Below are 112,500 nucleotides of genomic sequence, written 5' to 3' on the forward strand. Positions count from 1 at the left end.
TTGTCATCCTCTACCGCATCAGTTTCCGAGCTGCGGTGGAAATGATTCCAAAGCCACATAGCCGGACCCGAAAGCGTGTATAGAACAGCCAGGGTTAAGAGCACACCTGCCGGATCAATCGCTATTAAGCTAAAGACCAATATAACCGCAAGCATCATTACGAAGGGCACGCGACCTTTAAAGTCGAGCCCTTTGAAACTGGAGTAGCGGAAATTCGATACCATCAGGAGACCCGAAACCGCAGTAACCAGTGCCGCCACTATAGCCAAGCCTGGTCCTACTTCAGCATTGTGGCCTGCCCACACCATGCTCGCGACGATCGCAGCAGCTGTTGGGCTCGCTAATCCAATAAAGACCCCTTTATCAACGGTATCTACCTGTGTATTGAAGCGCGCAAGCCTCAATGCCGCACAAGCCGCATATAAAAATGCTATAGCCCAACCAAATTTACCCAGGTTTCCCAGCGCCCAGCTGAAAACGACCAAGGCAGGAGCCAGGCCGAATGAAACCATGTCTGAAAGCGAGTCATATTGAACACCAAAGGCACTTTGGGTATCTGTCAGGCGAGCGACGCGCCCATCCAATCCATCCAGTACCATCGCGACAAAAATCGCTATCGCAGCCGATTCAAAATGCCCACTCATACCTGCGACAATGGCATAAAAGCCGCTAAACAGTGCGCCTGTTGTCACAAGATTGGGCAGCAGGTAGATACCTCGTGCGCGCACTCTTTTACCACTGGAAGAAACCTCTTCCTCAACATGCTCATCGACAGGCAAACGAATTTCCTCAGTAGCCTCACTACTTGAGTCTATGGGCTGTTTTTCGCCCCCTTGACCGCTCATATACTCTCCATTGATGCATTGTGCAGTCAGCGAGTTTAACGCCAATTTACCACCCGAGCCCAGAGCAAAAAAACGGCAGGGTCGCCCCTGCCGCTTTTGCCAACCTTAAGTCAGCTATTACCTTCGGTGCGGTCAATAATTTTATTCGCTTTGATCCACGGCATCATGGCACGGAGTTTTGCCCCCACTTGCTCAATCTCGTGTTCGCTGCCAATGCGACGCTCAGCTTTCAGGCGCGGCTGCCCCGCCAGGGACTCGAGCATAAAGTCTTTGGCAAACTTACCGGTTTGAATATCTTTAAGAACCCGTTTCATTTCTGCCTTGGTTTCTTCCGTAACAATACGCGGGCCCGTTACGTAGTCACCATACTCTGCGGTATTGGAGATAGAGTAGCGCATATCGGCAATGCCCCCCTGGTACATCAGGTCGACAATTAGCTTCAACTCATGCAGACATTCAAAATACGCCATTTCCGGAGCATAGCCGGCTTCTACCAGAGTCTCAAAACCAGCCGTTACAAGCGCAGAAACACCCCCACACAGAACAGCCTGCTCACCGAAGAGATCTGTTTCAGTCTCTTCGCGGAAATTGGTTTCAATAATACCTGAGCGGCCACCACCATTAGCTGAGGCATAAGACAGCGCCAAGTCTTTTGCTTTACCTGTCGCATCCTGATAAACCGCAATCAAGGTAGGGACACCGCCTCCCTCAAGGTAGGTCGATCGAACGGTATGGCCGGGCCCCTTGGGAGCAACCATAATGACATCGACATCCGCTGGTGGCTCAATCAATTCAAAATGCACATTAAAACCATGCGCGAAAGCCAGTGCTGCACCAGACTTTAAATTTGGAGCAACTTGCTCTTTGTAAATATTCGCCTGGTATTCATCCGGAGCGAGAATCATAACCACGTCGGCATCTTTCACCGCATCGACAACTTCAGCTACCTTCAAGCCCGCGCCTTCAGCCTTTTTCCAGGAAGCAGACCCCTCGCGCAACCCAACAACAACATTCGCTACACCAGAGTCTTTCAGGTTATTGGCATGGGCATGGCCTTGAGATCCATAACCAATAATGGCTACTGTTTTTCCCTGAATTAAAGAAAGGTCACAATCTTTGTCGTAATAAACTTGCATCGCTCAATTCCTGCTTTTTTGCTCTATACACTTAATACTTTTTCACCGCGGGCAATCCCGGAAACTCCGGATCGCACCACTTCCATAATTGTGTGCTCCCCCAGCGCCTGGAGGAACGCATCGAGTTTTTCGCCAGTTCCTGCCACCTGTACCGTGTACATACTGCTGGTGACATCGACGATCTGCCCACGAAAAATATCGACACTGCGCTTCACCTCATCGCGCTGGGCACCATTGGCTCGCACTTTCACCAATAGCAGCTCCCGCTCGATATGAGAGCCTTCAGTGAGGTCCACCAATTTCACAACATCAATAAGCTTGTTTAGGTTCTTGGTAATTTGCTCAATCTTGTGATCGTCACCAATCGTCACCAGAGTGAGACGCGATAAAGTCGCATCCTCAGTAGGCGCCACGGTGAGGCTTTCAATGTTGTAGCCACGCTGGGAAAACAAGCCAACAACACGGGACAATGCCCCAGGCTCATTCTCCATCAGAACCGAAATTATTCTACGCATCGCCCTACCCTTTAAGTTCTCTCAGTTTTGCTCAGCCACATGTCACGCATGGAGCCATTTGGTAGCACTTGCATGGGATAGACATGCTCAGATGGGTCGACGTACACGTCGATAAATACAGTGCGATCCTTAATTGCAAAAGCTTCTTGCAACTTGTTGTGTAGGTCTTCACGACGCTCCACTTTCACCCCGACGTGACCGTATGCCTCGGCGAGTTTCACAAAGTCAGGCAGCGATTCCTCGTAAACACTATTGGAAAGCCTTCCTTCATATTGCATCTCCTGCCACTGCTTCACCATCCCGAGAGCCTGATTGTTAAGGCAGAGGATTTTTACTGGCAAATGATATTGGGTAGCCGTAGAAAGCTCCTGAATACACATCTGGATACTTCCCTCGCCAGTTACGCACACAACCTCTTTATCCGGGTGAGCTATTTTCACCCCCAAGGCTGCCGGTAAGCCGAAACCCATAGTCCCCAACCCACCGGAGTTAATCCAGCGGCGCGGCTTATCAAACAGGTAATACTGCGCAGCAAACATCTGGTGTTGCCCTACATCGGATGTCACAAAAGCATCACCCTCTGTGATGTCATACACCGCCTTGATCACATCCTGCGGCATTATCAGGGCACCATTAGTCTGATAACGAGGAGCCGTGTAGAGCCCGTGACGCTCACGCCAGTCATCGATTTGGCGCCACCAGTCAACTATCGCGGAGTGATCCGGCTGCTCATCATTGGCTTTCAGCGCTTCGAGCATCTCTCGAAGGACAGCCTGAACCGTGCCCACAATCGGGATATCGGCAACAATCGTTTTAGAGATCGAAGCCGGATCGACGTCGATATGAATAACTTTGGCACCCGGGCAAAATTTGCCTGGAGTATTAGTTACCCGGTCATCAAAACGAGCTCCTACAGCCAGGATAACGTCCGCGTGATGCATGGCGGTATTTGCCTCGAAAGTGCCGTGCATACCAAGCATTCCCAAGAAACGCCTGTCACTACCGGGAAACGCCCCGAGTCCCATCAAGGTATTAGTCACCGGGTAGTTCAACTTTCTAGCCAGCTCGGTGAGAAGCTCAGCGCCACCACCCTGCACCACTCCCCCGCCGGCATAAATCACCGGACGGCGAGCTGACAGCAGCATGGCAATCGCTTTGCGAATCTGGCCGCTATGCCCCTTACCGGCCGGGGTATAGGAACGCATCCGCAATTTTTCAGGGTAGTGGTAGGGGAATCTCTCCGCCGGGTTAGTTACATCCTTTGGAACATCAATCACTACGGGGCCGGGGCGGCCCGTATTGGCAATAAAGAATGCCTTTTTGACGATTGTAGGGATATCTTCAGCATTTTTAACCAAAAAACTGTGCTTCACGATCGGCCGCGAGCAGCCGACCATATCTGTTTCCTGGAACGCATCCTCACCGATCTTATCTCTCGGTACCTGGCCGGATATCACCACCATAGGAATAGAATCCATATAGGCCGTTGCGATGCCAGTAATCGCGTTCGTGGCACCAGGACCAGATGTCACGAGTACCACACCCGCCTTACCAGTAGACCGCGCGTAGCCGTCGGCAGCATGGGTAGCGCCCTGCTCGTGGCGCACGAGAACATGCTTTATCGACTTCTGCCGAAAAATAGCATCATAGATATGTAACGCTGAGCCGCCCGGGTATCCAAAAATCAGATCCACCCCTTCATCCTGCAGCGCGCGAACCAACATATCGCCGCCGGAAAGTAATTCCACTTGAGTCTCCTCAATTTTCCTGTTTTTTAGGATAGCCATCACCGAAAACGTATAAAACGCCTACTGACAAGAATGCCAGACAGCAATTATAGGGGAAAATGGTGACAAATATCAGCCTGTTGCGTGTTTTGCTGCCGATTTTTAGGATGAACTGATCGCGCATAAACACCCAACCCCAAGCAAAGCTATATAGGTTCACTTCAGGGTTAGCAGGCCTCCAGGGGTGAGGAGGGCCACTCAGTGGCATTTCGATGGAGGATGTTCCATCAGGATTAGACTCAAAACCACGGGTGTGCGGTGAAATCTAGTCACTGAGTAAACCCCCGATTTTGCCAATTGAGCCCTAGCTGTCAATAGGTGTCTGCGAAAGTGTTAAGACAGTTACGGGAAAACCCGCCAGTACCGGTACAATAAAGGGACGGAAGGAACACCAACACAAGGGGTAAGCACCATGCGTATCTTACTGGCGCTATTGATTGCAGTAACAGCTATAACCGCTCAAGCCGATGGCATCTATAAATGGGTAGATGAGAATGGCGTTGTCCATTTTGGTGAACAACCTCCAGAAAATACTCAAGTGGACGTAATCAAAAAGCCCAGGTCAGAGCGGTATAAAAAGTGGGAAGCTGAACAGAAGGCCGCCAGTCCCCGAGAACCAGCTGAACTATCAAAGAGAACCGTAGCCAAGCAACCTGAAAAGCAGCCCGACGTACGTCAGCAAGAGCAGGAAAAAGTAACGCAAATGCAAGCCGCTCTTCGCGCTAGGCGCTGTGAGTCAGCTCGAAAATCTCTGAACTCCTTGACTGCGAATTCTCGCGTTCGCGAAGTCGATCAAAATGGAAATTACAGAAGATTGGGTGAAGATGAACGGCAGCAACGTATAGCTACCGCTCAACAACGTATCCGGGATAACTGTTAAAACCTTCCATATTCTCCCTACATTTCCTGGTAGGGCCTATCAGTAAATTGATCCAGGCTATAGCGTTCAGTGTAATAGCCTGGCTCAAAAGCACTATCCCTTGCCATAGGTACCGTCACCCTGGCAATACTCAATTGTTTCACCAGGTAGGGGCCGTCCTGCCCGGCATCGCGAATCAAGAGCCCATAAAACTCTAGGGGAATCCAGTGCCGCCCCGCCGTTAACTCAAGAGCATTTTGCGTTGTGCCTATCGGGGATTGCTCATCGTTATAAAGGGAGCCCTGAAAATAGTAGCGCCCCTCTCTGCTGATATCGACTTCCGCCTCAATTAATAAATTGCCATCGGCAGTAACAGAATCCCGCAGCGATCCTGTATAGCTTCCCGTATCCTCAGAAAGGGTGAATGCTGCCGCATCGCGGAGACCATCAATATCCGTATCCACAATGACCTTAAAAATACCCGCTTCCAGCACCTGGCTATTAAAGGAGCCCGCCTCCATCAATACCTCGTAGATTAAGTCTCCATCCGAATCACTAAAAGCCAAGGTACCCACGACTTGTTGGTCTTCGTAAACCAACAACGCAGTCAAGTCAGCACTGACTCGATCTCCATCACTATCGGTCTGATAGGCAAAAACCCGAATAGTATCCCCACGCAAATAAAACTTTTCATCTGTCCATATAGTCAGAGAATCCCCTTCCTCACTGTGAGTGGTTCTTTCATCCACCGCAAATGTCTGAGTAATCGGGTCCTGTTCAGGAGTTTTAATTGCTCGGTTTTCTGGCGGATAGCGATGAAAGCGGGCTAGATCCGAGAGAAGGGATTCGTGTAACTCAGTCTTGTTGGACAGGGAGTGAATTCCCTTCCATAGTTTTACAGACTGATCCTCTTCCTCTTTCTCCAGTCCCGCCGGCTCAACGTTATCTGGCTTACGACTTCGGATAGATCGCTCTTCAGCTTTCGCTTTGGCTATAACAGCGGGCGCTGCCTCTTCACCACCAGACAGGGCCCAGTAACCCACCAATCCAGTAACTACGGCCAGTACACCCCAGCCTGCCAGTCGGGCCTTTGAGCGATCTTTGTTTGATGTGGACATCAATACCTCCGAAGCCTTTTATTTTTTTAGTTAATTCGTGCAGGCTGAGATTCTACCCGCGCTGTTCTTTCCTGAACCACAGTCCAGTCCATCGGGAATAGAATCATAATCGGGGGATAGAATGCCACCGTTACGCTGCGCATCATGATCTGTATAGATACTGGCCAAATTGTAAGATCGAGCAGTGCCTTTACTCTCGTTGTCACAAGAGAAAATTGCACTGCCGTAAGCTACGCCAAACAGGGTTTCATATTCCTTTAGATTTGACCATAGATTACGCTTGGCTGACCCTGAACAGTTCATTTGTGAAGCTAAATTGATATAGCCGTCATCCTCACCATTCAGCAGCATGGAGGTAGCACTTTCCACCCCCGGGAAGGCTGCGTAGCCTCCAATGGTATACACTGGTGCACCGAGGTTAGTCCCTACATAATTTCTTACCGTGTAAACATCATTGGTTTGCATATAGCGAACCGCTGAACACTCACGCCCCAAAAATAGAGCATTGACCAGATCGTCATACCAGCTTCCATTACATATCCGATCAACACCTTCTGTACCGGTAATAGCACCTCCTGTGGTGAAAATTGCAGCAACACCGCTGATAGCCGTATCAAAAGCAACGCTCACTGCGTAGCTATCATCAAGCCCAGCTACTCGAACCTCTTCTTCGACTGTTTTACAAGATTTACTGCCATACCAAGTGGTAGAACATTCTTTAACTTCTTGAATTTCTGTATTGGTATCGAATTGGTTGTAGGCGCGATTGTAATATGGGGATCCTTCAACAGCGTTACCCGCGATATACATCATTTGAGCAGCACCCTGGCTGTGGGAAATAATCCAGAAAGTGTCCTCTGCCGAGCACTGGTTTTCGTGCTCAAACCGATCCCCCTGACCAGAGCGGATCTCTATAATTTGACGAGCAATCTCCCCCGCAGTCTCATCATGCCAATAGGGAAATTCACCTTCATCAGTTGAGTTATAACCGACAACGCCGTAATTGCCGCCATCAACTAACAATTGTTCAATAAAATCACTGCTAGAATATTCGTCGAAAACCGCCTCACTCCAATAGTCCAGTGCTGGCTGCACTAAACTCCCATCATTACTTTCACCTGTAGTGTGTCCTTCGACTCCGTGTCCATGAACCAGGATATAACAGTTTTCCGCTACCGCTGATGAAGCTCCAATTATCGCCGAGAAAAAAATAGACAGGCTTGTACCCAGCCTTTTAGACAGTGCCATTGTTATTTTCCTTTATTGTTTTAGTAAGTGGTAACTCTCGTGACTGAAGAGTTTTAAAAAATCTGAATAACGCAATGTACAGCAGACGACTAAAACTTATCCTTTACGCTCTATTTGGGAATAGGATTAAAGGCGCCAGAGGGGGTCGAATCCGCCACGCGAAGCGACCAATTCGTCATATTCCTCAATTTATACTCATGCTTTGAGGCGCCTTTGCTATGATGCCGGCAACGCCACCCGGACGGCAGTAAGTCATGAGAGACCAAAATAAAAATATGTCCGGCCATGCCGGCGTGCCCAAGATATTTGCGCCTTACTTTGTGGTTGCCGCCGCCAGGCTCGGCATTCCCACAGAGGCGCTAATTGAACGATTGCCATTCTCATTTAGCTGGAATCCAGGAGAGAGTGAATGGCTTAATTACAGTGAATTCAATGCTCTAATTGAAAGCATACTGGCGCTATCCCCTGTTACTTCACCAGGTCTCAGCTTTAGTCGCTTCCCAATTATGCTTTGGCTTGAAGAAACTATTATCGAAGCTCAGCCCTCCTTGAGACGGCCGAGGGAGATCTTTCGCCCTGCAGAAATTGTACTCTCACAAACCCTAGCCCCCCTCCTGCGGTTCCAGACTTACCAGGAAGCCGATGCGGAAGTACTCACACTCAACTGGCAGCAGGAACTCTTTAGCGCTCCGGTCAATCATTTTATTGCTGAAATGCTGATGAGTCGTGGAGTAGATCTCTTGCGCACTCTTAACCCGAGGTTTCCCGAGGTCCGGGGATTAAAGTTACGCAGTGAAAAGCCAGAGGATGACTCTATCCACAAGAGGATTTTCCAGTGCCCAATTGAATTTTCCGCTGATGAAAATGCGATTATCCTAGGCTCCCAGATACTGGACTTCCCTATACCCAGTTACCATAAAATCATTCGCAGCCAGAGCCGAAATATTTTAAAGGCAGTTTTGCACAATACTTTGACCAGCTATAACCTGGCAGCCAGTTTGCGAGCCTGGCTCGAGAAGCACTTGCTCAGTGAAGAAATCACTATCAAACAAGCCGCAGCCCACTTCCGCACCAGTGGCCGCACTTTACAGCGCAGATTGAGAGAACAGGGAGTAACATTCCAGCAGCTTAAAGACAGTGTTACGCTATCTCTGACCAAGAAACTCCTTCTCTCAACCAGTGATTCCGTAGAAAGCATTGCGGTACAACTTCATTTTGCCGAACGCGCAGTATTTACCCGCTTCTTTAAAAAACATGAGGGAGTCACCCCTTCCGAGTTCCGTCGCAGTAATGTCGGCAGAGATATTTTCGAAGCGTAAATAAGTGTAAAGAGACTCAGGAGGCCGCTACAGCCTCCGCCTCAAAATTCCGCCCAAGATACATATACATCGCCGGCACGACAAATAAAGTAAATAACGTTCCAATTGTCATACCGGTCGCCACTACCAAGCCCATTGCAAACCTTGCTCCTCCACCTGGCCCCGACGCTATTAACAATGGAACCATCGCCAAAACCAGAGATGCAGTAGTCATTAAAATCGGTCGCAAACGGATTGAAGTGGCCTGCTCAATCGCTGATCGCTTATCAAGCCCTGAGAGCTGTAACTTATTGGCAAACTCCACTATCAGAATGCCGTGTTTGGAAATAACCCCAATCAGGGTAACCAGGCCCACTTGTGTGTAAATATTGAGGGTCGTCAATCCTAGACTGACGAAAATCATCGCTCCGCAAACACTCATCGGTACGGTGACCAACATAATCAAGGGATCGCGCCAGGATTCAAATTGAGCAGCTAACACCAAATAAATCACTATCAAGGCAAAGAAAAAGGTAACCACCAAATCTGATCCTTCAGTTTTGAATTGCCTGGACTGCCCCGAGTAATCTACAGAATACTCGACTGGTAAGATTTCTTTAGCCGCATTATCCAACACCATCAATGCTTCACCCAACGTAATCCCAGGGCGTGGCACACCCGAAATAGTGACGGCATTTAATTGTTGAAATCTCTTTAGTTGCTGTGGTTCAACGGTTTCCGTGAGCCTTATCAAAGTACTCACAGGAACCAACTTGTCGTTTACCGCCCGAATATAATATTGCTCCAACTGATCAGGGGTTAGGCGGTCAACTCTCTCGACTTGAGGGATAACTTTATAACTGCGGTTATCCAGGGAAAAACGGTTAACATAAGCCCCGGATAACATCGCTCCTAAGTCACGACTCAAGTCCACCATTTCCACACCCATACTGGCCGCTTTATCACGATCAATTTCTATTACAATTTTTGGTTTATCAATTTTCAGATCAGAATCTAGAAAAATAAACTTTCGACTCTCAAGGGCTCGGGTCATAATATCGCTTGCCACCGATGCCAGATTCTCCATGGGCTCTGTAGAACCGATAACAAATTCAACCGGAAGCTGCCCTCCCGCAGTTGGCAGACTTGGTGGTACCACAACGGCTATTTTTAGCCCGGCTATTTGCTGCACATCACTGCTAATCAACTCCTGCATCTTTTCCGTATCACGGTCTCTCCCTTCCCAGGGAGCCAAAACAAACCCGGCTACCGCATTATTAACACCACTACTGAAGGTGCCCGCCCCATTAAGCAGAAAAAGATTTTCAACCTCAGTAAATCTCTCAGCAATGACATTAAGTTCACCACTGTACTGTTCAACATAATCTAAAGTTGCGTAAGCATCGGCAGTAGAAATTGTAAGAACAAGCCCCCTATCCTCTGTAGGTTCAAGCTCTTGAGGGGACGTCACAAATAAGAAGTAACAACTTATCAATACAATTAAGCCGAAAACCAAAATAACTCGGCGCTCATCAAGAGAAGAATGGAGCGATTTTTCAAATCTCGTCTGAAGTCGATTAAATTGGCGTTCCAGCCAAATTTCAAACCGGGTACCTCCACCATCGCGAGGCTTTAATATTTTCGAGGCCATCATGGGAGATAAAGTAAGAGCGACCACTCCAGACAGTAATACGGCGCCAGCTAGGGAAAATGCAAACTCTATGAATAGGGTCCCGGTTAAACCACCAAGAAAACCAATAGGAATATATACTGCAATTAGCGTTGTAGTCATAGCCACTACAGGCCATGCCAACTCTCGAGCCCCTACGATCGCAGCCTCTTTTGGAGGCAAGCCCTCTTCTATATGTCGATGGACATTTTCCAGAACAATAATGGCATCATCAACAACAATTCCGATTGCCAGAACCATGCTTAGTAATGTGAGCAAGTTGATGGAAAATCCCATTAAAAACATTAAAAAGAATGCACCAACAAGAGAAAGCGGTAGTGCAATTGCTGGAATTAATACGCTGCGAACTGACCCCAGAAACAAATAAATCACCAAAATTACTATAAATACTGCTTCAACAATTGTTTTGACGACCTCTTCAATGGAGTCCTGAATATATTCAGTACTGTCGTAAGGAATTTCACCTAGCATACCCTCTGGCAACTGTGGAAAAATTTTCTGCTCCAACTCCTCGCGTACTTTTTTAATAACTTCAAGGGAGTTCGCATCGGGTGCCACCTCAATAGCAATAAAAGTGGCAGACTGCCCGTTAAAAGTTACAGAGCTGTCATAGGACTCAGCTCCTAACTCTATCTCCGCTACTTCACCTAGACGAACCAGCTTATCCCCATCGGATCTAACCACTAGCTTGCGGAAATCCAACTGACGTGCAATATCTGTGTCCGCACGTATTTCCAGTGCCACACGGGTTCCCTTTGTCGAACCAACTGCCGACAGAATATTATTATCCCTGAGCGCATCAGAAATATCTGCAGGTGTGACTTCCAATGCCGCCATCTCTGTCGGCTTTAACCAGACTCTCATTGCAAAAGTACTGTCACCCAAAAGGCGAGCTCGCTGCACACCAGCTATAGTCGCCAATTTAGGTTGAACAACGCGTGTCAAATAATCCGTAATTTGATTATTAGCGAGAATATTTGAGGAAAAAGAAAGGTACATTGCAGCAGTGGTTTCTCCCTGCTGCATTTCCACGCTGGAATCCTCTGATTCATCAGGCAATTCACTGCGCAGCTTATTTACCTTGGCAACGACCTGAGTTAACACTTCATTTGGATCGTAATCAAAACGTACATAAACGTTTATCGTCGAGAGACCTTGCACGCTGGTGGAAACCATGTAATCGATACCATCTGCAGTAGCAATCTCCTGCTCAAGCGGCGTAGTAATAAACCCCTGCACTAGATCTGAGTCGGCACCAACATAAACGGTGGTTACTGTAATAACTGCATTTTCAAGTTCCGGGTACTGCCTGACATTTAATTCCGTTAGCGACCTTAAACCCAATAGAAAAATAAATAGGCTGACTACGCAGGCCAACACTGGCTTTCGAATGAAAATCTCTGTGAAATTCACAACCTATAAATTCCAGGTTTAACTATTTTCCGGTGTGGGGTCTGCGCTTTCTGGGGGTTGATTCTGATTATTGATAACCGCTTTCTCTCCATTGCGAAGTTTAAGTAATCCGCTGCTAGCCACTATGTCACCCACCAAAAGTCCTTGTGTAATTTCAACTAGATCCCCACGTTCCTCACCAGTTTTCACAAATCGTTTAACTGCGACCATATGCTCACCATCTTTATCGGGCTCCAACACAAAAACCGCCACCCCATAGGGAGCAAAAGCCAATGCGGTTCTGGGAATAACGAGCACTTTTCGCTGTGCACTTATCTTTACGGATACTTGGGCAAACATTCCAGGACGTAAATCGTGTTGGGGATTTTCCAGAGTAGCTTGAATCAGAAAATTTCTACTCGCACTATCCACTTGGGGGTCAACAGCAGTAATTCTTCCTTCGTAGGTATTTTTAGGGAAAGCATCTGTTGTCAACTGAATAGCAAGCCCAGCCTTAACCAAGGCATATTTTTGTTCAGGGAGGGAAAAATCAACAAAAATAGGATCAAGTTGCTGTAGAGAAACAACAGACTCCCCCGGACTTACATTCTCCCCAAGATCGATTTGTCGAATTCCCAGTACTCCACTAAACGGCGCCACGATAACTCGCTGATCCACCCTGGCCCGTTGCACTTCTATATTGGCAACCACCTGGTCCAAAGTACTGCGAGCGCTATCCAAATCTGCTTCGGTTGTTACACCTCGCCCCAGCAGAGTCTTGATCCGCACGTAATTGCGACGGGCCAAGCGAAGCTCTGCATCCAACACCTGCAACTGCGCCTTTTCCGGTTCTGCAAAAATTTCCGCCAGTAAATCGCCCTTCCTAACATGCTGGCCCGACTTGAAGTGAATAGCGCTGATAACCCCCTGAGCTTCGGTAGTAACCTCTACGCCATTAACAGCTCGAACAGTGCCTATTCCTTTCAGGTCTTCCTTCCAATATTGAAACTGGGCGGTTGCTGAAGTCACTGTGGCCGCAGGCAGGGCTAAGTTGTCTATAAACTGATTCACCATATGCCTGCCAATAAATTTATAAGCAAAAATTCCGCCGAAGAGCAAAAGGCATCCCAGCAGCATTAGCAACATACGCTTACTGATATCAGGCCCCCGTAAGGTGTCGTCAATAAAAACTATAAACTGATACTTGCAAGGGAAACTATGCGCTACGGAGGGATGCCCCTCTACGTAAATATCCGAGCAAACGGATTAGCGCACCTGTGAGTATAGATATGGAGAGAGTGAGGAATCGGTGGGAGTTAAGGGGTGCACTATATGGCACCCCCAAGTGCTTTTTTATCGGAATACGGCTTTATCGCCTTCAACATCCGCACGGATTGTTGCTCCAGGGGAAAATTTACCGGCGAGAACATCTTGCGCCAGCGGGTTTTCCAGCCATACCTGAATAGCACGCTTTAATGGCCGTGCACCATAAACGGGATCGAACCCAACTTCTGCTAATTTATCCAACAGGCTTTCAGATACCTCTAATTTCAGGTCTCTCTCTGTCAGTCGGCGGCAAAGTTGTTGCAGCTGAATTTCGGCAATAGAGCGTACTTCTGCCTTATCCAGTGGATGGAAGACAACTACTTCGTCAATGCGATTTATGAACTCCGGCCTGAAATGGTTCCCCACCACTTCCATCACCGCACTTTTCATCTGTCGATAACGAATTTCAGCGTCCAGGTCGTCGCCATTTTCTGCGGTGGCGTATTTTTGAATTAAATCTGAGCCAAGGTTTGAAGTCATTACGACGACGGTATTACGGAAGTCCACCGTGCGCCCCTGGCCGTCGGTCAGGCGGCCATCATCAAGGACCTGTAAAAGAATATTGAATACATCGGGGTGCGCTTTCTCCACTTCGTCTAATAGCACAACAGAATAGGGCTTTCTCCGCACCGCTTCAGTCAGGTATCCCCCTTCTTCATAACCTACATATCCGGGGGGGGCGCCAATCAGTCGGGCCACAGAGTGCTTCTCCATAAATTCCGACATGTCGATACGCACCATGGCGTCTTCTGTGTCAAACAAGAACTGAGCCAATGCCTTGCATAATTCCGTCTTACCCACACCGGTTGGGCCGAGGAATAAGAATGAGCCATTGGGTCGGTTGGGGTCAGCTAGTCCCGCCCTCGAGCGGCGTACGGCATTAGCAACCGCTTCCACCGCTTCCCCCTGTCCGATGACCCGCTTGTGCAACTCATCTTCCATTCGCAGTAGCTTTTCACGCTCACCTTCAAGCATCTTAGATACAGGAATACCCGTCCAGCGAGATACCACTTCAGCCACCTCTTCATCGGTCACCCGATTGCGCAGCAGGCGGGGTTCTTCAGAAGCTTCAGCGGTAGCAGCACTTTTAAGCTGTTGTTCAAGTTGTGGTATTACACCGTACTGTAATTCAGACATTCTATTGAGATCACCTGCACGCCGTGCAGACTCCATATCGAGCTTGGCCTGCTCGAGCTTTTCCTTGAGGTCGTGGCTGCCGGCAAGCTGTGCCTTCTCCGCCTTCCAAACCTCTTCAAGGTCGGAGTATTCCCTCTCCAGTTGTAGAATCTCTTCTTCCAGTTTCGACAGGCGTTTTTTAGTCGCCTCATCATCCGTATCCTTTTTAACCGCCTCTCGTTCAATCTTTAATTGAATTAAACGGCGCTCCAATTTATCCATGGATTCCGGTTTGGAATCGATCTCCATGCGTATCCGGCTGGCGGCTTCATCAATAAGATCAATCGCTTTATCTGGTAATTGACGGTCAGTGATATAACGCTGCGATAATTTTGTCGCGGCAATAATTGCAGAGTCGGTAATATCAACACCGTGATGTACTTCGTAGCGTTCTTTTAATCCGCGCAGAATCGCAACCGTATCCTCTTCAGTTGGTTCATCAACCAGCACTTTTTGGAAACGCCGCTCAAGCGCTGCATCTTTTTCAATATATTGCCGATACTCATCCAGAGTGGTTGCACCGACACAATGTAATTCCCCGCGGGCCAAAGCGGGCTTCAGCATATTTCCCGCATCCATGGCCCCCTCAGCTTTACCGGCACCCACCATCGTGTGGATCTCATCGATAAAGAGAATAATGCGACCTTCCTGTTTTGATAATTCGTTGAGTACTGCTTTTAACCGCTCTTCAAATTCTCCACGAAATTTTGCGCCCGCCAACAATGCCCCCAAATCCAGGGAAAGAAGACGCTTGTCCTTTAGCCCTTCCGGCACTTCACCATTGACGATACGTTGAGCGAGCCCTTCAACAATGGCAGTTTTACCAACACCCGGCTCACCAATTAGTACAGGGTTATTCTTGGTACGCCGCTGTAATACTTGAATCGTCCGTCGTATCTCATCATCTCGGCCGATCACCGGGTCAAGCTTGCCGGCCAGAGCCCTCTCAGTCAGGTCGAGAGTATATTTATCCAGCGCCTGCCGCGCCTCTTCCGCATTGGGGTCATCCACTTTCTCGTCGCCACGCACTTTTTGAATTGCCGCCTCTAGTTGTTTAATGTCGCCATTGGCATTTAAGATTTTGGAAATCTCTCCCGCCGCAGAGTCGAAAGCCGCCAGTAATACAGTTTCACTGGAAATAAAACTGTCACCATTTTGCTGGGCTCGCTTGTCCGTAAGATTCATTAAGCGCATTAATTCCTGGGACATCCCCACATCACCCGTGGGGGAAGTCACCCGCGGCAGGCTATCCAACCGCTTGGCAAGGTCATTGCGTAACCCGTTTAGGTTAAATCCCGCCTGTGACAGGAATGCGGGTACGCTTCCGTTGTTCTGGTTAAGCAGTGCCAGAATCAAGTGTTCGGGATAAATCTGGTTGTGGTCGCGCCCTACCGCCAGGGATTGCGCATCAGCAAATGCCGCCTGTAGCGGGTTTGTCATTCGGTCAATTCGCATGAACGAAACCTCTTTTACTCGATTTTTTCAGAAGCGCTGCAATAGTGGCACTAATTTGCCTTTTACATTCGCTATGGTACTGACAAGTAAAATAGGGGCGCAGGAAGGGTTTTCAATGATTTAAATCAATAGCGGCATTTATTCTATGCAAAGTGGTTTTGCGGCAAATCTATCTCTTATAATTTTTACAGCTCAGCCAACACTCAGCCTTGTAATTGCCCAAGCTGCCCCAATATTATCGAATGGCTTACACAGAAAAAATAAGCCATCTAGAACTTCAATTCAGTCTTTATCCCGCCATATCAAAGTTGCCATACGACCGGTTTCAGACTCTCTGCGGTAGGAAAAAAACTTTTCAGGTTCTGACATTGTGCAGAGCCCTCCACCGTACACCTCGCCAATCCCCAGCTCTGCCAACTCCGCACGGGTCAGGGCGTAGATATCTGTTAAAAAGTGCAGTGGTTTCTTAGTGTGTGGGCGGAAACAGCTAGCAATTTTTTCTGTGTGTCGACTGCTAATTGCATTTTCAAAGAATGCCTCGAGGACATCGATTCCGGTTTCAAAGGCCCCCGGGCCAATCGCTGGCCCCAACCAAACCATCAACTCCTCAGGATCACACTTCATCGCCCGTACGGTGTTGCGCAATATACCACCGGCCAATCCGCGCCACCCGGCATGGGCTGCTGCTACACGGGTACCACTCTTATCGCATAGTAAAACAGGCAAACAGTCTGCGGTTAACACGGCACAGACAACACCTCTTTTCATGCTAAAGCAGGCATCTGCGGTTCGAACTAAGGCATCATCACTTGCCTCAACTACCTTGTCGCTATGGATCTGCTCCAGCCACTGCGGTTCTGAGGGCAACTCAAGCTCCCCTCTCAACTGTTGGCGATTGGCAGTAACAGCTGACTCCTTGTCCCCCACGTGAGCAGCAAGGTTAAAGGAGGAGAAATGGCCACAACTTTGGCCCCCAGTGCGTAGCGTCGTCGCCGCCCTCACCCCTGCGGGTGCGGGCCAGTCGGGTATCAGGTAGTGGTTACTTGGCATTGAGATATCTTGCTTTGCGAAATTGTCCTTTCGAGAACCGGCGATAGGTGCCCAGGCGAATTTATAACCGGTACTTCAAGGCTCATCAGCGCGCAACTGATCGAGCAGTGCTTGCATGTCAGCAGGCATTGGCGCACACCAATGCATGTCCTGTCCACTGGTGGGATGTACTAGCGCTAATTCAGCCGCATGCAGAGCCTGCCGAGGGAAGCTCTGGAGAGCTTCAACAAGGTCTGCCGAGGCCTCTGGAGGCAACTTTGGGCGGCCTCCGTAGAGTGGATCGCCCACGAGCGGGTGCCTGATATGGGCCATGTGTACCCGAATCTGATGAGTACGACCGGTTTCCAGCTTGCAGCGTAAGAGCGTGTAAGCGCTGTAACGCTCCTGTACACGATAATGAGTGATCGCCTCTTTGCCGCCAAAGTCCAAAACAGCCATCTTGAGACGATTTTGACGATGCCGACCGATGGGCGCATCAACACGACCCGCAGTGGTGATATATCCTTGGACCAAGGCATCATACTGTCGACTCACCGTTCTCTGCTTTAATTGATCCACGAGGTGAGTCTGAGCGGCCAAAGTCTTAGCCACAACCATTAGACCACTGGTGTCCTTATCCAGCCGGTGCACAATACCCGCTCGGGGTATCAGCTCCTGTGCTGGATAATGGTAAAGCAGACCATTGAGCAAAGTGCCATCGGGGTTACCAGCAGCGGGGTGGACTACGAGGCCCGCAGGCTTGTTGACCACCATCAGGCAGTCATCTTCGTACATAATGTCCAGGTTGAGGTCCTGGGCTGTCCAGCTACCCTGGGGTTCCAGCTCTGCACGAAGCTGGATAAGCTCACCGCCAAAGAGCTTGTCCTTGGCCTTAGCTGGGGAGCCGTTCAGGGTAAGCTGGCCGCCTTTGATCCACGATTGAAGGCGCGCGCGCGAAAAATCGGGAATTAATTCGGCTGCAGCCTGGTCTAAGCGTCGACCAGCCATATTGGCAGGGACTTGAATATCTAGTTTTAGGTGTTCAATCATTAATCAATTGCAAATACTTTGGGCAGCTCCGCGACTGTGGTTAAATGTCCGACGCGCCAGGTTAATACTGGTGGGTAGTTTAATAAGGTAGAGTGTAAGAATGATAGAGCGAGGGGCTATGCAGACCTGGAAAATGCTGTGGCTGGCCTTGGTGTCCGCAATATTGGTTGCCTGCGCCAACACAGATGATTCGGAAGTGGGCTTGCCCACCGGTGCTCGCACAGAGCAAGCATACTACGAGATGGCCCAGCGACAGCTGCGAACCAGCCAGTGGGATCTTGCCATCAGAAACCTACGTGCCCTGGAAGATAACTTCCCATTCGGCAACTACGCGGAACAGGCTCAGCTCGAGCTGATCTATGCCTACTACCGCAACTATGAGAACGACGCAGCCATTGCCGCTGCAGACCGCTTTATCCGCCTGCACCCCCAGCATCGCAATGTCGACTATGCCTATTACATGAAGGGGCTATCCTCATTTACCGAGGGCACGGGTCTGTTCGAGCGCTTTATGCCGACTGACTTAACCAGCCGCGATCCAGGCTCGGCGCGGGAGTCATTCGCTTATTTCTCCCAGTTAATGGCTCGCTACCCTGAAAGCCGCTACGCTCCAGACGCGCAAAAGCGCATGATCCACTTGCGTAACCTGCTGGCCCGCTATGAAGTTCACGTGGCCAACTACTACTTTAAGCGCGGCGCCTACCTCGCAGCAGCCAATCGCGGCCGCTACATTGTGGAAAACTTCCAGCAGACACCCGCAATTCCTGATGCCCTGGCCGTTATGGTTCAAGGTTACCATTTGATGGAGATGCAAGATCTTGAGGCTAATGCCCTGGATGTGCTGCGCAATAACTATCCAAAGCACCCCGCTTTTAACGAAGACGGCACCTTCAACTACGACTTTTACAAAGGCCCGAGCGGCCGCAGTCTAGTGCACAGGGTCACCCTGGGCCTGTTTGAAAAATCTGATCCGAGGGGCTTTGACAGCCGGGAGCTCTATAACCCCGAATACAACCGGGACGAAACTCCTCTGCCTCCAGAGCTTCTGTAACTTATCACTTTAAAATAGAAACGGCGCCATTCGGCGCCGTTTCTATTTTCAGGATAGCTAGTCACCCAGCTTCCAGCCATTGGTTATGGGATAACGGCGATCCCTTCCAAATCCGCGCTCAGAAATACGCACCCCGATGGCTGCCTGGCGCCTCTTGTACTCATTGCGCCCCACTAACCTGACCACACGCTCTACATCCTCTCTCTGGAAGCCACGCTGAATGATTTCCTCAGCGCTGTGGTCTTGATCGACATAGAGATTGAGAATTTGATCCAGGGTCTCATAAGGCGGAAGGCTGTCAGAATCCACCTGGTCCGGGGCCAGCTCAGCACTGGGCGGGCGAGTAATGACCGTTTCAGGAATCACTTCAGAAATTGTGTTGCGGTAACGGGCCAGCTCGAATACCAATACTTTGGGAACATCCTTCAGTGCATTGAACCCGCCTACCATATCCCCGTATAAGGTTGCATAACCAACGGCCATCTCACTCTTGTTACCAGTGGTCAGGACCATTGCGCCCTTTTTATTGGAGATGGCCATCAAAAGCACGCCACGAGAGCGGGCCTGCAGGTTCTCCTCAGTGGTATCCCTCTCACTGCCAGCAAATTCTTCAGCAAGAGCCCCCATAAACGAATCAAAGATGGGCTCGATACTAATTTCCCGATAGTGAACCCCCATTCTTTCCGCCTGATCGGCCGCATCGCCTTTACTCAGATCCGAGGTATAGCGAAACGGCATCATTACTGCCTCAACACGCTCTTTGCCCAGCGCATCGACCGCAACTGCCAATGTCAGAGCAGAGTCGATTCCACCCGACAACCCCAGCACAACGCCATTGAAACCATTCTTATTAACGTAGTCGCGCACCCCGAGTACCAGAGCTTGGTACACAGAAGCCAAATCGCCTTGAGGAGAAGCAATTTCCCCTGGGAGTACCGTCAAGTTCTCTCCCTGCAAAGATATGGAAGCTGGCAGCAACTGCTCTCCAAACTCCTCAGCCCTGGCACATACTTCTCCCTCGGCGTCAACAACAATTGAGCCGCCGTCAAAAACCAGCTCGTCCTGACCACCGCACCAGTTCACATAGGCAATGGGGACCCCGGCATTCTTTGCCTGCCTAGAGACCAATTCCAGCCTCTGTTGAGCCTTGCCCCGATGGAAAGGTGATGCATTGATGTTGAGAATCAACTTGGCTCCAGCATCGACTGACTGCTTGATGGGCTCTGGAAACCAAATATCCTCACAAACACTTAGCCCTACCGGAACTCCTTTGATATCTACTACACAAGGGGTTTTACCCGGTTTGAAGTAACGCTTTTCATCAAATACCTGATAGTTAGGCAGCTTCTGTTTGGCATATTCTGCGATTAACTCTCCCTCAACTATGACTCCCGCCATATTGAACATAACGCCATCAAATAACTTGGGGTAACCCACAACAATGGCACAAGGCAGATCTGCAGCTTTAAGCTGATCCAATGCCGTATCAATACGAATCTGCATACTGGGTCGCAACAACAAGTCTTCAGGAGAGTAGCCGCACAGGGTCAGCTCTGGAAAAAGTACCAAATCAGCACCCAGCTCCTGGTGCGCTCGGCGCGCAGCTTCTATCACCTGCTTGGTATTCCCGGGAATATCTCCAACCAGGGAATTGATTTGTGCCAGCACTAACTGCAAAGTAGACATCGTTGAACCTCGGACAAGACAGGCCGCTATTGTAACCCTATCGGGGTAACAACAGCAGCGGCTCACCACTACAAGAATACCGGTCATCTACATTGAGCAGCTCCCAAACATCCCCCTTACAGCATCACGAACTCCTGCGGATTAGCGCAATCTACCGGGTTGCAATAGCCTTGGTTTTACTTGGGGTTTTTTTCTCAGATATTGGCGGGGGCTCGCTAGGTAAGCACTCACAAACGCTGTTCATATACACTACTGCAGCGTACGCCTCTCTGAATATAGGTTGGCTGCTCTTTTTACGCCAGAAAGCCTATCAAACTAATAGCGGCCAGGTCGGTATTATTTTGGGTTGCGACATCCTGGTTTTCTTATTATTGATTGAAGCCAGCGGCGGCCTGAACTCTGGCCTGGGTTACCTGCTGTTAATCAGCTGCTCTATCGGCGCCATTCTGCTAGATCGGCGTCTGAGTGCATTCTTTGCAGCAATGGCCAGCCTGGGGGTAATTACTCTCCAACTTTATCATCTATTATCTGGCTCTGGCTCTAGCCAAGAAATAGTTTCTGCTGGAGGACTTGGCTTACTGATGTTTGTAACAGTAAGCGCAATTCAGTATTTGTCAGAGCGTATACGAAAAGCCAACCTTCGCGCAGACCAGCAGAGCCGGCAAGCTGCACACCTCCATAGACTGGCACAACAAATTATTGAAAGAATGAGCACGGGTGTACTCGTTATGGGTGCATCCAGTAAGCCTGAGTTAATCAACAGGGCCGCCATCCGACTATTGGGAACGCAATTAACTTCTGAAGCCCCCTTAACTCTGAGCTTCACCGTCAAATTCAAGCCTGGCGTCACCAAAATGGAAATACTAGCGTTCTTATTCAAGCGGATAATAACGAAGAGCTGCAACTAAACTTTGCTCAGTTGCGCCATAAAAGTGGCAATAGCACACTAATTTTTGTTGAGGACAACAGAAAGCTCACGGAAGCAGCACAAAAGCTGAAGCTTGCATCATTAGGACACTTAACTGCATCTATTGCTCATGAAGTGCGCAACCCACTCTCTGCAATCAATCATGCTGCACAACTCTTGTCTGAATCTAATCAGCTCAAAGATGAGGATAGACACTTAATTGATATTATTTGTCGGCAGAGCAGCCGAGTAAATCAAATTATCGAAAATGTTATGCAATTATCCAGGCGGCGCGCAAATTCACGGGAAGAGCATAACCTGCGTGACTGGCTCCAACAGTTTTTCATTGACTTCGACACAGGTAGTTCCCCAAAAAGTAAAATTGAATTGGTCTTTTCTGAGAAATTTATTCCGGCTAATTTTGACTCTGCTCAATTATCTCAGGTTGTTACCAACCTCACAGACAATGCCCTGCGCCACTCAGAAATAGAAACCGGACAGCGCTATGCAACCATCCATGCCTACTACAATAATGAAAAGGGGCATTCCATATTGGATATTAAGGATAATGGCAGTGGTATCCCTCCTGAGCTGAAAAATCAGGTATTTGAGCCATTTTTTACTACTGATAAGGCAGGAAGTGGCCTCGGATTATATATTGCTCGAGAATTGTGCGAGGCCAACAGAGTCAGTTTGTTTCATTGCCAAAGTGATGACAATCAAAGCTGTTTCCGTCTGGAGTTTGCGCATTCTATGGGTGTGACCTGATCTAAGTCAGGACATTTCTCTGTAACTAAATCATTATTTACTAGAAATTTCTGACATAATCATGTTTCATGCCTTTTGGCATAAAGTGAACAAAACTAGAAAAGAAAGAATAACGATGCGCCCACTGGCACTAGTTGTCGATGATGAACCGGATATTTGTAATCTACTTAGTCTCACCCTTCAAAGGATGGACGTTGATTGCCACACTGCTGCTACTCTCTCAGAGGCTAAAAGCGCTCTCGACCGAAATACCTATAACTTTTGTCTAACTGATTTACGTCTACCTGATGGAGATGGACTACAGCTAGTTGAATATATTCAAGGATGCACAGAAATTGAGCTACCTATCGCTGTTATAACAGCTCACGGGAATATGGATACTGCAATCAAAGCACTCAAACTGGGGGCTTTTGATTTTGTGAGTAAACCGGTAGATCTTGATCGATTACGTAATTTGGCACAGCTCGCTCTGCGTTTGGATAGCAACCAGGCACCACAGCAAAGCAATCCCCAGAAGGATCTCATACTTGGCGAAGCAGATAATATTCATAAACTTCGCCAACAAATCAGTAAGGTCGCGCGTAGTGACGCGCCTGTCTATATCAGTGGTGAGTCAGGTGCGGGTAAAGAGCTTGCTGCCCGCTCTATTCACTTACAAAGTGCCAGAGCTGAACAGCCCTTTATTGCTATTAACTGTGGCGCAATACCCTCTGAACTAATGGAAAGTGAGTTCTTTGGGCACCAAAAGGGAAGTTTTACCGGTGCGCACAAAGATCATAAAGGCCTTCTGCAAAGCGCGGAGGGCGGTACCCTTTTTCTAGATGAAGTAGCAGACCTTCCTCTGGAAATGCAAGTAAAGCTTCTCAGAGCAATTCAAGAAAAATCCATACGACCAATTGGCTCTAACAAAGAAATATCAATAGATACACGTATTCTAAGTGCGACCCACAAGGACTTAAGCGAAGAAGTAATAGGCGGACGTTTCCGAAACGATCTTTATTATCGTATAAATGTTATCGAGATCACTGTCCCCCCTCTTCGTGACAGGGCCGAAGATATCCCTCTCCTAACTGACGTCATTATGCAACGTATAGCCTCTAGCGCAGGGCTTACCCCTCCAGCCTTATCACATGAAGCTATAATTGCTTTGCAAAATTATTCCTTCCCAGGAAATGTCAGACAACTTGAGAACATTCTTGAGAGAGCTTTCACTTTATCTGATCAAAACATAATTCGAGAGGAAGACCTCTTACTTGAATGTAATAATAGGCAAGAAAACTCTTTAGATAAAAAGCAAAGTGTTGCTCTACCTCAGACAGAAAAAGCCGCCAGCACAGAAAACTTCAACGCAAACAAGAGCGATTCACTAGACGAATTCCTACAAAGAATAGAAAAAGAAGTTATTGAAGAAACCTTAGTTAAAACACGATGGAATCGCACTGCTGCAGCCCAAAAGCTTGGCATCAGCTTTCGTTCTCTTAGGTATAGATTAAAAAAACTTGGACTTGAAAATTAGATTCATCGCGGTTAGGACCATCGTACCGTAATTTAATGTAGTTGGAATATGTAATCCAGGTAGTATTCTAGTGCAAATTCAAATCGAAGGAGTTTGCACAATGAAACGCCTTGCTGGATTTACCCTCATAGAATTAATCATTTGCATAATGACTATTGCTGTATTAACAGCTTTAGCCCTACCCTCTTTTAACGACTTTTTTAAACGCTATAAAAATAAAGTTAAACAGAGAGAGCTTTTTGAGCTACTTATACTTATGCGTAACAGAGCACTGAATGAGAAGCGCAATTTCACACTTTGCCCAAAGAAAAGACTAGCTGATGAGTGCTCCGTTGACTGGTCAGATGGAGCTTTATTATTTGCCGACGAAAACGGTAATGGCAAACTGGATCCAGAAGATCAAATCATCAGATATTTAGGTCAAGCTGAAAAGGGAGCTTCTCTTAGCTGGAATGCATTTAATAATAAGGGATTCCTGATTTATAAGCCAACAGGAACCACTCCTTCTCAAAGTGGAAACTTCTCTTTCTGCCCCGAGAGTGGCGAGGCAGAGTATGGATGGATTATCATTCTTAATGCTATTGGAAGACCCTATTATGCAAAAGATAAAGATGGGAATAACATTGTAGAAAATGGTAGTGGAGATGAATTAACCTGTCAGTAAAAGGTTTTAGTTACAAACAGAACTCCAACACAAATCATCCGGATCAGCGAAGGCTCCGTCATCCCCTCTATCCCAAGCGCGAACACCACTAGAGCGGAGCTCAATTACCCCATCACCAGCTTGAGCATTTTTGGGTGTGGCCCGAATGGTGTAGGAAGAATCATCGGCGCTCTCAATGGTCAAATCATACGTTTTATTACTACTATCGAGAGGAGCTTCTGTAGAAAAAATAGAAGGAGATCCAGTATCTGCTCCCCCATCTGCAGCTCCAGTATAAGAACCGTTCTGCGTAAAATGCTGCTCCATTGCTTGCGCCATACTCATTAATGCTCCTTGAGCGTCAGCGCGCTGAGAAGTAACTATATGATTTTGGTATGCGGGCCAAGCCAGTCCAGCAATAATACCAATAATTGCTACCACCACCATTAACTCAATTAAAGTAAATCCACTATAATTTTTCATTTTCATATATTTTCATACCTGGAATGGCCCGGCAAAGCCGGGCGCTATATGTTAACCACATGCCATTAATTTGGTGTAATTTCCTCCCATGAGAGACGACCGGCTCTATCTCCATCACCAAAATCCACCTCTCGCTCATGCACCTCACCATCACTGGTACCGGTATACTGCTTAGTACCCAAGAAGCCTGATTCATTTGGACTACTTTCGGAGAGCATTTCACCTACATAACCATAATCATCTTCATCAATTACACCGTCATTATTTGCATCGAAAACAGAATCCTCCGGAGCCAAGCCAGTCCAAACATCCACCGACATCAACCAACCATAGCCCCCGGCAGCGCAAACTTGTCCTGTAGGGATCAGGGTATTAAAAAATAAAACATAGTTCTGTAGTTCTGGTCGAGTAATAACACGCTCACCTCCATCCTGACTTGCTGTACTACCCTCTTGCAAAGGCATATACCAACCCGATTTATCACTCCAGGTAAACTCTGATCCCGATACAGTCCTCAGAGTTGTAGTACTTCCATCATCCAAGGTAAGAACCTCAGATGTCAGCGTGCGTTCTTCCAAGTTATCTGTATCTAAATTAAATACGTCATTATCAGATACAACGTAAAATCCACCTGGGTCAGTATCACTAGTATCTGAGTCTACTAAGTATTGACCTGTACCGAATGCTACTAATAAATTAGGGGAAGCGCCGGAAGAGTTATCTGTATTTCTTGCAACGAGAGGAGCACCAGTAATTGCTTCCCCTGAAACTGAAAAAAGTGGCGATGGAGAAGTAGTTGACGAAGCAACATCCCAACTTCCTGTCGCTGAGACATCAAATGCCCACATATTTCCTTTTAAGTCTCCAGCATAAATACGGTCTATAGTACCATCCAGGTCGGAGTCGACAATCGCTGGTGTTGACATCCCATTTTTATCATCGGTGTCGGCGGTCCCTGTTGAAATATAGACATGGGAATTACCACTACCATCCTCACCATCCAGATATACGATAAACAGGCCAGCATCACCCGTTGAACTATTATATCCATTTCCAAATATCGCAGCCCATTCACCATTTGACATACGACCAACCTGAGGTCGACTAAAGCTATAACCTAGGTTGCTATTGTCTGAATCTGTAAATTCCCACAAAACGATATTGGCAGCATTCGCCTCGGTAAAATCTGAGGGGTTAGTGATGTTCAGTGCATAATACCCTTTACCGCCGCCACCTAAGCCGCCCACAAGGACTGTTTCCCAGCTTCCATCAATATATGCGTCGGAAGTTGTAGGAGTCCCATCAACATAATATTTATGGGTATAGTACTGAGAACTTAATGCATGTAAGCCTTCATCCGCACTAGTGCTTAATAAGGCAGCAGGGGAATACGCAATTAATTCTTTACCTGCGTCAGTTCCACTTACATTCGCATTAAAACCATGTAAAAAGCCATCATTCGCCCCCACATAAACAACTGGTGTACGGCTACTGTTAGAACTAACAAAGCTATCATAGGTGGAAGCTTCACTGAATTCAGCTTCGTCCCAAGAAGAACTGGGTGCACCCACATATACCGGAGTCGAACTTACAATATCACCAAGGCGGCTTTCTCGAACGCGGAAATCACCTGTCCCAGTTCCTTCGTCAGTTTGATCCCCCCTAAGATAGTCAATACGATCTGAGGCACCACCATCATCGACCCCCGCGTTGGATTGGATATCAAGATTTAGATCGTCAGCATGATCTGTTCCCGAAGTACCCAGCCCAGACGCAGTGAAAGCTACTCCAACACCACCACTGTAGGAGAGCATCACTCTATTACTGGTGCTAATAGAAGCTAGCTCCGTGCTAGCCTGCCATGAGGAAGTAGAAGCAATATTTCCTTCATCATCGAGTGCCCAAACCTCTAGATCTCCCGACCAGGCGCTGCTATCAAAACTTGCAGAAAATATTGCTGAATTAGCTTCCAGTGAAGAAGTATTAAACGATACTGAACTTGAGCTACCAACAATAGACTGCACATTATTAATAATAGTATTAAAAGTGGTTTGGAGTTGATCAGCATTACTTGCCGTATACACACCACCGCCGCCTAATTCTCCAGCATTTTTCATCAGGTCAGTATCTGATAAACCATCTTCAGCAAAACCAATGATGTAACTGGTAATATTATTAACGACCTCTTCACCATCTGTTTTTGTTAAATCCGGGCGCAAGTCAATATCGTACAGGGCCTTAACAACATCATCCATTTCATCATCGGTGCAACCTCCGGTATTTGAGGAACAACTACCGTCATCGTAGCCCTGCAAATGACTGCTTATACTATCATCCCGAGTTGGTTCCCCATCTGTTAGGGCCACCATAAAGCTATTTTGACAGTAGTATTGGATAGCACCTCCATCAACTGTATCATCCGGTTCACTAACACCATTCCAATCCAAAATAGTGCTAGTACTGCCTCCTGAAGTCTCTCCCGCGAAAATTTCCTCCCCAGCTACCTCTTCTTCACTACCATCTGCATCGGTATAGGTAAGGTTATTTTCTTCATAGCCAGTAATAAAATACCGACCTACACCAGCAAAGCTCTCTGCGAGCGGGGTATTTCCACTTGCATCAATATCTTCAATAATATCGAGGATGCTGTCACGATTATCATCCGTGAGACTCTCCAGCCCGAAGAGTAATCTAGCTCCATTCCTACTGTTAAATTGCATCAAACCAACGCGCACATCATCCAGCCCAGTTACCAACTCTTGGGCAGCACTGATCATGATATCGGTTCGGCGTATATCTACTTTGGAACGAGCCGCATCACCATCATCATCCGTGAACTCATCCGCCTCGTAGCCACCACTGCTATTTTCCTTGGAAAAAAACCAGTTCAGGAAATGCCCAGTAACACTCTCCCTATAATTACTCGAATCTTCACCTGTAGAATAATAACTGCTGCCAGAGTCGTCTGCAGCATAGAGCCAAGCCGTATAATCCTCATCTTCATCAAAACAGTTATTACTGCTATTCCAAGTAAACCAGCTAGTATCATCATTGTTATCAGTATCAACTAATTTGATAGTTACACTACCGTCTGAGCTGTCGACCCGATATTCCACCTCATCATAAGTGCCCGTATAACTACAGGTGCCGCCACCACCATGGCCATGACCACCGCCACCGCAAGAATCTGTATAGGTATATTGCATAGACATTGGGCTGCTGCAGCTAGACCCTGCTGCATCAGAAGTATCATATCCATCCGCAGGCAAAACCATTGCTTCCATTGATCCTGAAGAGTCCAATACAAACATCAAATTAGGTTCTGCAGAGCCGCGAGAATAAAGAGGAACGTCGGACAATTCTCCCGGAGCAGAGAAAGTCTCGTTACTAACACAAACCAGAAGCAGCGCAGCGGTGATTGGTTTTAGTGGAAAGCGGACTATATTTAACGGTGAAAAATTCATTTTTTACTCTTTTATATTTCTTTACCATAGAGAGTGATAATGATTCTCTCAGTACCACCAATCCCTACTCCACGAGAAACAATTTTAAATACCTGAACATCTGTGCTGTCACTCTGAGTGGAACCCGCACTAAGATCTACATTTGTGACATCGGTATCATCTTCGGTAAGCCCTGCCAACTCGATATACATACGGCCAGTTAGCGGCGTACCATCAGCCCCTTCCATTGATACCGTTTGCTCTACTGAATTGGTATCACTCCAAGTAGCGTCATCAAATAAATCTTCCGGCCCATCACCTGCAGTACGCCGCCACCCCGTTGTTCCAAAGTCATTTAGGTCTGTCAATGTCTCAATATAATCTTCACCTTGGCGTGCAACAGACTCTGCCACCTCGAGAGCTACTTTGGCATCACGGGAAGCAAAGGTCATACGCTCACTCATCAAAACCCCCTAGCTCCTGAAATACCAATCAGAGTTAGTATCAATAAAATTATCAGGCTAACCATTAACACAGCGCCATTTTGCGACCTGATTACCCTCATTACATATCACCTCGATTGCGTACTTTTACCGTTGCAACGTATAGCTTTCTAATTCGCCCATCCGTATATTCAGTTTCACTACCATCAAGTCGGCTAATAGTTTGACTATTAACACTTGCATCGCTATCACTAGCTACCAATAACTCCAATTTAATAGCAATAACTTCTGACATTTCATCAGCATCCGAACTAGCACTTTGCCAGGTATCAACTATTCCACTATCCGTTGTATCTCGACCATATGAAACCTGCATATCTTCTATACCGGGTACTAATTCTTCTACGGAATCATTCTCATCGCTAACAAATAAAGAATTGGTCCCAGCCGTATTTTCAGCAATAAAGTAGGTTTTTTGATATGGCAAAAAGATAGCTGAGTCAGCTCCATAGGTTTCCTGAAGAGTATCACTCAGGTTTTGAACCCAATCGCTGTCGATATTACCGTCTTCATGCTCCAAAGTTCGGTCGCCATCACCGATATCCCCATCAATATCCGTTATGGTAAATATGTCACCGTTAATACAGGTTGAAACTAAGACAATATCCCCAGCTTCTACAGGGCAATTGGAACTTACAATCAAATCGCTACCACTTGGGTCTAGCATACGCCCAGAGCCACCGCAGGCATTGACAACTCCCCCAAGAATTAATACATCACTACCATCCAGCACATTCGTTGAGCCAATTGTTTGACTACTTGCATTATCAATCCCTTGAATTCCGCCAGAACCAATCGAGGTTAAGAAAGCATCAGTAGTATCTAGCCTATTCTCAATACTGTCTTGATCTGGTGTACAACCCCAATAGTCAGCAAGGCGTATTTCCTTACTCAAAAGATCTATTGCGAATCGACCGCTCTCCTGCACTCGTGAGAATCCATCCTGCATACGATAAGTATCGTTATTACTTTGAAATATCTGTAAAACACCAAGTAAAAGCAGGGAGCCTAATAAAATTCCTATCATTAACTCAATTAATGATAGCCCTCTTTGATTACTAAAAGCTCGCATTATTAAAGCTCCACTATCATCTCAAATGTGGCATCATCCAAACCACCATCTAATTCCCCGTAATTTTCTCCTGTGTGCTGCTCACTCCAAGAAATGGTTACTGTCACTTCACCCGAATCATGAGCAATTGTTCCTGTGGCTGCAGGTAAATTTGAGGACAGGATCAGTTCCCATTCATACAAATCCAACTCAGCTAATTCACTTACTGAACATGCACTGCTACAGTCTGGGGTCGAGCTGCTACCACTATCACCCGAACTGCCATCACCCGAACTGCCATCATCACCGGAGTCACCATCTCCAGAATCTGAACCACCAACAGAACCATTATATTCTCCATCGATAGTCCCAGTAGGATTCGCTCTCATACGCTCGATAATTTCCTGTGCCGCTAGCGCAGCCATATACCGATGATGAGCCCCATTACCATTTTTCAAACTCATCACTTGCGTTGCGGCCAGCCCTAATAGCCCGACTGCCAGAACCAATACCGATACAAGCACTTCGATTAAGGTTGCCCCTTTTTGCTTGAGCATTTAACTTTTTCTCCTCTAACACACCCCTACTATGGGCAGTTTATACCTGTATTCAATCGTAAAGCCCCAGAGACAAGAAGTTGCAGCTGACGGCCATAATCACCTGCTCGGTTATCACATAAGTCTAATGTCAAAGTGGTTCCGAGACTGATTTCGCCATGAGCATTAAAGCTAAATTCCAAGTCTGTCACAGCAGCTCCTGCAACATCAGCAACTATACTAATATCCTCATGTTCGACTCTTAATATTCTTAATTCTTCACCATCCGCATAAGCATCATTTCCATCATCATCCACCCAAATAATTACGCCATTTTCTATATCATCATTGATAGACGTGATCTCTACACCGCCCCCTCGACGCACAGCTTCTGATCGTGCGTATTGAAGAGTTCCATTCAAGTCATTAGTCATGGCTACCAGGCGGTTGTGCTCAATTAACGCATTAAAGGAAGGAAGTCCGATAGCCACGACTATCCCTAAAACAGTAACAGTGGCCATTAACTCTATTAGGGTTACCCCTTTGATACATTTAAAATTTTTCATTAATCCATGCCTTAAAGAACCCAAAAATACTGAGCGATATTTCTACATCATAAGAAGAGTAAATCTATTGCTCTCTGAAGTATGCAATCAGACGGTATAAAATTCACACAAAAAAAACGATCTGTTTCACCGTTCACAAACAATGTGAACGCAAAGTGAAAACTCAGTTCTCGGGCTCGCTCTATCTGTGTATATATACCAGTTTATGGAAAGTAGGTAAGCGATGGGGTCGAGGGTTTTGCAGCTTGCCGACAAACGGCTTGGAGGGGGCGATAAGTGGGCCAGTCAGCTAGCCAAAAGGAAATAGAGCTGCTGATTAACGCAGCTCTTTAGGCAGGGAGAAACGTATATTCTCAGCCCTTCCATCCATTTCTTCAGGAAGGCTTGCACCAAGTTGTTGCAGTCGATTAATCACTCCTTGTACCAGGACTTCCGGTGCTGACGCTCCCGCTGTGATCCCTATGGCCGTCTTATCCTGAAGCCAATCCGCATCGATATCATCTGCACCATCGATCAATTTGGCAGCAGCACCACAGCGTTCAGCGAGTTCACGCAGGCGATTAGAGTTAGAACTATTCGGGCTACCAACAACAAGGACCAGGTCACTTTCCAGAGCCAGCTGCTTTACAGCATCCTGGCGATTCTGGGTCGCGTAACAGATATCATCTTTTCGCGGCCCACGGATTTCAGGGAAACGCACTCTCAGGGCATCAATTACTCGAGCGGTATCATCCATGGATAGTGTTGTCTGGGTAACATAGGCGAGATTACTCTCGTCTTTAACAGTTAACTTCGCAACATCCTCTTCGTCTTCAACCAGGTAAATGGCACCGCCAGCAGAGTTGTCATACTGCCCCATTGTGCCCTCCACTTCCGGGTGCCCGGCGTGGCCGATAAGTATGCACTCAGCACCGTCGGTGCTGAACTTACTCACTTCAATATGCACCTTGGTAACCAGCGGGCAAGTAGCATCGAATACACGCAGGCCGCGCTCTCCAGCTTCGCGCTGCACAGCTTTTGAAACACCGTGAGCACTGAAGATAACGATAACATCATCGGGCACTTCATCGAGTTCATCGACAAAGACCGCACCGCGCTCTTTCAGACTTTCCACCACAAATTTATTGTGCACCACTTCATGGCGGACATAGATCGGCGCACCAAATACATCCAGGGCGCGATTCACAATATCAATTGCCCGATCAACACCGGCACAAAAGCCCCGGGGGTTAGCCATTCGGATTTGCATATCTACTTCAGCACCCTACTTGCTACAAAGGGGGAGCCCCGACCCTATTGGATCGAGTCCACCGCAATAATTTTCACATGGAAATTTAAGGTTTGACCGGCCAATGGATGGTTAAAGTCGACGGTAACATCGTCCTCACCAATCTCACTGATTACTCCGGGGAGTTCGCCGCTGCCGTTGTCAAAAGAGACTACCAACCCGCGCTCCAGCTCCATATCGGGAGAAAAGGTATCCCGGCGCACCTTTTGCAGGTTTTCCGGGTTGCGCTGACCAAATCCTATCTCCGGCGGTATCTCGATCTCGGCTTCATCCCCCGCTTTTAAACCAAAAAGCGCTTTTTCAAAGCCCGGCAGCAAACTGCCATCGCCAACACTGAAAGAGGCTGGGTCACCTTTGAAGGTTGAATCCACCTCAGTGCCATCGTCCAATTTCAGGCTAAAGTGCAGTGTCACCCGGCAGTGTTCACCGATAACGGCATTACTCATAGTTCGTTAGACTTCCACGTTATTTTTTGCTTTGCCACTTTCTTTTTCTGCAAAAAAAAGTAGCTCAATAACCAGCATTGCAGCGCCGATACTAATTCCCATATCCGCAACATTGAATACCGGGAAGTGCCAGTTGCCGTAATAGACCGAAATAAAATCCCTTACGTAACCCAGCAGCACTCGATCCCAAAGGTTGCCCAAGGCCCCCCCAGAATTAGTGCCAGGGCACAGGGTTCCCAGCGCTTTGTTGCCGGCAAGCGCCATAGCCAAACACTGACAACAACGCTAAATACAAAGGCAATAATTCCGAAAAACCACCGCTGCCACCCCCAGCATCAGACAGAAAGCTAAAGGCAGCACCGTAGTTTTCCGCATAAGTAAATTGCAGCAAGCCGGGAATAATTTGCATTGATGGGCCGTGCATAAACATATCCACGGCCCAGACTTTGCTGGCGATATCGAGGACAACCACCACCAGCGCCAGCCAGTACCAGCGCCATGGATGCCCCCAAACAGGGTTGGAACTAGGCATAGTGCCTCACTTCTCCTTCACCAGAAACGTTTTCCACGCAGCGCTCACAAATGTCTGGATACTCTGCTGATACACCCACATCGGCACGGTAATGCCAACAGCGCGCACACTTGGGGTGATCCACTTTGCTTACGCTGACTTTCAATCCTTCCAGCTCTGTGGACTCTGCACCGGCAGCATCGCTGAGTGGCTGTACAGAAGTGGAGGAGCAAATCAAAACAAAGCGCAACTCGTCTTCGAGCTCCAAGAGCTTTTCACGCAGGTCATCCTCGGCGAACAGAGTCACCGCCGCTTGCAGGGAGCCGCCAATAGCACCAGCTCCACGCTGCTCTTCAAGCACTTTGTTTACCGCAGTTTTTACTTCGGCGATGGCGGCCCAATAGTCCGCACCTTTAACCGAGTCTGCGGGCAGCTTCGGCAGCGAATACCATTCTTCAATAAAGATGCTGTCCGCTTTGGCACCGGGAATAAACTGCCACAGCTCTTCTGCGGTAAAGCTCAGGATAGGCGCAATCCAGCGAACAAATGCCTGCACAATATGATAGAGGGCAGTTTGCGCTGAGCGGCGTGCAGTACTGTCCTCTTTGGTGGTGTACTGGCGATCTTTGATGATATCCAGGTAGAAGCCACCCATTTCCACGACGCAGAAGTTATGTAACTTCTGATAGATCTGGTGGAACTGGTAGTTATCGTAAGCCGCGATAATTTCATCCTGTAGACGCGCAGCCTTATCCAGCGCCCAGCGATCCAGCGCCAGAAGTTCACTCTCCGGCAACAAATCTTTTTCTGGGTCAAACCCAGCCAGATTGGACAGGAAGAAACGAGCCGTATTGCGCAAGCGACGGTAAGAGTCCGCTGTGCGTTTCAGGATCTCATCGGAAACCGCCATTTCACCACTGAAGTCTGTGGCGGAAACCCAAAGGCGCAATACATCTGCACCCAACTTATTGATTACATCCAGTGGAGCAACGGTATTGCCGATGGACTTGGACATTTTCCGTCCCTGTGCATCTACCGTGAAACCATGGGTCAACACTTGCTTATAAGGGGCACAATCGTTGATAGCGATGGAGGTCTTCAGTGAAGACTGGAACCAGCCTCGGTGCTGATCAGAGCCCTCAAGGTACAGATCTGCCGGGAAACGCAGGCCGTTGCGGCGCTCCAGTACGGCGTAGTGAGTCACACCTGAATCGAACCAGACATCCAGGGTGTCGGTCACCTTTTGATATTGGTCTGCCTCATCTCCCAGGAGTTCCTGCGGGTCCAGGTCAAACCAAACATCCATACCCTCGGCGTCGACCTTTTCAGCCACTTTGTCCATCAAAGCGGGAGTGTCCGGGTGGATTTCATGGGTCTCTTTGTGAACAAACAAAGCGATGGGCACGCCCCAGGTGCGCTGGCGGGAAATACACCAATCCGGACTGCCATCGAGCATGGCATCGATACGAGCCTTGCCCCAACCGGGGATCCACTGAACTTCATCCGCTGCCTTCTGTGCATTCTCCAGAAGGTCATTCTGCTGCATGCTCACAAACCACTGCGGAGTCGCACGGTAAATAAGCGGCGTCTTGGTGCGCCAGCAGTGGGGGTAACTGTGCTCCATCTTACCCTGGTGCAGAAGTACTCCGCGCTCCTGTAACAGGGCCACAATTTTGTCGTCCACCTTGTAGACGTGCTCACCGGCAAACAGCGGTACCATATCGCGGTATACGCCATTGTCATCGATATAGTTCAGGGTATCGATGCCGTAGCGCTTGCCCACTTGGAAGTCATCGGGACCATGGTCCGGCGCAGTGTGTACACAGCCTGTACCTGCATCAGTGGTGACATGGTCGCCGAGGATCATCGGCAATTGCTTCTCGTAGAAAGGATGGTCTAGCTTCAGGTGCTCCAAGGCGGCACCGCGAATACGGCCTACCACTTCACCTTCGAGCCCCGCCTTCTCCAATACGGCATCCTTGAGAGCTTCGGCAACGAGCAATCGGCGCTCAGCCGTTTGCACCACAACATATTCCAGCTCAGCATTGACAGAAACCGCTTGGCTGGAAGGAAGCGTCCAGGGGGTTGTGGTCCAGATAACAACGGATAAGGGGCCTTCACCCGCGTGTCCACCTGCCGCATCGGCGATAGCCAGGGATGTCTCTTCCGTCGCCGGATAGCAAACGTAAATGGAGTAGGAGGTTTTATCCTGATACTCCACTTCCGCTTCCGCCAGGGCTGATCCGCCCACAACGCTCCAGTACACAGGCTTGAAACCCCGTGCCAAATGGCCATTTTTGACCACTCGCCCAAGCGCTCGGATGATATCGCCTTCAAATTGGAAATCCATGGTGCGGTAGGGGTTGTCCCACTCACCGAACACCCCCAGGCGAATAAAGTCTTTCTTCTGTCCGTCCACCTGCTTGGCTGCGTACTCGCGGCACTTCTGGCGGAAAGTTTTGTGATCCACCTTTGCGCCAGCCTTGCCAATCTTTTTCTCGACGCGGTGCTCAATCGGCAGGCCGTGGCAGTCCCAGCCAGGCACATAGGGAGCGTCAAAACCGCTCAGGGTTTTCGACTTGATAATAATATCTTTGAGAATCTTGTTGACCGAGTGACCTATGTGAATATCCCCGTTGGCATAGGGAGGACCGTCGTGCAGGATAAACTGCTCGCGCCCCGCCCGCGCTTCGCGGATTTTTTCGTAGAGCTTGGTTTCCTGCCACTTCTTTAAAATAGCCGGCTCGCGCTGGGGCAGATTGCCGCGCATAGGAAAGTCGGTCTCAGGCAGGTTTAAGGTCACTTTATAATCAGTCATTGGATGTCTACTTCAGCTCTAGTAGAGAATAATTCATCGTCTATACACCGGTTAGTGCCCCTTGGGGTTTTGCACAAACCAGTCTTTAGCATCGTCAATATCCTGAGCGATGCGGGCTTTGAGGATTTCCAGGGAGGCAAACTTCTCTTCATTGCGAAGTTTGTGGCAAAACTCTACTGCTAGTTCTTTCCCGTAGAGGTTGCCATCAAAATCAAACAAGTTGACTTCTAGTAGTGGCCGGGCGCCCTCTCCCTCAACTGTCGGGCGAAACCCCACATTGGCAACACCGTCAATTTCCGGCCGCCCAGGTGCGAGTTCACTTCCATTCGCGGCTTTGGTGCGAACGGTGTAAACGCCAACCAGCGGGGAGCGGTAGCGGTGCAAACGCACATTGGCTGTGGGAGCACCCAGTTGCCGGCCCAAGGCGCGGCCGGGGGCAACCCGTCCGGTAATACTGTAAGGGCGCCCGAGTAAGGCCTCGGCCAACTCAAATTCGCCCCGCTGCAAGGCTTCGCGGATGCGGGTGCTGCTCACCCGGGCTCCGCGAATCTCAAGCGTAGCTGTGTCTTCCACCGTGAATCCATTTTCGGCCCCGGCGCCCTGGAGGAATTGATAATCGCCACTGCGATCACAGCCGAAGCGGAAATCGTCTCCCACCACCAAATGGCGGATTCCAAGGCCGTCCACCAAGATACGGCGCACAAAAGCATTGGCACTCAGGTTGCGCAGTTTCTCGTTAAACTGCAGGCACAGCACCCGGTCGGCACCAGCATCAAATAGCGCCAATACCTTCTCTTTAAAGCGCATCAGACGCGCAGGCGCCCTTTCCCCAGAGAAGAACTCATGTGGCTGGGGCTCAAAGATAATCGCCACCGAGGGCAGATTGTGCTCCTGCGCGCGCTGCTTGAGCTGCGCAATAATCGCCTGGTGACCGAGGTGTACACCGTCGAACGAGCCGATTGTCGCCACGCTTCCCCGGTGGCGGGGGCGCAGGTTGTGCAACCCGCGAATTAGTTCGCGCTCCTGGGCCAAAGCGATTTTCCCATCCTCATAAAATCGAGCCGCACAGTATAGCGGATTCCCACTGGGCGGCCAGAGGCCATATTTATCCAGATATGCCCACTTAAAAAACTAACTTGTGGCGCGGAAGTGGCGGGGGCGCAATCCTGAAACCAGTAAAACGGACAGATAGGTCGCTCCCCCCGCAGCTACGATCAGCCCCATACGCCAGGCGCGGTCATACCAGGCCCATTCACTCCACTGTGACCACAGGTGCAGGGCCCCGAGCAAAATCGCAACCATCGCCAAATTCGCCAGAAGCAACCTTACCAGGTAAGTGCCCCACCCAGCCTCAGGTTTATAGACATCATCTCGACGCAGGCCTTTATAGAGGAGCCAGGCGTTAATAGCGGCCTGACAAGCCGTAGCCAGTGCCAGGCCCATATGACCGAGTTTGAAGTAGTAGTTAAGCGGTATCACAAACAGCAGGCTCAACACCATTTTGGCCGAGATAGCAATTAAGCCAAAGCGCACTGGGGTATAGGTATCCTGGCGAGCAAAATAGCCCGGCGCCAGCACTTTAATCAGCATAAACGCCAGCAGCCCCATGGCATAAGCACGCAGGGACCAGGCGGCCATTTGCATATCGCGCGGCTGCATCTGCCCATACTGAAAAAGGGTTGTCAGGAGCGGCTCAGCCAGTACCACCAAGGCTACAGAAGCGGGCAGGGAAATTAGCGTGACACTGCGCAAAGCCCAGTCGAGGGTATGACGGAACCGGCGGGGGTCTCCGTCAGTGTGCTGCCGCGACAAGCTCGGCAGAATCACCGTCGCCACCGCAACCCCAAACACCCCCAGGGGCAGCTCGGTGAGCCGGTCGGAAAAATAGAGCCAGGAAACACTGCCGCTGGGCAGGAATGAAGCCAGCAGAGTGTCCATCACCAGGCTGATCTGGGTCACTGACACCCCAAAAATCGCCGGCGCCATCAAGCGCAAAATTTTACGCACTCCTTTATGCTGCCAATCCCACTTAGGGCTAGGCAGCAAACCTTCACGAGCGAGAAAAGGCAGTTGAAACAGCAGCTGCACCACCCCCGCAACAAAAACGCCCCAAGCCAGCGCCATAATTTGCGGATCAAACCAATTGGTAGCAACAGTCGCCGCAGCAATCAAAACCAGGTTGAGCATCACCGGGGTTAGCGCCGGAATCGCAAAACGGTCGAAAGTATTGAGTATCGCCCCGGTAAATCCCGCCAGGGAAATCAGCATTAAATAGGGAAAAGTGATCTGCAACATATCGGTAGCGAGATCGAACTTCTCACGCTCACTGCCGTCCCACCACCAACCAAAAGCAAAAATACCCGTAACTAGTGGAGCGCAGAGAACACCAAACAGAGTAACCAACAACAGTACGCCGCCAAGGGCACCCGCAACCCGGTCATTTAACTCTCGCGCAGCCGCCTTACCGCCCTTTTGGCGATATTCGGCCAGTACCGGCACAAAGGCCTGGGCAAATGCGCCTTCGGCAAATAAGCGGCGGAAAAAGTTGGGAATCTTGAATGCGACAAAAAAGGCATCGGCAGCATCGCCCGCACCGGCAAAGCGGGCCAGCGCCACGTCGCGAACCAGCCCGGCCACTCGCGACAGCATAGTGGCAGCACCGACAACGGAACTGCCCCGCAGCAATCTGGAAGCACCAGATTTTTCGACTGCCTGTTCCTGAGCTGGGGATGACTGCGACAAAACTCGGACTCCTGGCGAAAGTTGAAACTTGTTGGCCGGCAAGTCTACCCCAAAACCTGGGGATATATGGGCTCCTCTACAGAGCTGAGGCCCTGCGACTGCGGGACCGCGAGCCTATACTAAGAGCGAGCTAGTCGCGCCACCCAAGGAGCTGGTGGTGCGGGGAGAGAAGGGATGACCATTAGTGCTTTGATTATTGCCCTGGTTCTGGCAATTGTGCGGTACATAGCAGCTGTTGATGGCCCCAGCCCCGTCTGTCCATCCACCCCCTGCTATAACTGCGGCCGCCCAGCCCCTTCCAGCTTCTGAGCTGGGTTTCGGAGCGAGCGCCATATTTCGCCACAATTGAGCCGCAGTTGGTCATAGCTGCGCCACGCCAGTGCCTCCTTGGAGCTTTTTAATAACACTCAAACGGGCCACAACAGAACAGGCCCAAACGAGTAAGAAAAGCCGCTAAGGAGCAGAACAATGAAAAAAGTAGTGATGGCCGTCGCCCTGGGTTCTCTGATTGCCACCGGAGCCCACGCTAAGGAACAAAACGAATCCAATTTGACTCCGGCCAAGCAGGCCTCAGTCTTTACCGGCTCTGCAATTGCCGGTGCAGCATTGGGTGGGCCCGTAGGCTTTATCGCCGGAGCACTCGGTGGAGCCTGGCTCGGAGAGCAGATCAAGCAAGCAGACGAGGCAGATATGCTGGCAACACAACTGACAGAGAGCCGTGCAGAGCTCAGCAACCTGGCACAGCAATTGGATGCGGCTCAACTGTCCGCGAACGACGCCAGCCAACTGGCCCTGGATTCACTGCAATTCCAAATGCTGTTTACCACTGGGGAGGACGAGCTTCAGGAGGGCCAAATGCACCAGCTGAGTGCCATGGCTGACTTCCTAAAGCGCCACCCCCACCTGCAAATTCACCTGGAGGGGCACGCAGATCCTCGCGGCAGTGACGGCTACAACAATGTACTGTCCGATCAACGCGCCCTGAGTGTGGAAGAGGCTTTGGTATCGCTGGGAGTTGATGCCTCAAGAATCAGCCGCAGCGCACTCGGCTCCACCTACTCCCAGGCAACCCGAGGCGATGTAGACGCCTACGCCATGGAGCGCCGCGTCGACATCCGCTTCTCCCTTCCGGAGTCCATGGCGGGAAACTTCTGAGTCTGAGTGAAAGGGGCACTGCGGACAACAAATCCGCATACCCCCTCGTCTTCAAGCCGCACTACATAAGCGTGAGTGGATCGCAAATCCACTCACGCAACTCCAAGCTGATAGAAACCCTGTTGTATTTGCGGGCGCCTTGCGCCCGCCTTTTTGCCTAACCCCTGCAACTTCGTGCATGATTCTCCGCCAGAAAGGAATTAAGTCGGGATTTGTCATGAGTGCAACCATCGCCATTGTCGAAGATGAACGCGCTATCGCAGAAAACTACCGCGATGCTCTGCGCCGCCACGGTTACCGGGTCGATTTATACAGTGCCAGAATTGAGGCCATGGATGCTTTTCGCCAGCGGCTGCCAGACCTGGCCGTGATCGATGTTGGCCTGGGCAGCGAGGTGGAGGGCGGTTTTGAGCTCTGCCGGGAATTGCGCGCTATGGCACCGAGCCTGCCAATATTATTTCTCACCGCCAGGGACTCAGAGCTGGATATTATTTCCGGGCTGCGCCTGGGGGCTGATGATTACCTCACCAAGGATATCTCCCTACCCCATATGCAGGCGCGAATTAACGCCCTACTGCGCCGCGTTAGCGTGCTGCGAGATCAAAACGATGAAGGCGAGAGCTTAACTCAGGGAAAGCTATGGCTGGATATTTCCAGGCTCCATTGCCACTGGGATGAGCAACCCGTGGACCTGACCGTGACCGAATTCTGGATTGTCCACGCCCTGGCAAAAAGGCCCGGCCACGTTAAATCCCGCAGCCAACTAATGGAAGCAGCCCGCGTGGTGCTGGATGACAACACCATCACCTCTCACGTCAAAAGAATCAGACGAAAATTCCAGGCGCTGGACACAGAATTTAATGCCATAGGAACCGCCTACGGCATGGGGTATCGCTGGCAGCTGTAAACCGCCATCAGGCGAACAATTTCAAAAATTTAAGTATGAACCTACGTCGCCAACTCTTGCTCGTCAGCCTTGTCGCACTCACCCTGCCCTGGGCCGGCTGCCAGTACCTCCGCCAGGTGGACGCCGCCCTAGCGCAAGGCCAGATCCAGGCAATCGAGGCAACTGCGGCGGCAATTGCCGCGCGCTTGGCCAGTGCCCCCCAGCTTATCGCCCCGGATCCTCAGCGCCTTTCGCGCCCACCAGGCGCTCAGCTCTACCTGAATCCCCTATCTCAAGCTCCGAGAGTCGACGGCTATGGCGATGAGTGGCGAGCACAGCAACTGGAGCCCCGAGCCCTTGAGGACGGGCAGCTATCCCCTATGGCCCAGGTGACGCTGGGGCAACTGGATAAGCAAGTCTACCTGCTTCTCACTGTTTCGGACTCAACTCCCGCCTACCGGGACCCCCGCACAGGCCTGATCGCTGGTGGTGACACCGTAGAGCTGTTTACCGCTGACCGGCACTACATCCTGCCCGTCGCCAGCCAGGGGACCGCCAACGCCTTGTGGCACAACCCGAGAGAGGGCCGCTACGAGCGCGAGCTGCGCTTAAGGGGCCGCTGGACAACTTCTGGTGCCGGTTACCAATTGGAGCTGGCTCTGCCACAAGCCCTAACCGGTGGAGCCCTCTCTATCCGTATTCACGACAGGGCAAACAGCAGTGGCTCCTCACCGACTCGCAGCGCCAGCACACTTCCGGCAGATGGTCACCCAGGACGCTTGGTAAGCCCTCTGCCAGACCTTCAAAGAGAACTCGACCACTTTGCGCGCCCTGGACTGCGCCTCGCAGTAGTGGACAGCGAGGGGTTTCTTCTTGCCAGCAACGGACAACTACAGCTGGCAGATTCCGAGAGCAATTCGTGGCTGAGAGACTGGGCTTATCGCAAATTGCTTTCCAGAGAGGATTTGCCACAGCTGCCGGAAAATAGCTTGCCTCTTCCAACGCCTGACAGCCGTGGCACCCGGGAGCAATGGTATTCAGGACCGCTGCAATCCCGAATTGGTGCGGTGAGTGTGCCCGTTATCACCCGGGTCGACGAAGTGGTTGAACGGCCACTTCTGGGGCAGGTACTCGTCCTGCAATCTGGCGAAGCGATGCAATCAGTCACCGAGGGAGCAGCCCACCGGTTGTGGTTGATCAGCTGCGCCGCGGCCGCAACCGCCCTGCTCTTCCTCTTGGGCTACGCCAGCTGGCTTTCCTGGCGCGTGCGCAAACTACACCAGGCTGCCCGCAACGCAGTAGATTCCAGCGGCAAACTGCGCGGCAACTTTCCCCATTCAAAGGCTGGCGATGAACTGGGAGACCTAAACCGGGCCTTCGCCAGCCTGCTCGCAGAACTGGACCAATATCACCAGTACCTGCGCACTCTCGCCAGTAAGTTGTCACACGAGCTACGCACACCGCTGGCAGTGGTTCGCTCATCCCTGGACAACCTCGCCGCCGGGGAGCTCGACGACCACAGCCGCCGCTATGCAGGGCGGGCTATGGATGGCAGTGCAAGGCTGTCGGGGATTCTCAACAGTCTCTCCGCAGCCAGCAATCTTGAAACCAGTATCCACCAAGCGGAGCGGGAGCCTTTCGACCTGGCAGACCTGCTTGAAGTCATGACACAGTGCTATGGCGATGCTCACAGCGAACACCGATTTACTCTGAACAAACCCACTGGGGAGCTAGCCTGCCACGGCGCACCGGAGTTATTGGCTCAATTGCTGGACAAACTGGTGGATAACGCATGTAGCTTCGCTCCCGAAGGCAGTGAAATTTGCCTGTCAGTGGCAACAAACAGAGATACCTACTTGATCACAGTGGGCAATGACGGCCCTCTGCTCCCGGAAGGTTACGCTCACAAGCTGTTCGACTCTCTCGTTTCTGTGCGCAACCAGGGCGATAATGCCGGCCACCTGGGGCTGGGACTGCATATCGCAAAACTGATCGCAGACTTCCACGGTGGCTCCTTAAAAGCCCGAAACCGCAGCGACGGCAGCGGTGTAGAGTTCAGCCTGGAGTTGCCGACCGGGTAACCGCCGTTGTGGATTGACAACATATCTGCACCGAGACGCCCGCTATGGTTGACAAACAACCAACTGTGGGGATAATGTCGCGTCCCGATCGGGCCCCAGGGCCTGTTAGTTACAGATTTATAGATTCCAGACAGGAGCAACCGGTGGCCAACTCACCTCAAGCGAAGAAACGCGCGCGCCAGAACGACAAGCGCCGCATGCACAACGCCAGTCTGCGCTCCATGGTGCGCACCTACATCAAGAAGGTAGTTGCGGCCATCGATGCCGGCGATGCGGAAAAAGCAAAAACTGCGTACGCAGAAGCAGTTCCCGTTATTGACCGTATGGCAGACAAAGGCATTATTCACAAGAATAAAGCCGCTCGTCATAAGAGCCGTCTGAACGCTCAGATCAAAGCTCTGGCCGCCTAACCCCTTAGGCAGCAGACACAAAAAAGCCCCGCATTGCGGGGCTTTTTTGTATTCGACACTTGCCAATTCAGAGCAGGATCAGGTTGTCGCGGTGAATTAATTCATCGTCATCCCGATACCCCAAAAGGTCGGCAAACTTCTCCGATGACTGTCCCAGAATCCGACCACTCTCACTACTGTCATAATTGACCAGGCCCCGCGCTATCTCGCGACCCTCAGCATTCCTGCAAGACACCAGATCCCCTCGCCTGAAACGCCCTTCAACAGCGGTAACCCCCACCGGCAACAGACTGCTACCACTCCCAGTCATAGCCGCCTCGGCACCGGCATCCACTAACAGGGTTCCGCGCACCTGCAATTGCCCCGCGAGCCAGCGCTTACGTGCCGCTAGGGGATCTGCCTCTGGCAGCAACAGGGTACCCAACTGCTCGCCGGCACAGACTTTATCTATCACCGCCTCCAGGGCGCCGCCAGCGATCACTGTGCGAGCTCCTGAGCGCGCTGCCAGCTGCGCTGCGCGCACCTTGGTGGTCATACCACCACGACCCAGACCGCTGCGGGAATCCCCCGCCATCTCCAGCAGCTTGGGATCAAGTGCAGATGCCTCACTAATTAATTCTGCTTCGGGGTTATCGCGGGGATCTTCAGTAAACAGCCCATCCGCATCGGTCAAAATCAGCAGCGCATCTGCCTCAACCAGATTTGCAACCAGAGCCGCCAGGGTATCGTTGTCGCCGAAACGTATTTCGTCAGTCACTACCGTGTCATTTTCATTCACGATAGGCACAGCCCCCAGTGACAGGAGCGTGCGCAAGGTGCTGCGAGCATTCAGGTAGCGAGTGCGATTGGAAAGGTCATCGTGATCCAACAGGATCTGTGCGCTGCGAATATCAAAGCACCCAAAAGCCTGCTCATACACCTGCACAAGGTGGCTCTGCCCCACCGCGGCAGCCGCCTGCAATTGGTGGATAGACTCGGGCCGGCGACACCAACCCAACCGGTCCATCCCGGCCGCAACAGCACCGGATGAAACCAGAACAACTTCGATCCCTCGACGGCGCAAATCAGCCATCTGTGCAACCCAGGCAGAAATGGCTGCGGTATTCACACCTCGACCATTATCTGTCAGAAGGGCGCTACCAATTTTTACCACCCACCGCTGGGCCTTGGTCAACGCCTGCCGGGACACTGTTGCGGAGTCCATGCTTCCCCCTCAGGACAAGATAACTATTGAGCGAGCCAGGCGAACTCAGCAACTGCTCGCTCCACACAATTTAAGAGCGATACTCAACATCCACATCGTGGTCGTCGTCATCATCCCAATCCTCGTCATCATCCACCTGCCCCTTGGCAGCTTTGCGCTTAGCGCGATGACTCTGTCTCAACTCTTCGATTCGCTCGCGAGCTTCGCGCTGCATTTGGCGCTGCGCTTCCAGCTCCACCACAGCCAAGTCGGGATCTCGCTCCTCAATTTCCTGACGTTCTTCCAGGTAGTCCATCAAGCGTCCACCGAGGGCATCGGTACCCTCTTTCCGAATAGCTGCCACACGGAACACAGGCCCTTCCCAGCCCAGAGCATCCACTACCGCCTGGCAGCGCTCTTCCAGCTCCGCAGCGGGAACCAGGTCGGTCTTGTTCAATACCAGCCAGCGCTCACGCCCTGCCAGTGTCGGGCTAAAGGTGGACAACTCGCGCTCAATGGCTCGGGCATTCTCCACCGGATCAGAGCCATCGAAGGGAGCCAAGTCAACCAGGTGCAACAAAACACGACAGCGAGTTAAGTGCTTGAGGAAGCGAATCCCCAGGCCCGCCCCTTCGGCTGCACCTTCAATCAGGCCGGGAATATCTGCAATCACAAAGCTGCGATGCTTCTGAACCTGCACCACCCCCAAATTTGGTACCAGGGTAGTAAAGGGGTAGTTGGCCACTTTCGGTTTGGCCGCAGAGACGGCGCGAATAAACGTGGATTTACCCGCATTGGGCAGTCCCAACATGCCCACATCTGCCAGAACCTTCAGCTCGAGCTTGAGACTGCGCATCTCACCCTCAGTGCCGTGTGTGGTCTGACGCGGCGCACGGTTAGTACTGGACTTGAATCGGGTATTACCCAGGCCGTGGAAGCCACCCTGGGCCACCAGCTGACGCTCACCGGCTTCGGTCATATCGCCGATAGTCTCGCCGGTATCCGCATCAATGATCGTGGTGCCCACCGGCACCTTAAGGACCAGGTCCTCACCCTTGGCGCCAGTGCAGTTGCGCCCTCGACCCGGCTGACCACTTTCAGCGGCGTAGCGGGGCTGGTAGCGATAATCCACCAGGGTGTTCAGGGAATCATCAGCTTCCAGGTACACGGAACCGCCATCGCCGCCGTCACCGCCATCCGGGCCACCCTTCTCAACAAATTTTTCCCGGCGAAAGCTCAGGCAGCCATTGCCGCCCTTGCCTGCCTGCACAGAGATGGGCGCCTCATCGACAAACTTCATAATCACTCCACCGCCACAGCGGTTGTCTCATCCGGTGCGCAGATGCGCGCACTATCATCATACCAGCCGACAAGCCGCCTCCTGTGGGCAACTGCCACCCTAACTTCCCGTCGCGGTCTTTTTGCGACTTTTCCAACAAAAAAGCCCCGCAATAGCGGGGCTTTTTATGAAGCTTGGGCTAATGACCGCTTAAGCAGTTTCGATAGAAACGAACTTGCGGTTGTTGGGGCCCTTAACTTCAAACTTCACAACGCCGTCCGCAGTGGCGAACAGGGTGTGGTCTTTGCCCATACCAACGTTAACACCGGCGTGGAACTTGGTGCCACGCTGACGAACGATGATGTTGCCTGCTGCTACAGACTGGCCGCCAAAGCGCTTCACGCCCAGGCGTTTACTCTCGGAATCGCGACCATTTCGCGTACTACCGCCAGCTTTCTTATGTGCCATGAGTCGTTACTCCTCTCTTATGCCTTGATGCCAGTGATTTTAACTTCGGTGTACCACTGACGGTGGCCCTGGCGCTTCATGGAATGCTTACGACGACGGAACTTGATGATTTTCACCTTCTCGCCGCGGCCGTGGCTTACCACTTCAGCAGTTACTTTAGCGCCATCTACAACAGGAGCGCCAATGCTGATCTTGTCGCCATCGACAACCATGAACACTTTATCAAAATCAATGGATTCGCCAGTTGCTACTTCCAGCTTCTCCAGGCGAAGTACTTCGCCTTCTTCTACACGGTGTTGCTTGCCACCGCTCTCAAAAACAGCGTACATATTTCTATGCTCCGGTAAGGACGACACGAAGCAGCGGGAGGACCAGTAAGTCACTGCTCCGCATTTCGGGAGCTTGCGCCGTGTGTTTAACATCTATTCGCCAAAAGGCCCGCAGACGACCCAATAGCCGCAAAGAGCCCGCAATTGGCGGGGCGCAGATTCTAATCAATTCGCCGGGTTGATACAATAGCGCCCCTTCGCCTTCCGGCCCCCGGGAGGCCTCTGTCTAGTCGTATAAGGAACTCTCACATGCTGCCTTTTCACCGGGTCGCCGCCGAAGACTTTGCTGCGGTTAACCAGCGCATTCTCGATCAACTGCACTCGGACGTTCCCCTGGTGGAAAATATAGGTCACTACCTGGTCGAAGCCGGGGGCAAGCGCCTGCGCCCACTACTGGTACTGCTTTGTGCCAAAGCTTGCGGCTATCAGGGTGAGAACCATATCGATCTCGCCACAATTATCGAGTTTATTCACACCGCCACCCTGCTGCACGACGACGTCGTGGACACCTCTGACATGCGCCGCGGCCGCCTTACCGCCAATGCCAAGTGGGGCAATGCGCCCAGCGTACTCGTGGGAGATTTCCTCTATTCCCGCGCCTTCCAGATGATGGTTGCCCTGGAAGACATGAATATCATGGCAATACTCTCAGAGACCACTAACACCATCGCAGAGGGTGAAGTACAGCAGTTGGTCAACGCCGGTGATCCCGCAGTAAGCGAAGAGAATTACTTCACCGTCATCCACAAAAAGACCGGCGCACTGTTTGAAGCCGCCTGTGAAACTGCGGCCGTATTAGCCAACTGCTCAAGTGAAGAACAGACTGCTTTGAAACTCTACGGCCGACATCTGGGGCTCGCCTTCCAGCTGGTTGATGACGCTCTCGATTATCGCGGTAATTCGGAAGAACTGGGTAAAAATGTTGGGGATGACCTGGCGGAGGGCAAACCGACCCTGCCCTTGATCTACACCATGGCCAACGGCAGCAAGGAGCAGGCACTGCTGGTAAAAACTGCAATTGAACAGCGCAGTGCGGAAAAGCTCAGTGAAATAGTAGAGGCCATTGAAGCCTGCGGTGCACTGGACTACACAATGGATCGTGCCCGGGCCGCTGTAGAAGACGCCAAAAAGCAATTGGCCTTTATGCCCGAGAGTGAACAAAAAACCGCCCTGCAGCAATTGACAAGCTTTGCTATCGAAAGAAACGTCTGAAAATAAACGCTGCCTGGGCTATCTCACCAACTCGGGCAGCGCTGTTATTTTTAGCACGATAAAAGGCAGTACAACTCCTATCTCCTCGAACTGCCAACAATCCTGACCAGCATCCAAGCTTTATTCGCATCTATTTTCCATTCTCCCCCGATATTAGGTACGATTGTTCTTCTTGTTATTTTAAACGCCAGCACCAACTTTACAGGGCATCAAAATAACAAACAGAAATGTAATTGGTATAGAGAGACCAGGATATGAAAAGCTCTACTGCGCTTTATCAGTTAAAAAATTACCCGGAAATATTCTTGGGCAGTAATCTCATAAAAATTACCGGCAGCAAAAAAACCGAAGTTATGGATTATCAATTCGGGACCTATACCATGAATATGGGCGTGTCCGGTGACGATAAACCCAACGAGTTATTTGCTTTTGACCCCAATGGGACTTTTATCGAAGACCCACAAACAGTCAAAGTTCACCATATTCGCATGATCGACTGGAGTGAAAAACTTCCCCTAGATCGCATTGAACCCTATCAAATGCGCAACGGTGCCGACATTATGGTTACCGGTCAGCTCAGCGACTGCTGTTTCTGTATAGGCGGGCATAACGCAAATATGCCGGTCGTTGCCCATATTCGGCCGAGAAAAAACCAGGGGCTTAATGGCAAAGCCACGCACAATGCCGTTATCAATCAGGGGAAATTCTGGGTTTTCGGCGGGGTGCAAAAATCCCTTGGCCGCTCAGCTCTAAAGCCCCACCACCACAGCTACACCGACTACGCCTCTGTCGTTGGAGTGCGGGTTGGCAACCAGTGGCAAATCTACGCCCAGCACTTAAAAACTCCCAAAGGGCCAATCCAGGCTGTTACCCGACTCCTGTAAACAGACAGCCCTCAAGCAAAAAAGCCCCGCATTTGCGGGGCTTTTTATACGAGAAAAAAGGCATCAGCCGATCAGCTGAAGAAGCTCCTCTGTTTTCTCTCGCATCAACACCTCATCTCCCCGGGATTCAACATTCAGGCGAACAACCGGCTCAGTATTTGACATACGCAAATTAAAACGCCACTCAGGGTAAGCGATACTCAAGCCATCCACATGCTCGACGCTGTCAGCTGCAGGTCCATACTTTTCTTCTGCCGCCTTTAATAGTGCTGCAGCATCCTGAACCTTGGAATTGATTTCTCCCGAACAAGGGAAAGCAGCCATGCGTTCACCAACAAGCTGTGACAGCGATTTACCACTGCGACTTACCAACTCAGCGACTAATAACCATGGAATCATACCGCTATCGCAATAGGCAAAATCCCGGAAATAATGGTGCGCGCTCATTTCGCCACCATAGATGGCATCTTCCTTGCGCATGCGCTCTTTAATGAAGGCGTGCCCGGTCTTGCTCTGCACCGGCTCTCCTCCAGCAGTGCGAACAATGTCCTCAGTATTCCAAAGCAGACGCGGATCATGAACAACTTTGGCGCCGTTATTTTTTGCCAAAAAAGCTTCTGCCAGCAAGCCAACAACATAGTAGCCTTCGATAAAATCACCTTTTTCATCGAAGAAAAAGCAGCGATCAAAATCACCATCCCAGGCTATACCAAAATCAGCGCTGCTTGCCCGCACTGCCTCGGCAGTAGAATTGCGGTTTTCTGGCAAAATTGGGTTGGGAATACCGTTGGGAAAGTTGCCGTTGGGTTCATGGTGAACTCGCACAAACTCAAATGGCAAGTGTGGAGCCAGCGCATCAACAACCGCCCCCGCGCCACCATTACCTGCATTAACCACCAATTTTAATGGTTTCAATGCAGTATTATCGATATACCCCAATAAGTGCTGCACAAAATCAGCGCGGTGTTCAAAGCGCTGCAAAGTGCCTCTTTGCTCAACCGGGGCAAAGTTGTTTTCTTCTGCCAAACGCTTGATATCCAGTAGACCGGTATCACCACTGATTGGACTACTGCCTGCACGTACAAACTTCATGCCGTTGTAGTCCATAGGATTGTGACTGGCAGTAACACAAATACCGCCGTCAAAATCCCCGTGGAAATTGGCAAAGTAGACCTCTTCTGTACCGCACTCGCCGATATGGAAAACATCGGCACCGGCATCTCGCAATCCATTCACTAGCGCATCAGTCAGCTCGCCACTGGTAAGCCGTATATCATGTCCAACAACTACTCGACGAGCACTCAGAAACTGAGCAAAAGCACGCCCCACTCGATAAGCAACATCGGTGTTAAGTTCATCGGGAACACGGCCGCGAAGGTCATAAGCCTTAAAGCAAGTCAGCTCACTCACTTGCTTTTCTCCTCAGCAGCCTGCTCTGGCAAATACACATTTTCATAAACGTGATTGGTAGCGTCTATAAAGCCCTCAACCGAACCACAATCGTAGCGGCGGCCCTTAAAAGCATAAGCTAATACACAGCCCTGCTGTGCTTGTGCCATCAGCGCATCGGTAATTTGAACCTCACCATTTTTGCCTGGAGGGGTATCACGGATCAGATCAAAGATATCCGGTGTCAGGATATAACGACCAATAATCGCCATATTACTGGGGGCATCTTCCGCTGCAGGCTTCTCCACCATATCGGTGACCTGGTACAAACCAGGTTTAATCTCATTACCACCGATCACACCGAATTTATGGATCTGGTCCTTCGGCACCTCTTCCACAGCAACAATACTGCAGCGGAACTGCTTATACAGCTGGACCATTTGCCCCAAAACTCCCATGTCTTCATTCAGGCACAGGTCATCCGCTAGCACAACTGCAAACGGTTCGTCACCAACTAGGCGATGCCCTTGTAAAATGGCATCACCCAAACCTCTCATTTCCCCCTGACGGGTATAAGAAAAGCTCGCCCTATCGATCACTTTACGGACTGAATCCAAATAACGTTCTTTACCGGTACCAGCAATCTGGTGCTCCAGCTCAAAGTTGGTATCAAAGTGATCCTCAATGGCACGCTTGCCTCGACCTGTAACAAACCCAATCTCGGTCAGCCCTGCCTCTATAGCCTCCTCAACACCGTACTGGACCAGAGGCTTATTCACCAGCGGTAACATTTCTTTCGGCATAGCCTTAGTGGCAGGAAGAAAACGAGTACCGTAACCGGCAACAGGAAATAGGCATTTCTTGAGCATTCTGCTCCCCCAATCAATTAAAAACAGCGCACCCCGCGCAGGGCAGGCAACGTATCATAGCGTCGTGACGCGAGCACTTACATACGATAACGTTAGACTTGGCCCAAAATGTGAATTCCCCGAGGATAAAGCCCAAAACTATACGAATATGTTAGGGAATTAATATGCTTAAAAAGCAGTATTTGTGAAAACAATTCTCGCGCCAGTCACAAAAAGCGCCTTGACCGACTGGACAAGCGACACACAGCCCTTAGAATGCCCGCTCTTGCAAAAGTGTCCAATCTCAATTGCATAACCACCCACTAACGGGGAAATGATGAGTAATTTTGTACAAAAAAGTGAGTATACCAGAGAGGAGCTTCTGGCTTGCTCCCGCGGCGAGATGTTCGGCCCAGGCAATGCCCAGTTGCCAGCTCCCAATATGTTGATGCTCGACCGCATCACTCATATATCTAAAGAAGGGGGCGCATTCGGAAAAGGAGAGCTGATCGCTGAACTCGACATTCACCCCGACCTATGGTTTTTCGACTGTCACTTTCCCGGCGATCCCGTAATGCCTGGGTGCCTGGGACTGGATGCCATGTGGCAGCTACTGGGCTATTTCCTGGCCTGGAAAGGCAACCCCGGCCGCGGTCGTGCTCTGGGCTGTGGGGAAGTTAAATTTACAGGCCAAATCCTCCCCACCAGCAAGAAGGTAACTTACCATATCCAAATGAGTCGGATTGTTGAGCGCAGGCTCGTTATGGGTATTGGCGACGGCAGTGTCTCTGTGGATGGAAGGGAAATTTACACCGCAAAGGATCTTCGCGTAGGCTTATTTACCCGTACGGACAACTTTTAAACTCGTTTAAGACTAATACCGGTGGAAGCCACAACCCTCTACCGAGAAGCTATGCTGGAGATCACTATGCGTCGGGTCGTCATTACCGGAATGGGTATCACCTCCTGTATCGGTACCAACACAAAAGAAGTCACCGAGTCACTAAAAACTGGCCGAAGCGGCATCCGCTTTCAAGAAGAGTACAAGGAGCTCGGTCTGCGCAGCCATGTAGCTGGGTCTGTGGACATCGATTTCAAAGAACATATCGATCGCAAGCAACTACGCTTTATGGGCGACTCAGCTGCCTACGCCTACATTGCAATGCGCGAAGCCATTGATATGTCTGGCCTTGAAGAGGCCCAGGTGTCCAACCCACGCACTGGTCTCGTCATGGGGTCGGGGGGCACATCCACCCAGCAGATTATTGATGCCGCTCATACTCTGAAGGAGAAAGGCGTACGTCGTGTTGGCGCCTACCGCGTCCCCCAGGTAATGGGCAGCACCGTATCCGCATGTCTAGCGACTCCCTTCAAAATCAAAGGGGTGAACTACAGCATTTCCTCAGCCTGCGCTACCAGTGCCCACTGTATTGGCCATGGTGCCGAGTTAATCCAGATGGGCAAACAGGATGTCATCTTCGCCGGTGGTGGTGAAGAGCTTGCTTGGAGCCTCACCCACCTGTTTGATGCTATGGGCGCTCTTTCCAGCAAGTACAACGATAACCCAACTCACGCTTCTCGCCCCTACGATGCCGATCGCGATGGTTTTGTGATCGCTGGCGGTGGTGGCTGCCTCGTTCTAGAAGAAATGGAACACGCGCTGGCGCGCGGTGCGACTATCTATGCGGAGCTGACCGGTTACGGCGCCACTTCCGACGGTTACGATATGGTTGCCCCAAGCGGTGAAGGCGCCGCCCGCTGCATGCAGCAGGCTCTGGCCGGTATGGATGGCAAAGGTCTGCAGGGTAGCGTAGATTATATCAACACTCACGGCACCTCTACCCCCGTGGGCGATATCGCCGAATTGAAAGCCATGCGTGAAGTCTTTGGGGATAAGGTTCCAGCATTTGCCTCTACCAAATCACTTACGGGCCACTCCCTGGGAGCTGCAGGGGTTCAGGAAGCTATCTACAGCCTACTGATGATGCAGAATGACTTTATTGCGGCATCAGCTAACGTAGAGAATCTCGACCCTGCGGCTGAGGGCATGGACCTAGTCAGCGAGCTCCGAGAGACAGAAGTCAGACGAGCTATGTCCAATAGCTTTGGTTTTGGCGGAACCAATGCCTGCCTGATTTTCGATAAAATCTAATCGAAATAAAAAAGGGCGCCTCAAGGCGCCCTTTTTATATTCCTTCTGCATAATAGGAACCAAATCACTCTGGTTCCACATGCAAGCGCTCCAGCCACAGTTCAACTTGACGCGTCAGCCCCTGCCGCCAGCTGCGTTGCTGAATACCAAAAACATCTCGCAATTTGCCACATGAAAGCTCTATGCTGCGATCTCCCTTTTCAGTCTCACCTCCAAGTGAAGCTAGCTCGGCTAAACGTTCTTCATCGTAAAATGCCTGAGCACGCTCAACAACTTCCAACGCGAACTCCATCGCAGTACAGCTATCAGAACTGCCGTAATGGTAGACGCCTCCAGCTTTGGCACCACTAGCAAGCTGTTGGGCAACTGCCACTGCTACACGCGCCATATCCACTACCGTCACCGGGTTGCCGCTGTTCCTTCCATCCAAGGCTAAAGGCTCCCCAGACACAAAGTTGCGTAAAATACGCCCTAACAAGGCATCCTGACCACTATCCACCATCCAGCCAAAACGCAAAATCGTCAGGTTTTGCAGCCCATTAAAGGCATCTTCGCAGGCCAGCCATTCGCGCCCACTCGGGGACTGCGGTTCTGCGGGCTCATCCTCGTCATAGCGGCGGCGCTCACCGCCAGAAAAAACTTGGTAGGATGAGAGGTGAATAATATATTCACAGGGTGCAGCACAAAGCCGCTTGCTCACCAGCAGTGACTCCGGCATGCCTCGATTGTCGGCACAGGCGGAGGCATTAATCACAATTGAGCCCGGTCTCAATTGATCGATTTCCCCAGGGGTCAACTGCTGTATGCGAAAGCCTGCGCGCTGCAGTCTTTTTTGCAGCGCACCATCAATCTCATTACCAGCTGTGATAATGGCGACGGTATCCGGCATATAACCTGTATTCAATTCAGACACTGGTAAATCCAGTTCTTAGAACGGGATATCGTCATCAAAGCTATTATCGAAACCACCGGCAGGACCTTGGTTCGGCTGTTGCTGGGGCTGCTGGTTAGCTGGTGCCATCGGTGAGGGAGCGGTACGCCCCTGCCCGTATGCCTCCTGGCCGCCCTGCTGCTGGTAGCCACCCTGGAAACCGCCGCCCTGTTGGTCAAAACCGCTGGAACCACCCATCGGCTGGCCGCCACCCATTTGGCCACCTGCGGCTGCGCCCATTCCAGCGCCACCCATACCCTGACCAAAGCCGCCCTGTTCACCGCGACCGTCCAGCATCTGCATTTCGCTGGCAACGATTTCAGTGGTGTAGCGGTCCTGGCCGGAATTCTTATCCTGCCACTTACGGGTGCGTAGAGAGCCCTCTACATAAACTTTGGCCCCCTTGCGCAGGTACTCACCGGCGATCTCAGCCAGGCGGTTAAAAAATACTACGCGATGCCACTCAGTGCGCTCCTGCTGCTGGCCAGTCTGCTTGTCTTTCCAGCTCTCACTGGTAGCCAGGCTGATGTTGGTAACAGCACCGCCACTCGGCATATATTTGGTTTCCGGGTCATTCCCCAGATTACCGATCAGAATTACTTTATTAATACCCCTGGCCATGGCCCTCTCCTCTCGTCAACCCGGGCTCCACCCGGGGCAATAAACTATTTAAACAATCAATTAATCTATCAAGTGTTATGAAATACCGTCAGCGCTGCATTGCACCATCGGTAAATATTGTATTTTTATCCAGTAGGATACAATAGCGGCTCAGCGTTAGTAAGCACTACCTTCACACTCTCTCGCGCAAACCCCACCACAGCAACATCCATATCAGCAGCACCGCCAAACCCAGAGCTGCAACTGCGGAAGCGCCCCCAGACCGAACAGCAGGCCACCCAGGCTACCGCCGACAAAGGTGCCAAAGAACTGTAAAGTCGCGTAGAGCCCCGTAGCTGCGCCCCTCGCTTCCGCCGGAGCCTTCCTGGTTAGCTGCGCCGGCAGCAGGGCTTCAAGCAGGTTGAAACCAGTGAAGAACACTGCCAATAAGACTACCAACACCCAGGTGCTTGCAGACAACAAGGCCGCACTGCCACCGATCAAAGCTAAACAAGCAAAATTAAGCGCGAAAGGCACCCGATCACTTTTCTCTGCCGCCCTCATCATTGGCAACATCACCAGGAAGGTGCCGAGCATTAGCGGCCCATACAGTTTCCAGTGTTCGCTCGCCGGCCAATCCAATCTATCGACTAGCACCAATGGCAAGGCGACAAACAATGCCGTGAGCAACAAGTGGGAGAAAAAGGCCCCAGAAACCAAGCGCCAAACAAGACCGCTTTTAACTACCGTACGAAAACCACTGCCATAAACGGCCGGTCGCCTAGCCGCCTCTGGAGTCGGCACCAGGCGCCAAACCAATAATCCACCCAGCAGTGCTAATCCAGCAGTGACCCAGAAAATTGCCGGCAAGCCGCCCACACCGGCCAGCGCAGGCCCCAGGATCACCGCCAGCATAAATGCGACGCCAATAGACGCTCCGATAATCGCCATCGCAATACCGCGCTTTTCATCGCGGGTTAAGTCGGCAACCAGCGCCATCACCGCAGCGGCAATAGCACCACAACCTTGCAGTACCCGCCCCACAATAAGGCCGTAAACCGAATCTGTCAGCGCAGCGATGACACTGCCCAGGGCAAACAGTGCAAGGCCGGTATAAATAACCGGCTTGCGCCCCCAACGATCGGACAGGAGCCCCAGAGGAATTTGGAGTATCGCCTGACTCAGGCCATAGGCACCCATTGCCAGCCCCAGCAGCATGGGCGTGCTATCGCGATAGCCCTCGCCGTACACAGTGAGAACCGGCAGGACCATAAACAGGCCCAGCATACGAAAGACATACAGGGAAGCCAGCCCACCCAGGGCGCGGCGCTCAATGGAATTCATGCAAATCCCGGAACAGCATCAAATAGGGCGCGCATTGTACAGTGAGCCGCCTCCCGGCTGTAGGGGAAACAGCACAACTTTTATCCACAACTAGTTACGACCGTACTCATCATCGAGGCGGACAATGTCATCCTCCCCGAGATAACTGCCGGATTGCACCTCAATCAGCTCCAAGGGAATCGTACCGGGGTTCTCCAAACGGTGGACCACCCCCAGCGGGATATAAGTCGATTGGTTCTCGGTGATTAGGACCTCTTCTTCACCCCGGGTAACCTTCGCAGTTCCCTGCACCACAACCCAGTGTTCAGCGCGGTGGTGATGCATCTGCAGGGATAGCTGCTGACCCGGCTTCACCACAATACGCTTCACCTGAAAGCGTGGACCCGCATCAATCGAGTCGTAGTAGCCCCAGGGCCTATATACCTTGCGGTGCCTTTGGGCCTCACTGCGGCCAGTGCTCTTGAGGTTACTGACCAGTTTTTTGACTTCCTGGACCCGCTGCCGGTCAGCGATCAGAAGCGCATCGTCAGTATCGACAACAACCAGGTCGGATACACCGAGAAGGCTGACCAAGCGGCTCTCACCACGCACCAGGCAGCGCTGGGAGTCTTCTAGCAACACATCACCCTGAAGCAAATTGTCATTGGCATCACGTTTTGCTAACTCCCATAGCCCCTGCCAGGAGCCCACATCGCTCCAACCCGCATCCATAGGTACAACTGCCGCGGATTCCGTCGGCTCCATTACTGCATAATCCACAGACTCATCTGCGCAGGCTGCAAAAGCCTCTCTATCCACCCGGGTAAAATCCAGATCCCTCGCGGCACTCTTATAGGCACTGCGGCAGGCTGTGAGAATATCTGCACGGTACCGCTCCAACTCCTCCAGATAGCGGGAGGCGCGGAACAGGAACATGCCACTGTTCCAGGAGTAATCCCCGGAGGCCAGGTAAGCTTCAGCGGTTTCAGTGTCCGGCTTTTCGACGAACTCCGCCACTTTCCAAGCAGTTTCCGCCAATTTATCCCCGCGCCGAATGTAGCCGTAGCCGGTCTCCGCCCGGGTCGGCACAATGCCAAAAGTGACCAGATGCCCCTGCTCAGCCAGGGCTCGGGCCGACTCTACAGACTCCTGAAAATTTGCCTCGTCGGAAACGGCGTGGTCTGCCGGTAATACCAGCAGTAAAGGGTCAGCTCCTGACTCCAGTGCTGCCAGGGCAGCCAGGGCAATAGCCGGTGCAGTATTGCGCGCGCAGGGCTCCAGTAAAATGGACTGGGCTCCGTGGCCGATTTCCTGCAATTGCTCGGCGGCGGCAAAACGATGCTCTTCGTTGCATACCAGGATCGGCGCCTGTAATGGCTCAATGCCCTCCAGGCGCCTTACGGTTGCCTGTAACATCGTTTCACCACCGATAAGGGGTAGGAACTGTTTAGGGTAGGCCTCGCGAGAGAGTGGCCACAGGCGCGAGCCGGTGCCACCACAGAGAATCACAGGAATCATCGAATGCTATCTGCCTGAATGTCGGGTATTGCGAAAGACAATTTTCGCACATCAGGTGGCGAGTTTATACTTGACTGTTTTTCCGGCACCGCAGTTGTGATCGCCCCGCGCGGAGCAAGTCCGAGGCCCGGCCCAGTATTAGCAGCATATAGGTAGAGCGTGGACACGATTTATGTAAGGGGTGCTCGCACCCACAACCTGAAGAATATCGATCTGGACATTCCCCGCGATAAACTGATCGTTATCACCGGCCTGTCCGGTTCCGGCAAATCTTCCCTGGCCTTTGACACCCTCTACGCAGAGGGACAGCGCCGCTACGTGGAATCACTCTCCACCTACGCCCGTCAATTCCTGTCGATGATGGAAAAGCCGGATGTGGATACCGTCGAGGGGCTATCACCGGCAATTTCAATCGAGCAGAAGTCCACCTCTCACAACCCCCGCTCCACTGTAGGTACCATCACAGAGATCTATGACTACCTGCGGCTGCTATTTGCCCGGGTTGGAGAACCCCGCTGCCCCGAGCACGACAAACCCCTGCAAGCCCAGACGATCAGCCAGATGGTGGATCAGGTACTGGCTTTACCGGAAGGCAGCAAGATTATGTTGCTGGCGCCAGTAGTTCGCGATCGAAAAGGTGAGCACCAGCACGTGTTTGAACAACTGCGCCGGGACGGATTTGTGCGGGCACGGATCGACGGAGTTATCTGTGACCTGGACGACACCCCCAAGCTGGATAAGCGCCGCAAGCATACCATTGAGGTGGTGGTAGACCGCTTTAAGGTGCGTGAGGACCTGCAACTGCGTTTGGCGGAATCCTTCGAAACTGCCCTGAATCTCACCGACGGTATCGCCTCCATCAGTTTTATGGATGGAGACCAGGAAGATCGCCTCTTCTCCGCCCGCCACGCCTGCCCCGTCTGTGATTACTCACTGGATGAGCTGGAACCGCGCCTGTTCTCCTTCAACAACCCCGCGGGTGCCTGCCCCAGCTGTGACGGCCTGGGCGTCAAACAGTTCTTCGATGAAGACAAGGTAATTATCGATTCGGAAAGCAGTATTTCCGAGGGCGCCATTCGCGGTTGGGACAGACGCAACATTTACTATTACCACATGCTCGACTCCCTCGCCGAGCACTACGGTTTCGATCTGGGTAAGCCCTGGAAAAAATTACGCAAAGCCCACCGCAAGGTTATCCTGCAGGGCAGTGGCGACGAAGAGATAGACTTCAGCTACATCAATGATCGCGGCGATGTCACCGTGCGCCAGCACACCTTCGAGGGCATTATCCCCAATTTCCAACGCCGCTATCGGGATACCGAGTCCCAATCGGTACGGGAGGAGTTAGCCAAGTATCTGAGTACACAAAAATGCCCAGAGTGCCACGGTACCCGCCTGCGCCGCGAGGCCCGTCATGTCTTTGTGGATAACCGCACCCTGGCGCAAATTACTGAGCTGCCTGTAGGCGATGCGTTCGAGTATTTCGACCATGAGCTGGCTTTTAAAGGCGCCCAGAAAGAGATTGCCGATAAGATTCTCAAAGAGCTTCGCGATCGATTCCGCTTCCTCGTCGATGTCGGCCTGAATTACCTGACCCTAAACCGCAGTGCAGAAACCCTCTCCGGCGGCGAAGCACAGCGCATTCGCCTCGCCAGCCAGATCGGCGCCGGCCTCGTGGGCGTAATGTATATTCTCGACGAGCCCTCTATCGGCCTACACCAGCGGGACAACGAGCGCCTGCTCAACACCCTTACCCACCTGCGCGATATCGGCAACACGGTTATTGTGGTGGAGCACGATGAGGATGCCATTCGCAGTGCCGACTTTATCGTCGATATTGGCCCCGGTGCCGGAGTCCATGGTGGAGAAGTCGTGGCAGCGGGTACCGCCGATAAAATTACCAAATGCAAGAAATCCCTAACCGGTCAGTACCTCTCCGGCAAAAAGAAAATTGCCGTACCGGAAGAACGCTACGTACCCGACCCGGACTATTTGTTGCGCCTCGAAGGGGCCAGTGGAAATAATTTACAGGACGTCGATCTGGAGATCCCAGTAGGATTATTTACCTGTGTAACCGGTGTATCCGGCTCTGGTAAGTCCACCCTGATTAATACAACCCTCTATCCACTTGCCGCCACTGCACTTAACAAAGCAACAACCCTTAAGGCCTCTCCCTATAAAGAGGTGCACGGTCTGGAGCACTTCGACAAATGCGTGGATATTGATCAGAGTCCTATCGGGCGCACTCCTCGCTCAAACCCGGCAACCTATACCGGTATTTTTACCCCAATTCGCGACTTGTTTGCTGGCACCCAGGAAGCCCGCTCACGGGGCTATAAACCTGGACGCTTCAGCTTTAACGTCAAGGGTGGGCGCTGTGAAGCCTGCCAGGGCGACGGGGTGATTAAGGTAGAAATGCACTTTTTGCCGGATGTCTATGTACCCTGTGATACCTGTCACGGCAAGCGCTACAACCGCGAGACCCTGGAGGTACACTACAAGGGCAAGAATATCCACGAAGTATTGGAAATGACCGTGGAAGATGCACGGGAATTCTTTGACCCTGTGCCCGCAATCGCGAAGAAGTTGCAAACCCTAATGGATGTCGGCCTCTCATATATCAAGCTGGGCCAGGCTGCCACCACTCTCTCAGGTGGTGAAGCCCAACGGGTAAAACTCTCCCGCGAGCTATCCAAACGAGACACTGGGCAAACCCTGTACATCCTCGACGAACCGACTACCGGCCTGCACTTTGCCGATATCCAATTACTGCTGGATGTTCTCCATCGCCTGCGCGATCACGGCAATACCATCGTAGTGATCGAACACAATCTGGACGTGATCAAAACTGCAGACTGGATTGTAGACCTGGGCCCGGAGGGTGGCTCTGGCGGCGGGCAAATTATTGCCACGGGGACACCTGAGGATGTTGCAGAAATGGACATTTCCCATACCGGGCGCTTTCTAAAAACCATGCTGAACTAATTGAATAGGAAAGGATGCCAATCTATAGACCGGCATCCTTTCTAGCTCAATTCACTTAAAAATAACTAGTAGGTAGGTGCGACAAGATATGAAGTTATTCAATCGCGACCGCTTAAACTCAGTGATCGCAGTAAGTGCAATTATGATTTCTCTGGCATCCTTCTATGCCACCTATTTACAAGCCAGAGCTGCCAATCAACAAGTCAAAATAATGACAATGCCTGTTATTCAGTTCAGCCATGGCAACTATGACGAGGAGAGCAATCAAAGCAAAATTACATTTGGCTTTCGCAATGCTGGGGCCGGCCCTGCCATCCTAAAATCCGTTAGCTTTAAATATAAAAATGTAGAATACTCAAGCACCCATGATTTTTTGCGCGCCTGCTGTCAGGAAGAGCATAAAATGATGAAAAATAAATTTAATAGAAACTATAATAATCACCACCCACCCCTTGACGAAGGCTTTCAAAGCTCTTCAGAAATAAATGAAGTTATCATTCCCTCACAGTCGGAGTACCCTTTCTATTCTTTAAGTCGTGGCACTGCAACTTCTGAACTATGGGAAAAAATTAATCAAGAAAGATGGAACCTTTCAATTTCCGCCTGCTTCTGCTCCCCACTGGGAAATTGCTATGAATCAAATTCAAAGAAAATCTCTATGGAAGTAAATCAGTGCCCTGACAATTAACTACTTTAATAGGCAGATTCTTAGCGTTAAAACCCATTCAAAATATATACAGGCAGGATGCCACAGTGAACATTGATATCAACTGCGATCTGGGTGAAGGTGCTGATTTACACAGCTGTGACAGGGACGCCCAAATCATGCCGTTTATTTCCCGTTGCAATATAGCTTGCGGCGGTCACGCTGGCACTCCCGAGATCATGGGTAGATCAATCGAAAACGCCCTAAAAAATAGTTTAAAAATCGGCGCGCACCCCAGCTACCCCGACAGGGAAAATTTTGGCCGCAAATCTCTAGTTATTCCTCAAAATAAATTACTCGACTCTCTTTGCGCACAAGTAAACCAACTAGAAAATATCGCGCGTAGCCTAGGAGCAACTTTAGACCATATTAAACTACACGGCGCTCTCTACAATGATACAGAGTCAAACAGAGAACTCGCTAAAAGTATTATTACCCTACTCGACAAAGAATATCCTTCACTGAAAATTATTGGGTTAGCCAACGCTGCCATGCAGTTCGCTGCTGCCAAACAAAATAAAACATTTATTCGCGAAGGATTTATGGATAGGCAGTACCTCAGCAATAACCAACTAGCTCCACGCTCAATGGCGGGTGCTGTTATTGCTGAGACAGAACAGTGCTTACAGCAGGCTATCTGCTTGGCAAAGGGCTTAGAATTTAACGATTATCTTGGTGAAAAATTGCAATTCTCTGTGGATACCATCTGCCTCCACGGCGATAATCCCCAAGCGCCCATTATCGCCAGACAACTTAATCAACATCTCAATGCAAACGGCGTGAGTATAGCTCGGTGACACACCCTGCCCCCCATATACCATTAGCTATTACCATTAACGGAGATTGTGCAGTAGATATCCGCTTTTCCGGCAAACCATGCAAAGCTCTTAGCCGGACAATTATCGGTTTGAGAGCGGCTCTATTAAATGAAGTGCATCCAGGTATCATTGATATCATTCCTGCATACCAGTGCTTAACTGTTATTTTCAATCCTTCCCTATGGGATCACAAAACCTTATACCAATTACTCACTAAAACTACCGAGGACTTTCTAAACAACCCTGCCCCCTTCACCAGTAGACCACGTATAGTGCGTATTCCCGTATGCTACGAAGAAGGCTTTTCTCCAGACCTTGAGGCATTATCAGAACATACCAAATTATCGTCACAGGAAATCATCAAACGACATACCGCACAACGTTACTTAGTGCATATGTTGGGCTTTACTCCAGGCTTCTTATACCTTGGCGGACTTGACCCAAAGCTATATTGCCCCAGAAAAGAAACTCCCCGAACCAGAATTCCCGCAGGCGCTGTCGGGATAGGTGGAGAACAAACAGGCATCTACCCACAAGCTACACCGGGGGGATGGCAAATTATTGGCCAGACACCCCTTAGTCTTTTTCAACCTGCGGAACCCTCCCCATTTATCGCTGCACCTTTAGATGAAATTGAATTTTATGCAATAGATTCTCAGCAATTTCATATACTCTCGCAGAGTACTAAAAGTAGTTCACCCTAAAAAGGAGGGTCTATGGGTATTCACTTTCTTCGAGCGGGGCTACAGACAAGTATTCAGGATCTGGGTCGTCCAGGCATGATGCACTGTGGAATTCCATGGGGAGGTGCTGCCGACCCACTATCGATGAAAATAGCCAACCTGTTATTAGGAAACCCGTTAGGGCACCCAACCTTTGAGATCACCCTGCTCGGCCCTAGAATCGAATTCCTCTGCAATCTCACTATCGCTATAGCCGGAGGCCAATTCAGAGGCTCCTTAAATAACGAGTCAATTGATAATTTCCGAACCTATAGGGTTAAGCCTGGTGATATTTTGGATATAGCTCAAGCTATTTCCGGTGCAAGAATCTACCTTGCGATTTCTGCCAAGATAGACGCACCCAATATCTTAGGTAGCTCTGCAACTCACATTATTAGTAAATTTGGCGCAAATAGTGGCAAACCGATCACATCTAACGAAGTCATCCACTTTAAAGAAGTCCACACCGCAAAAGAATCTGTACTAAATAAAAGATTTCACCTTCACTACTCACATAATTCAAAGCTACGGCTAGTGGCTGGACCAGAGAGCAACTTATTTTCCAAGAAATTTATTGAACACTTTTACGGCTCAACCTATCTGGTTTCTACCCAAAGCAATCGTATGGGCATTCGTCTATCCACTAAAAACAATTCTACAATTCATAAAATTACAAACGGAAAGACACAACTATCATCAGCAGGACTCTATCCCGGCAGCATTCAAGTACCACCCGATGCCAATCCTATTATTTCCTTTATTGAGGGACAGACTATTGGCGGGTACCCCCGAATAGGCCATATTATAAAATCGGAACTTCATCGCCTGGGCCAGCTAGCCCCAAAAAACAAAATCACATTTCAAGAAATAAGCATTGAAGAATCGCGCGAAATTTTCAAAAAGAAACAAGACCTAATTAAAAAACTCCAACAGAGCCTGAATCTTAAACACAGGGAGGCACTATCCCTTTAATACAAGCATAAAAATTATCAGATACAGAACTATTTAGCGCTCAAAAATAACACCATAAAGTATAAAATAAAAATTACGCCAAAATATATAAAATAATTTTAATAAAAGTTTAAATGGAATATTTTTGAGCAAAAACAGAAGAAATATAACAGAAACTCTGTGACCGACAAGTTTCCCCTCATATCTTTCTAGACCAAAACATCATTATTAACTAACCTCATTGGGTTTTACCCAAACAGCGATTTGGACTAGCGTGCAAGTTGATTATCTATAGGGAGCAAATAACCTCCAAACAATTATTGCAGGATCAACAAAGCACACTCCAAAGAGAAAACACACAATACCTTAAGGGGATTAATAATGATAAAAATTCTCCGTGGTTTTATTTCAATACTCTTAGCGAGTTCTCTACTTATCACAGCGCATGCAAATGCAGAACCGGGTGATTACAACTTCTGGACTACCCTAAAGCATTTGTTTGATCCACCCAATGCCGATGCGCCAGTCACCTCACAGCAAGCTGAAGGGATGTATCCACTAACTATGGATGATCCCAGTTTTAATGATGATTTTGATCCTGGCGACTACAACACCTGGCAAAAAATTGATGTACCTACCAATACAGGTGCCATGTGTGGGAATGGATCACCCTATAAGTTCTTTGTTCACCGTGTTCCAGATACCAGTAACACCATTTTCTATTTCGAGGGTGGTGGGGCATGCTGGGACTATGAAAGCTGCTCAGGACAAGCTGGTATTCGCGGGGCTCGCAACCCCAATGGCATTCCCGATGATTACCTAAGCAATGTGCACTTGTTAGATTTTACAAATTTCGAAAATCTTACTACCGCTGGCGTATCCCCTTTGATTTATACACATCACCCCTACGACCAGTATAAAACTGGCGAGTGGAATATGGTTTATGTACCGTATTGCACAGGGGATATCTACGTAGGCGATAAAACTGAAATATACGAGGACACTACTGGCGAGAACCCCGACCTTATCTGGCACCACAATGGATTACGCAACGTTCAGGCAGTTACTTCCTGGGTGAAAAATAATTTGCAAAAACCGAAGCAGATGCTCGCTGCGGGTTGTAGTGCAGGTAGTATTGGTGCTCTGTTTAATTATTCGAAGTTGCGCGAGGATATGAATGTCGATTATGGCTATCTCCTCGATGATTCAGGCCCTCTCTATCAGGCACCTTTAGACGGGAGTGACAGCACCCAATATCCCTCTTTACCGCTACATAAAGAAGTGCTGCGTTCTTGGACTACCTATACCGCCGATAGCGATGAAAGCTCGGAAAATCCCATCACTATGTTAAAAGCCATAACACCGGGATTCGAAGCCAATCAGCTAGCCTCACTTTATGCTGCGCTTTCCAATAAATTCCCCTCAGATCGACTGGGTATTACGCACTTTCTTGCTGACGGGAATTTTTCATCGTACTCCTACGAGAGATTTTATGAGGATATTTATAATGATCCCGATGCAGACTCCCGTTTAAATAAATTGCGACAGCGCTGGCAGAAAGATACCCATGAAAATTTGATTCCACTGCTGGATCAAACTAGTAACTGGGGCTATTACTTCCCGATGTTCCGCAACTTGAACGAGAGCCACTGCACAACCATTATCGATTTAAACTATGGTGAGATTGCCGAGCACGGGCTTGAATTAAAAGATTTCCTCGACAACATCGTCAATCATAACGGTGGAGGAATGATTCGGGCATACGAAACCGATGAGGTTTCAGATTATGAGGACAATAGTAACTGGTTCTATGATCTGATCGGCTTGTTTATGTAATTAAAATGCCCCCAGCGCTGCCGGTAACTCGCTGGCAGCGCTGAATGATAGAAAGCCTAACTGCCATATACCGCCTCACGGGCGTCCTGAAGGCGTTTACGTAAGTATTCATGTCTACTCATACCATCGGGAAAGGATGTCATCTGCTGAACTTCCTCAACGATCGAGCGCTCAAGATCCTTATAGGTGGAAAAGCCCGGAACCTCGACATGAGGGTCGTAATCCCTGATCACCGTTTGCGCTTTATCCCGATAAATATTAAATAGCTCTTCAGCTCTTTGGGTGAACTCTGCCTGGTTAAGGCTATTTTTTTCCAGCCAGGCCAACTTCATTGAAAGCGCTTCATAGCCTGTAATACGCGATTCCCGCTCTATTTTTTCAATTGCATCCCAAGCCTCTTCACCAGAGAGATTGCCCAGGTCTGCAAAGTAGTCCTTGAGCGCCTGCTTAACATTCTCACGGTCCAGATAAGCCTGAACCCGAGGATGATTTAATAACTCTTCGACCTCCGCATGTTCCAGCTGGGACCAGGGTATGCTGTCAGAAATATTCTTTACTAATTCACTATCATCTTTTAGCGGCTCTATCATCTGGCGCACCTTGGCCACACTTGAGCGCACATCAATATCGTAGTGATCAACCCCTACAACGGCGAGCGTTACTGCTCCGGCAAGCAAAATCAGCTTTTTCATAATTAGTTACCGAGCAAATTAGAAATTATGTATTTGTCTGTCGGTAACTATCTAAGCAGAGAATTGGGAGAGCATGAAAGAAAATAACGCCCTCACCAATGAATAAAGTGCCAATATCTTACAGACTGATTAGCTAGCCAACCCAGTTAACAGCTTGCTCATCGTCTTTTTTTCCTACACAGGGCTCATCCTTGGTCTTCGGCGCCACATAGCCTACCTGTTGCTCCCGCGGAAGGTTTGCGGACTCCCAATTGGAAACCGCTTCTGCGCATAGGTTGCGTTGCTCAGGGGATAGCGCAACACCATTGGGCCATTTTCCAAGTTCAATGGCCCGCTTTAAGCTGCCCACAATCTCGGGATTCAAACTCTTTAACACTTGCTCAAAAGACATACAAAAATCTCCCTATGGCAAAAAAAAGGCCGGTCAAAGACCGGCCTTCCGTAGCGCTATGGCTAATAACGCTTAAGCTTCAGCAGCTTCGTCTTCTACTTGAGGACGGTCTACCAGCTCAACGTATGCCATCGGCGCCTTATCACCAGCGCGGAAACCACACTTCATGATACGGATGTAACCACCAGGACGGGCTTCGTAACGAGGACCCAGCTCGTCGAACAGCTTACGCACAGCATCCTTATCACGGATACGAGCGAAAGCCAGACGGCGGTTAGCAACACTGTCTTTCTTAGCCAGAGTGATCAGCGGCTCGGCAACGCGGCGCAGTTCTTTGGCTTTGGCCAGTGTGGTTTTGATCAGTTCGTGCTCCACCAGAGAGGCGCTCATGTTCTTGAACATGGCCTTGCGGTGAGCGCTCGTGCGGCTGAATTTACGGCCACTATAGCGATGACGCATGACTCAATTCCTTACGACCTAAGTTGCTGTCACAGCAGGTCGTTCTGGAGCGGTGTCGCGCTAAGCTGTAGCACCGCTCGGGTTCTTTCTACTAATCACGACACCGTCGCGACTACCAAATGCTTACAGGGGGCTTAACTTGCTGTCGCCTTTCAGGCTGGCCGGCGGCCAGTTTTCCAGGCGCATACCCAGGGACAAACCACGGGAAGCCAGTACGTCCTTGATTTCAGTCAGAGACTTCTTACCAAGATTCGGCGTCTTCAGCAGTTCTACTTCAGTGCGCTGAATCAGATCACCGATGTAGTAAATGTTCTCTGCCTTCAGACAGTTCGCCGAACGTACAGTCAACTCCAGGTCGTCTACCGGGCGCAGTAGTACCGGATCAACTTCAGGCTCTTCAGCCTTCGGCTGTGCATCCTTCTCGCCTTCCAGGTCCACAAATACTGCGAGCTGTTGCTGCAGAATAGTGGCGGCGCGACGAATAGCCTCTTCCGGGTCCAGGGTACCGTTGGTCTCCAGATCCAGAACCAGCTTATCCAGGTCAGTGCGCTGTTCTACACGCGCGCTTTCCACGCTGTAGGAAACGCGACGCACTGGGCTGTATGAAGCATCCAGCTGCAGACGGCCAATTGCACGGCTTTCCTCTTCCTCGCCACGACGAGCATCGGCGGGCTGGTAGCCACGGCCGCGCGCTACAGTGAGACGCAGGTTGAGCTCGACATCACCAGTAATATTGGCGATCACGTGCTCAGGATTAACGATCTCGATGTCGTGATCTACCTGGATATCTCCAGCAGTCACCGCACCTGGGCCCTTTTTGCTCAGGCTCAATACCGCCTGATCCTTACCGTGCATAACAACGGCGATTTCTTTCAGGTTGAGCAGGATTTCAATTACATCTTCCTGCACACCTTCGATCGCGCTGTACTCGTGCTCGACACCTTCGATTTCCACCTCGGTGACGGCGCAGCCCGGCATGGAGGACAGCAGGATGCGACGCAGCGCATTGCCAAGAGTGTGGCCAAAGCCACGCTCCAGGGGCTCCAAAATCACTTTGGCGTGATTCGGATTGTACTCGGTGACGTCAATACGACGCGGTGTCAAAAACTCGTTGACAGCAGTCTGCATAGCCATACCTGTTTACAGTTGCATTCCTTAAAGTGGACTTATTGTTACTTGGAGTACAGTTCCACGATAAGGTTTTCGTTGATCTCTGCCGGCAGATCGACACGATCCGGAGTGCGCTTGAAAGTGCCTTCCAGTTTGCTCGCGTTTACGTCTACCCACTCGACATCGCCACGCTGGGCAGCGAGGGAAACGGAATTCTGGATACGCAGCTGCTTCTTGGCTTTCTCACGTACAGCGATAACGTCGCCTTCTTTAACCTGGAAAGAAGGGATGTTAACGGTAGTGCCGTTTACAAGAATCGCTTTGTGGGAAACCAGCTGACGCGCTTCAGAGCGAGTTGAGCCGAAGCCCATGCGGTAAACCACGTTGTCCAGACGCTGCTCGAGAAGTTGCAGCAGGTTTTCACCTGTAGCGCCCTTCAGACGTGCTGCTTCCTTATAGTAGTTACGGAACTGCTTTTCCAGTACGCCGTAGATACGACGAACTTTTTGCTTTTCACGCAGCTGAATACCGTAGTCGGACAGACGACCGCGACCAGCGCCGTGCTGACCGGGTTTGGATTCTGCGCGACACTTGGAGTCGTGCGGACGAACACCACTCTTCAGCTGCAGGTCAGTCCCTTCACGACGGGACAGTTTACATTTTGGTCCAATATAACGTGCCATTTTGTCAGCCCCCTCTTACACGCGACGCTTTTTAGGTGGACGACATCCGTTATGCGGGATAGGCGTCACGTCGGTGATGTTGGTGATCTTGTAGCCGCAGTTGTTCAGTGCACGAACGGCAGATTCGCGACCGGGGCCAGGGCCCTTAACTTCTACGTCGAGGTTTTTCAGGCCGTATTCCTGAGCTGCAGTACCTGCGCGCTCAGCGGCAACCTGGGCTGCAAACGGGGTGCTCTTACGCGAGCCACGGAAGCCAGATCCACCTGCGGTGGCCCAGCTGAGGGTATTACCCTGGCGATCAGTGATCGTCACGATCGTGTTGTTGAACGATGCGTGGATGTGGGCAATACCGTCGACAACGGTCTTTTTGACCTTTTTGCGAACAGTAGTTTTTGGCTTAGCCATACCAGTATCCTAAATCCTGTATCAAATCCCCTCGGCGATTAGCCGGACGGGGCATCTTGAACCGCGATTTCGCGCCTTTTAGTTAAGGCTTACTTGCGAATCGGCTTGCGCGGACCCTTACGGGTGCGAGCATTGGTCTTGGTGCGCTGACCACGCAGCGGCAAGCTGCGACGGTGACGCAGACCGCGATAACAACCCAGGTCCATCAAACGCTTGATGTTCATGGATATTTCACGGCGCAGGTCGCCTTCCACGGTCAGTTTTGCAACTTCACCACGGATGGTTTCGATCTGCTCTTCAGACAGTTCGCGGATTTTGGTGGATTCAGCGATACCAACCGCTGCCAAAATAGACTTAGCCGTAGTGCGACCAACCCCATAAATGTGGGTCAGGGAGATTACGGCGTGCTTGTGGTCTGGTACATTGACACCAGCAATACGTGCCATAGAGGCGTACTCCACGTATTGGAGTCACTGCTTTATATTAAGTATGTGACTCTACTTTGATTTCGGCGCTGACAGCGACTAAAAAACCGGCGGCGCCACCAAAAAGGCGCGCAAGAATAGCTTTTCAGACACTAATTTGCAATAGCCAACGTCCGCATCGGTCCCCCGAAGCGGATGAAGACGACAGTCAACGCCCCCAGTTGGAAGTTTGCTGTTGCTCACTTCCCACCCCAAAAAACTTCCCGGGGTGTTGCCATTCGATACGGGGCTGTATCGAGTAGCGAATTTTTCCAGCTTTTACAGAGGCGCCCTGTGGGCGCTCTCCGCAAGGGGCTGGCCCCTTCTTAGCCTTGACGCTGCTTGTGACGTGGCTCAGCGCTGCAGATTACCCGCAGAACACCCTTGCGACGCACGATTTTGCAGTTACGGCAGATCTTTTTTACAGAAGCGCGTACTTTCATGACCTTACCTCAATTCAATCAAACTGCGAGCAGGCGACGCCCTAGCGACGACCGTAGCTTTGCAGGTTAGATTTTTTCATCAAACCCTCGTACTGGTGCGACAGCAGATGCGATTGTACCTGTGCCATAAAGTCCATCACTACGACTACAACGATCAGCAGTGAGGTACCCCCCAGATAGAAGGGAACGTTAAACCCAACCACCAGGAACTGCGGCAGCAGGGATACCAGTGCGATGTATACAGCACCCACCAGAGTGAGGCGAGTCAGCACGCTATCGATATAGCGGGCCGTCTGCTCTCCAGGGCGAATACCTGGCACATAAGCACCGGACTTTTTCAGGTTATCCGCAACTTCATTCGGGTTGAACATCAACGCCGTGTAGAAGAAACAGAAGAAACCAATCAACAGTGCGAACAGAATAATGTTCAGCGGTTGCCCTGGTCCAAGCTGCAACGCCATCCACTGCAGGATCTCTGCACCGAGACCTTCCCCGCCCTGACCAAACCACTGTGCCAGTGTGGCCGGGAACAACAGGATACTGCTGGCAAAGATTACCGGAATTACACCGGCCATGTTTACCTTCAGCGGCAAGTGGCTCGCCTGTGCAGCTGGAGCTGCAGAGTAACGTCCCGCTTGGCGCCTGGCGTGGTTGATCGTAATGCGACGCTGGCCGCGTTCCATAACAACCACAAAGAACACTACAGCAAGAGCGATGACGCCAATCATCAACAGCATGAGTATGTGCAGCTCACCCTGTCTCGCCTGTTCAAATGCCTGGCCGATGGCACCGGGTAAACCGGCGACAATACCGGCAAAAATCAGCATGGAAATGCCGTTGCCAACACCGCGCTCAGTGATCTGCTCACCGAGCCACATCATAAATACAGCACCAGTCACCAGTGACGTTACCGCCACAAAGTAAAAACCAAACGCGGGCTCAGATGAGTAAGCCAGGTTCTGCCCTGCCAGGCCGAAAGTCATACCGATCCCCTGAATCAGGGCCAGTATTACCGTCAGATAGCGGGTGTACTGGTTGATCTTACGTCTTCCGGCCTCCCCTTCCTTCTTCAACGCTTCCAGAGAGGGAGTCACCGCGCTCATCAACTGCATGATGATGGACGCGGAGATGTAGGGCATGATGCCCAGCGCCAGAATACTCATCCTTTCCAGGGCGCCGCCTGAAAACATGTTAAACAGGCCAAGGATGGTTCCCTGGTTCTGGTTAAACAGGTTTGACAGCTTTTCCGGATCAATGCCGGGCACCGGAATATGTGTCCCCAGTCGATAAACAAGAATCGCTAGAAACAGAAAACGAAGGCGAGCCCAAAGCTCGCCCAATCCCTTGCTGTTGCCCAGGGGATTTCCACCGGATCCTGGTCGTGCCATTGGCGCCTCGATTAGTCTTCTATTTTACCGCCAGCAGCTTCAATCGCTGCCTTTGCACCTTTGGTAACTCCCAGACCCTTAACGGTAACAGCTTTGGTCAGCTCACCTGAGAGGAACACTTTGGCGCGTTTAATATGGCTGCCGATAATATCGGCATTCTTAAGCGCTGCCAAATCGATTACGTCATTTTCTACCTTCGCCAGCTCAGCCAGACGTACTTCTGCGGTAAAGCGAGAAACACGAGCGGTGAAACCGTACTTAGGAAGACGCTTCTGCAAAGGCATCTGACCGCCTTCGAAGCCCGGACGAACACTGCCGCCGGAACGCGCTTTCTGACCTTTGTGGCCGCGGCCACCGGTCTTACCAATTCCGCTACCAATACCGCGACCAACGCGCTTGGCGCTGTGCTTGTGGCCTGGTGCTGGAGACAAGTCGTTCAAACGCATGTTATTCCCCCTCAACCTTAACCAGGTAGTTTACTTTGTTGATCATACCGCGCACGGAGGGAGTATCCTCCACTTCCACTGTGTGGCCGATGCGGCGCAGGCCCAGACCCGCAACGCACGCCTGATGACTTTTCAGGCGTCCGTTGATGCTTTTGGTCTGGGTCACTTTTATGGTCTTCTTAGCCATGGTCTTAACCCACCAATAACCTTAAATCCGAGCTGTAATTAGCCCAGAATCTCTTCGACAGATTTACCGCGCTTGGCAGCTACATCTTCCGGGCTCTGCATTTGCTCCAGAGCTTTGAAAGTTGCACGTACTACGTTCACCGGGTTGGTGGAGCCGTAACACTTAGCCAATACGTTGTGTACACCAGCCATTTCCAGAACGGAGCGCATAGCACCGCCGGCAATTACACCGGTACCCTGGGAAGCGGGCTGCATGTAAATCTTGGAACCGCCGTGGCGACCATTGGTAGCGTACTGGATGGTGTCACCATTCAGGTCTACCTGGATCATGTTGCGGCGTGCAGATTCCATCGCCTTTTGAATCGCTACAGGCACTTCACGTGCCTTGCCGCGACCAAAGCCAACACGGCCATTGCCATCACCAACTACGGTCAGTGCGGTAAAGGCGAAGATACGACCACCTTTAACAGTCTTGGCAACGCGGTTGACCTGGACCAGCTTCTCCTGCAGGCCTTCGTCGTTGCTTTTGTCTTTCTCTCTAGCCATAACTCAACCCTTAGAATTTCAGACCGGCTTCGCGGGCAGCGTCAGCCAGAGCCTTAACACGGCCATGGTATCTGAAGCCGCTACGATCGAAGGCAACTTGTTCAACGCCAGCGGCTTTCGCGCGCTCAGCGATCAGTTTGCCAACTGCGGCAGCAGCGTCAGCGTTGCCAGTTTTACCAGAGCGCAGGTCCTTGTCCAGGGTAGAGGCGGAAGCCAATACCGCGCTGCCTTCGGCAGACAGGATCTGTGCGTAAATGTGGCGCGGGGTGCGGTTCACGGTGAGGCGAACGGCGCCCAGCTCACGGATCTTGGCGCGGGCACGACGTGCACGACGCAAGCGAGATGCTTTCTTAACGTTCATATCTATGCCCTACTTACTTCTTCTTGGCCTCTTTGCGATACACGCGCTCGTCGGCATAACGGACACCCTTACCTTTGTAGGGCTCCGGCGGACGGAACGAGCGGATCTCAGCGGCCACTTGGCCCAGCAGCTGTTTATTGCTGCTCTTCAGTACGATTTCAGTCTGGGATGGAGTTTCCGCAGTCACGCCTTCCGGCAACTGATAATCGATCGGATGGGAGAAGCCCAGGGTCAGGTTAACCGCTTTACCGGCTGCTTTCGCACGATAACCAACACCCAGCAACTGCAGCTTCTTCTCGAAGCCCTTGCTTACGCCTATCACCATGTTATTGACCAAAGCACGGGTGGTACCCGCCAAGGCTCTGGCCTGCTTGGAGTTATTGCGCGCGGCAAAAGTCAGCTGGCTTTCAGCCTCGCTCACTTCTACATCACCGTGAATAACCATATCCAGGTTACCGCTACCGCCTTTAACAGCGATATTTTGACCTTTCAGGTCTACGGTTACACCTGCGGGGATAACTACCGGACTATTTGCTACTCGAGACATTGCAACCCCCGCTTAGAATACGGTGCAAAGCACTTCGCCACCGATACCAGCCTGACGTGCAGCGCGGTCAGTCATCACACCATTAGAGGTGGAAACGATCGCGACACCCAGGCCACCACGTACGGTAGGCAGAGCTTTTTTACCAGTGTAAGCGCGCAGGCCCGGACGGGAAACGCGATTGAGCTCGGCAATAACCGGCTTGCCCTGGAAGTATTTCAGAGCAATGGTCAGTTCCGGCTTAGCGCCTTCGCTTACGTTTAAATCAGTAACGTAACCTTCGTCTTTCAGGACTTTGGCCACTGCTACTTTCAGTTTGGATGATGGCAGGGTGACTTCCGCCTTTCCGCGCGCCAGGGCATTGCGGATGCGAGTCAGCATATCTGCCAACGGATCTTGCATACTCATCTTATGAGACTCCTCAAATCTGCCTTAAACCAGCTGGTAATTACCAGCTGGACTTCACGAGGCCAGGAACATCACCACGCATCGCAGCTTCACGAAGCTTGTTACGGCACAGGCCGAACTTGCGGTATACAGCGTGGGGGCGACCAGTAATACGACAGCGGCGTTGCTGACGTACCGGGCTTGCATCGCGCGGCATTTTCTGCAGCTTGAGTTGAGCCTCCCACTGCTCCTCTTCGGAAGCAGTGGAACTGGCGATGATCGCCTTCAGCTCTTGACGCTTCTCGGCGTACTTAGCTGCGGTTCGAGCGCGCTTGTTTTCGCGCGCAATCATGGATTTCTTCGCCATGGAATCCTCTTAACCCTTGAAAGGGAAGTTGAACGCTTTCAGCAGCGCACGACCTTGATCGTCGTTTGCAGCTGTAGTGGTAATACAAATATCCAGACCGCGGAGCTTGTCTACTTTGTCGTAGTCAATTTCCGGGAAGATGATTTGCTCAGTCACGCCCATAGAGAAGTTACCGCGGCCGTCGAACTGCTTCGGGCTAATGCCACGGAAGTCGCGGATACGCGGAATCGCGATGTCAACCAAACGCTCCAGGAACTCATACATGCGCTCACCGCGCAGAGTTACCTTGCAGCCGATCGGCCAACCGTCACGAATCTTAAAGCCCGCAATAGACTTGCGCGCTTTAGTAACGATGGGCTTTTGACCAGTAATTGCTGTCATATCGTTGACAGCGTGCTCCAGCACCTTCTTATCACCAATCGCTTCACCAACACCCATGTTGATGGTGATCTTGGTGATGCGCGGCACTGCCATCACATTCTCGAGACCAAGCTCTTCTTTTAGCTTGGCCACGAGGTCCTTAGTGTAGAGCTCTTTAAGCTTTGCCATGATCTACCAACCTGCTTTTGCGTCAAGAGCCTTAGATGGCTTCGCCGCTGGATTTGAAGACGCGAATCTTAGTGCCGTCTTCCAGTACTTTAAAGCCCACCCGGTCAGCCTTCTGGGTGTTAGGGTTGAAGATGGCTACGTTGGAAGCTTGGATAGCAGCTTCTTTCTCAACGATGCCACCTGCAATACCCATCTGTGGGTTTGGCTTTTGGTGCTTTTTGATCATCTGTATGCCGGAGACAATCAGACGACCGTCGTTCAGTACTTTACGTACTGAACCACGTTTGCCCTTGTCACGACCGGCGATAACGATCACTTCGTCGTCACGCTTGATCTTGCGCATAACTCTTCTCCGCTCGAGGCCTAGATAACTTCGGGAGCGAGGGAGATGATCTTCATGAACTTCTCACCGCGCAATTCGCGAGTTACCGGACCAAAAATACGGGTGCCAACCGGCGCCAGTTGCTGGTTCAGCAGCACCGCTGCGTTATCGTCAAATTTAATCAGGGAACCGTCCGCGCGACGCACACCTTTTTTGGTGCGAACCACAACGGCGTTCATTACCTGACCTTTCTTCACTTTACCGCGGGGGATGGCTTCCTTAACGGTTACCTTGATAATGTCGCCCACGCCGGCATAACGACGATGGGAGCCGCCCAGCACCTTGATGCACATGACGCGGCGAGCCCCACTGTTGTCAGCTACTTCTAAGTAGGATTCCGCTTGAATCATTGTCTCTCTCCGAAACCTTTCAATTCGGCAGTCAATGCGCTAGGGGTTATACCTTCGCCGCACGCTCTACAATTTTCTGCAAAGCCCAAGATTTGCTCTTGGACAGAGGACGAGATTCCTCGATGGTTACAACATCACCGATGCTGCAATCATTGTTCTCATCATGTGCCTTGAGCTTTGTGGACTTGTTTACAATTTTGCCGTAGATCGGGTGCTTAACACGGCGCTCGATCAAAACGGTGATGGTTTTATCCATCTTGTCACTCACAACCTTGCCGGTCAGAGTACGCTTCAGTTTTGCTTCAGCCATGATTAATTACCTGCCTTCTCGGTCAACACAGTCTTTATGCGAGCAATGTCGCGACGAGTCTGCTTCAGCAGATGAGTCTGAGCCAGTTGACCGGTGGATTTTTGCATACGAAGCTTAAATTGAGCTTCGAGCTGGTTCAGCAGTTCCTGGTTCAGCTCTTCAACTGACTTTTCGCGTAGATCTGCAGTCTTCATTACATCACCGAACGCTTAACGAAAGTTGTTTTTACAGGCAGCTTGGCCGCAGCTAGTGCGAAAGCCTCACGAGCCAGCTCCTCGGACACACCCTCCATCTCATAGAGGACCTTGCCCGGCTGGATCTGAGCTACCCAGTATTCAACGCCACCTTTACCTTTACCCATTCGAACTTCGAGGGGCTTATTGGTAATTGGCTTGTCTGGAAACACACGAATCCAGATTTTACCGCCACGTTTAATGTGACGAGTCATTGCGCGACGAGCCGCTTCGATCTGGCGCGCAGTAATGCGACCACGACCGGTAGCCTTAAGGCCAAACTCGCCAAAGCTCACTTTAGAGCCGCGCTGAGCAAGACCGCGGTTGCGACCCTTCTGTACCTTGCGGAATTTTGTACGCTTTGGTTGCAGCATTTGCGTACCCCTTATTTAGCAGCTTTTTTGCGGCTCTTTACCGGCTTCTCATCGGGCACTTCGTCACCGATTACCTCGCCTTTAAAGATCCACACCTTGATACCGATGATGCCGTAAGTAGTCTTCGCTTCAACATTGGCGTAGTCGATGTTGGCGCGCAGGGTGTGCAGGGGCACACGGCCTTCGCGATACCATTCGGTACGCGCGATTTCTGCACCGCCAAGACGGCCACTTACTTGAATCTTGATACCTTCGGCACCCTGACGCATAGCGTTCTGTACGGCACGCTTCATAGCGCGACGGAACATAACACGGCGTTCCAGCTGCTGGGCAACGTTCTGGCCAACCAGAGCCGCGTCCATATCAGGCTTGCGCACTTCTTCGATGTCGATGTGCACAGGTACGCCCATCTGCGCGCTTACTTCTTTGCGCAGACGTTCTACGTCTTCACCTTTTTTACCGATCACGATGCCCGGACGTGCAGTGTGAATCTTCACACGTGCAGTGTTTGCCGGACGTTCGATCTCGATACGGCTCACAGAAGCGTGGGCCAGTTTTTTGCGAATGTATTCGCGAACTTTCAGATCCGTGTACAGCTTGTCTGCGTACTCGTCGCTGCCGGCATACCAAACAGAGGTATGCTTTTTAACGATACCCAGACGAATGCCGGTAGGATGTACTTTTTGTCCCATGGTTTTCTCGCCTGCTCTCTTATTTCTCGGCCACTTTCACAGTGATGTGACAAGTACGCTTAAGAATGCGATCAGCACGACCTTTAGCACGCGGCTTAATGCGCTTCATGGTCATACCTTCGTCCACAAAAATTGTGGAAACCTTCAGCTCGTCAACGTCAGCACCTTCGTTGTGCTCAGCGTTGGCAATGGCCGACTCCAGTACTTTCTTAATGATCGCCGCACCCTTTTTAGTACTGAAAGCCAGTATATCCAGGGCCTCTTCAACGCCTTTGCCGCGAACCTGATCAGCTACCAGTCGCGCCTTTTGCGCCGATAGACGTGCGCCGCGTAATTTTGCTGCTACTTCCATCTTTATAACCTCGGCTTAGCGCTTCTTCGCTTTCTTGTCCGCAGCATGACCGCGGTAAGTGCGGGTAGCAGCGAACTCGCCCAGTTTATGGCCAACCATTTCTTCGTTAACCAAAACGGGCACGTGTTGACGACCGTTGTGCACGGCAATCGTCAGTCCAACCATTTCCGGCATAATCATGGAACGGCGGGACCAGGTTTTAATCGGCCGGCGATCGTTTGCTGCAATCGCTGCCTCCACCTTCTTGATCAAATGCAGATCAATAAAGGGACCTTTCTTTAATGAGCGTGGCACTGTCGATTCCTCTCTAGCTGCTCAGACATCGCGCGGCTTACTTGCCGCGACGACGTACTATCATCTTATCGGTGCGCTTGTTCTTGCGCGTTTTCTTACCCTTGGTCGGAACGCCCCACGGAGTAACCGGATGACGACCACCAGAGGTACGGCCTTCACCACCACCGTGCGGGTGATCTACCGGGTTCATCGCCACACCGCGAACGGTAGGACGAACACCACGCCAGCGTGCAGCACCAGCTTTACCCAGCTTGCGCAGGCTGTGCTCGGAGTTGCTCACTTCACCCAGGGTTGCGCGGCACTCAGCGAGAACCTTGCGCATTTCGCCGGAACGCAGACGAATGGTCGCATACTGACCTTCACGAGCTACCAGCTGCACAGAGGCACCAGCAGAACGGGCCAGCTGAGCGCCTTTGCCTGGCTTCAGCTCGATCGCGTGGATTACAGAACCTACCGGAACGTTGCGCAGAGGCAGAGTGTTACCCACAACAATCGGTGCGGCATCGCCGGACTGAATGGTGGCACCTGCTTTCAGGCCTTTCGGTGCGATAATGTAACGACGCTCACCGTCGGCGTAACACACCAGAGCGATGTGTGCGCTGCGGTTGGGATCGTACTCCAGACGCTCAACTTTAGCCGGAATACCGTCTTTGTTGCGTTTGAAGTCGATTACACGGTAGTGCTGCTTGTGGCCACCACCGATGTGACGGGTAGTGATACGACCATTGTTGTTACGGCCACCACTTTTGCTCTTGCTCTCCAACAGAGGAGCGTAAGGAGCACCCTTGTGCAGGTCGGTGTTAACAACCTTAACCAGGTGACGACGGCCGGCGGAGGTCGGTTTTGTTTTTACAATTGCCATTGTAACGGTCCCCTTTACTCAGCAGCTTCAAAATTGATGTCGCTGCCCTCAGCCAGGCGAACGTAGGCTTTTTTCCAATCGCTGCGCTGGCCCATGCCATTGCGAGTGCGCTTGGTTTTGCCCTTTACGTTCACGGTGCGAACCTGCTCAACGGAAACGTTAAACAGCTTCTCAACCGCAGCCTTGATCTCAGCTTTCTCGGCGTCGGTGGTAACCTTGAAAACTACCTGATTGGCGCTATCCGCCAGTCCAGCAGCTTTTTCGGAAATTACCGGGCCCAGCAGTACTTTGTAGAGTCGCTCTTGGTTCATCCCAGCACCTCTTCAATTTTCTTGAGCGCAGAAACGGTAACCACGACCTTATCAAAGCGAATCAGGCTTACTGGATCGATCGCCTGTACATCGCGGACGTCGATCTTGTGCAAGTTGCGTGCGGCCAGGTAGAGGTTTTCGCTAACCTCTTCAGTCACGATCAGCGCATCGGACAGGTCAAACTGAGCCAGCTTGCTTACCAGCTGCTTGGTTTTGGGCGCGTCCACATCAAAGGACTCAACCACTACCAGGCGCTCCTGACGAGCCAGCTCAGACAGAATGCAACGCAGTGCAGCGCGGTACATTTTTTTGTTCAGCTTAACGCTGTGATCGCGTGGATCAGCGGCGAAAGTTACGCCACCGGAACGCCACAGCGGGCTGCGGATAGTACCGGCACGTGCGCGGCCAGTACCTTTTTGGCGCCATGGCTTCTTACCACCACCAGAAACATCGGAACGATTTTTCTGCGCCTTGGTACCCTGGCGAGCGCCGGCCATGTAGGCCACAACTGCCTGGTGTACCAGATCTTGGTTGAACTCACGTCCGAAAGTCACTTCAGAGACAGCTACTGTGCCTTTAGCGCCTTCGGGAGTAGCGATATTCAGTTCCATATCTATTTCCCCTCAGACTTAGGCTTTAACTGCCGGACGAACGATAACGTTGCCACCGGGTGCACCGGGTACAGCGCCTTTAACCAACAGCAGGTTGCGTTCGGCATCGACACGAACCACTTCCAGGTTTTGCACGGTTACGCGCTCAGCACCCATATGTCCGGCCATCTTCTTGCCTTTCCATACGCGGCCAGGAGTCTGACATTGACCGATAGAACCGGGTGCGCGGTGAGACAGGGAGTTACCGTGGGTTGCGTCCTGGGTGCGGAAATTCCAACGCTTAACGCCGCCCTGGAAGCCTTTACCTTTGGAAGTGCCGGTTACGTCGATCATCTGGCCAGCTTCGAAGCTGGAAACAGTAATTTCAGAACCGATTTCGAAAGTCTCTTCGGAACCGTCAGTGCGCAGTTCGAAAAGATTTGTGCCAGCCTCTACATTGGCTTTGGCGAAGTGGCCCGCTGCGGGCTTGGAGACACGGGAAGCTTTGCGGCTGCCTACTGCTACTTGAACAGCGCTGTAACCGTCAGTTTCCTGAGTTTTCACTTGGGTGACGCGATTCGGAGCAACCTCAACAACGGTTACCGGAATGGATACGCCATCTTCAGTGAAGATGCGAGTCATGCCGCTCTTGCGGCCGACAATACCTATAGTCATCTTTTTTAACCTCTCAGTGCACGGGGCTTTAACCCACTGCGGCCGCCCAATTTCAGAGCGTTACACTACCCGGACCGTTTTCGCCCGGGATTCGGTAGTTAGTAAAAGTGTTAGCCGAGACTAATTTGGACCTCAACACCGGCCGCCAGATCGAGCTTCATCAGCGCGTCGACGGTTTTCTCGGTAGGCTCAACGATGTCCAGCAAACGCTTGTGAGTACGGATCTCATACTGATCGCGAGCGTCTTTATTAACGTGCGGGGAAATCAGTACGGTGTACTTCTCTTTGCGAGTCGGCAGCGGGATAGGACCGCGAACTTGTGCGCCAGTGCGCTTAGCCGTCTCTACGATCTCCTGAGTGGACGCGTCGATCAGCTTGTGATCGAAGGCCTTCAGGCGAATACGGATACGTTGACCCTGCATGGAATCAAACTCCAATTATTAACTAAAGAACGTCCTCTTACGCAGCCCCGAGGGCGGGCGAAAAGGAGCGCGAATTCTACGGGGAGCGCAGCAGGCTGTCAACTGTACAGGCTGATCAAATTTCAATCTGTTGAAACTACAATTGAATACCCCAAGCGGAACGAGGTATCCACAATGACTATCGCCGCAACACTGAGTCAATATTTAAATGACCAATCGGTCGATTATCACCTGATTCAGCACCCACACACTCGCACCAGCCGGGAAAGCGCCCGCGCCGCCCACGTGCGGGAAGATCAGGTGGCAAAAGCGATTTTGCTTCAGGATATAGAGGGTTACGTAATGGCTGTGATCCCAGCCAGCAGCAGCCTCGACATGCGCTCGCTTCACAATGAGACCGGGCGAAACTCACTGCAAATGGTCTCCGAAACCGAACTCGGCGCCATATTCCCAGACTGTGAACTGGGCGCCCTGCCCGCCCTAGGCCAGGCTTACGGCATTACCACCCTGCTAGACACCAGTCTTGGACACCGTGAAACCATTTACTTTGAGGCCGGTGACCACGAAGAACTGGTTGAGATGAGCGGCCCTCAATTCACCAAGCTGTTTGCGGGCAGCAGAAGCTGCGATTTAAGCCGGGATTGGCCATAAGCTCGCTAGATTAAAAGCAAATATTAGCGGCCGCAGATATGCCGGAAAGGATTCAATATTAAGCCCCTAACAGAGAGGGGTGATGCTCGCAGCACCAAACAACACCAGCTGGTGCAAGTAGGCAATTATCGGGCACAAAAAAAGCCGCAGCGCGTCCGCTGCGGCTTTTTAGTTAGATCAGGAGTAACTATTACTCGATGATCTTGGCAACAACGCCCGCACCTACGGTACGACCACCTTCGCGGATAGCGAAGCGCAGGCCGTCTTCCATGGCGATCGGAGCGATCAGGGTAACAACCATTTGAATGTTGTCGCCCGGCATTACCATTTCAGTACCTTCCGGCAGCTCTACCGCACCAGTTACGTCGGTAGTACGGAAGTAGAACTGAGGACGGTAGCCTTTGAAGAACGGGGTGTGACGACCACCTTCGTCCTTGGACAGTACATACACTTCCGCTTCGAACTTGGTGTGCGGAGTGATGGAGCCCGGCTTAGCCAGTACCTGACCACGCTCTACTTCGTCACGCTTGGTGCCGCGCAGCAGTGCGCCGATGTTCTCACCAGCACGACCTTCGTCGAGCAGCTTGCGGAACATTTCAACACCAGTACAGGTGGTAGTGGTTGTTTCTTTGATACCAACGATTTCGATCTCGTCGCCAGTGTTGATCACACCGCGTTCTACACGACCAGTTACAACAGTACCACGGCCAGAGATAGAGAATACGTCTTCGATCGGCATCAGGAACGGCTGATCTACAGCGCGCTCTGGCTCAGGGATGTACTCGTCCAGAGTCTCTACCAGCTTCTTAACAGCGGTAGTACCCATTTCGTTGTCGTCTTCGCCGTTCAGGGCCATCAGAGCGGAACCAACGATGATCGGAGTGTCGTCACCTGGGAACTCGTACTGGTCCAGAAGTTCGCGAACTTCCATTTCTACCAGCTCGAGCAGCTCTTCGTCGTCTACCATGTCCGCTTTGTTCAGGAATACAACGATGTAAGGTACACCTACCTGACGGGAAAGCAGGATGTGCTCACGAGTCTGCGGCATGGGGCCGTCAGCTGCGGAACATACCAGAATAGCGCCGTCCATCTGAGCAGCACCGGTGATCATGTTCTTAACGTAGTCGGCGTGTCCCGGGCAATCTACGTGCGCGTAGTGGCGGGTCGGGGACTCGTACTCAACGTGAGAAGTAGCGATGGTGATACCGCGCTCACGCTCTTCCGGTGCATTGTCGATACCGTCGAAAGCAACAGCGTCACCGCCCCAAACTTCCGCACATACGCGGGTCAGAGCAGCAGTCAGGGTGGTTTTACCGTGGTCAACGTGACCGATGGTGCCCACGTTCACGTGGGGCTTGGAACGTTCAAACTTTTCTTTTGCCATCTTTAGATGTCCTCTAGCTAAAAGTTTGCCAAAGGGGCCCCAGCTGTTGGCCCGACCCCCTTTAAGCAGAAGTTAATTAGGCCTTAGTCTTGGCGATGATCTCATCGGCAACATTTTTCGGCGCTTCGGCGTACTTCAGGAATTCCATGGTGTAGGTAGCACGGCCCTGAGTAGCAGAACGCAGGTCGGTTGCGTAACCGAACATTTCTGCCAGAGGTACTTCCGCATTGACAACCTTACCGGAGGGGTTGTCTTCCATACCCTGGATGAGGCCACGGCGACGGTTGAGGTCACCAACCACATCACCCATGTTCTCTTCCGGAGTTACCACTTCCACCTTCATCATCGGCTCGAGCAGTACCGCACCGCCCTGACTGGACAGCTTCTTGGTCGCCATAGAACCGGCGATCTTAAACGCCATTTCATTGGAGTCCACATCGTGGAAGGAACCGTCGTACAGAGTCGCCTTCAGGCCCAGCAGCGGGTAGCCAGCCAGAACACCGTTCTTCATCTGCTCTTCGATACCTTTCTGTACCGCAGGAATGTATTCCTTCGGTACCGCACCGCCCACGATTTCGTTAACGAATTCCAGACCTTCCTGAGACTCGTCTTCGGCGGGCTCAAACTTCACCCATACGTGACCGTACTGACCGCGACCACCGGACTGACGAACGAACTTACCTTCGATCTCAGAGGTGTTGCGGATAGTTTCACGGTAGGCAACCTGAGGCTTACCGATGTTCGCTTCAACGTTGAACTCACGCTTCATGCGGTCAACGATGATATCCAGGTGCAATTCACCCATACCGGAAATAATGGTCTGACCGGTTTCCTCGTCAGTCTTCACGCGGAAGGACGGATCTTCCTGGGCCAGCTTGCCGAGGGCAATACCCATTTTTTCCTGGTCCGGCTTGGACTTGGGCTCAACCGCAACAGAAATTACCGGCTCGGGGAACTCCATACGCTCCAGAACAATCTTGTTGGCTTCGGAGCATAGGGTGTCACCAGTGGTTACGTCTTTCAGACCAATCGCAGCAGCGATGTCACCAGCCAGTACTTCTTTAATTTCCTGACGATCGTTGGAGTGCATTTGCACCATACGACCGACACGCTCTTTCTTCATTTTTACGGAGTTGTATACCGCAGTACCGCTCTCCAGCTTACCGGAGTAAACACGGAAGAAAGTCAGGGTACCAACGAAGGGGTCGGTAGCAATTTTGAACGCCAGTGCAGCGAACGGCGCGTTGTCGTCAGCTTCGCGGCTCTCAACAGTTTCGCCATCTTCCAGAGTACCTTCGATCGCCTTAACTTCAGTCGGCGCCGGCAGGTATTCGATAACTGCGTCCAGTACAGCCTGTACACCCTTGTTCTTGAACGCAGAACCGCCCAGAACCGGTACAATTTCGTTGGCCAGGGTACGCTGACGGATAGCTGCCTTGATTTCTTCTTCGGACAGCTCACCTTCTTCCAGGTATTTTTCCATCAACTCTTCGCTGGCTTCAGCGGCCGCTTCTACCAGGTACTCGCGCATTTCGTCGCACTCGTCCTGCAGCTCAGCGGGGATGTCAGCGTAGTCGAAAGTCATGCCCTGGTCGGCTTCATTCCACAGAATGGCCTTCATCTTCACCAGGTCAACAACACCCTTGAACTCGTCCTCAGAGCCGATGGTCATCTGCAGAGGTACAGCATTCGCGTTCAAGCGGTCTTTCAGCTGACTCACAACGTTGCGGTAGTTCGCACCGGCGCGGTCCATTTTGTTTACGAATACCATGCGCGGTACTTCGTATTTGTTCGCCTGGCGCCATACGGTTTCAGTCTGAGGCTGAACACCAGAGGAGCCACACAGTACAACAACAGCACCGTCGAGTACGCGCAGGGAGCGCTCAACTTCAATAGTGAAGTCAACGTGTCCTGGGGTATCGATGATGTTTACGCGGTGCTGGTCGAACTGCTGCTGCATGCCAGACCAGAAACAGGTAGTTGCAGCAGAAGTAATGGTGATACCACGCTCCTGCTCCTGCTCCATCCAGTCCATGGTGGCAGCACCTTCGTGTACTTCACCAATTTTGTGGGATAGACCAGTGTAGAAAAGTACGCGCTCGGTAGTAGTGGTTTTACCGGCGTCTACGTGGGCACAGATACCGATGTTACGGTAACGTGCGATGGGCGTTTTACGTGCCACAGTTGTATCCTCGATATAACGGCAAAAGGCAGCCTGGAATTTTCCGTGCTGCCTTTCGGTATTAATTTCCGATGTTGGTATTCATCAGACTTAGAAGCGGTAGTGAGAGAATGCCTTGTTGGCTTCTGCCATGCGGTGTACATCTTCACGCTTCTTGACCGCGCCACCCTTGTTTTGGGCTGCATCGATCATTTCGTTGGCCAGACGCTGAGCCATAGATTTCTCACCGCGCTTACGGGAGAACTCCACCAACCAACGCATTGCCAGAGCCGTACGACGCGAGGGGCGCACTTCTACAGGCACCTGATACGTCGCACCACCAACACGGCGGGACTTTACTTCCACCATAGGCGCGATATTTTCCAAAGACTCCTCGAATACTTCGATCGGATCTTTGTTCAATTTTTCAGAAATAGTTTCAAGTGCACCGTATACGATACGCTCTGCAACTGACTTCTTGCCGCTGATCATGACGTGGTTCATGAACTTGGCCAGGGTGACGTTCCCGAACTTGGGGTCCGGTAGCACTTCGCGCTTGGCGACTACTCGTCTTCTCGGCATGGGTATTGCCTCTCTTCAGGGTTATTCTGAGACGCCGCCGTAAAACATTACAATCCGGCGAGCTCAGCCTTACTCCGGTTGGAAACCGAAACGCAAATCGTTAAAGGTGATTAACCTTTAGGACGCTTGGCGCCGTACTTAGAACGGCCCTGCTTGCGATCGTTTACGCCGGCACAGTCAAGTGCACCGCGTACAGTGTGGTAGCGCACACCCGGCAGGTCTTTTACACGACCGCCGCGAATCAGTACCACGCTGTGCTCTTGCAGGTTGTGGCCTTCACCACCGATGTACGAAGTTACTTCGTAACCGCTGGTCAGACGCACACGGCAAACCTTACGCAGTGCAGAGTTCGGCTTCTTCGGTGTAGTGGTGTACACACGAGTGCAAACTCCGCGACGCTGCGGGCTAGCCTGCAGAGCAGGAACGTCGCTTTTTTCAACTTTGCGTTTTCTCGGCTTACGAACCAACTGGTTGATCGTTGCCATTAAAAATCACTCCAAAAATAAAATGCCCCCACCTCTAACAGTGAGGGCCTATCGTCTGTGTGTATCGTCCGATCCTGGGATCAAACGGAACACCCCACATAAGCGGGGGCCGCATTCTATAAGCGACAACCCGCCTAGTCAATCGGCGACGGAAGTAAGTGCTTACATCACAGACAGTCGCCAATATCAGATCGGGCACCTAAGTGCCCCAACCTACCCCACTCCACCAACAGATAGAGTGGGATACGCCTTATTCGCCTGAGGACTTCAGTGCCTCAGTCAGAGCTGCTTCAACCTCAGCTGCGGAAGGTCCTTCACCGAAGGCCTCTTCCAACTGCAGGCTGCGTTTGCGCTTGCGCTCGCTGTGGTAAGCCAGACCGGTACCAGCCGGGATCAGGCGACCCACAACCACGTTCTCTTTCAAGCCGCGCAGGTTGTCTTCCTTACCAGTTACCGCCGCTTCGGTCAGAACGCGAGTGGTTTCCTGGAACGAAGCCGCTGACAGGAAGGACTCAGTTGCCAGGGACGCTTTGGTAATACCCAGCAGCAGGCGTTCGAACTGAGCGGGCTGCTTGTTCTCGGCACGCAGCTGTTCGTTCTCTTCGATCACGCGCTGGTATTCAACCTGGTCGCCCTTAATCAAGCTGGAATCACCCATCTCGGTGACTTCAACTTTACGCAGCATCTGACGCACGATGGTTTCGATGTGCTTATCGTTAATGCCTACACCCTGGAGGCGGTAAACCTCCTGGATCTCGTTGGTGATGTAGCGAGCCAGCTCTTCAACACCTTTCAGACGCAGAATATCGTGCGGGTTGGACGGGCCATCGGAGATAACCTCACCCTTCTCTACGGTTTCACCTTCGAACACAGTCAGCTGGCGGTGCTTTGGAATCAGAACCTCATAGTGGTCCTTACCATTGGCCAGCGGCTTGCCGTCGCGCGGGGTAATCTGCAGACGAACCTTGCCTTTGGTCTCTTTACCGAAGGAAACGGTGCCGGAGATTTCCGCCAGAATGGACGGCTCTTTCGGCTTACGCGCTTCAAACAGGTCGGCAACGCGGGGCAGACCACCGGTAATATCCTTGGTACCGCCGGATTCCTGCGGAATACGTGCGATTACGTCACCCACGTTCACCTGCTTACCTTCAGCCAGGCTGAGGATTGCACGCGGCGGCAGGGCGTAGTGCGCAGGCGCATTACTGTTCGCCAGAGTCAGCTCTTCGCCGTTCTCATCCAGCAGGGTTACTGCCGGGCGCAGGTCTTTACCCGCTGCCGGGCGCTCGGCCGGATCGATAATCTCGATAGAGGACAGGCCGGTGATATCGTCGGTCTGCTTGCGGATAGAGAGCCCTTCTTCCATACCGGACAGTTTCACCCAACCGGCAACCTCGGTGATGATCGGGTGGGTGTGCGGGTCCCACTTGGCCACGATCTGGCCACCGTCTACCTCGGCACCTTCGTAGACGCTGATCACAGCACCGTAAGGCAGCTTGTAGCGCTCGCGCTCGCGACCGGCGCTGTCGGCAATCGCCAGCTCACCGGAACGGGACACGGCTACCAGAGTGCCAACTTCGGTCTTAACCGTCTTAACATTATGCAGACGTACGGTACCGCCCTGCTTCACCTGGATGCTGTCCGCAGCGGAGGCACGGCTTGCAGCACCACCGATGTGGAAGGTACGCATGGTCAGCTGGGTGCCCGGCTCACCGATGGACTGTGCGGCAACAACGCCCACAGACTCACCCGGGTTGGCGCGGTGGCCACGGGCCAGGTCGCGGCCGTAACACTGGGCACAGATACCGTGTGCAGTCTCACAGGTGATCGGGGAGCGAACCAGAACCTCATCGATGCCCATGGCTTCGATGCGCTCTACCCACTTCTCGTCGATCATAGTGCCGGCAGAAACGGCGATTTCGTCACTGCCTGGCTTCAGTACATCGCGGGCCACTACACGACCGAGGATACGGTCACCGAGAGATTCGATAACATCACCGCCCTCGATTACCGGCGCCATGGTCAGACCATCGTCGGTGCCACAATCCAGCTCGGTAATTACCACGTCCTGGGCCACGTCAACCAAACGACGGGTCAGGTAACCGGAGTTAGCGGTTTTCAGTGCGGTATCCGCCAGACCTTTACGAGCACCGTGGGTCGAGATGAAGTACTGCTGTACAGTCAGACCTTCACGGAAGTTTGCCGTAATGGCGTTTTCGATAATGGAGCCATCCGGACGGGCCATCAGACCACGCATACCAGCGAGCTGACGGATCTGAGCTTCAGAACCACGAGCACCGGAGTCTGCGTACATGTATACGGAGTTGAAGGAGTCCTGCTTGGTCTCGTTGCCCTCGCGGTCGATCACCTTCTCTTTCTTGATACCGGCCATCATCGCCTGGGTTACCTTGTCGTTGGTGCGGGACCAAACGTCGATAACCTTGTTGTACTTCTCTCCCTGGGTTACCAGGCCGGAAGCAAACTGGCTTTCAATCTCTTTCACTTCCGCTTCAGCGGCATCGATCAGTTCAGCTTTTTCAGCTGGAATCTCAAAGTCGTTCACACCAATGGAGGAACCGGACTTGGTAGAGAAATCGAAACCGGTGTACATCAGCTGGTCGGCAAAAATAACCGTCGCCTTCAGGCCTACCTTGCGGTAGCACTCGTTCAGGGCGCGGGAGATTGCCTTTTTCTTCATCGGCTGGTTGACGTGCGCAAACGGCAGGCCTTCCGGCACGATGTTCCACAGCAGCGCGCGGCCTACAGTGGTGTCCTGAATGGAGATAGTCTCGTGCTTCTCACCGTCTTCGCCGACGATATTTTCGCGGATACGCACCTTGATCTTCGCTTGCAGACCAACCTGCTTGGCGTAGAAAGCGCGGCTCACTTCTTTGATATCGGAGAAGAACATGCCTTCGCCTTTATCGTTAACGCGCTCGCGGGTCATCCAGTACAGACCCAGTACCACGTCCTGGGACGGTACGATAATCGGCTCACCGTTAGCAGGCGACAGGATGTTGTTGGTGGACATCATCAGCGCGCGGGATTCCAGCTGCGCTTCGATCGTCAGCGGTACGTGTACCGCCATCTGGTCACCGTCGAAGTCGGCGTTATAGGCCGCACAAACCAGCGGGTGGAGCTGGATTGCCTTACCTTCAATCAGTACCGGTTCAAACGCCTGGATACCCAGACGGTGAAGGGTCGGTGCACGGTTAAGCAGTACCGGGTGCTCGCGGATCACTTCGTCGAGGATATCCCAAACGACGGCTTCCTCGCGCTCAACCATCTTCTTGGCAGCTTTGATCGTAGTGGCCAGGCCACGGGATTCCAGCTTGCCAAAGATAAACGGCTTAAACAGTTCCAGTGCCATCTTCTTGGGCAGACCACACTGGTGCAGACGCAGAGTCGGACCTACCACGATCACGGAACGACCGGAGTAGTCAACACGCTTACCCAGCAGGTTCTGACGGAAACGACCCTGCTTACCTTTAATCATGTCAGCCAGGGACTTCAGCGGGCGCTTGTTGGAGCCGGTGATGGCGCGACCGCGACGGCCGTTATCCAGCAGTGCGTCAACAGACTCCTGCAGCATGCGCTTTTCGTTGCGCACGATAATGTCTGGCGCGTTCAGCTCAAGCAGACGCTTCAGACGGTTGTTACGGTTGATCACACGACGGTAGAGGTCGTTCAGATCGGAGGTCGCAAAACGACCGCCATCCAGCGGTACCAGCGGACGCAGATCCGGCGGCAGAACCGGCAGAGCCTTCATCACCATCCACTCCGGGTTGTTGCCGGACTTGTAGAAGGCTTCCAGCAGCTTCAGGCGCTTGGACAGTTTCTTGATCTTGGTTTCGGAGTTGGTCGCCGGGATCTCTTCGCGCAGGCGCTGGATTTCTGCGGGCAGCTCGATGTCCGCCATCAGCTCCTGGATCGCCTCGGCACCCATTTTCGCTTCAAACTCGTCGGCGAACTCTTCCATCGCCTCAAAGTACTGCTCGTCATTCAGCAGCTGGCCGCGCTCCAGGGTAGTCATACCCGGCTCGGTAACAACGTAAGATTCGAAGTACAGCACGCGCTCGATATCGCGCAGGGTCATGTCCAGCAGCAGGCCGATACGGGACGGCAGGGACTTCAGGAACCAGATGTGTGCAACCGGGCTGGCCAGCTCGATGTGACCCATGCGCTCACGGCGAACCTTGGCCTTGGTCACTTCAACGCCACACTTCTCACAGATAATGCCGCGGTGCTTCATGCGCTTGTACTTACCGCACAGGCACTCGTAGTCTTTTACCGGGCCAAAGATCTTGGCACAGAACAAGCCTTCACGCTCAGGCTTGAAGGTACGGTAGTTGATGGTCTCCGGCTTTTTCACTTCGCCGTAGGACCAGGAGCGAATCATGTCCGGTGATGCCAGACCGATACGAATCGCATCAAACTCTTCCAGCTGCTCCTGGGACTTCACCAGATTTAATAAATCTTTCAAGGCCTTTCCTCCACTAGGGGGTAGTCAACCCGGCACTCGCACTAGCCGCCGGGCTAGCCAGCTGCCCCACTGCTTCGAGGGGCGCTGGCACTTGTCTCATTTCACCTGCCAACAGGCTTCGGTACGGGTTCGGATTTACTCGTGCTCAAGCTCGAAGTTCATACCGAGAGAGCGGATTTCCTTAACCAGTACGTTGAAGGATTCCGGCATGCCCGGCTCCATGCGGTGGTCGGAGTCCACGATGTTCTTGTACATCTTGGTACGGCCTTCCACGTCATCGGATTTAACCGTGAGCATTTCCTGCAGGGTGTATGCAGCGCCGTAAGCTTCCAGCGCCCACACTTCCATCTCCCCGAAACGCTGACCACCGAACTGGGCTTTACCACCCAGCGGCTGCTGGGTAACCAGGCTGTAGGAACCGGTAGAACGCGCGTGCATCTTGTCGTCTACCAAGTGGTTCAGCTTCAGCATGTACATGTAGCCCACAGTTACCGGACGCTCGAAAGCATCGCCGGTGCGGCCGTCGTGCAGGGTGATCTGACCGGAATCCGGGATATCGGCAAGACGCAGCAGCTGCTTGATCTCACTTTCATCGGCACCGTCAAATACCGGGGTCGCCATAGGTACACCGCGACGCAGGTTTTGCGCCATGGTCATGACTTCCTCATCGGAGAACTCGTCGAGTTCTTCCTTGCGTCCGCCAGTGGAGTTGTAGACCTCTTCCAGGAATCCGCGCACCTTGGCGATTTCCTGCTGCTCCTTGATCATCTTGTCGACTTTAACGCCGAGGCCTTTAGCGGCCATGCCCAAGTGCATTTCCAGAACCTGACCAACGTTCATCCGCGAGGGAACGCCCAGCGGGTTCAGGACGATATCTACCGGCTCACCGTTTTGGTCATAAGGCATGTCCTCAACGGGCTTGATTACGGAGATAACACCTTTGTTACCGTGACGACCGGCCATCTTGTCGCCCGGCTGGATGCGGCGTTTGATCGCCAGGTAAACCTTGACGATTTTCAGCACGCCCGGAGCCAGGTCATCGCCGGACTCCAGTTTCTTCTTCTTGTCTTCGAAGGCTTCGTCGAGCAGCTTGCGACGCTCTTTCAGCTGAGCTTCCGCTTTTTCCAGCTGATCGTTCAGGCTGTCGTCTTCCATACGCAGCTTGAACCAGTCTTCGCGCGGCAGAGCGGCGAGGACTTCAGCGGTCATCTCATCGCCCTTCTTAACACTCTTACCACCGGCGGCCTTTTGGCCCAGCAGAGCCTGTTGCAGACGCTCGAAGGTCGCACCTTCAACGATGCGGTATTCTTCGTTCAGATCCTTGCGAACCTCGTCCAGCTGTGACTTCTCGATATCGAGGGAGCGCTGGTCTTTCTGCAGGCCGTCGCGGGTAAATACCTGAACGTCGATCACGGTACCGCGAGTGCCACTGGGCGCGCGCAGGGAGGTGTCTTTAACATCGGAAGCTTTCTCCCCGAAGATTGCGCGCAGCAGTTTTTCTTCCGGAGTCAGCTGGGCTTCGCCCTTCGGAGTGACCTTACCTACCAGGATATCGCCAGCGCCTACTTCTGCGCCGATGTATACGATGCCGGACTCGTCCAGCTTATTCAGGGCAGATTCGCCAACATTGGGGATATCCGCAGTAATTTCCTCACTGCCCAGCTTGGTATCGCGGGCAATACAGGTCAGCTCCTGAATGTGGATGGTGGTGAAGCGGTCTTCCTGTACAACGCGCTCACTGATGAGGATGGAGTCCTCAAAGTTGTAACCATTCCAGGGCATAAATGCGATACGCATATTCTGGCCCAGAGCCAGCTCACCCAGGTCTACAGAGGGACCATCGGCGAGGATATCGCCACGGACTACACGATCCCCGGTATTAACGATCGGGCGCTGGTTGATACAGGTATTCTGGTTGGAGCGGATGTATTTGGTCAGGTTGTAGATATCCACACCTGCATCACCGGCTTCCACCTCAGCGTCGGCCACGCGAACAACCACACGGCTGGAATCAACGCGCTCAATAATGCCGCCGCGCTTAGCAACCACACACACGCCGGAGTCGCGCGCTACAGTGCGCTCCATACCGGTGCCCACCAGCGGCTTTTCAGCGCGCAGGGTCGGTACCGCCTGACGTTGCATGTTCGATCCCATCAATGCACGGTTGGCGTCATCGTGCTCGAGGAATGGAATCATCGCCGCAGCTACGGAAACCACCTGCTTGGCGGAAACATCCATATACTGGATTTCGCCCGGTGCTTTCAGGGTAAATTCGCCCTGGTGACGTACGCTGATCAGGTCATCAACAAAGTTACCGTTGTCATCTACTTCCGCAGACGCCTGGGCAATAATGAAGTTGGCTTCATTGATCGCGGACAGGTACGCAATTTCATCAGTTACCTTGCCATCGACCACTTTGCGGTAGGCGCTCTCGAGGAAACCGTAATGGTTGGCGCGGGCGTAAGTAGCCAGGGAGTTAATCAGACCGATGTTCGGTCCTTCCGGCGTCTCAATCGGACATACGCGGCCGTAGTGAGTCGGGTGCACGTCGCGCACCTCAAAGCCAGCGCGCTCACGGGTCAAACCACCCGGGCCGAGGGCGGAAACACGACGCTTGTGAGTCACTTCCGACAGCGGGTTGTTCTGGTCCATAAACTGGGACAGCTGCGAGGAACCGAAGAATTCCTTCACGGCAGCGGCAACCGGCTTGGCATTGATCAGGTCCTGAGGCATCAGGCCTTCGGACTCCGCCATGGACAGACGCTCTTTAACAGCGCGCTCTACACGTACCAGGCCAACGCGGAACTGGTTTTCAGCCATTTCGCCTACGGAACGCACACGGCGGTTACCCAGGTGATCGATATCGTCGACCATGCCCTGACCGTTGCGGATATCGATCAGAGTCTTCAGAACTTCGACGATATCTTCTTTGCTCAAAGTGCCGGGGCCAGTCTCATCTTCGCGACCCAGGCGGCGGTTGAACTTCATGCGGCCAACAGCGGACAGGTCGTAACGCTCGTCGGTAAAGAACAAGTTCTCGAACAGCGCTTCTGCGGACTCCTTGGTGGGCGGTTCGCCCGGGCGCATCATACGGTAAATCTCTACCAGCGCTTCCAACACAGTGCGAGACGGCTCTGCACGCAGGGTGTCGGAGATAAACGGACCGCGATCCAGGTCGTTGGTGTACAGGGTTTGGAAACTCTTAACGTTCAGTACACGCAGCTTGGCGATTACTTCATCAGTAATCTCGGTATTACAGTCGATCGCGATCTCACCGGTGGACTCATCGATGATGTCGTTCGCCAGTACACGGCCAAACAGGTACTCAAGCGGTGCTTCCAGCTTTTCTACGCCGGCCTTTTCCAACTGACGGATATGACGCGGGGTAATACGGCGACCCTCTTCGACAATCACCTTGCCCTGGCCGTCTTTGATGTCAAAGGAAGCAACATCACCGCGCAGGCGGGATGGAATCAGCTCCAGGCTGACACGGTCTTCCAACAGCTCAAAGGTGCTGGTCTCGAAGAACATTTCCAGCATTTCCTGGGAGGTGTAACCCAAGGCACGCAGCAGAATAGTCGCTGGCAATTTACGGCGACGATCGATACGCACAAACACCAGGTCTTTCGGATCGAACTCGAAGTCCAGCCATGAGCCACGGTAGGGGATGACACGCGCGGCGTACAACAGCTTACCGGAAGAGTGAGTCTTGCCTTTGTCGTGATCGAAGAATACACCCGGGGAACGGTGCAGCTGGGATACGATAACGCGCTCGGTACCATTGATTACGAAGGTACCGTTGTCGGTCATGAGCGGAATCTCGCCCATGTAAACTTCCTGCTCTTTAATGTCCTTAATGGACTTATTCGCAGATTCTTTATCGTAAATAATCAGACGCACGCGCACGCGCAGCGGACATGCATAGGTAACGCCGCGCAGGGTACATTCCTTAACGTCAAAAGCGGGCTTACCCAGCGTATAACTTACGTACTCCAGGGCGGCATTGCCGGAATAGCTGACAATCGGAAATACAGATTTAAACGCCGCTTGCAGGCCAACGTCCATACGGTCGTCGGGGCGCTTGTCGGCCTGTGTAAAGTTGCGATAAGAATCGAGCTGTATCGCAAGCAGAAAGGGCACATCCATGACCTTAGGCAGTTTGCCAAAATCCTTGCGGATACGTTTTTTCTCAGTATATGAGTAAGCCATTCAAATTCCCCAGCTTGATCAGTGACAAGACTTCGTGGGACTCCAGTCCAGAGCCCCTCCGGGCGAGAAGCCTCTGGTCAATGCAACTTGCCTGCACTGGCCAGAAACCTCTCCGCTTGCTTTTGGGTAGCGCTACTGCGCTATGGTTAAATGAGGTTTGCCACGGTTTTTAAATCCCGCCGGCACCGGTAAAAACCTCAGTACCGCAAACGGCAAAAAGGCCGGCGGACAAAAGTCCACCAGCCTTACCGCTACCCGCCGCTTTACGCGACAGCTAGCGGGAGACGCAAGAACCGAATTACTTCAGTTCTACAACTGCGCCAGCTTCTTCCAGCTCTTTCTTAGCTGCTTCAGCTTCGTCTTTGCTTACGCCTTCTTTCAGCGGGCTCGGAGCGCCGTCTACCAGACCTTTAGCTTCTTTCAAGCCCAGGCCAGTGATGCCGCGAACAACTTTGATCACGTTCACTTTCTTGTCGCCTGGGGAGGTCAGGATTACGTCGAAAGAGTCTTTCTCTTCAGCGGCAGCTTCGCCACCAGCTGGGCCAGCTACAACTGCTGCAGCAGCAGTTACGCCGAATTTCTCTTCCATTGCTTCGATCAGCTCAACAACATCCTTAACGGACATTTCGGCAACAGCATTGATGATATCTTCTTTAGTCAGAGACATGATTCAGTACCTGAATTGGTTTGAGCAGTAGCTGCTCGTATTTCGTTTTGAAACTGCGATTCGCTCTAGCGAAAAAATTACGCAGCTTCCTGCTCTTTTTGGTCGCGAACGGCCGCAATAGTGCGAACCAGCTTGCCAGCAGATGCTTCTTTCAACACGCTCATCAGCTTGGCGATCGCCTCGTCGTAAGTCGGCAGGCTTGCCAACAATGCGACGTCGGTGATCGCGCCTTCGAAGGCAGCACCTTTCAGTTCCAGCTTGTCATTGCCTTTAGCGAACTGGCTCAGGATGCGCGCGCCGGCACCTGGGTGTTCGTTAGAGAATGCAATGATGCTAGGACCTACGAATTTGTCAGTCAGACATTCGTATTCGGTACCTGCCAGAGCGCGACGCGCCAGAGTATTACGGACGACTTTCAACCAAACGCCGTTCTCGCGAGCCTCTTTGCGCAGAGTGGTCATGTCATTCACGGTTACGCCGCGGGAATCCGCAACAACCGCAGACAGAGCACCTTCAGCAGCTTGCTGGACATCTGCGACAATCGCTTTCTTGTCTTCGAGTCCAATAGCCATAGTGTCACTCCTGGATTTGAAAAAAACCGGACTTAAACGTCCGATCCGTTCCGGTGCATAAAGCTCAAATCCAGTAAAAATACTGGTTTGGGCGACACCGTCTGCGTAGGCTCGAACCTCGCAATGGCCAACCTGGCCGAAGTTCGGATTAAGCCAGGCACGTTAAACCTCAACGCACCTGACACCTACGGTCTTTGACGGCCCACCTTGTGCCGAAGCATTCAGGTGGACCCCAAAGTTCGATTTACTGAGAGGTGATCACACCCCGCAGTGATATTTAGATGTTCAGGGAAGACTGATCGATAACCAGACCCGGGCCCATAGTGGTGCTCAGGGTGATCTTCTTCAGATATACACCTTTTGCAGAAGCCGGCTTGGCTTTCTTCAGGTCGGCAACCAGAGCTTCCAGGTTCTCTTTCAGAGAGTTCGCATCGAAAGCAACTTTACCGATACCACCGTGGATAATGCCGCCCTTGTCAGCGCGGAAACGCACCTGACCCGCTTTGGCATTCTTAACCGCAGTAGCAACGTCTGGAGTTACGGTGCCAGTCTTCGGGTTCGGCATCAGGCCGCGCGGGCCGAGGATTTGACCCAGCTGACCTACAACGCGCATCGCATCGGGGGAAGCGATAACTACGTCGAAGTCCATTTTGCCTGCTTTAACGTCGGCAGCCAGCTCGTCCATACCGATCAGGTCAGCGCCCGCTTCTTTAGCGGCATCAGCGTTTGCACCCTGGGTGAAAACAGCTACGCGAACTTCTTTACCGGTACCGTGCGGCAGAGTAGTTGCACCGCGAACAGCCTGGTCGGATTTACGTGGGTCGATGCCCAGGTTTACAGAAGCGTCTACAGTTTCTGCAAACTTAACGTTGGACAGCTCTTTCAGCAGGGCTACGGCTTCTTCGATACCGTAAGCCTTACCAGCTTCAACCTTCTCAGCGATTACGCGCTGACGCTTGCTCAATTTAGCCACTTAGAGACCCTCCACTTCGATACCGGCGCTGCGAGCGGAACCGGCGATAGTGCGCACGGCCGCGTCCAAGTCGGATGCAGTCAGGTCTGCTTTCTTCATTTCTACGATCTCTTCCAGCTGAGCGCGGGTTACTTTACCCACTTTCTCAGTGTTCGGACGACCGGAACCGCTCTTGATCTTGGCAGCCTTGCGCAGCAGTACAGCGGCGGGCGGCGACTTCATGATGAAGGTGAAGGATCGGTCGTTGTATACAGAGATTACAACTGGAACTGGCAGACCTGGCTCGAGGCTCTGGGTCTGGGCGTTGAACGCCTTACAGAATTCCATGATGTTCACACCGTGCTGACCCAGTGCGGGACCAACGGGCGGACTCGGGTTGGCCTGACCGGCCTTAACTTGCAGCTTGATATAAGCTTCTACTTTCTTAGCCATTACAGCTCTCCTCTAGTTGGGTATTAACGCCCGCCACTCAGCCATAAGGTTTAAGGGCAAGCTCCCCGAACCCCGAAATAAAAACTCATTTTTCGGGGACGCGAAAACCCCCTTCCACCTCGCGGCGAAAGGGGGCAAAAAATTTATACTGGAATCAGGTCTTTTCTACCTGACTGAACTCCAGTTCAACCGGGGTGGAGCGACCGAAGATCAACACCGCCACTCGCAAGCGGCTCTTCTCGTAGTTGACCTCTTCGACCACACCGTTGAAGTCATTAAACGGCCCGTCGATGACCCGAACCATTTCACCGGGTTCGAACAGTGTCTTGGGCTTGGGCTTATCGGCGGAATCGTCGATGCGATTCAGGATAGCCTGTGCTTCGCGGTCAGTAATCGGGGCCGGCTTATCCGCCTTGCCGCCGATAAAACCCAGCACTCGGGGAGTTTCTTTCACCAAGTGCCAAGTATCGTCGTTCAATTCCATTTCTACCAGGACATAGCCCGGGAAAAATTTGCGCTCACTCTTACGCTTCTGCCCTGCGCGCATCTCGACCACTTCTTCCGTGGGAACCAGGACTTCACCAAACAGGTGGTCCATTTCGTTCAGCTCAATGCGCTCTTTCAGGGAGCTGGCGACACGCTTCTCATAGCCCGAGTAAGCCTGGACCACATACCAATTCTTTGACATGTATCAACCTTTAGCCGATAAATTTGGAAGCCGCCCAACCCAGAGCCGAATCAAGCGCCCACAAGATAAGCGCCATAATCAACACGAAAACAACCACAATCGCTGTGGTCTGGGTTGCTTCTTGGCGGGTCGGCCAAACCACACGCCTGACTTCAGTTTGCGCTTCGCGCAACAGTTGCCACAACGCATTGCCTTTGGCGGTATTTACAGCCACAACCAGAGCTACCAGACAGATGGCAGTTACTGCCAACACTCGGTAAAACAAAGGGAATTCGGCGTAATATGAATTGCCTGCAACAGCACCGCCCACCAGCAGCACTATTAACAACCACTTCAGACCGTCAAGACGAAAGGTTTTCGCTTCTGTTTTAGCATTCATATAAGAAGCCCTTAGCGCACTATAGATAATCTTTTAGCGCTCATAAACACAAAAGCCCCACTGACAAGTAGGGTTTTGCGACACCCCTAAGCTTATCTAAGCGGAGTGATTAAAAATGGCAGGCCAGGAGGGACTCGAACCCCCAACACCCGGTTTTGGAGACCGGTGCTCTACCAATTGAACTACTGGCCTGTACAGTGTGAGCACTTTCGCACTCAAAGATGAGAGAGCTACAGGAACTCTCCCACCTGGTGCACCACATAGGATATTGTGATGCAGAAATCAAAGATTACTCAATGATCTTAGCAACAACGCCCGCACCTACGGTACGACCACCTTCGCGGATAGCGAAGCGCAGGCCGTCTTCCATGGCGATCGGAGCGATCAGGGTAACAACCATTTGAATGTTGTCGCCCGGCATTACCATTTCAGTGCCTTCCGGCAGCTCTACCGCACCAGTTACGTCGGTAGTACGGAAGTAGAACTGAGGACGGTAGCCTTTGAAGAACGGGGTGTGACGACCACCTTCGTCCTTGGACAGTACATACACTTCCGCTTCGAACTTGGTGTGCGGAGTGATGGAGCCCGGCTTAGCCAGTACCTGACCACGCTCTACTTCGTCACGCTTGGTGCCGCGCAGCAGTGCGCCGATGTTCTCACCAGCACGACCTTCGTCGAGCAGCTTGCGGAACATTTCAACACCAGTACAGGTAGTAGTGGTGGTTTCTTTGATACCAACGATTTCGATCTCGTCGCCAGTGTTGATCACACCGCGCTCTACACGACCAGTTACAACAGTACCACGGCCAGAGATAGAGAATACGTCTTCGATCGGCATCAGGAACGGCTGATCTACAGCGCGCTCTGGCTCAGGGATGTACTCGTCCAGAGTCTCTACCAGCTTCTTAACAGCGGTAGTACCCATTTCGTTGTCGTCTTCGCCGTTCAGGGCCATCAGAGCGGAACCAACGATGATCGGAGTGTCGTCACCTGGGAACTCGTACTGGTCCAGAAGTTCGCGAACTTCCATTTCTACCAGCTCGAGCAGCTCTTCGTCGTCTACCATGTCCGCTTTGTTCAGGAATACAACGATGTAAGGTACACCTACCTGACGGGAAAGCAGGATGTGCTCACGAGTCTGCGGCATGGGGCCGTCAGCTGCGGAACATACCAGGATAGCGCCGTCCATCTGAGCAGCACCGGTGATCATGTTCTTAACGTAGTCGGCGTGTCCCGGGCAATCTACGTGCGCGTAGTGGCGAGTCGGGGACTCGTACTCAACGTGAGAAGTAGCGATGGTGATACCGCGCTCACGCTCTTCCGGTGCATTGTCGATACCGTCGAAAGCAACAGCGTCACCGCCCCAAACTTCCGCACATACGCGGGTCAGAGCAGCGGTCAGGGTGGTTTTACCGTGGTCAACGTGACCGATGGTGCCCACGTTCACGTGGGGCTTGGAACGTTCAAACTTTTCTTTTGCCATTGCAGCCTCCTATATATAGGCGAGCCGATAACGGCACCACCCACGTCCAGAACATGCACATCCGACCCGGAAAATCCGACCCCGGACACAAACAACCGCAAGAGCTTTCACCCTTGCGGTCATATAAAATGGAGCTCATGGGCGGATTTGAACCGCCGACCTCACCCTTACCAAGGGTGTGCTCTACCCCTGAGCTACATGAGCTAAAATCTTGCCGATAACGGCATCTTAAAATGTTGCACCCTGGAGAGCATTCCAACCAACCCCAAAACTTGGAGCGGGCAGCGGGGATCGAACCCGCATCATCAGCTTGGAAGGCTGAGGTTCTACCATTGAACTATGCCCGCTTTCGGGACCTCCATGCGAAACCCTTCGATTTCGCGCAACACCCTAAGGTGTAATATGGTGCAGGGGGTGGATTCGAACCACCGAAGCTTTCGCGTCAGATTTACAGTCTGATCCCTTTGGCCACTCGGGAACCCCTGCTCAAAGCGGTGTGCATTGTCTACACATCTCGCTGCGCTGTCAACAATTTTTCTTTAAATTTCACATACTTAGCAGCGAAACCTAATTTTGACAGCAACGGGATGAAAATGGAGCTGGCGAGAGGAGTCGAACCCCCGACCGGCTGATTACAAGTCAGCTGCTCTACCAACTGAGCTACGCCAGCCCTATCCCGTTCATTGCCGAAGTTGTTATGTCACCCTCGTCAATGGAGGCGGGATTCTATGGGAACTTATCTCGACACGCAACACCCTTTTTGCAGATAAATCATATTTTTTATGTCGCCTATTCCAACTTGTTGAAAAAAACAGCGATTCGAGACGCCACCTGATGATTTTCTGATAAATCTGCTTTTTTGTTAGCCAAGTACTTCAGAACAAAGATTTGGGCGCCGATCCAGATCCGGGTATTCACTTTGCAGTTGTCGCCAAAATTCTTCTGCAAGACTTTCTGTGCTGCCAGGGGGCATAACTATCCACCGCTCCATATAGGTTTGCGGCTCCTCCTTGAACTGCGCGGTAACCCCCTCTCCTTCAAAACGGCGGTATGGGACTCAGCTCGGGCTCGCTCACTGAAAATCCCAAATGAAATGCCATTTTCCAATGCGCCTTTGGGAATGACATAGCTGTCGATCCCCTGAGACTGTAGTTCACGCAAGCGGTTGTAGGCCTCCCGCCTCGAACTCAGTGGCGGCAGATATACCCAGTAGCGCATCTGCCCCTGCATTTCTATATCACGCAGTTCGGCTTTAACCTGAAGGGACCGGATTCGCTGCAAGAGATCCTCGCCCTGGTACTCCTCCGCGAAAGGCCCCAACAACGTACAAAGCTGCTCAACCTCAAAGGACTCCTTACTCAGTACCCCAGCCTTCTCTGGAGCAGGCAGCTCTTCAGGGGATATTTCGCTAACGAGGGTAATTTTCTTTCCCTCCGACTCGAGAGGGATCGGGCTCTTGCCGCTACTTAACTGCGGAGATGGCGCTACCAACATATACCAGGCAAAAAGCACAGCGTTCAGGGCAACTAAAGAAAGGGCTATCCAGCGCATAACAGAGTAAATTTTTATGGATTACTAAGGGCCAACCCATCCATCACCAAATCAGGAACCAGGCGATGTTCGTGCTGGTAAACTGCGGAGAGCAACTGCGCATCTCCACCGGTTAACCACAATAAAGGGAGGGAACCGGAGTGGACCTGCAATTCTTCCATTGCTCGATCAACCGCACCCAACACCATCAGCAAGAGGCCACGGTTTATCGCCTCATTGGTATTGCGTCCCGCGCCCAATGTTTTTGTCAGGGCCAGTGCCTCACGACTCTTTGCTGCATGGGTATCGACACTGAGAACGCGATTCATCAATCCGAAACCGGGAACGATATATCCCCCAATGTGGCGCCCGCTATTGTCCAGCAAATCTAAGGTGACCGCACTGCCGCAATCCACAATTAATGATGCTCGGGGAGATTGCTGGTAGGCCGCCAACATTGCCAGCCACCGATCCACCCCCAGGGCGGAGTGGTCTTCATACCCACAGATAACGCCGGCACATTGAGGTGCCACTGCAGAGAATTCAGCCTCCAGTGTGAACAGGTCTCGGGCCACCTGACTCAAGAATTCAGCAACAACGGGACCGGCGACATTCACTACCCGAAAACGGTAGGGGGTTAAGTCTGCCCAACCCTCAGGCAAAACCTGCTGGCGCAACTGCCCAGTTTCGATATCACCACGGGCTATCACCTCGCCTTCGACCAGGTAGCGCCACTTACCCCGTGTATTGCCGACATCCAGCTCTAGAATCACACCTGCCCCCGCAACGAGATTTCCCCCCATGAAATGACTTTTGCCCTTTATCAGTGTCGAGTAACAAGGCTCCTTTTTCATCGACACCGGCCGCAACACCTTCCCAGCTCAAATTACCTGACCGCAACTGAACTGGCTGCCCGGCAAACTGGTCTAGGGTTGACCATGATTCCCGGTAAGTGGCGAACCCCCTTCCGGGTAAGTTTCCAGCATCGGTAACAGCTCGCTGAGTATCGCCGCAGTTAATTCACTGCGGCCAATACCAGGACGGACTTGCTGGAGATCTGCCCATGGTTGATCAATCTCCTCTGCTGTCTTTGCGTTGAGACCATTATTCAACCCGATACCGATAACCACTGAACAGCGGTCGGTTAAATCCCCTTTTAGCTCAAGTAATACACCGGCCAATTTACGGCCCTGGCACCACACATCATTTGGCCACTTCAGGCGCACGCCCGGTACAGAAAAACGCTCGAGCGCTTTTGCCACAGCAACACCGACGGCAAGACTCAACCCCTCCAGGCTTTGTACACCGCCATTAAACTCCCAGCCCACTGAGAGGCTGATACTTGTGGCATAGGGGCTGACCCAGTTGCGACCACGGCGGCCCCGACCGGCACTTTGCCGCTCGGCGAGAATCGCTACAGCGTGTCCCTTACCTTGTTCAAAACGTTCCAGTAACAGGGAGTTCGTTGAATTCAACTCATCAAAAACCTGCAACTCGCGCAGTAGCGCTCGGGCTGAACCATCCAGCTGAGAGGTAACAGTCTGCTCAGATAGCAGGTCGAGACCTCCCGGCAAGCGATAACCTCGCCCCTTAGCAGACTCAAGCGTCAGGCCGTAGCTCTCGAGCTTTTGTAGTTGTTTCCAAACAGCGGCTCGGCTGACACCAAGCGCATTCCCGAGGGATTCTCCCGAGTGTATTTCCCCATCCGCCAGAAGCTCCAGCACCGGGCGAAGCTGTTCTAATGGTGTTTTTGCGGTGACGTCCTGCAATTTGTTCAACCTTTTACATAATGGCGGCCATAGCGATGCCCGAGGCTCGTCAGGACTTCATAACCGATAGTCCCGGCATACCCAGCGACCTCATCCACCGTAAGCTGGTCATTGAGAATCTCGATCGACTGAAGGGAGTCCCGCTCCTCTTCACTGAGACCCGAAATATCGAAAGTGGTAGAGTCCATTGATATACGCCCGACAATTGGCAGAGGGCGGCCGTGCCCCCATCCGCGCCCCCGCCCCCCTTGGGCTCGTATAATGCCATCGGCATATCCACCCCGAGCTACCGCAAGCCAACTATCTCCGGGAACTTCCTGGGTCGCACCATACCCCACAGACCGGGACTGACTGACATAGCGCTTTTGGACAATTGGCAAGCCCAAAGTCACCGTTGGACGCATCGGGTTTTCAGCCTCAGGGACAGGGTTAAGGCCGTATAGTGCGGAGCCCGGTCGGGCAATATCAAAGTGATAGTCCTCACCCAAAAAGATGCCGGATGAGTTCGCAAGGCTGAGCTGAATATCCGGGCACAGTTCCCGCAAGCGATCGCCCGCGGTCTTAAACTCGTTCAACTGAAGCTTGTTATGCGGATGCTGGGGCTGATCTGCACAGGCAAGATGACTGAAGAACATCCGAACATCGGCGGACTCTAAGAGAGGGCGGTCCTTGAGCAGCAATTCGAACTCATCTGGGGTCAATCCCAGCCGAGTCATGCCGGTATCAATTTTTACGGCGCAAGGGGCCTCCAACTGAGCTTTCTCGCAGATTTCAACCCAGCTCTTCAATTGATCCAGAGTAAACAATGTGGGGATCAAACCCGCGCGAGCGCACTCTAGTTCAGCACCAGGCCTGACACCGGTAAAAATGACTATATTCACATCGTTGCCGAGGTCACTGCGCAAGCGCTCCCCCTCGACTTGGGTGGCCACAAAGAAATCGCGGCATCCCTGAGCGTATAGCGCCGGTGCAACATGAGCCATTCCCAAGCCGTAAGCATCCGCTTTAACCACAGCACCGCACCGGGAGCCGGCTTTCAAGCGATTAGCCAGATCCTGATAGTTATCTGCTATAGACCTCAGGTTGATACTTAATAACCCTTCACGAAAGTCACTCATACCAGTACAACTCTCTAAATCAGTAAGCTAGGTAGCTCCGAGCAGACTCTCTCGCTGCAGCGCTCGGGCACCGCCTAATATACACCCAACAACCAACAAAAGGCTGACTAGTGAGCCAGCGATCATCAGAGATATGGAGACCGTATCCCCAACCAGTAGAGCCTTAAACCACTGCTGTTGCGCGACCAGCGGGACCAACTGCCAGGCAGGCTCCTCTAGCTCTATGGATGACATATCCAATATTAACAACATAGTGACAGGTAAAATCTGCAATATACTCAATTGAGTTTGGGCATCTTTAAATGACTGGGAACGCAACGCTAACAATATTTGCAGTACGGCAACCAATAGAGCCAGTGGGAGCAGGGCTAGCGCCATAGCAACCATGCCACTCAGCGTAGTTGCATGTTGTATCCCCATTTCAGCCAAGGGCAAAAATGGAAAAACAGCCATTAGCGAAACTAACGCGAGAATTGAAGATAACCAACTGATACTGGCTACAGCGAGAACCTTGGCCAGGACCACCTGCCAGGCGGCCAGAGGTTGTTGCAGTAATACCTCAAAACTCATTCTCTCCCGCTCACCGGCAGAGGCATCAATGGACGAGGACAGGCAACCTATAAACAGCGTCATTATCAAGAGTGTCGGTATTGAACCAACAATCCAGGCACTGCGGGTAGACGGGGTACTGACATCCCTGACCTGGACTTGCCAGGGTGCTATTGTTTTTAGTGGGACTCCCCTAGCGACCATTCTTTGTTGAACAATGAGCTGTTGTAGCTCACCCAGCTTTTGTTGAACATGACTCGCGCCTTGCCCGCTGAAACGATCGGAGCTATCAACATACAAATAAACCTTGGGGCTGCGGAAATTGCGATAATCGGTAGAAAAACCTTCATCAATTTTCACAACTGCATCGTAACCTTCATCAAGTAAAGCTATCGGGTCCCCTTCTGACAGGCTATCCAGTTCCACCCGCCCTTTACTCAGCTGCTGCTCTAATACTGGTAAATCCTGCCCGCCTAACAACGCTAGCTGAAATGTCCTCTCCCCTTGGGACTTAAACATAAACAGAGTCATCGATGCGATCATTCCGGGAAATGAAATGGCAAACAGCAAAGATAAATACAGTGCTCGCCGGTCACGCCAAACCTCTAAAGACTCCTTCTTCAGAAGAGCAGACATGGCGGGAGTAAATAATAGGTTTAAAAATTTCATGCCATCACCTCCCCTTTAACCCCGTAAGCCAGAGTGACGAAACTATCTTCCAGGTTTTTACAGCCTGTGCGTTCTACAAGCTCATCGGGGGTACCACTATCGACAATAGCACCGTTAGCCATCACCAATACTCTATCTGACAACTCAGTAACTTCAGCCATAATATGGCTGGAAAATAAAATGGCTACGCCCTCAGAGCGCAACCGCAGAAGTGTTTTCCGCAGCAGTCTCGCTGCAAGGACATCAAGCCCGCGAGTCGGTTCATCGAGTATCAAATGCGTAGGCCGGTGAACTAGTGCCCGCGCCAGCGACACTTTCATTCTCTCCCCCTGGGAAAAGCCTTTTGTCCGACGTTGCCACAAATCTTCTAATTCCAGCTCTTCTCGAACAGAATTCAATGCGCGCTTAAGCTCTGCCCCAAATAATCCCTGCGCACTGGCAAAAAATGATAAGTACTCCGCTACAGTAAGTCGTTCATACAAGCCTTCACGATCGCCGACAACGCCCAATTGCCGCTTTATTTCTAATGGCTTTTCGGCCACATTAAGCCCACTAACAATTACTGTACCTTCATCCGGTTTTACCAACCCCGTTATAATTCTGAGGCATGTAGTTTTACCGGCTCCATTAGCCCCCAGCAAAGCGGTTATTTGGCCATCAGGTATATTGAAATTCAGGTCTTTGAGTACTTTCTTTCCAGAGAATTGCTTGTGAATAGATTTAACAGCAATCATTTGTTATCCCCTTGGCTCGATAGCAACTCACTGGATACCGCTTTATCAATTTCAGGTCCAAAAGCACCCGCCATAAAAGGTGGTCTTTGAATATCCGCAATACAATCACTATCTAAAGAAGCAAGTGGAGATTTTAGAAAATCATCTATTAGCTTTGGTATACAACCGCGCATACTATTGATATGTCCACCACCTGGAACCACTACCTGTTTTAATTCTGAAAGATACCCCAAGCTTTGTTCCGCATAATAATGTGGGGTAATAGGGTCAGCTTCCCCGGAAATAATTAACACAGGATGATTTCTTTCTTCCGGGACTTCGTAAGTGATAGGAGATACGGGCCACACCTTGCAACCCTCAGCAAAAATCTCAAAAAAAGCATCACCTAAAAAGCTATCGCGAATATCTACAGCCAGCTCTTCCTCTGTAGTGCGATTTAATTCTTCAGCGCAAGCAACTGATAAGGTGAGCCCCAAAGACATACTTCCATCATCAGATAAAAGTCCAACCAACCCCGATAGCGGTAAATAATTACCGTCCTCAGCCTGGCTAATAGCATATGGTAACTGCGCTGCCGTTTCAGGTGCGTAGAGCGCGGTCCTTATCAGGTTTTGTATGAAGCTACGAGGAACTCTTGTTTCCATTGTGCGACCAGAGTGAGGGTCCGGGAAATTCGCTGCCCTTCCATCCCAGTCCCTAAGCAAGCTATCCAGGTCAGATCTCCAATCGCCAAATTCGGAGCACACCGGATCCTGACTGCAGTCTTTCTCCAGTTTTAGCAGCGCCTTTTCAGCAGCTTGCGCAGTAAGAAAAACTTTTGAATCAATCGGGGCTACAGCATCCAGGATCAGGACACTTAAACTTTCGGGATACCATTGCTGGTAAAGAAGCGCGGTGCGAGTTCCCCAAGAACCTCCCCACAAAGCAATTTTTTTATGCCTCAACTGGAGGCGCACTTCCTCCAGATCATCAACCGCTTGACGGCTATGCAGGGCTTTCGCAAAGGAAGAGTTTTCAAGGTAGCAAGTTGAGAATTGATCGGTGACCGCCTCCAGATCCATATGGACTTCTCCGTCGATCCCACAGTCAAGTGCTGCCGAGTAACCCGAACCGCGTCTATCGACAAGAACGATCGCCCTACTCTGATTAACTTTATATAAGGCATTTAGAATCGGGGTCAGATAACTGGCTGCCTGGCCGGGGCCGCCGGCCAGTAAATAAAGTGGCTCCAGCCCAATGTCATTAACTGCTGGGGCTATCATTACCGCTAGGTCTACTGCAGCTTCTCCTTCACCAACCGGTATCTTTGTACAGCGCAGAGCATGGCTCCAGCCGTCCAGGTAGCAGGACTCGAAGTTATTCTCTTTTCTCTCTTCTGCAACTGCTGGAGATAGCCCTATAAACAAGCTGATCGCGAAGATCGACCTCTGTATCCAAACCACTGCCAACCCCCTATCCACCGAATTTATCTCAACCAGTGTATCGAACTGCTCCTAAGGTGTCGTCATCCAACAAAGGTCAGATATTTGCATTTGCATTAGCGCCCACCCCTGCACAGTGGTATGGTTTCTTATTTACTTGCCCATGATTGCACACATGAGCTTTTCAGACCGAGAAAAACACCTAATCCGAGCCGCCTTTGCCTGGGGCCAAATCACACAACAGGAAGGCTATACACTTTCTGATCTTGAAATTGAAAAATCGGTTCTCTTCCGACGATTGCTTGGTGGCCGGCCGCCATTGGCATTTCCGCCACCATTGCGTCACGGATTTCCCTGGTATGACGTTATTGAAGGGCGTAGCGAACACTTAGTGAGCGCATCCGAAGCCTCACCTGAATGCAGCATCATTGCACCGGGCTGTAAGCTCGGGGATACCTGCATCCTTATTGACGGCGCCTTTTGGCGCGTAGTCGAAACTGTTCGCGAGCACGAAGAATATATCGTTGAATGGGGCCAATACCCAATGCAATGGCGCTTGAAAAAGCATTGGGAAGTAAACTATGAAATGACACAACAGCTTCATAGTTTTCGTAAAGATAACCCCAATGCCGAAGTGAGCTTTGACAACTATTTAAGCCAAAGGGAGTACCGGGAATTTCGCATAGACAATGATCAGACGGTATGGCTCTGTGAATGGCAATTAAGCCGCACTAGCCTCTCTGGTTGGGTTTGGGTTGGGACAATACTACCTGTTCCCGATTATCAGCTCGTTCCAGTATTCGACGATGATCACGGCCCGGTTATTCTCGGCGAGGATGGTAATTCCAATGGGCAGGCCTGGCTGCGTATTGAAGATGCCAAAGATGAATACCGCTTCGTTAAACTATTGGGAACCTACGACTACCAATCGCTAATTACTGCGAGCACCACTGAGCTGAAGACCTTTTTACAAGATCTACAGCAAGAAGAGTCAGCAGACATTGAAGTATTGGATTGGCACCAGAACAATGCCGCACGACGCTTTGCTCTCCCTGCCGAGCTGGTTCCACTGGAAGACCTCAGTTTGAATGATATGAACTTTGATCTCGTTCCAGATAACGCATTTGCCTACTAGCCCACCCAAGCCCCACCTAGTGGGGCTTTTTTTATCCCCAAATTTTTCTTCCCTCGCATACTGGCGTACCAATCAGCCGCAGTAATCCACAGATTTATCGCTCATAACACTGTTAATAACTGATGTCCGTTTTATGGCGTCTTTGTTACCAACAGAAACCATGGATAGAGCTGTGTATAACTCCGGGATATCCCCTGCCAGCCCCGTGGTTGCTTGGCTCTATTGAAGGCGGGTAAAAAAGCAGCACTTTTTGCGCGGATTTCCACAGCCAGGTGTTACTAACAGAAAGTCTGGATAGAGTTGTGCATAACTTTAATAAACGGGCTACAGGCCCCGTGGTTACAGGGGATTACTGCAGAGACTAAAAAATCACCGATGTTTTTACCGGCTAAATTTAATTTTTGGCGGGAGTGGTATGGGTACTTTTCTGGTTTTTACGCGAGTTATTTTTGTTGGATTATTTTTTGAGTGAACGCAAAGGCGTTTGCTACGGAGGTCGGTAAAGACCTATTTTTATAGGCTTTTTAGGAGAGCGTCTGTTTAAGCTGCTCAGGTAGTTTTAGGTTTTTCTTTTTTTTAATTACTGACTGATTTTTTAAATAGAAAGTTGAGCATTAAAGTTTTTCAGAATTACTTTTATTTTTTCTATTTAATTTTTGCCAAGTACTTTCTGCTCTCTCTCTTTCTTCCCTTTCTTAGTTTTTTTATTTTTGTTTTTTAAAATATTTTTCAGCCATAAAAAAAGGGCCACCCTGTTGGGTGGCCCTTTTCGGATTAGAAGCCTGACGATGACCTACTCTCACATGGGGAAGCCCCACACTACCATCGGCGATGTTGCGTTTCACTTCTGAGTTCGGCAAGGGATCAGGTGGTTCCACAACTCTATGGTCGTCAGGCAAACTGGCTTGGGTTGGCGTTGGTCTTATAAGCAATGTGCTTGGCCTGCCGTGTTATCGCTGTTTGCCTCGGTCATGATGGTGACCGGCGATAACCCCAAATAAGTCGGTAAAACAATCTGTAGTAATACACCGCAAGCGATCGTATGTCTCTAACTCACAATCCGCTAGCTTAGCTAGTCGTTAGTAACCATCTCTGTTGTATGGTCAAGCCGCACGGGCAATTAGTACTGGTTAGCTCAACGCCTCACAACGCTTCCACACCCAGCCTATCAACGTGGTAGTCTTCCACGGCCCTTCAGGAGGCTCAAGGCCTCAGGGAGATCTTATCTTGAAGGAGGCTTCCCGCTTAGATGCTTTCAGCGGTTATCCCGTCCGAACATAGCTACCCGGCAATGCCACTGGCGTGACAACCGGAACACCAGAGGTTCGTTCACTCCGGTCCTCTCGTACTAGGAGCAACTCTTCTCAAATCTCCAACGCCCACGGCAGATAGGGACCGAACTGTCTCACGACGTTCTAAACCCAGCTCGCGTACCACTTTAAATGGCGAACAGCCATACCCTTGGGACCGGCTTCAGCCCCAGGATGTGATGAGCCGACATCGAGGTGCCAAACACCGCCGTCGATGTGAACTCTTGGGCGGTATCAGCCTGTTATCCCCGGAGTACCTTTTATCCGTTGAGCGATGGCCCTTCCATACAGAACCACCGGATCACTATGACCTACTTTCGTACCTGCTCGACATGTCTGTCTCGCAGTCAAGCGCACTTATACCATTATGCTCATTGCATGATTTCCGACCATGCTGAGTGCACCTTCGTACTCCTCCGTTACTCTTTGGGAGGAGACCGCCCCAGTCAAACTACCCACCATACACTGTCCTCGATCCGGATAACGGACCAGAGTTAGAACCTCAAACATACCAGGGTGGTATTTCAAGGACGGCTCCACAACAACTAGCGTCATTGCTTCAAAGCCTCCCACCTATCCTACACAAATAGGCTCAAAGTTCAGTGCAAAGCTGTAGTAAAGGTTCACGGGGTCTTTCCGTCTAGCCGCGGGTACACTGCATCTTAACAGCGATTTCAATTTCACTGAGTCTCTGGTGGAGACAGCGTGGCCATCGTTACGCCATTCGTGCAGGTCGGAACTTACCCGACAAGGAATTTCGCTACCTTAGGACCGTTATAGTTACGGCCGCCGTTTACCGGGGCTTCGATCAAGAGCTTCGCCGAAGCTAACCCCATCAATTAACCTTCCGGCACCGGGCAGGCGTCACACCCTATACGTCCTCTTACGAGTTTGCAGAGTGCTATGTTTTTAATAAACAGTCGCAGCCACCTGGTCACTTCGACCGGCCTCAGCTTAGGGAGCAAGTCCCATCACCAAAACCGGCGTACCTTCTCCCGAAGTTACGGTACCATTTTGCCTAGTTCCTTCACCAGAGTTCTCTCAAGCGCCTTGGTATTCTCTACCTGACCACCTGTGTCGGTTTAGAGTACGATTCACTATTACCTGAAGCTTAGAAGTTTTTCCTGGAAGCAGGGCATCAACCACTTCACCCACTAAGTGGGCTTCGTCATCAGTTCTCAGCCTTAGGGACCCGGATTTGCCTAAGTCCCCAGCCTACAACCTTAAACATGGACAACCAATCGCCATGCCGGCCTAGCCTTCTCCGTCACTCCGTCGCAGTAATAGCGAGTACAGGAATATTAACCTGTTTCCCATCGACTACGGCTTTCGCCCTCGCCTTAGGGGTCGACTAACCCTGTCCCGATTAGCGTTGGACAGGAACCCTTGGTCTTCCGGCGGGGAGGTTTTTCACCTCCCTTATCGTTACTCATGTCAGCATTCGCACTTGTGATACCTCCAGCAGACCTCCCGATCCACCTTCAACGGCTTACACAACGCTCCTCTACCATGCTCCTAAGAGCATCCGCAGCTTCGGTTATCAGTTTGAGCCCCGGTATATCTTCCGCGCAGGCCGACTCGACTAGTGAGCTATTACGCTTTCTTTAAAGGATGGCTGCTTCTAAGCCAACCTCCTAGCTGTCTGGGCCTTCCCACATCGTTTCCCACTTAACTGATATTTGGGACCTTAGCTGGCGGTCTGGGTTGTTTCCCTTTCCACGACGGACGTTAGCACCCGCCGTGTGTCTCCCGCGATTGCACTCCTCGGTATTCGGAGTTTGCATGGGGTTGGTAAGTCGGGATGACCCCCTAGCCCAAACAGTGCTCTACCCCCGAGGGTGAGACGCGAGGCGCTACCTAAATAGCTTTCGAGGAGAACCAGCTATCTCCCGGCTTGATTAGCCTTTCACTCCGATCCACAGGTCATCCCCTAATTTTTCAACATTAGTGGGTTCGGTCCTCCAGTTGATGTTACTCAACCTTCAACCTGCCCATGGATAGATCGCCGGGTTTCGGGTCTATTGCCTGCAACTAAACGCCCTATTAAGACTCGATTTCTCTACGGCTCCCCTAAGCGGTTAACCTTGCTACAGACAATAAGTCGCTGACCCATTATACAAAAGGTACGCAGTCACCCCGAAGGGCTCCTACTGCTTGTACGTATACGGTTTCAGGTTCTATTTCACTCCCCTCTCCGGGGTTCTTTTCGCCTTTCCCTCACGGTACTGGTTCACTATCGGTCAGCTGGGAGTATTTAGCCTTGGAGGATGGTCCCCCCATGTTCAGTCAAGATAACACGTGTC

107 protein-coding genes, 5 tRNA genes, 2 rRNA genes and 1 pseudogene (2 of these 115 only partly in view) are annotated in these 112,500 nt (G+C 51.5%); 23 read left to right on the top strand and 92 right to left on the bottom strand.

Features of this window, described 5'->3' with window-relative positions:
- From pssA to P0078_RS10595, 4 genes are all read right to left on the bottom strand, one after another.
- Positions 1 to 845, bottom strand: partial view of a CDP-diacylglycerol--serine O-phosphatidyltransferase gene (gene pssA / locus P0078_RS10580; protein ID WP_282934338.1) — the 5' portion only. 31 nt of this gene lie to the left of the window's left edge; 845 of the gene's 876 nt are visible here — the first part of the coding sequence; it begins with the start codon at positions 843 to 845; its stop codon lies off the left edge, out of view.
- Positions 846 to 955: 110 nt separating this feature from the next.
- Positions 956 to 1,981 (bottom strand): ketol-acid reductoisomerase, encoded by a 1,026-nt coding sequence (gene ilvC / locus P0078_RS10585; protein ID WP_282934339.1) that lies wholly within the window; start codon positions 1,979 to 1,981, stop codon positions 956 to 958.
- Between the two features lie 23 nt (positions 1,982 to 2,004).
- Positions 2,005 to 2,496: an acetolactate synthase small subunit gene (ilvN, locus tag P0078_RS10590; protein ID WP_282934340.1), complete on the bottom strand. Its 492-nt coding sequence runs from the start codon at positions 2,494 to 2,496 to the stop codon at positions 2,005 to 2,007.
- An 11-nt stretch (positions 2,497 to 2,507) separates the two neighbouring features.
- Positions 2,508 to 4,244, bottom strand: a complete 1,737-nt coding sequence (locus tag P0078_RS10595) for an acetolactate synthase 3 large subunit (protein WP_282934341.1) — start codon at positions 4,242 to 4,244, stop codon at positions 2,508 to 2,510.
- 451 nt (positions 4,245 to 4,695) lie between these two features.
- On the opposite strand from P0078_RS10595, the gene P0078_RS10600 reads away from it, so the two are divergent.
- A complete protein-coding gene (locus P0078_RS10600) occupies positions 4,696 to 5,163 on the top strand; it encodes a DUF4124 domain-containing protein (RefSeq protein ID WP_282934342.1) in 468 nt (155 codons plus the stop codon).
- A gap of 17 nt (positions 5,164 to 5,180) precedes the next feature.
- Here P0078_RS10600 and P0078_RS10605 read toward each other — a convergent pair whose 3' ends face one another.
- On the bottom strand, positions 5,181 to 6,260 hold the full coding sequence (locus P0078_RS10605) for a DUF4785 family immunoglobulin-like domain-containing protein (RefSeq protein WP_282934343.1): 1,080 nt from the start codon (positions 6,258 to 6,260) through the stop codon (positions 5,181 to 5,183).
- Positions 6,261 to 6,290: 30 nt separating this feature from the next.
- Positions 6,291 to 7,508 (bottom strand): hypothetical protein, encoded by a 1,218-nt coding sequence (locus P0078_RS10610; RefSeq protein ID WP_282934344.1) that lies wholly within the window; start codon positions 7,506 to 7,508, stop codon positions 6,291 to 6,293.
- 254 nt (positions 7,509 to 7,762) lie between these two features.
- Between P0078_RS10610 and P0078_RS10615 the strand changes: the two genes are divergently transcribed.
- Entirely contained in the window at positions 7,763 to 8,827 is a 1,065-nt protein-coding gene (locus P0078_RS10615) for a helix-turn-helix domain-containing protein (RefSeq protein WP_282934345.1), read from the top strand.
- 16 nt (positions 8,828 to 8,843) lie between these two features.
- On the opposite strand, the gene P0078_RS10620 is transcribed toward P0078_RS10615, so the two are convergent.
- The 5 genes from P0078_RS10620 to rluD form a co-directional block, all read right to left on the bottom strand.
- Complete coding sequence (locus P0078_RS10620) at positions 8,844 to 11,909, bottom strand: efflux RND transporter permease subunit (protein WP_282934346.1); 3,066 nt, start codon at positions 11,907 to 11,909, stop codon at positions 8,844 to 8,846.
- Between the two features lie 18 nt (positions 11,910 to 11,927).
- Positions 11,928 to 13,034 (bottom strand): efflux RND transporter periplasmic adaptor subunit, encoded by a 1,107-nt coding sequence (locus P0078_RS10625; protein ID WP_282934347.1) that lies wholly within the window; start codon positions 13,032 to 13,034, stop codon positions 11,928 to 11,930.
- A gap of 207 nt (positions 13,035 to 13,241) precedes the next feature.
- Positions 13,242 to 15,845, bottom strand: coding sequence for an ATP-dependent chaperone ClpB (gene clpB / locus P0078_RS10630; protein ID WP_282934348.1), 2,604 nt, complete (start codon positions 15,843 to 15,845; stop codon positions 13,242 to 13,244).
- Between the two features lie 282 nt (positions 15,846 to 16,127).
- Positions 16,128 to 16,895: a peptidoglycan editing factor PgeF gene (pgeF, locus tag P0078_RS10635; protein ID WP_282934349.1), complete on the bottom strand. Its 768-nt coding sequence runs from the start codon at positions 16,893 to 16,895 to the stop codon at positions 16,128 to 16,130.
- Between the two features lie 75 nt (positions 16,896 to 16,970).
- Positions 16,971 to 17,924 (bottom strand): 23S rRNA pseudouridine(1911/1915/1917) synthase RluD, encoded by a 954-nt coding sequence (rluD, locus tag P0078_RS10640; RefSeq protein WP_282934350.1) that lies wholly within the window; start codon positions 17,922 to 17,924, stop codon positions 16,971 to 16,973.
- 100 nt (positions 17,925 to 18,024) lie between these two features.
- Between rluD and P0078_RS10645 the strand changes: the two genes are divergently transcribed.
- Positions 18,025 to 18,975, top strand: a complete 951-nt coding sequence (locus P0078_RS10645) for an outer membrane protein assembly factor BamD (RefSeq protein ID WP_282934351.1) — start codon at positions 18,025 to 18,027, stop codon at positions 18,973 to 18,975.
- Between the two features lie 57 nt (positions 18,976 to 19,032).
- Here P0078_RS10645 and P0078_RS10650 read toward each other — a convergent pair whose 3' ends face one another.
- Positions 19,033 to 20,661, bottom strand: a complete 1,629-nt coding sequence (locus P0078_RS10650; protein WP_282934352.1) for an NAD+ synthase — start codon at positions 20,659 to 20,661, stop codon at positions 19,033 to 19,035.
- Positions 20,662 to 20,753: 92 nt separating this feature from the next.
- Here P0078_RS10650 and P0078_RS10655 point away from each other — a divergent pair, with 92 nt between their 5' ends.
- The 4 genes from P0078_RS10655 (at position 20,754) to P0078_RS10670 (ending at position 24,516) form a co-directional block, all read left to right on the top strand.
- Complete coding sequence (locus P0078_RS10655) at positions 20,754 to 21,569, top strand: hypothetical protein (protein WP_282934353.1); 816 nt, start codon at positions 20,754 to 20,756, stop codon at positions 21,567 to 21,569.
- 11 nt (positions 21,570 to 21,580) lie between these two features.
- Positions 21,581 to 22,336 (top strand): sensor histidine kinase, encoded by a 756-nt coding sequence (locus P0078_RS10660; protein ID WP_282934354.1) that lies wholly within the window; start codon positions 21,581 to 21,583, stop codon positions 22,334 to 22,336.
- 115 nt (positions 22,337 to 22,451) lie between these two features.
- Entirely contained in the window at positions 22,452 to 23,852 is a 1,401-nt protein-coding gene (locus tag P0078_RS10665; protein ID WP_282934355.1) for a sigma-54-dependent transcriptional regulator, read from the top strand.
- Positions 23,853 to 23,952: 100 nt separating this feature from the next.
- Entirely contained in the window at positions 23,953 to 24,516 is a 564-nt protein-coding gene (locus P0078_RS10670; RefSeq protein WP_282934356.1) for a GspH/FimT family pseudopilin, read from the top strand.
- Positions 24,517 to 24,522: 6 nt separating this feature from the next.
- Here P0078_RS10670 and P0078_RS10675 read toward each other — a convergent pair whose 3' ends face one another.
- The 12 genes and pseudogenes from P0078_RS10675 to murJ form a co-directional block, all read right to left on the bottom strand.
- Positions 24,523 to 24,984: a type IV pilin protein gene (locus tag P0078_RS10675; RefSeq protein WP_282934357.1), complete on the bottom strand. Its 462-nt coding sequence runs from the start codon at positions 24,982 to 24,984 to the stop codon at positions 24,523 to 24,525.
- A gap of 59 nt (positions 24,985 to 25,043) precedes the next feature.
- Positions 25,044 to 28,442 (bottom strand): PilC/PilY family type IV pilus protein, encoded by a 3,399-nt coding sequence (locus P0078_RS10680; RefSeq protein WP_282934358.1) that lies wholly within the window; start codon positions 28,440 to 28,442, stop codon positions 25,044 to 25,046.
- Between the two features lie 11 nt (positions 28,443 to 28,453).
- Entirely contained in the window at positions 28,454 to 28,885 is a 432-nt protein-coding gene (locus P0078_RS10685) for a pilus assembly PilX family protein (protein ID WP_282934359.1), read from the bottom strand.
- Between the two features lie 100 nt (positions 28,886 to 28,985).
- Entirely contained in the window at positions 28,986 to 29,996 is a 1,011-nt protein-coding gene (locus tag P0078_RS10690; RefSeq protein WP_282934360.1) for a PilW family protein, read from the bottom strand.
- A 2-nt stretch (positions 29,997 to 29,998) separates the two neighbouring features.
- Complete coding sequence (gene pilV, locus P0078_RS10695) at positions 29,999 to 30,532, bottom strand: type IV pilus modification protein PilV (RefSeq protein WP_282934361.1); 534 nt, start codon at positions 30,530 to 30,532, stop codon at positions 29,999 to 30,001.
- Between the two features lie 29 nt (positions 30,533 to 30,561).
- Positions 30,562 to 31,077: a GspH/FimT family pseudopilin gene (locus tag P0078_RS10700; RefSeq protein WP_282934362.1), complete on the bottom strand. Its 516-nt coding sequence runs from the start codon at positions 31,075 to 31,077 to the stop codon at positions 30,562 to 30,564.
- 316 nt (positions 31,078 to 31,393) lie between these two features.
- The gene (gene ispH / locus P0078_RS10705) at positions 31,394 to 32,326 is read right to left on the bottom strand and encodes a 4-hydroxy-3-methylbut-2-enyl diphosphate reductase (RefSeq protein WP_282934363.1); all 933 of its coding nucleotides are present in this window, start codon (positions 32,324 to 32,326) and stop codon (positions 31,394 to 31,396) included.
- Between the two features lie 44 nt (positions 32,327 to 32,370).
- Positions 32,371 to 32,811 (bottom strand): FKBP-type peptidyl-prolyl cis-trans isomerase, encoded by a 441-nt coding sequence (locus P0078_RS10710; protein WP_282934364.1) that lies wholly within the window; start codon positions 32,809 to 32,811, stop codon positions 32,371 to 32,373.
- Positions 32,812 to 32,817: 6 nt separating this feature from the next.
- A pseudogene (lspA, locus tag P0078_RS10715) lies at positions 32,818 to 33,343 on the bottom strand (signal peptidase II).
- Entirely contained in the window at positions 33,336 to 36,140 is a 2,805-nt protein-coding gene (gene ileS, locus P0078_RS10720; RefSeq protein WP_282934365.1) for an isoleucine--tRNA ligase, read from the bottom strand. Before ileS ends, lspA begins: the two are co-directional and overlap by 8 nt.
- Before the next feature lie 51 nt (positions 36,141 to 36,191).
- Positions 36,192 to 37,172, bottom strand: coding sequence for a bifunctional riboflavin kinase/FAD synthetase (gene ribF, locus P0078_RS10725; protein WP_282934366.1), 981 nt, complete (start codon positions 37,170 to 37,172; stop codon positions 36,192 to 36,194).
- Positions 37,173 to 37,271: 99 nt separating this feature from the next.
- Entirely contained in the window at positions 37,272 to 38,882 is a 1,611-nt protein-coding gene (gene murJ / locus P0078_RS10730) for a murein biosynthesis integral membrane protein MurJ (protein WP_282934367.1), read from the bottom strand.
- Between the two features lie 468 nt (positions 38,883 to 39,350).
- On the opposite strand from murJ, the gene P0078_RS10735 reads away from it, so the two are divergent.
- The 4 genes from P0078_RS10735 (at position 39,351) to rpsT (ending at position 43,414) form a co-directional block, all read left to right on the top strand.
- The gene (locus P0078_RS10735) at positions 39,351 to 40,037 is read left to right on the top strand and encodes an OmpA family protein (protein ID WP_282934368.1); all 687 of its coding nucleotides are present in this window, start codon (positions 39,351 to 39,353) and stop codon (positions 40,035 to 40,037) included.
- A 217-nt stretch (positions 40,038 to 40,254) separates the two neighbouring features.
- A complete protein-coding gene (gene pdsR / locus P0078_RS10740) occupies positions 40,255 to 40,944 on the top strand; it encodes a proteobacterial dedicated sortase system response regulator (RefSeq protein ID WP_108735148.1) in 690 nt (229 codons plus the stop codon).
- 35 nt (positions 40,945 to 40,979) lie between these two features.
- Positions 40,980 to 43,004, top strand: a complete 2,025-nt coding sequence (locus P0078_RS10745) for an ATP-binding protein (protein WP_282934369.1) — start codon at positions 40,980 to 40,982, stop codon at positions 43,002 to 43,004.
- Between the two features lie 143 nt (positions 43,005 to 43,147).
- Positions 43,148 to 43,414 (top strand): 30S ribosomal protein S20, encoded by a 267-nt coding sequence (rpsT, locus tag P0078_RS10750; protein WP_108731693.1) that lies wholly within the window; start codon positions 43,148 to 43,150, stop codon positions 43,412 to 43,414.
- Positions 43,415 to 43,481: 67 nt separating this feature from the next.
- On the opposite strand, the gene proB is transcribed toward rpsT, so the two are convergent.
- From proB to rplU, 4 genes are all read right to left on the bottom strand, one after another.
- Positions 43,482 to 44,618 (bottom strand): glutamate 5-kinase, encoded by a 1,137-nt coding sequence (gene proB / locus P0078_RS10755; RefSeq protein WP_108731692.1) that lies wholly within the window; start codon positions 44,616 to 44,618, stop codon positions 43,482 to 43,484.
- 70 nt (positions 44,619 to 44,688) lie between these two features.
- Positions 44,689 to 45,897, bottom strand: coding sequence for an Obg family GTPase CgtA (gene cgtA, locus P0078_RS10760; protein WP_282934370.1), 1,209 nt, complete (start codon positions 45,895 to 45,897; stop codon positions 44,689 to 44,691).
- Between the two features lie 189 nt (positions 45,898 to 46,086).
- A complete protein-coding gene (rpmA, locus tag P0078_RS10765; RefSeq protein WP_073277572.1) occupies positions 46,087 to 46,344 on the bottom strand; it encodes a 50S ribosomal protein L27 in 258 nt (85 codons plus the stop codon).
- Positions 46,345 to 46,361: 17 nt separating this feature from the next.
- Positions 46,362 to 46,673, bottom strand: coding sequence for a 50S ribosomal protein L21 (gene rplU / locus P0078_RS10770; protein WP_282934588.1), 312 nt, complete (start codon positions 46,671 to 46,673; stop codon positions 46,362 to 46,364).
- A 249-nt stretch (positions 46,674 to 46,922) separates the two neighbouring features.
- Here rplU and ispB point away from each other — a divergent pair, with 249 nt between their 5' ends.
- Complete coding sequence (ispB, locus tag P0078_RS10775; protein WP_282934371.1) at positions 46,923 to 47,885, top strand: octaprenyl diphosphate synthase; 963 nt, start codon at positions 46,923 to 46,925, stop codon at positions 47,883 to 47,885.
- A 254-nt stretch (positions 47,886 to 48,139) separates the two neighbouring features.
- Positions 48,140 to 48,769: a hypothetical protein gene (locus P0078_RS10780; RefSeq protein WP_282934372.1), complete on the top strand. Its 630-nt coding sequence runs from the start codon at positions 48,140 to 48,142 to the stop codon at positions 48,767 to 48,769.
- Between the two features lie 63 nt (positions 48,770 to 48,832).
- On the opposite strand, the gene P0078_RS10785 is transcribed toward P0078_RS10780, so the two are convergent.
- On the bottom strand, positions 48,833 to 50,179 hold the full coding sequence (locus P0078_RS10785) for a phosphohexomutase domain-containing protein (protein ID WP_282934373.1): 1,347 nt from the start codon (positions 50,177 to 50,179) through the stop codon (positions 48,833 to 48,835).
- A complete protein-coding gene (galU, locus tag P0078_RS10790) occupies positions 50,176 to 51,027 on the bottom strand; it encodes a UTP--glucose-1-phosphate uridylyltransferase GalU (RefSeq protein ID WP_282934374.1) in 852 nt (283 codons plus the stop codon). Before galU ends, P0078_RS10785 begins: the two co-directional genes overlap by 4 nt.
- Positions 51,028 to 51,343: 316 nt before the next feature.
- Here galU and fabA point away from each other — a divergent pair, with 316 nt between their 5' ends.
- Together fabA and fabB are read left to right on the top strand one after the other, a co-directional pair.
- Entirely contained in the window at positions 51,344 to 51,868 is a 525-nt protein-coding gene (fabA, locus tag P0078_RS10795) for a 3-hydroxyacyl-[acyl-carrier-protein] dehydratase FabA (protein ID WP_282934589.1), read from the top strand.
- 66 nt (positions 51,869 to 51,934) lie between these two features.
- Positions 51,935 to 53,158 carry a beta-ketoacyl-ACP synthase I gene (fabB, locus tag P0078_RS10800; protein WP_282934590.1) on the top strand — a complete coding sequence of 408 codons (1,224 nt, stop codon included), beginning with the start codon at positions 51,935 to 51,937 and terminating at the stop codon, positions 53,156 to 53,158.
- 64 nt (positions 53,159 to 53,222) lie between these two features.
- Here fabB and P0078_RS10805 read toward each other — a convergent pair whose 3' ends face one another.
- The 4 genes from P0078_RS10805 to P0078_RS10820 all read right to left on the bottom strand — a co-directional run bounded on the left by P0078_RS10805 (position 53,223) and on the right by P0078_RS10820 (position 57,530).
- Positions 53,223 to 54,071, bottom strand: coding sequence for a sugar nucleotide-binding protein (locus tag P0078_RS10805; RefSeq protein ID WP_282934375.1), 849 nt, complete (start codon positions 54,069 to 54,071; stop codon positions 53,223 to 53,225).
- Between the two features lie 15 nt (positions 54,072 to 54,086).
- Positions 54,087 to 54,710, bottom strand: coding sequence for a single-stranded DNA-binding protein (gene ssb, locus P0078_RS10810; RefSeq protein WP_282934376.1), 624 nt, complete (start codon positions 54,708 to 54,710; stop codon positions 54,087 to 54,089).
- Positions 54,711 to 54,923: 213 nt separating this feature from the next.
- Complete coding sequence (locus P0078_RS10815) at positions 54,924 to 56,033, bottom strand: MFS transporter (protein ID WP_282934377.1); 1,110 nt, start codon at positions 56,031 to 56,033, stop codon at positions 54,924 to 54,926.
- A 90-nt stretch (positions 56,034 to 56,123) separates the two neighbouring features.
- A complete protein-coding gene (locus tag P0078_RS10820) occupies positions 56,124 to 57,530 on the bottom strand; it encodes a mannose-1-phosphate guanylyltransferase/mannose-6-phosphate isomerase (protein ID WP_282934378.1) in 1,407 nt (468 codons plus the stop codon).
- 159 nt (positions 57,531 to 57,689) lie between these two features.
- Here P0078_RS10820 and uvrA point away from each other — a divergent pair, with 159 nt between their 5' ends.
- The 6 genes from uvrA (at position 57,690) to P0078_RS10850 (ending at position 65,548) form a co-directional block, all read left to right on the top strand.
- A complete protein-coding gene (gene uvrA, locus P0078_RS10825) occupies positions 57,690 to 60,515 on the top strand; it encodes an excinuclease ABC subunit UvrA (RefSeq protein ID WP_282934379.1) in 2,826 nt (941 codons plus the stop codon).
- Between the two features lie 88 nt (positions 60,516 to 60,603).
- The gene (locus P0078_RS10830; protein WP_282934380.1) at positions 60,604 to 61,203 is read left to right on the top strand and encodes a hypothetical protein; all 600 of its coding nucleotides are present in this window, start codon (positions 60,604 to 60,606) and stop codon (positions 61,201 to 61,203) included.
- 65 nt (positions 61,204 to 61,268) lie between these two features.
- Positions 61,269 to 62,018 (top strand): 5-oxoprolinase subunit PxpA, encoded by a 750-nt coding sequence (pxpA, locus tag P0078_RS10835; RefSeq protein WP_282934381.1) that lies wholly within the window; start codon positions 61,269 to 61,271, stop codon positions 62,016 to 62,018.
- A complete protein-coding gene (gene pxpB / locus P0078_RS10840; protein WP_282934382.1) occupies positions 62,015 to 62,743 on the top strand; it encodes a 5-oxoprolinase subunit PxpB in 729 nt (242 codons plus the stop codon). The genes pxpA and pxpB overlap by 4 nt, the downstream gene beginning before the upstream one ends.
- 12 nt (positions 62,744 to 62,755) lie before the next feature.
- Positions 62,756 to 63,733, top strand: a complete 978-nt coding sequence (locus tag P0078_RS10845) for a 5-oxoprolinase subunit C family protein (RefSeq protein ID WP_282934383.1) — start codon at positions 62,756 to 62,758, stop codon at positions 63,731 to 63,733.
- Between the two features lie 360 nt (positions 63,734 to 64,093).
- On the top strand, positions 64,094 to 65,548 hold the full coding sequence (locus P0078_RS10850) for a pectin acetylesterase-family hydrolase (protein WP_282934384.1): 1,455 nt from the start codon (positions 64,094 to 64,096) through the stop codon (positions 65,546 to 65,548).
- 56 nt (positions 65,549 to 65,604) lie between these two features.
- Here P0078_RS10850 and P0078_RS10855 read toward each other — a convergent pair whose 3' ends face one another.
- The 30 genes from P0078_RS10855 to rpsJ all read right to left on the bottom strand — a co-directional run bounded on the left by P0078_RS10855 (position 65,605) and on the right by rpsJ (position 80,816).
- Positions 65,605 to 66,240, bottom strand: a complete 636-nt coding sequence (locus tag P0078_RS10855) for a hypothetical protein (protein WP_282934385.1) — start codon at positions 66,238 to 66,240, stop codon at positions 65,605 to 65,607.
- A gap of 133 nt (positions 66,241 to 66,373) precedes the next feature.
- Positions 66,374 to 66,631, bottom strand: a complete 258-nt coding sequence (locus P0078_RS10860) for a YeaC family protein (RefSeq protein ID WP_282934386.1) — start codon at positions 66,629 to 66,631, stop codon at positions 66,374 to 66,376.
- A gap of 72 nt (positions 66,632 to 66,703) precedes the next feature.
- Positions 66,704 to 67,090 carry a 50S ribosomal protein L17 gene (gene rplQ, locus P0078_RS10865; protein WP_108731671.1) on the bottom strand — a complete coding sequence of 129 codons (387 nt, stop codon included), beginning with the start codon at positions 67,088 to 67,090 and terminating at the stop codon, positions 66,704 to 66,706.
- 123 nt (positions 67,091 to 67,213) lie between these two features.
- The gene (locus P0078_RS10870) at positions 67,214 to 68,218 is read right to left on the bottom strand and encodes a DNA-directed RNA polymerase subunit alpha (protein ID WP_282934387.1); all 1,005 of its coding nucleotides are present in this window, start codon (positions 68,216 to 68,218) and stop codon (positions 67,214 to 67,216) included.
- Between the two features lie 44 nt (positions 68,219 to 68,262).
- Positions 68,263 to 68,883 carry a 30S ribosomal protein S4 gene (gene rpsD, locus P0078_RS10875; protein WP_108731669.1) on the bottom strand — a complete coding sequence of 207 codons (621 nt, stop codon included), beginning with the start codon at positions 68,881 to 68,883 and terminating at the stop codon, positions 68,263 to 68,265.
- Between the two features lie 15 nt (positions 68,884 to 68,898).
- Positions 68,899 to 69,288 (bottom strand): 30S ribosomal protein S11, encoded by a 390-nt coding sequence (gene rpsK / locus P0078_RS10880; RefSeq protein WP_020411406.1) that lies wholly within the window; start codon positions 69,286 to 69,288, stop codon positions 68,899 to 68,901.
- A gap of 89 nt (positions 69,289 to 69,377) precedes the next feature.
- The gene (gene rpsM, locus P0078_RS10885) at positions 69,378 to 69,734 is read right to left on the bottom strand and encodes a 30S ribosomal protein S13 (protein WP_282934388.1); all 357 of its coding nucleotides are present in this window, start codon (positions 69,732 to 69,734) and stop codon (positions 69,378 to 69,380) included.
- A 344-nt stretch (positions 69,735 to 70,078) separates the two neighbouring features.
- Entirely contained in the window at positions 70,079 to 70,195 is a 117-nt protein-coding gene (gene rpmJ, locus P0078_RS10890) for a 50S ribosomal protein L36 (RefSeq protein WP_010133825.1), read from the bottom strand.
- Between the two features lie 41 nt (positions 70,196 to 70,236).
- Entirely contained in the window at positions 70,237 to 71,583 is a 1,347-nt protein-coding gene (gene secY, locus P0078_RS10895) for a preprotein translocase subunit SecY (RefSeq protein WP_282934389.1), read from the bottom strand.
- An 11-nt stretch (positions 71,584 to 71,594) separates the two neighbouring features.
- On the bottom strand, positions 71,595 to 72,029 hold the full coding sequence (gene rplO, locus P0078_RS10900) for a 50S ribosomal protein L15 (RefSeq protein ID WP_282934390.1): 435 nt from the start codon (positions 72,027 to 72,029) through the stop codon (positions 71,595 to 71,597).
- A 1-nt stretch (position 72,030) separates the two neighbouring features.
- The gene (gene rpmD, locus P0078_RS10905) at positions 72,031 to 72,216 is read right to left on the bottom strand and encodes a 50S ribosomal protein L30 (RefSeq protein ID WP_020411402.1); all 186 of its coding nucleotides are present in this window, start codon (positions 72,214 to 72,216) and stop codon (positions 72,031 to 72,033) included.
- Positions 72,217 to 72,254: 38 nt separating this feature from the next.
- A complete protein-coding gene (gene rpsE, locus P0078_RS10910; protein ID WP_282934391.1) occupies positions 72,255 to 72,761 on the bottom strand; it encodes a 30S ribosomal protein S5 in 507 nt (168 codons plus the stop codon).
- Between the two features lie 10 nt (positions 72,762 to 72,771).
- A complete protein-coding gene (rplR, locus tag P0078_RS10915; RefSeq protein ID WP_282934392.1) occupies positions 72,772 to 73,122 on the bottom strand; it encodes a 50S ribosomal protein L18 in 351 nt (116 codons plus the stop codon).
- Positions 73,123 to 73,135: 13 nt separating this feature from the next.
- Positions 73,136 to 73,669 (bottom strand): 50S ribosomal protein L6, encoded by a 534-nt coding sequence (gene rplF, locus P0078_RS10920; protein WP_282934393.1) that lies wholly within the window; start codon positions 73,667 to 73,669, stop codon positions 73,136 to 73,138.
- A gap of 12 nt (positions 73,670 to 73,681) precedes the next feature.
- The gene (gene rpsH / locus P0078_RS10925) at positions 73,682 to 74,074 is read right to left on the bottom strand and encodes a 30S ribosomal protein S8 (RefSeq protein ID WP_282934394.1); all 393 of its coding nucleotides are present in this window, start codon (positions 74,072 to 74,074) and stop codon (positions 73,682 to 73,684) included.
- 40 nt (positions 74,075 to 74,114) lie between these two features.
- Entirely contained in the window at positions 74,115 to 74,420 is a 306-nt protein-coding gene (gene rpsN, locus P0078_RS10930) for a 30S ribosomal protein S14 (protein WP_020411397.1), read from the bottom strand.
- A 9-nt stretch (positions 74,421 to 74,429) separates the two neighbouring features.
- Positions 74,430 to 74,969: a 50S ribosomal protein L5 gene (rplE, locus tag P0078_RS10935; RefSeq protein ID WP_020411396.1), complete on the bottom strand. Its 540-nt coding sequence runs from the start codon at positions 74,967 to 74,969 to the stop codon at positions 74,430 to 74,432.
- Positions 74,970 to 75,000: 31 nt separating this feature from the next.
- Positions 75,001 to 75,312: a 50S ribosomal protein L24 gene (rplX, locus tag P0078_RS10940; protein WP_108731661.1), complete on the bottom strand. Its 312-nt coding sequence runs from the start codon at positions 75,310 to 75,312 to the stop codon at positions 75,001 to 75,003.
- Positions 75,313 to 75,332: 20 nt separating this feature from the next.
- A complete protein-coding gene (gene rplN / locus P0078_RS10945) occupies positions 75,333 to 75,701 on the bottom strand; it encodes a 50S ribosomal protein L14 (protein WP_067151032.1) in 369 nt (122 codons plus the stop codon).
- A 46-nt stretch (positions 75,702 to 75,747) separates the two neighbouring features.
- Positions 75,748 to 76,011 (bottom strand): 30S ribosomal protein S17, encoded by a 264-nt coding sequence (gene rpsQ / locus P0078_RS10950; RefSeq protein WP_108731660.1) that lies wholly within the window; start codon positions 76,009 to 76,011, stop codon positions 75,748 to 75,750.
- A gap of 2 nt (positions 76,012 to 76,013) precedes the next feature.
- Entirely contained in the window at positions 76,014 to 76,205 is a 192-nt protein-coding gene (gene rpmC / locus P0078_RS10955; RefSeq protein ID WP_020411392.1) for a 50S ribosomal protein L29, read from the bottom strand.
- Positions 76,205 to 76,618, bottom strand: coding sequence for a 50S ribosomal protein L16 (gene rplP, locus P0078_RS10960; RefSeq protein ID WP_282934395.1), 414 nt, complete (start codon positions 76,616 to 76,618; stop codon positions 76,205 to 76,207). Before rplP ends, rpmC begins: the two co-directional genes overlap by 1 nt.
- Before the next feature lie 11 nt (positions 76,619 to 76,629).
- A complete protein-coding gene (gene rpsC / locus P0078_RS10965) occupies positions 76,630 to 77,310 on the bottom strand; it encodes a 30S ribosomal protein S3 (RefSeq protein WP_282934396.1) in 681 nt (226 codons plus the stop codon).
- A gap of 19 nt (positions 77,311 to 77,329) precedes the next feature.
- Positions 77,330 to 77,662: a 50S ribosomal protein L22 gene (gene rplV, locus P0078_RS10970; protein ID WP_282934397.1), complete on the bottom strand. Its 333-nt coding sequence runs from the start codon at positions 77,660 to 77,662 to the stop codon at positions 77,330 to 77,332.
- A 15-nt stretch (positions 77,663 to 77,677) separates the two neighbouring features.
- Positions 77,678 to 77,956, bottom strand: a complete 279-nt coding sequence (gene rpsS / locus P0078_RS10975; protein ID WP_069946924.1) for a 30S ribosomal protein S19 — start codon at positions 77,954 to 77,956, stop codon at positions 77,678 to 77,680.
- 37 nt (positions 77,957 to 77,993) lie between these two features.
- On the bottom strand, positions 77,994 to 78,818 hold the full coding sequence (gene rplB, locus P0078_RS10980; protein ID WP_108731657.1) for a 50S ribosomal protein L2: 825 nt from the start codon (positions 78,816 to 78,818) through the stop codon (positions 77,994 to 77,996).
- Positions 78,819 to 78,832: 14 nt separating this feature from the next.
- A complete protein-coding gene (gene rplW, locus P0078_RS10985) occupies positions 78,833 to 79,129 on the bottom strand; it encodes a 50S ribosomal protein L23 (protein ID WP_282934398.1) in 297 nt (98 codons plus the stop codon).
- On the bottom strand, positions 79,126 to 79,740 hold the full coding sequence (gene rplD / locus P0078_RS10990) for a 50S ribosomal protein L4 (protein ID WP_020411385.1): 615 nt from the start codon (positions 79,738 to 79,740) through the stop codon (positions 79,126 to 79,128). Before rplD ends, rplW begins: the two co-directional genes overlap by 4 nt.
- An 18-nt stretch (positions 79,741 to 79,758) precedes the next feature.
- Entirely contained in the window at positions 79,759 to 80,394 is a 636-nt protein-coding gene (gene rplC, locus P0078_RS10995) for a 50S ribosomal protein L3 (protein WP_108731654.1), read from the bottom strand.
- Between the two features lie 110 nt (positions 80,395 to 80,504).
- Complete coding sequence (gene rpsJ, locus P0078_RS11000) at positions 80,505 to 80,816, bottom strand: 30S ribosomal protein S10 (RefSeq protein ID WP_010133849.1); 312 nt, start codon at positions 80,814 to 80,816, stop codon at positions 80,505 to 80,507.
- Between the two features lie 174 nt (positions 80,817 to 80,990).
- On the opposite strand from rpsJ, the gene P0078_RS11005 reads away from it, so the two are divergent.
- Entirely contained in the window at positions 80,991 to 81,467 is a 477-nt protein-coding gene (locus P0078_RS11005; protein WP_282934399.1) for an aminoacyl-tRNA deacylase, read from the top strand.
- Between the two features lie 190 nt (positions 81,468 to 81,657).
- On the opposite strand, the gene tuf (P0078_RS11010) is transcribed toward P0078_RS11005, so the two are convergent.
- The 26 genes from tuf (P0078_RS11010) to P0078_RS11135 form a co-directional block, all read right to left on the bottom strand.
- Entirely contained in the window at positions 81,658 to 82,851 is a 1,194-nt protein-coding gene (tuf, locus tag P0078_RS11010) for an elongation factor Tu (protein ID WP_108731642.1), read from the bottom strand.
- Between the two features lie 76 nt (positions 82,852 to 82,927).
- Positions 82,928 to 85,033, bottom strand: coding sequence for an elongation factor G (gene fusA, locus P0078_RS11015; RefSeq protein ID WP_282934400.1), 2,106 nt, complete (start codon positions 85,031 to 85,033; stop codon positions 82,928 to 82,930).
- A 90-nt stretch (positions 85,034 to 85,123) separates the two neighbouring features.
- Positions 85,124 to 85,594 carry a 30S ribosomal protein S7 gene (gene rpsG / locus P0078_RS11020; RefSeq protein WP_152451131.1) on the bottom strand — a complete coding sequence of 157 codons (471 nt, stop codon included), beginning with the start codon at positions 85,592 to 85,594 and terminating at the stop codon, positions 85,124 to 85,126.
- Between the two features lie 110 nt (positions 85,595 to 85,704).
- Entirely contained in the window at positions 85,705 to 86,079 is a 375-nt protein-coding gene (gene rpsL / locus P0078_RS11025; RefSeq protein ID WP_108731651.1) for a 30S ribosomal protein S12, read from the bottom strand.
- Between the two features lie 250 nt (positions 86,080 to 86,329).
- The gene (gene rpoC, locus P0078_RS11030; protein WP_282934401.1) at positions 86,330 to 90,559 is read right to left on the bottom strand and encodes a DNA-directed RNA polymerase subunit beta'; all 4,230 of its coding nucleotides are present in this window, start codon (positions 90,557 to 90,559) and stop codon (positions 86,330 to 86,332) included.
- A gap of 135 nt (positions 90,560 to 90,694) precedes the next feature.
- Positions 90,695 to 94,768, bottom strand: coding sequence for a DNA-directed RNA polymerase subunit beta (gene rpoB / locus P0078_RS11035; RefSeq protein ID WP_282934402.1), 4,074 nt, complete (start codon positions 94,766 to 94,768; stop codon positions 90,695 to 90,697).
- A gap of 298 nt (positions 94,769 to 95,066) precedes the next feature.
- Positions 95,067 to 95,435: a 50S ribosomal protein L7/L12 gene (gene rplL, locus P0078_RS11040; protein WP_282934403.1), complete on the bottom strand. Its 369-nt coding sequence runs from the start codon at positions 95,433 to 95,435 to the stop codon at positions 95,067 to 95,069.
- A gap of 77 nt (positions 95,436 to 95,512) precedes the next feature.
- Entirely contained in the window at positions 95,513 to 96,007 is a 495-nt protein-coding gene (gene rplJ, locus P0078_RS11045) for a 50S ribosomal protein L10 (RefSeq protein WP_282934404.1), read from the bottom strand.
- Positions 96,008 to 96,284: 277 nt separating this feature from the next.
- A complete protein-coding gene (gene rplA / locus P0078_RS11050) occupies positions 96,285 to 96,980 on the bottom strand; it encodes a 50S ribosomal protein L1 (protein ID WP_108731646.1) in 696 nt (231 codons plus the stop codon).
- Positions 96,981 to 97,412, bottom strand: a complete 432-nt coding sequence (gene rplK, locus P0078_RS11055; RefSeq protein WP_108731645.1) for a 50S ribosomal protein L11 — start codon at positions 97,410 to 97,412, stop codon at positions 96,981 to 96,983.
- Positions 97,413 to 97,566: 154 nt separating this feature from the next.
- Complete coding sequence (nusG, locus tag P0078_RS11060; RefSeq protein WP_108731644.1) at positions 97,567 to 98,100, bottom strand: transcription termination/antitermination protein NusG; 534 nt, start codon at positions 98,098 to 98,100, stop codon at positions 97,567 to 97,569.
- A gap of 10 nt (positions 98,101 to 98,110) precedes the next feature.
- Positions 98,111 to 98,479: a preprotein translocase subunit SecE gene (gene secE / locus P0078_RS11065; RefSeq protein WP_108731643.1), complete on the bottom strand. Its 369-nt coding sequence runs from the start codon at positions 98,477 to 98,479 to the stop codon at positions 98,111 to 98,113.
- A 116-nt stretch (positions 98,480 to 98,595) separates the two neighbouring features.
- Positions 98,596 to 98,671: transfer RNA gene (locus P0078_RS11070), tRNA-Trp, on the bottom strand.
- 97 nt (positions 98,672 to 98,768) lie between these two features.
- Positions 98,769 to 99,962, bottom strand: a complete 1,194-nt coding sequence (gene tuf, locus P0078_RS11075; protein WP_108731642.1) for an elongation factor Tu — start codon at positions 99,960 to 99,962, stop codon at positions 98,769 to 98,771.
- Between the two features lie 129 nt (positions 99,963 to 100,091).
- A tRNA-Thr gene (locus tag P0078_RS11080) sits at positions 100,092 to 100,166 on the bottom strand.
- A 69-nt stretch (positions 100,167 to 100,235) separates the two neighbouring features.
- Positions 100,236 to 100,309: transfer RNA gene (locus P0078_RS11085), tRNA-Gly, on the bottom strand.
- A 56-nt stretch (positions 100,310 to 100,365) separates the two neighbouring features.
- A tRNA-Tyr gene (locus P0078_RS11090) sits at positions 100,366 to 100,448 on the bottom strand.
- 108 nt (positions 100,449 to 100,556) lie between these two features.
- Positions 100,557 to 100,632: transfer RNA gene (locus P0078_RS11095), tRNA-Thr, on the bottom strand.
- A gap of 305 nt (positions 100,633 to 100,937) precedes the next feature.
- A complete protein-coding gene (locus tag P0078_RS11100; RefSeq protein ID WP_282934405.1) occupies positions 100,938 to 101,513 on the bottom strand; it encodes an SPOR domain-containing protein in 576 nt (191 codons plus the stop codon).
- A gap of 14 nt (positions 101,514 to 101,527) precedes the next feature.
- Positions 101,528 to 102,295 (bottom strand): type III pantothenate kinase, encoded by a 768-nt coding sequence (locus tag P0078_RS11105; protein ID WP_282934406.1) that lies wholly within the window; start codon positions 102,293 to 102,295, stop codon positions 101,528 to 101,530.
- Positions 102,228 to 102,392 (bottom strand): biotin protein ligase-related protein, encoded by a 165-nt coding sequence (locus tag P0078_RS11110; RefSeq protein WP_353057060.1) that lies wholly within the window; start codon positions 102,390 to 102,392, stop codon positions 102,228 to 102,230. The genes P0078_RS11105 and P0078_RS11110 overlap by 68 nt, the downstream gene beginning before the upstream one ends.
- Before the next feature lie 26 nt (positions 102,393 to 102,418).
- Positions 102,419 to 103,261 (bottom strand): biotin--[acetyl-CoA-carboxylase] ligase, encoded by an 843-nt coding sequence (locus P0078_RS11115; RefSeq protein ID WP_282934408.1) that lies wholly within the window; start codon positions 103,259 to 103,261, stop codon positions 102,419 to 102,421.
- A gap of 5 nt (positions 103,262 to 103,266) precedes the next feature.
- Positions 103,267 to 104,379 carry an alanine racemase gene (gene alr / locus P0078_RS11120; protein WP_282934409.1) on the bottom strand — a complete coding sequence of 371 codons (1,113 nt, stop codon included), beginning with the start codon at positions 104,377 to 104,379 and terminating at the stop codon, positions 103,267 to 103,269.
- Positions 104,380 to 104,406: 27 nt separating this feature from the next.
- Entirely contained in the window at positions 104,407 to 105,597 is a 1,191-nt protein-coding gene (locus P0078_RS11125; RefSeq protein ID WP_282934410.1) for an ABC transporter permease, read from the bottom strand.
- Positions 105,594 to 106,331, bottom strand: coding sequence for an ABC transporter ATP-binding protein (locus P0078_RS11130; protein ID WP_282934411.1), 738 nt, complete (start codon positions 106,329 to 106,331; stop codon positions 105,594 to 105,596). Before P0078_RS11130 ends, P0078_RS11125 begins: the two co-directional genes overlap by 4 nt.
- Positions 106,328 to 107,773, bottom strand: a complete 1,446-nt coding sequence (locus tag P0078_RS11135) for an alpha/beta fold hydrolase (RefSeq protein WP_282934412.1) — start codon at positions 107,771 to 107,773, stop codon at positions 106,328 to 106,330. Before P0078_RS11135 ends, P0078_RS11130 begins: the two co-directional genes overlap by 4 nt.
- A gap of 154 nt (positions 107,774 to 107,927) precedes the next feature.
- Here P0078_RS11135 and P0078_RS11140 point away from each other — a divergent pair, with 154 nt between their 5' ends.
- Positions 107,928 to 108,887, top strand: coding sequence for a hypothetical protein (locus P0078_RS11140; protein ID WP_282934413.1), 960 nt, complete (start codon positions 107,928 to 107,930; stop codon positions 108,885 to 108,887).
- A 780-nt stretch (positions 108,888 to 109,667) separates the two neighbouring features.
- Here P0078_RS11140 and rrf read toward each other — a convergent pair.
- Together rrf and P0078_RS11150 are read right to left on the bottom strand one after the other, a co-directional pair.
- Positions 109,668 to 109,783: ribosomal RNA gene (rrf, locus tag P0078_RS11145) — 5S ribosomal RNA — on the bottom strand.
- Positions 109,784 to 109,986: 203 nt separating this feature from the next.
- A 23S ribosomal RNA gene (locus P0078_RS11150) occupies positions 109,987 to 112,500 on the bottom strand; it runs 368 nt beyond the window's last position.

Source organism: Microbulbifer sp. VAAF005, from assembly GCF_030012985.1.
In the GTDB taxonomy this organism is placed as follows: Bacteria; Pseudomonadota; Gammaproteobacteria; order Pseudomonadales; family Cellvibrionaceae; genus Microbulbifer.

What these genes read in the sequence shown, in the direction of transcription:
- P0078_RS10815 (WP_282934377.1), bottom strand. Translation starts at nt 56,033, where the DNA reads ATGAATTCCATTGAGCGCCGCGCCCTGGGTGGGCTGGCTTCCCTGTAT.
- rpsC (WP_282934396.1), bottom strand. Translation starts at nt 77,310, where the DNA reads ATGGGACAAAAAGTACATCCTACCGGCATTCGTCTGGGTATCGTTAAA.
- secY (WP_282934389.1), bottom strand. Translation starts at nt 71,583, where the DNA reads ATGGCACGACCAGGATCCGGTGGAAATCCCCTGGGCAACAGCAAGGGA.
- P0078_RS10665 (WP_282934355.1), top strand. Translation starts at nt 22,452, where the DNA reads ATGCGCCCACTGGCACTAGTTGTCGATGATGAACCGGATATTTGTAAT.
- rplX (WP_108731661.1), bottom strand. Translation starts at nt 75,312, where the DNA reads ATGCGCAAGATCAAGCGTGACGACGAAGTGATCGTTATCGCCGGTCGT.
- rplN (WP_067151032.1), bottom strand. Translation starts at nt 75,701, where the DNA reads ATGATTCAAGCGGAATCCTACTTAGAAGTAGCTGACAACAGTGGGGCT.
- rplK (WP_108731645.1), bottom strand. Translation starts at nt 97,412, where the DNA reads ATGGCTAAGAAAGTAGAAGCTTATATCAAGCTGCAAGTTAAGGCCGGT.
- pilV (WP_282934361.1), bottom strand. Translation starts at nt 30,532, where the DNA reads ATGCTCAAGCAAAAAGGGGCAACCTTAATCGAAGTGCTTGTATCGGTA.
- P0078_RS10780 (WP_282934372.1), top strand. Translation starts at nt 48,140, where the DNA reads ATGAAAAGCTCTACTGCGCTTTATCAGTTAAAAAATTACCCGGAAATA.
- rpsQ (WP_108731660.1), bottom strand. Translation starts at nt 76,011, where the DNA reads ATGGCTGAAGCAAAACTGAAGCGTACTCTGACCGGCAAGGTTGTGAGT.
- rpsD (WP_108731669.1), bottom strand. Translation starts at nt 68,883, where the DNA reads ATGGCACGTTATATTGGACCAAAATGTAAACTGTCCCGTCGTGAAGGG.
- rpsJ (WP_010133849.1), bottom strand. Translation starts at nt 80,816, where the DNA reads ATGCAGGGTCAACGTATCCGTATTCGCCTGAAGGCCTTCGATCACAAG.
- P0078_RS11105 (WP_282934406.1), bottom strand. Translation starts at nt 102,295, where the DNA reads ATGGGGGGAAATCTCGTTGCGGGGGCAGGTGTGATTCTAGAGCTGGAT.
- P0078_RS10615 (WP_282934345.1), top strand. Translation starts at nt 7,763, where the DNA reads ATGAGAGACCAAAATAAAAATATGTCCGGCCATGCCGGCGTGCCCAAG.
- ilvC (WP_282934339.1), bottom strand. Translation starts at nt 1,981, where the DNA reads ATGCAAGTTTATTACGACAAAGATTGTGACCTTTCTTTAATTCAGGGA.
- P0078_RS10820 (WP_282934378.1), bottom strand. Translation starts at nt 57,530, where the DNA reads ATGATTCCTGTGATTCTCTGTGGTGGCACCGGCTCGCGCCTGTGGCCA.
- P0078_RS10700 (WP_282934362.1), bottom strand. Translation starts at nt 31,077, where the DNA reads ATGAAAAATTTTAAATGTATCAAAGGGGTAACCCTAATAGAGTTAATG.
- P0078_RS10645 (WP_282934351.1), top strand. Translation starts at nt 18,025, where the DNA reads ATGATAGAGCGAGGGGCTATGCAGACCTGGAAAATGCTGTGGCTGGCC.
- pdsR (WP_108735148.1), top strand. Translation starts at nt 40,255, where the DNA reads ATGAGTGCAACCATCGCCATTGTCGAAGATGAACGCGCTATCGCAGAA.
- fabA (WP_282934589.1), top strand. Translation starts at nt 51,344, where the DNA reads ATGAGTAATTTTGTACAAAAAAGTGAGTATACCAGAGAGGAGCTTCTG.
- P0078_RS11140 (WP_282934413.1), top strand. Translation starts at nt 107,928, where the DNA reads ATGAGCTTTTCAGACCGAGAAAAACACCTAATCCGAGCCGCCTTTGCC.
- P0078_RS10745 (WP_282934369.1), top strand. Translation starts at nt 40,980, where the DNA reads ATGAACCTACGTCGCCAACTCTTGCTCGTCAGCCTTGTCGCACTCACC.
- rpsM (WP_282934388.1), bottom strand. Translation starts at nt 69,734, where the DNA reads ATGGCACGTATTGCTGGTGTCAATGTACCAGACCACAAGCACGCCGTA.
- rplJ (WP_282934404.1), bottom strand. Translation starts at nt 96,007, where the DNA reads ATGGCTATTGGACTCGAAGACAAGAAAGCGATTGTCGCAGATGTCCAG.
- P0078_RS10735 (WP_282934368.1), top strand. Translation starts at nt 39,351, where the DNA reads ATGAAAAAAGTAGTGATGGCCGTCGCCCTGGGTTCTCTGATTGCCACC.
- P0078_RS11100 (WP_282934405.1), bottom strand. Translation starts at nt 101,513, where the DNA reads ATGCGCTGGATAGCCCTTTCTTTAGTTGCCCTGAACGCTGTGCTTTTT.
- rplP (WP_282934395.1), bottom strand. Translation starts at nt 76,618, where the DNA reads ATGCTGCAACCAAAGCGTACAAAATTCCGCAAGGTACAGAAGGGTCGC.
- galU (WP_282934374.1), bottom strand. Translation starts at nt 51,027, where the DNA reads ATGCTCAAGAAATGCCTATTTCCTGTTGCCGGTTACGGTACTCGTTTT.
- tuf (WP_108731642.1), bottom strand. Translation starts at nt 82,851, where the DNA reads ATGGCAAAAGAAAAGTTTGAACGTTCCAAGCCCCACGTGAACGTGGGC.
- pgeF (WP_282934349.1), bottom strand. Translation starts at nt 16,895, where the DNA reads ATGCCAAGTAACCACTACCTGATACCCGACTGGCCCGCACCCGCAGGG.
- fabB (WP_282934590.1), top strand. Translation starts at nt 51,935, where the DNA reads ATGCGTCGGGTCGTCATTACCGGAATGGGTATCACCTCCTGTATCGGT.
- ilvN (WP_282934340.1), bottom strand. Translation starts at nt 2,496, where the DNA reads ATGCGTAGAATAATTTCGGTTCTGATGGAGAATGAGCCTGGGGCATTG.
- rpsL (WP_108731651.1), bottom strand. Translation starts at nt 86,079, where the DNA reads ATGGCAACGATCAACCAGTTGGTTCGTAAGCCGAGAAAACGCAAAGTT.
- P0078_RS10690 (WP_282934360.1), bottom strand. Translation starts at nt 29,996, where the DNA reads ATGCGAGCTTTTAGTAATCAAAGAGGGCTATCATTAATTGAGTTAATG.
- rpsE (WP_282934391.1), bottom strand. Translation starts at nt 72,761, where the DNA reads ATGGCTAGAGAGAAAGACAAAAGCAACGACGAAGGCCTGCAGGAGAAG.
- rpsN (WP_020411397.1), bottom strand. Translation starts at nt 74,420, where the DNA reads ATGGCGAAGAAATCCATGATTGCGCGCGAAAACAAGCGCGCTCGAACC.
- rplC (WP_108731654.1), bottom strand. Translation starts at nt 80,394, where the DNA reads ATGACTATAGGTATTGTCGGCCGCAAGAGCGGCATGACTCGCATCTTC.
- secE (WP_108731643.1), bottom strand. Translation starts at nt 98,479, where the DNA reads ATGAATGCTAAAACAGAAGCGAAAACCTTTCGTCTTGACGGTCTGAAG.
- P0078_RS10830 (WP_282934380.1), top strand. Translation starts at nt 60,604, where the DNA reads ATGAAGTTATTCAATCGCGACCGCTTAAACTCAGTGATCGCAGTAAGT.
- P0078_RS10675 (WP_282934357.1), bottom strand. Translation starts at nt 24,984, where the DNA reads ATGAAAATGAAAAATTATAGTGGATTTACTTTAATTGAGTTAATGGTG.
- rpmA (WP_073277572.1), bottom strand. Translation starts at nt 46,344, where the DNA reads ATGGCACATAAGAAAGCTGGCGGTAGTACGCGAAATGGTCGCGATTCC.
- rplW (WP_282934398.1), bottom strand. Translation starts at nt 79,129, where the DNA reads ATGAACCAAGAGCGACTCTACAAAGTACTGCTGGGCCCGGTAATTTCC.
- rpsK (WP_020411406.1), bottom strand. Translation starts at nt 69,288, where the DNA reads ATGGCTAAGCCAAAAACTACTGTTCGCAAAAAGGTCAAAAAGACCGTT.
- P0078_RS10610 (WP_282934344.1), bottom strand. Translation starts at nt 7,508, where the DNA reads ATGGCACTGTCTAAAAGGCTGGGTACAAGCCTGTCTATTTTTTTCTCG.
- ssb (WP_282934376.1), bottom strand. Translation starts at nt 54,710, where the DNA reads ATGGCCAGGGGTATTAATAAAGTAATTCTGATCGGTAATCTGGGGAAT.
- proB (WP_108731692.1), bottom strand. Translation starts at nt 44,618, where the DNA reads ATGGACTCCGCAACAGTGTCCCGGCAGGCGTTGACCAAGGCCCAGCGG.
- P0078_RS10605 (WP_282934343.1), bottom strand. Translation starts at nt 6,260, where the DNA reads ATGTCCACATCAAACAAAGATCGCTCAAAGGCCCGACTGGCAGGCTGG.
- rpoB (WP_282934402.1), bottom strand. Translation starts at nt 94,768, where the DNA reads ATGGCTTACTCATATACTGAGAAAAAACGTATCCGCAAGGATTTTGGC.
- ispB (WP_282934371.1), top strand. Translation starts at nt 46,923, where the DNA reads ATGCTGCCTTTTCACCGGGTCGCCGCCGAAGACTTTGCTGCGGTTAAC.
- P0078_RS10860 (WP_282934386.1), bottom strand. Translation starts at nt 66,631, where the DNA reads ATGTCTTTTGAGCAAGTGTTAAAGAGTTTGAATCCCGAGATTGTGGGC.
- tuf (WP_108731642.1), bottom strand. Translation starts at nt 99,962, where the DNA reads ATGGCAAAAGAAAAGTTTGAACGTTCCAAGCCCCACGTGAACGTGGGC.
- rplQ (WP_108731671.1), bottom strand. Translation starts at nt 67,090, where the DNA reads ATGCGTCATCGCTATAGTGGCCGTAAATTCAGCCGCACGAGCGCTCAC.
- rplV (WP_282934397.1), bottom strand. Translation starts at nt 77,662, where the DNA reads ATGGAAGTAGCAGCAAAATTACGCGGCGCACGTCTATCGGCGCAAAAG.
- P0078_RS10600 (WP_282934342.1), top strand. Translation starts at nt 4,696, where the DNA reads ATGCGTATCTTACTGGCGCTATTGATTGCAGTAACAGCTATAACCGCT.
- P0078_RS11125 (WP_282934410.1), bottom strand. Translation starts at nt 105,597, where the DNA reads ATGAAATTTTTAAACCTATTATTTACTCCCGCCATGTCTGCTCTTCTG.
- rluD (WP_282934350.1), bottom strand. Translation starts at nt 17,924, where the DNA reads ATGATTGAACACCTAAAACTAGATATTCAAGTCCCTGCCAATATGGCT.
- P0078_RS10685 (WP_282934359.1), bottom strand. Translation starts at nt 28,885, where the DNA reads ATGAGTGAGCGTATGACCTTTGCTTCCCGTGATGCCAAAGTAGCTCTC.
- P0078_RS11130 (WP_282934411.1), bottom strand. Translation starts at nt 106,331, where the DNA reads ATGATTGCTGTTAAATCTATTCACAAGCAATTCTCTGGAAAGAAAGTA.
- rplU (WP_282934588.1), bottom strand. Translation starts at nt 46,673, where the DNA reads ATGTACGCTGTTTTTGAGAGCGGTGGCAAGCAACACCGTGTAGAAGAA.
- rpsH (WP_282934394.1), bottom strand. Translation starts at nt 74,074, where the DNA reads ATGAGTATGCAAGATCCGTTGGCAGATATGCTGACTCGCATCCGCAAT.
- P0078_RS10870 (WP_282934387.1), bottom strand. Translation starts at nt 68,218, where the DNA reads ATGCAGACTGCTGTCAACGAGTTTTTGACACCGCGTCGTATTGACGTC.
- rpmD (WP_020411402.1), bottom strand. Translation starts at nt 72,216, where the DNA reads ATGGCTAAGAAGACCATAAAAGTGACCCAGACCAAAAGCATCAACGGA.
- rpmJ (WP_010133825.1), bottom strand. Translation starts at nt 70,195, where the DNA reads ATGAAAGTACGCGCTTCTGTAAAAAAGATCTGCCGTAACTGCAAAATC.
- P0078_RS11005 (WP_282934399.1), top strand. Translation starts at nt 80,991, where the DNA reads ATGACTATCGCCGCAACACTGAGTCAATATTTAAATGACCAATCGGTC.
- rpsG (WP_152451131.1), bottom strand. Translation starts at nt 85,594, where the DNA reads ATGCCGAGAAGACGAGTAGTCGCCAAGCGCGAAGTGCTACCGGACCCC.
- P0078_RS10850 (WP_282934384.1), top strand. Translation starts at nt 64,094, where the DNA reads ATGATAAAAATTCTCCGTGGTTTTATTTCAATACTCTTAGCGAGTTCT.
- rplL (WP_282934403.1), bottom strand. Translation starts at nt 95,435, where the DNA reads ATGTCTCTGACTAAAGAAGATATCATCAATGCTGTTGCCGAAATGTCC.
- cgtA (WP_282934370.1), bottom strand. Translation starts at nt 45,897, where the DNA reads ATGAAGTTTGTCGATGAGGCGCCCATCTCTGTGCAGGCAGGCAAGGGC.
- P0078_RS10845 (WP_282934383.1), top strand. Translation starts at nt 62,756, where the DNA reads ATGGGTATTCACTTTCTTCGAGCGGGGCTACAGACAAGTATTCAGGAT.
- rplF (WP_282934393.1), bottom strand. Translation starts at nt 73,669, where the DNA reads ATGTCTCGAGTAGCAAATAGTCCGGTAGTTATCCCCGCAGGTGTAACC.
- ispH (WP_282934363.1), bottom strand. Translation starts at nt 32,326, where the DNA reads ATGCAAATCCGAATGGCTAACCCCCGGGGCTTTTGTGCCGGTGTTGAT.
- rplR (WP_282934392.1), bottom strand. Translation starts at nt 73,122, where the DNA reads ATGAACGTTAAGAAAGCATCTCGCTTGCGTCGTGCACGTCGTGCCCGC.
- nusG (WP_108731644.1), bottom strand. Translation starts at nt 98,100, where the DNA reads ATGTCAAAGAATTGGTATGTGGTCCAGGCTTACTCGGGCTATGAGAAG.
- rpmC (WP_020411392.1), bottom strand. Translation starts at nt 76,205, where the DNA reads ATGAAGACTGCAGATCTACGCGAAAAGTCAGTTGAAGAGCTGAACCAG.
- rplD (WP_020411385.1), bottom strand. Translation starts at nt 79,740, where the DNA reads ATGGAACTGAATATCGCTACTCCCGAAGGCGCTAAAGGCACAGTAGCT.
- P0078_RS10625 (WP_282934347.1), bottom strand. Translation starts at nt 13,034, where the DNA reads ATGTTGCTAATGCTGCTGGGATGCCTTTTGCTCTTCGGCGGAATTTTT.
- P0078_RS10855 (WP_282934385.1), bottom strand. Translation starts at nt 66,240, where the DNA reads ATGAAAAAGCTGATTTTGCTTGCCGGAGCAGTAACGCTCGCCGTTGTA.
- P0078_RS10650 (WP_282934352.1), bottom strand. Translation starts at nt 20,661, where the DNA reads ATGTCTACTTTGCAGTTAGTGCTGGCACAAATCAATTCCCTGGTTGGA.
- alr (WP_282934409.1), bottom strand. Translation starts at nt 104,379, where the DNA reads ATGAGTGACTTTCGTGAAGGGTTATTAAGTATCAACCTGAGGTCTATA.
- P0078_RS10680 (WP_282934358.1), bottom strand. Translation starts at nt 28,442, where the DNA reads ATGAATTTTTCACCGTTAAATATAGTCCGCTTTCCACTAAAACCAATC.
- P0078_RS10670 (WP_282934356.1), top strand. Translation starts at nt 23,953, where the DNA reads ATGAAACGCCTTGCTGGATTTACCCTCATAGAATTAATCATTTGCATA.
- ileS (WP_282934365.1), bottom strand. Translation starts at nt 36,140, where the DNA reads ATGACTGATTATAAAGTGACCTTAAACCTGCCTGAGACCGACTTTCCT.
- rplO (WP_282934390.1), bottom strand. Translation starts at nt 72,029, where the DNA reads ATGCGTTTGAACGACTTGTCTCCAGCACCAGGCCACAAGCACAGCGCC.
- P0078_RS10710 (WP_282934364.1), bottom strand. Translation starts at nt 32,811, where the DNA reads ATGAGTAATGCCGTTATCGGTGAACACTGCCGGGTGACACTGCACTTT.
- rplE (WP_020411396.1), bottom strand. Translation starts at nt 74,969, where the DNA reads ATGGCAAAGCTTAAAGAGCTCTACACTAAGGACCTCGTGGCCAAGCTA.
- rplB (WP_108731657.1), bottom strand. Translation starts at nt 78,818, where the DNA reads ATGGCAATTGTAAAAACAAAACCGACCTCCGCCGGCCGTCGTCACCTG.
- clpB (WP_282934348.1), bottom strand. Translation starts at nt 15,845, where the DNA reads ATGCGAATTGACCGAATGACAAACCCGCTACAGGCGGCATTTGCTGAT.